General features: G+C 61.2%; 90 protein-coding genes. 50 read left to right on the forward strand and 40 right to left on the reverse strand.

The window, feature by feature from the left end; all coding sequences use genetic code 11:
* From V2L18_RS21265 to V2L18_RS21280, 4 genes are all read right to left on the reverse strand, one after another.
* A partial coding sequence (locus V2L18_RS21265) for an AbiEi antitoxin N-terminal domain-containing protein (protein WP_336180358.1) occupies nt 1-321 on the reverse strand: 321 nt, incomplete at its 3' end.
* 172 nt (nt 322-493) lie between these two features.
* Entirely contained in the window at nt 494-1,831 is a 1,338-nt protein-coding gene (locus V2L18_RS21270; RefSeq protein WP_336180359.1) for a hypothetical protein, read from the reverse strand.
* An 864-nt stretch (nt 1,832-2,695) separates the two neighbouring features.
* The gene (locus tag V2L18_RS21275; protein ID WP_336180444.1) at nt 2,696-5,125 is read right to left on the reverse strand and encodes a DUF2309 domain-containing protein; all 2,430 of its coding nucleotides are present in this window, start codon (nt 5,123-5,125) and stop codon (nt 2,696-2,698) included.
* Nucleotides 5,126-5,157: 32 nt separating this feature from the next.
* A complete protein-coding gene (locus V2L18_RS21280; RefSeq protein WP_336180360.1) occupies nt 5,158-6,765 on the reverse strand; it encodes a proton-conducting transporter membrane subunit in 1,608 nt (535 codons plus the stop codon).
* A 69-nt stretch (nt 6,766-6,834) separates the two neighbouring features.
* Between V2L18_RS21280 and V2L18_RS21285 the strand changes: the two genes are divergently transcribed.
* The 23 genes from V2L18_RS21285 (at nt 6,835) to hypE (ending at nt 32,132) form a co-directional block, all read left to right on the forward strand.
* On the forward strand, nt 6,835-7,716 hold the full coding sequence (locus tag V2L18_RS21285; RefSeq protein WP_336180361.1) for a LysR family transcriptional regulator: 882 nt from the start codon (nt 6,835-6,837) through the stop codon (nt 7,714-7,716).
* Nucleotides 7,717-7,953: 237 nt separating this feature from the next.
* The gene (locus V2L18_RS21290; RefSeq protein WP_336180362.1) at nt 7,954-8,928 is read left to right on the forward strand and encodes an isocyanide synthase family protein; all 975 of its coding nucleotides are present in this window, start codon (nt 7,954-7,956) and stop codon (nt 8,926-8,928) included.
* A gap of 13 nt (nt 8,929-8,941) precedes the next feature.
* Entirely contained in the window at nt 8,942-9,637 is a 696-nt protein-coding gene (locus V2L18_RS21295; protein WP_336180363.1) for an HAD family hydrolase, read from the forward strand.
* A 76-nt stretch (nt 9,638-9,713) separates the two neighbouring features.
* Nucleotides 9,714-10,178 (forward strand): protein tyrosine phosphatase family protein, encoded by a 465-nt coding sequence (locus tag V2L18_RS21300; protein ID WP_336180364.1) that lies wholly within the window; start codon nt 9,714-9,716, stop codon nt 10,176-10,178.
* Nucleotides 10,175-11,938, forward strand: a complete 1,764-nt coding sequence (locus tag V2L18_RS21305) for an L-tyrosine/L-tryptophan isonitrile synthase family protein (protein WP_336180365.1) — start codon at nt 10,175-10,177, stop codon at nt 11,936-11,938. Before V2L18_RS21300 ends, V2L18_RS21305 begins: the two co-directional genes overlap by 4 nt.
* Nucleotides 11,939-11,977: 39 nt before the next feature.
* Entirely contained in the window at nt 11,978-13,183 is a 1,206-nt protein-coding gene (locus V2L18_RS21310) for a hypothetical protein (protein ID WP_336180366.1), read from the forward strand.
* A 234-nt stretch (nt 13,184-13,417) separates the two neighbouring features.
* Complete coding sequence (locus V2L18_RS21315) at nt 13,418-15,718, forward strand: hypothetical protein (protein WP_336180367.1); 2,301 nt, start codon at nt 13,418-13,420, stop codon at nt 15,716-15,718.
* Between the two features lie 229 nt (nt 15,719-15,947).
* Nucleotides 15,948-16,889: a glucose-1-phosphate thymidylyltransferase RfbA gene (gene rfbA / locus V2L18_RS21320; protein ID WP_336180368.1), complete on the forward strand. Its 942-nt coding sequence runs from the start codon at nt 15,948-15,950 to the stop codon at nt 16,887-16,889.
* A 213-nt stretch (nt 16,890-17,102) separates the two neighbouring features.
* On the forward strand, nt 17,103-17,693 hold the full coding sequence (locus tag V2L18_RS21325) for a TetR/AcrR family transcriptional regulator (RefSeq protein ID WP_336180369.1): 591 nt from the start codon (nt 17,103-17,105) through the stop codon (nt 17,691-17,693).
* Between the two features lie 268 nt (nt 17,694-17,961).
* On the forward strand, nt 17,962-19,191 hold the full coding sequence (locus V2L18_RS21330; protein ID WP_336180370.1) for a Bcr/CflA family efflux MFS transporter: 1,230 nt from the start codon (nt 17,962-17,964) through the stop codon (nt 19,189-19,191).
* 48 nt (nt 19,192-19,239) lie between these two features.
* Nucleotides 19,240-20,670, forward strand: a complete 1,431-nt coding sequence (locus V2L18_RS21335; RefSeq protein ID WP_336180371.1) for a UbiA family prenyltransferase — start codon at nt 19,240-19,242, stop codon at nt 20,668-20,670.
* Nucleotides 20,667-21,989: an FAD-binding oxidoreductase gene (locus tag V2L18_RS21340; RefSeq protein ID WP_336180372.1), complete on the forward strand. Its 1,323-nt coding sequence runs from the start codon at nt 20,667-20,669 to the stop codon at nt 21,987-21,989. Before V2L18_RS21335 ends, V2L18_RS21340 begins: the two co-directional genes overlap by 4 nt.
* Nucleotides 21,990-22,000: 11 nt before the next feature.
* Entirely contained in the window at nt 22,001-22,741 is a 741-nt protein-coding gene (locus V2L18_RS21345) for an SDR family NAD(P)-dependent oxidoreductase (protein WP_336180373.1), read from the forward strand.
* 2 nt (nt 22,742-22,743) lie between these two features.
* Nucleotides 22,744-23,673, forward strand: a complete 930-nt coding sequence (locus V2L18_RS21350) for an NAD(P)-dependent oxidoreductase (RefSeq protein ID WP_336180374.1) — start codon at nt 22,744-22,746, stop codon at nt 23,671-23,673.
* Nucleotides 23,674-23,687: 14 nt separating this feature from the next.
* Nucleotides 23,688-24,968, forward strand: a complete 1,281-nt coding sequence (locus V2L18_RS21355) for an NAD(P)/FAD-dependent oxidoreductase (protein WP_336180375.1) — start codon at nt 23,688-23,690, stop codon at nt 24,966-24,968.
* Between the two features lie 17 nt (nt 24,969-24,985).
* Nucleotides 24,986-25,648, forward strand: coding sequence for a class I SAM-dependent methyltransferase (locus V2L18_RS21360; protein WP_336180376.1), 663 nt, complete (start codon nt 24,986-24,988; stop codon nt 25,646-25,648).
* Nucleotides 25,639-26,034 (forward strand): GtrA family protein, encoded by a 396-nt coding sequence (locus V2L18_RS21365; protein WP_336180377.1) that lies wholly within the window; start codon nt 25,639-25,641, stop codon nt 26,032-26,034. The genes V2L18_RS21360 and V2L18_RS21365 overlap by 10 nt, the downstream gene beginning before the upstream one ends.
* 514 nt (nt 26,035-26,548) lie before the next feature.
* Nucleotides 26,549-27,385 (forward strand): formate dehydrogenase accessory sulfurtransferase FdhD, encoded by an 837-nt coding sequence (gene fdhD, locus V2L18_RS21370; protein ID WP_336180378.1) that lies wholly within the window; start codon nt 26,549-26,551, stop codon nt 27,383-27,385.
* A gap of 211 nt (nt 27,386-27,596) precedes the next feature.
* The gene (hypB, locus tag V2L18_RS21375) at nt 27,597-28,508 is read left to right on the forward strand and encodes a hydrogenase nickel incorporation protein HypB (protein WP_336180379.1); all 912 of its coding nucleotides are present in this window, start codon (nt 27,597-27,599) and stop codon (nt 28,506-28,508) included.
* Between the two features lie 2 nt (nt 28,509-28,510).
* Nucleotides 28,511-29,668 (forward strand): carbamoyltransferase HypF, encoded by a 1,158-nt coding sequence (locus V2L18_RS21380; protein WP_336180380.1) that lies wholly within the window; start codon nt 28,511-28,513, stop codon nt 29,666-29,668.
* Nucleotides 29,669-29,685: 17 nt separating this feature from the next.
* Nucleotides 29,686-29,937 (forward strand): HypC/HybG/HupF family hydrogenase formation chaperone, encoded by a 252-nt coding sequence (locus V2L18_RS21385; protein ID WP_336180381.1) that lies wholly within the window; start codon nt 29,686-29,688, stop codon nt 29,935-29,937.
* On the forward strand, nt 29,934-31,046 hold the full coding sequence (hypD, locus tag V2L18_RS21390; protein ID WP_336180382.1) for a hydrogenase formation protein HypD: 1,113 nt from the start codon (nt 29,934-29,936) through the stop codon (nt 31,044-31,046). The genes V2L18_RS21385 and hypD overlap by 4 nt, the downstream gene beginning before the upstream one ends.
* A gap of 21 nt (nt 31,047-31,067) precedes the next feature.
* Entirely contained in the window at nt 31,068-32,132 is a 1,065-nt protein-coding gene (gene hypE, locus V2L18_RS21395) for a hydrogenase expression/formation protein HypE (RefSeq protein ID WP_336180383.1), read from the forward strand.
* 413 nt (nt 32,133-32,545) lie between these two features.
* On the opposite strand, the gene V2L18_RS21400 is transcribed toward hypE, so the two are convergent.
* The 12 genes from V2L18_RS21400 to V2L18_RS21455 form a co-directional block, all read right to left on the reverse strand.
* Nucleotides 32,546-33,397: a formate/nitrite transporter family protein gene (locus tag V2L18_RS21400; RefSeq protein ID WP_336180384.1), complete on the reverse strand. Its 852-nt coding sequence runs from the start codon at nt 33,395-33,397 to the stop codon at nt 32,546-32,548.
* Between the two features lie 130 nt (nt 33,398-33,527).
* Complete coding sequence (gene hycI / locus V2L18_RS21405; RefSeq protein WP_336180385.1) at nt 33,528-33,986, reverse strand: hydrogenase maturation peptidase HycI; 459 nt, start codon at nt 33,984-33,986, stop codon at nt 33,528-33,530.
* Nucleotides 33,986-34,402, reverse strand: coding sequence for a formate hydrogenlyase maturation HycH family protein (locus V2L18_RS21410; protein WP_336180386.1), 417 nt, complete (start codon nt 34,400-34,402; stop codon nt 33,986-33,988). Before V2L18_RS21410 ends, hycI begins: the two co-directional genes overlap by 1 nt.
* Nucleotides 34,403-34,405: 3 nt before the next feature.
* A complete protein-coding gene (locus V2L18_RS21415; protein ID WP_336180387.1) occupies nt 34,406-35,200 on the reverse strand; it encodes an NADH-quinone oxidoreductase subunit B family protein in 795 nt (264 codons plus the stop codon).
* The gene (locus V2L18_RS21420) at nt 35,197-35,745 is read right to left on the reverse strand and encodes a formate hydrogenlyase complex iron-sulfur subunit (RefSeq protein WP_336180388.1); all 549 of its coding nucleotides are present in this window, start codon (nt 35,743-35,745) and stop codon (nt 35,197-35,199) included. Before V2L18_RS21420 ends, V2L18_RS21415 begins: the two co-directional genes overlap by 4 nt.
* A 13-nt stretch (nt 35,746-35,758) precedes the next feature.
* Entirely contained in the window at nt 35,759-37,474 is a 1,716-nt protein-coding gene (locus V2L18_RS21425; protein ID WP_336180389.1) for a hydrogenase large subunit, read from the reverse strand.
* Entirely contained in the window at nt 37,474-39,096 is a 1,623-nt protein-coding gene (locus tag V2L18_RS21430; RefSeq protein WP_336180390.1) for a hydrogenase 4 subunit F, read from the reverse strand. Before V2L18_RS21430 ends, V2L18_RS21425 begins: the two co-directional genes overlap by 1 nt.
* 5 nt (nt 39,097-39,101) lie before the next feature.
* On the reverse strand, nt 39,102-39,755 hold the full coding sequence (gene hyfE, locus V2L18_RS21435) for a hydrogenase 4 membrane subunit (RefSeq protein ID WP_336180391.1): 654 nt from the start codon (nt 39,753-39,755) through the stop codon (nt 39,102-39,104).
* Between the two features lie 11 nt (nt 39,756-39,766).
* On the reverse strand, nt 39,767-41,218 hold the full coding sequence (locus V2L18_RS21440; RefSeq protein ID WP_336180392.1) for a hydrogenase 4 subunit D: 1,452 nt from the start codon (nt 41,216-41,218) through the stop codon (nt 39,767-39,769).
* Nucleotides 41,219-41,239: 21 nt separating this feature from the next.
* Nucleotides 41,240-42,178, reverse strand: coding sequence for an NADH-quinone oxidoreductase subunit H (locus V2L18_RS21445; RefSeq protein ID WP_336180393.1), 939 nt, complete (start codon nt 42,176-42,178; stop codon nt 41,240-41,242).
* 10 nt (nt 42,179-42,188) lie between these two features.
* Nucleotides 42,189-44,207 (reverse strand): hydrogenase 4 subunit B, encoded by a 2,019-nt coding sequence (gene hyfB, locus V2L18_RS21450; protein ID WP_336180394.1) that lies wholly within the window; start codon nt 44,205-44,207, stop codon nt 42,189-42,191.
* Nucleotides 44,204-44,794 carry a 4Fe-4S dicluster domain-containing protein gene (locus tag V2L18_RS21455; RefSeq protein WP_336180395.1) on the reverse strand — a complete coding sequence of 197 codons (591 nt, stop codon included), beginning with the start codon at nt 44,792-44,794 and terminating at the stop codon, nt 44,204-44,206. The genes hyfB and V2L18_RS21455 overlap by 4 nt, the downstream gene beginning before the upstream one ends.
* A 561-nt stretch (nt 44,795-45,355) precedes the next feature.
* Between V2L18_RS21455 and V2L18_RS21460 the strand changes: the two genes are divergently transcribed.
* From V2L18_RS21460 to V2L18_RS21475, 4 genes are all read left to right on the forward strand, one after another.
* Nucleotides 45,356-45,892, forward strand: coding sequence for a 4Fe-4S binding protein (locus V2L18_RS21460; RefSeq protein ID WP_336180396.1), 537 nt, complete (start codon nt 45,356-45,358; stop codon nt 45,890-45,892).
* Nucleotides 45,893-45,919: 27 nt separating this feature from the next.
* The gene (gene fdhF / locus V2L18_RS21465; protein WP_336180397.1) at nt 45,920-48,097 is read left to right on the forward strand and encodes a formate dehydrogenase subunit alpha; all 2,178 of its coding nucleotides are present in this window, start codon (nt 45,920-45,922) and stop codon (nt 48,095-48,097) included.
* 243 nt (nt 48,098-48,340) lie between these two features.
* Nucleotides 48,341-48,682, forward strand: coding sequence for a hydrogenase maturation nickel metallochaperone HypA (hypA, locus tag V2L18_RS21470; protein ID WP_336180398.1), 342 nt, complete (start codon nt 48,341-48,343; stop codon nt 48,680-48,682).
* 101 nt (nt 48,683-48,783) lie between these two features.
* A complete protein-coding gene (locus V2L18_RS21475) occupies nt 48,784-49,764 on the forward strand; it encodes a LysR family transcriptional regulator (protein WP_336180399.1) in 981 nt (326 codons plus the stop codon).
* 86 nt (nt 49,765-49,850) lie between these two features.
* Here the strand turns inward: V2L18_RS21475 and V2L18_RS21480 are convergent, their stop codons facing one another.
* Nucleotides 49,851-50,525, reverse strand: coding sequence for a TetR/AcrR family transcriptional regulator (locus V2L18_RS21480; protein ID WP_336180400.1), 675 nt, complete (start codon nt 50,523-50,525; stop codon nt 49,851-49,853).
* A gap of 161 nt (nt 50,526-50,686) precedes the next feature.
* Here V2L18_RS21480 and V2L18_RS21485 point away from each other — a divergent pair, with 161 nt between their 5' ends.
* From V2L18_RS21485 to V2L18_RS21495, 3 genes are all read left to right on the forward strand, one after another.
* Entirely contained in the window at nt 50,687-51,931 is a 1,245-nt protein-coding gene (locus V2L18_RS21485; RefSeq protein ID WP_336180401.1) for an efflux RND transporter periplasmic adaptor subunit, read from the forward strand.
* 10 nt (nt 51,932-51,941) lie between these two features.
* Nucleotides 51,942-55,106, forward strand: coding sequence for an efflux RND transporter permease subunit (locus V2L18_RS21490; protein ID WP_336180402.1), 3,165 nt, complete (start codon nt 51,942-51,944; stop codon nt 55,104-55,106).
* Nucleotides 55,107-55,252: 146 nt separating this feature from the next.
* Complete coding sequence (locus V2L18_RS21495; protein WP_336180403.1) at nt 55,253-55,759, forward strand: GNAT family N-acetyltransferase; 507 nt, start codon at nt 55,253-55,255, stop codon at nt 55,757-55,759.
* A 36-nt stretch (nt 55,760-55,795) separates the two neighbouring features.
* Here the strand turns inward: V2L18_RS21495 and V2L18_RS21500 are convergent, their stop codons facing one another.
* Nucleotides 55,796-56,248: a L,D-transpeptidase gene (locus tag V2L18_RS21500; RefSeq protein ID WP_336180404.1), complete on the reverse strand. Its 453-nt coding sequence runs from the start codon at nt 56,246-56,248 to the stop codon at nt 55,796-55,798.
* Nucleotides 56,249-56,421: 173 nt separating this feature from the next.
* Nucleotides 56,422-56,736 (reverse strand): PilZ domain-containing protein, encoded by a 315-nt coding sequence (locus V2L18_RS21505; RefSeq protein WP_336180405.1) that lies wholly within the window; start codon nt 56,734-56,736, stop codon nt 56,422-56,424.
* Between the two features lie 203 nt (nt 56,737-56,939).
* Here V2L18_RS21505 and V2L18_RS21510 point away from each other — a divergent pair, with 203 nt between their 5' ends.
* The 5 genes from V2L18_RS21510 (at nt 56,940) to der (ending at nt 62,289) form a co-directional block, all read left to right on the forward strand.
* The gene (locus tag V2L18_RS21510; protein WP_336180406.1) at nt 56,940-57,506 is read left to right on the forward strand and encodes an NnrU family protein; all 567 of its coding nucleotides are present in this window, start codon (nt 56,940-56,942) and stop codon (nt 57,504-57,506) included.
* A gap of 63 nt (nt 57,507-57,569) precedes the next feature.
* Nucleotides 57,570-58,406 (forward strand): 3-methyl-2-oxobutanoate hydroxymethyltransferase, encoded by an 837-nt coding sequence (gene panB / locus V2L18_RS21515; protein ID WP_336180407.1) that lies wholly within the window; start codon nt 57,570-57,572, stop codon nt 58,404-58,406.
* A gap of 253 nt (nt 58,407-58,659) precedes the next feature.
* Complete coding sequence (locus V2L18_RS21520) at nt 58,660-59,364, forward strand: tetratricopeptide repeat protein (protein ID WP_336180408.1); 705 nt, start codon at nt 58,660-58,662, stop codon at nt 59,362-59,364.
* Complete coding sequence (locus V2L18_RS21525) at nt 59,364-60,743, forward strand: PQQ-binding-like beta-propeller repeat protein (protein ID WP_336180409.1); 1,380 nt, start codon at nt 59,364-59,366, stop codon at nt 60,741-60,743. Before V2L18_RS21520 ends, V2L18_RS21525 begins: the two co-directional genes overlap by 1 nt.
* Before the next feature lie 124 nt (nt 60,744-60,867).
* Nucleotides 60,868-62,289 carry a ribosome biogenesis GTPase Der gene (der, locus tag V2L18_RS21530; protein ID WP_336180410.1) on the forward strand — a complete coding sequence of 474 codons (1,422 nt, stop codon included), beginning with the start codon at nt 60,868-60,870 and terminating at the stop codon, nt 62,287-62,289.
* A 78-nt stretch (nt 62,290-62,367) separates the two neighbouring features.
* Here der and V2L18_RS21535 read toward each other — a convergent pair whose 3' ends face one another.
* The 10 genes from V2L18_RS21535 to rpsF all read right to left on the reverse strand — a co-directional run bounded on the left by V2L18_RS21535 (nt 62,368) and on the right by rpsF (nt 72,974).
* On the reverse strand, nt 62,368-63,108 hold the full coding sequence (locus tag V2L18_RS21535; RefSeq protein ID WP_336180411.1) for an SDR family NAD(P)-dependent oxidoreductase: 741 nt from the start codon (nt 63,106-63,108) through the stop codon (nt 62,368-62,370).
* A gap of 51 nt (nt 63,109-63,159) precedes the next feature.
* Nucleotides 63,160-64,659 (reverse strand): amidophosphoribosyltransferase, encoded by a 1,500-nt coding sequence (purF, locus tag V2L18_RS21540; protein ID WP_336180412.1) that lies wholly within the window; start codon nt 64,657-64,659, stop codon nt 63,160-63,162.
* A gap of 94 nt (nt 64,660-64,753) precedes the next feature.
* Entirely contained in the window at nt 64,754-65,389 is a 636-nt protein-coding gene (locus tag V2L18_RS21545) for a CvpA family protein (RefSeq protein WP_336180413.1), read from the reverse strand.
* Between the two features lie 129 nt (nt 65,390-65,518).
* Nucleotides 65,519-66,904: a DNA repair protein RadA gene (radA, locus tag V2L18_RS21550; protein WP_336180414.1), complete on the reverse strand. Its 1,386-nt coding sequence runs from the start codon at nt 66,902-66,904 to the stop codon at nt 65,519-65,521.
* 113 nt (nt 66,905-67,017) lie between these two features.
* Entirely contained in the window at nt 67,018-68,145 is a 1,128-nt protein-coding gene (gene alr / locus V2L18_RS21555) for an alanine racemase (protein WP_336180415.1), read from the reverse strand.
* A gap of 4 nt (nt 68,146-68,149) precedes the next feature.
* Nucleotides 68,150-69,637 carry a replicative DNA helicase gene (locus V2L18_RS21560; protein WP_336180416.1) on the reverse strand — a complete coding sequence of 496 codons (1,488 nt, stop codon included), beginning with the start codon at nt 69,635-69,637 and terminating at the stop codon, nt 68,150-68,152.
* 403 nt (nt 69,638-70,040) lie between these two features.
* Complete coding sequence (locus tag V2L18_RS21565; protein WP_336180417.1) at nt 70,041-71,294, reverse strand: cyclopropane-fatty-acyl-phospholipid synthase family protein; 1,254 nt, start codon at nt 71,292-71,294, stop codon at nt 70,041-70,043.
* A 220-nt stretch (nt 71,295-71,514) separates the two neighbouring features.
* Nucleotides 71,515-72,126 carry a 50S ribosomal protein L9 gene (gene rplI, locus V2L18_RS21570; RefSeq protein WP_336180418.1) on the reverse strand — a complete coding sequence of 204 codons (612 nt, stop codon included), beginning with the start codon at nt 72,124-72,126 and terminating at the stop codon, nt 71,515-71,517.
* A gap of 159 nt (nt 72,127-72,285) precedes the next feature.
* Entirely contained in the window at nt 72,286-72,534 is a 249-nt protein-coding gene (rpsR, locus tag V2L18_RS21575; RefSeq protein ID WP_336180419.1) for a 30S ribosomal protein S18, read from the reverse strand.
* Complete coding sequence (gene rpsF, locus V2L18_RS21580) at nt 72,534-72,974, reverse strand: 30S ribosomal protein S6 (RefSeq protein ID WP_336180420.1); 441 nt, start codon at nt 72,972-72,974, stop codon at nt 72,534-72,536. The genes rpsR and rpsF overlap by 1 nt, the downstream gene beginning before the upstream one ends.
* Before the next feature lie 444 nt (nt 72,975-73,418).
* On the opposite strand from rpsF, the gene fabD reads away from it, so the two are divergent.
* From fabD to gmk, 7 genes are all read left to right on the forward strand, one after another.
* The gene (gene fabD, locus V2L18_RS21585; RefSeq protein ID WP_336180421.1) at nt 73,419-74,366 is read left to right on the forward strand and encodes an ACP S-malonyltransferase; all 948 of its coding nucleotides are present in this window, start codon (nt 73,419-73,421) and stop codon (nt 74,364-74,366) included.
* Between the two features lie 32 nt (nt 74,367-74,398).
* Nucleotides 74,399-75,136, forward strand: coding sequence for a 3-oxoacyl-[acyl-carrier-protein] reductase (fabG, locus tag V2L18_RS21590; RefSeq protein WP_336180422.1), 738 nt, complete (start codon nt 74,399-74,401; stop codon nt 75,134-75,136).
* Between the two features lie 276 nt (nt 75,137-75,412).
* Entirely contained in the window at nt 75,413-75,649 is a 237-nt protein-coding gene (locus V2L18_RS21595) for an acyl carrier protein (protein ID WP_107990059.1), read from the forward strand.
* Nucleotides 75,650-75,721: 72 nt separating this feature from the next.
* Nucleotides 75,722-76,987, forward strand: coding sequence for a beta-ketoacyl-ACP synthase II (gene fabF / locus V2L18_RS21600; RefSeq protein ID WP_336180445.1), 1,266 nt, complete (start codon nt 75,722-75,724; stop codon nt 76,985-76,987).
* Between the two features lie 513 nt (nt 76,988-77,500).
* Nucleotides 77,501-78,610, forward strand: coding sequence for an endolytic transglycosylase MltG (gene mltG / locus V2L18_RS21605; protein WP_336180423.1), 1,110 nt, complete (start codon nt 77,501-77,503; stop codon nt 78,608-78,610).
* Nucleotides 78,611-78,733: 123 nt separating this feature from the next.
* On the forward strand, nt 78,734-79,618 hold the full coding sequence (locus tag V2L18_RS21610; RefSeq protein ID WP_336180424.1) for a YicC/YloC family endoribonuclease: 885 nt from the start codon (nt 78,734-78,736) through the stop codon (nt 79,616-79,618).
* A gap of 5 nt (nt 79,619-79,623) precedes the next feature.
* Nucleotides 79,624-80,283, forward strand: coding sequence for a guanylate kinase (gene gmk, locus V2L18_RS21615; RefSeq protein WP_336180425.1), 660 nt, complete (start codon nt 79,624-79,626; stop codon nt 80,281-80,283).
* A gap of 69 nt (nt 80,284-80,352) precedes the next feature.
* Here gmk and rsmA read toward each other — a convergent pair whose 3' ends face one another.
* The 6 genes from rsmA to lptF all read right to left on the reverse strand — a co-directional run bounded on the left by rsmA (nt 80,353) and on the right by lptF (nt 88,142).
* Entirely contained in the window at nt 80,353-81,228 is an 876-nt protein-coding gene (gene rsmA, locus V2L18_RS21620; protein ID WP_336180426.1) for a 16S rRNA (adenine(1518)-N(6)/adenine(1519)-N(6))-dimethyltransferase RsmA, read from the reverse strand.
* Entirely contained in the window at nt 81,228-82,232 is a 1,005-nt protein-coding gene (gene pdxA / locus V2L18_RS21625) for a 4-hydroxythreonine-4-phosphate dehydrogenase PdxA (RefSeq protein WP_336180427.1), read from the reverse strand. The genes rsmA and pdxA overlap by 1 nt, the downstream gene beginning before the upstream one ends.
* An 8-nt stretch (nt 82,233-82,240) precedes the next feature.
* Complete coding sequence (locus tag V2L18_RS21630) at nt 82,241-83,230, reverse strand: SurA N-terminal domain-containing protein (protein WP_336180428.1); 990 nt, start codon at nt 83,228-83,230, stop codon at nt 82,241-82,243.
* Between the two features lie 208 nt (nt 83,231-83,438).
* Nucleotides 83,439-85,640 (reverse strand): LPS-assembly protein LptD, encoded by a 2,202-nt coding sequence (locus V2L18_RS21635; protein WP_336180429.1) that lies wholly within the window; start codon nt 85,638-85,640, stop codon nt 83,439-83,441.
* Between the two features lie 215 nt (nt 85,641-85,855).
* The gene (gene lptG, locus V2L18_RS21640; protein ID WP_336180430.1) at nt 85,856-86,950 is read right to left on the reverse strand and encodes an LPS export ABC transporter permease LptG; all 1,095 of its coding nucleotides are present in this window, start codon (nt 86,948-86,950) and stop codon (nt 85,856-85,858) included.
* Nucleotides 86,951-86,954: 4 nt separating this feature from the next.
* Nucleotides 86,955-88,142: an LPS export ABC transporter permease LptF gene (gene lptF / locus V2L18_RS21645; protein ID WP_336180431.1), complete on the reverse strand. Its 1,188-nt coding sequence runs from the start codon at nt 88,140-88,142 to the stop codon at nt 86,955-86,957.
* Between the two features lie 415 nt (nt 88,143-88,557).
* Here lptF and V2L18_RS21650 point away from each other — a divergent pair, with 415 nt between their 5' ends.
* The 7 genes from V2L18_RS21650 (at nt 88,558) to V2L18_RS21680 (ending at nt 97,803) form a co-directional block, all read left to right on the forward strand.
* Complete coding sequence (locus V2L18_RS21650; RefSeq protein ID WP_336180432.1) at nt 88,558-90,057, forward strand: leucyl aminopeptidase; 1,500 nt, start codon at nt 88,558-88,560, stop codon at nt 90,055-90,057.
* Nucleotides 90,058-90,607: 550 nt separating this feature from the next.
* Entirely contained in the window at nt 90,608-91,048 is a 441-nt protein-coding gene (locus V2L18_RS21655; protein WP_336180446.1) for a DNA polymerase III subunit chi, read from the forward strand.
* A gap of 156 nt (nt 91,049-91,204) precedes the next feature.
* Entirely contained in the window at nt 91,205-91,912 is a 708-nt protein-coding gene (locus V2L18_RS21660) for a class I SAM-dependent methyltransferase (protein ID WP_336180433.1), read from the forward strand.
* A 139-nt stretch (nt 91,913-92,051) separates the two neighbouring features.
* Nucleotides 92,052-94,295 (forward strand): RNA degradosome polyphosphate kinase, encoded by a 2,244-nt coding sequence (locus V2L18_RS21665; protein ID WP_336180434.1) that lies wholly within the window; start codon nt 92,052-92,054, stop codon nt 94,293-94,295.
* Nucleotides 94,296-94,334: 39 nt separating this feature from the next.
* Complete coding sequence (gene ppx, locus V2L18_RS21670; protein WP_336180435.1) at nt 94,335-95,822, forward strand: exopolyphosphatase; 1,488 nt, start codon at nt 94,335-94,337, stop codon at nt 95,820-95,822.
* A gap of 70 nt (nt 95,823-95,892) precedes the next feature.
* A complete protein-coding gene (locus V2L18_RS21675; RefSeq protein WP_336180436.1) occupies nt 95,893-96,813 on the forward strand; it encodes a class I SAM-dependent methyltransferase in 921 nt (306 codons plus the stop codon).
* 291 nt (nt 96,814-97,104) lie between these two features.
* Nucleotides 97,105-97,803, forward strand: coding sequence for an FkbM family methyltransferase (locus V2L18_RS21680; protein WP_336180437.1), 699 nt, complete (start codon nt 97,105-97,107; stop codon nt 97,801-97,803).
* A 146-nt stretch (nt 97,804-97,949) separates the two neighbouring features.
* Here the strand turns inward: V2L18_RS21680 and V2L18_RS21685 are convergent, their stop codons facing one another.
* The 5 genes from V2L18_RS21685 to V2L18_RS21705 form a co-directional block, all read right to left on the reverse strand.
* Complete coding sequence (locus tag V2L18_RS21685) at nt 97,950-98,966, reverse strand: glycosyltransferase (protein ID WP_336180438.1); 1,017 nt, start codon at nt 98,964-98,966, stop codon at nt 97,950-97,952.
* Between the two features lie 25 nt (nt 98,967-98,991).
* Complete coding sequence (locus tag V2L18_RS21690; protein WP_336180439.1) at nt 98,992-99,942, reverse strand: glycosyltransferase family A protein; 951 nt, start codon at nt 99,940-99,942, stop codon at nt 98,992-98,994.
* The gene (locus tag V2L18_RS21695) at nt 99,939-101,030 is read right to left on the reverse strand and encodes a glycosyltransferase family 4 protein (protein ID WP_336180440.1); all 1,092 of its coding nucleotides are present in this window, start codon (nt 101,028-101,030) and stop codon (nt 99,939-99,941) included. Before V2L18_RS21695 ends, V2L18_RS21690 begins: the two co-directional genes overlap by 4 nt.
* A 63-nt stretch (nt 101,031-101,093) precedes the next feature.
* Entirely contained in the window at nt 101,094-102,875 is a 1,782-nt protein-coding gene (aspS, locus tag V2L18_RS21700) for an aspartate--tRNA ligase (protein WP_336180441.1), read from the reverse strand.
* Between the two features lie 248 nt (nt 102,876-103,123).
* Nucleotides 103,124-103,750, reverse strand: coding sequence for an AAA family ATPase (locus tag V2L18_RS21705; protein WP_336180442.1), 627 nt, complete (start codon nt 103,748-103,750; stop codon nt 103,124-103,126).
* 135 nt (nt 103,751-103,885) lie between these two features.
* On the opposite strand from V2L18_RS21705, the gene rnd reads away from it, so the two are divergent.
* Nucleotides 103,886-105,082 (forward strand): ribonuclease D, encoded by a 1,197-nt coding sequence (gene rnd, locus V2L18_RS21710; protein WP_336180443.1) that lies wholly within the window; start codon nt 103,886-103,888, stop codon nt 105,080-105,082.
* Nucleotides 105,083-105,217: the final 135 nt, after the last annotated feature.

Consider the following 105,217-nt stretch of genomic DNA (forward strand, 5'->3'; position numbering starts at 1 on the left):
TGGGCCGTGAAGATGGACCTCAGAACCGCCTTGCGAGAGGTAATGGGCGTAGCCCTGCAGTTCGAGAGCTGTTCGGCCACCAACGGCGAGGCGATGGTCGAGGATCGTCTGGAGCGAGATAACGACCTGCTGCCAGCTCAACTGTCCGCGGGGGCGTCTATAGACCCGGCGTGCTGGCTGTTCGAGCCAGCCTGAGGCGACATATTTGGTGCGCAAGGAAGTGTAATAGTCGCGTGCGGAGAGCCACGAGGAATCGACGAGCAAGCCCTCTGGGAGGAGGCGCTCAAGCTGTTTTAGCTTTCCTTCGCTTTGCTCACTCATGGTGAACTTTCTAGCTCATTTTTAAACCGCCGACCAGTTTGAAAATGTCCCGTTTAGCGTCGTAACGGTTAGTAAATCTGGCATCTGGCAAACCCGCAGCCTTTACCTTGATACAAATCCTCGGACTCTGATGGCTAAAAACCACGGTTTCGTATCAGCCAGCCGGAGCGGCCTACTCCCCTTCGGCTCCCTCAAGCGGCAAGGCCAAGGCGTGTGTCCACTCCAGCGGCGAGTACGAGGTGGCTAGCCCCTTTGCGTCGTCGATAGACCAGAGTTGGAGGGTGATGGGGGGAGAATAGTAATAGCTGCCGCTTTCAGCTTCCTGTTCAGGACCTGGCTCGGCGAAGTCGACTTTCGACGATCTCGCCGAAATATCGAGGAAATGGGGACTGATCAGGGCATCAATCTGTTTCAGACGTTGCCGCACCCAAGTCGCCATTGTACTCACTCTTGCAGCATCCTCAGACCTTGCATTTTCGAGATGATGCAGCACTGCAGTAAGTTTGTCCCGTTGGGTCAGTTGCTCATGAACTGCATCCACAAACTCCATGCGGCGCTTCTCGCGGCTATTGAATGCCTCTTCACGCTGGCGTCGAGCCTCGGCCTCCCGGTGGCGGCGTTCCCGCTCGTCGGATTCTCTCCTGCGCTCACTAATGTAGGCGGCGTGCCCGACGAAACCTGCCAATACGTCCGGCAGCATGCGTTCCAGTGTTTGCGTCTTTCCGTCTGAATAAGTGCGGCGAAGACCTGAGTATGGGTTGGCGTGAATGACGATAGCGAGCCGACCGGATGGAAATTGGTCGTACTTTGACCACGGATCGGTGGTGTGGCCCCAGCGCGCCCGTTCATCCCGTCGCTTCAATTCCGCGGTTGTTGGTTGATGCAAGGTCTTCTCGGGCTGTTCCTCCAGGCCGAACGCAATTGACTCATTCTCGACAATGAGCACCACCCCGTCTTCAGTCGCCTTGGGCAAATGGCCTTGGGTTTCCGCAAGAGTGAACAACTGGCTTAGAATCCGAATTCCCCGTTCGATGGAAGCAGGAGCAATTTTGAGCGGGACAACGCCTTTCGAGCGAACAGACGCGAAACCTTGGTCGTCAGGACGCGCTTTCGAAATCGCGCGCCTTGTAGCAGCGAGAGACGGCGGTTCAACGATGCTTAGCGTCGGTTCGGATTCAGAGACCAGAAGCGGCTTAGCCGTAGCGTGCTTGTGGAGCCTGTCTCTGGCTTTTTCCTTGGCGTCGCGGACCGACGGAGACAGATGCTGCTCAGAACTTCCTGATATCCTCACGGTAGCCAAGTTTGGTTCCCTCAGTGGCGGTAGTGCTTCCTTGTTGACCCGCTTTCCGTGTTCCAGCTTCGCCCAGTATCCACGTTCTGGTGTTGGAATGTGGTGGCGATCACAGGTCTTCTTCAACGCGGTACCCGTAACGCCATAATCTGCGGCAACTTTGGTCATGGGTTTGGACCAAACCAGCTCGTATAGCTCTTCTCGAGAAACTGTCTTCAACTCTCAACCTCTGCCGTCCATGCAATGTGTTCGATCTCAGCCCGCCGATCCACGACCAAGTGGGAGCATTGATTTTGCCGGTTTTGACGGTACTTTATCGACGCATCAGATTCGACGTTTGTGGTTGCTGCCCCACTGCGAAGCAGCCGATAGATGCCGAAAGTTCACAGAATTTTTTCAGCAAGGTTGACGCCTGAAAACTCAGCAAAATCAAGAGGCTAGGTTTTTGACGGTACCCTACACGGCATAATCGGCCGCTGGAATTATTTTTCGCAGATATATCAGATGCTTAGGGCGAAAAAAATATTCGAGTGGGAGTGAGGTGGGGTAAAGCATCGGAGATCGGCAGTCTTGGCTTGATGCCAAGCTAGGCTTTTGATCGTCCGCGATAGCTTTTTCCCGCTACCTCGCGATGCCTAATCGATCAGGGCTTCTTCCAGAGTGTCGAATGTCCGCGTCCTGATATTGAATCGGGGAGTGTAGCCCGGATCCTGGCATTGCATTCCGAGCGCAATAGCAGGCTCAATATTTCCAGCTCGTTCAAGACGTCGACGGGATCGCGCTCCCGCGCGGCCTGCAGAGCCTCCTTCAGCCATGGGCTGACCCCCGGGTGCGCGAGGACCCAGGCGATCCGTTTCTGGTTTTTCTCCAACTCATCGTCATTGGGAAGCGACACTGTTCTTCCTCCGTTCGCGGACCCCGGGTGGCGGGGTTGGATCAACGGCATGCCGCACCAGATGGACAAGCACCGGCAAATGCTTGGGTCTGGGAACGGCACCACCGGGTTTCGCACATCGGCGATTTCATCAAGAAGGCGGTGGATCGCTTCCGGCTGAAGGTCAGCAATATGTGCCGGAAGGTCCTTCACTCGAGCCCCCGCACGGTTCCCCCCTTTTTCTTCGCCTCGGTGATGCAGCTTTCCCAGCGCTGGTCGCCGGTATAGCGCCACGCAACACGACCCTCGTCATTGAGTGCAAGAAGATGCAGCCAGCGATTGTCGAACAGCGCGCGCACTTCCCTGTGACGTTCAAGAACGTTCGCGATAGCCTCACGTGGCGCCTCTATCAGCACGGAAAGCCGCAGCGGCTCATGTATCAGCCGTTCGCCGTCATGAACCGATTGCCACGGCAATCCGGCCCGGAGGAGGCCGCCATTGCCCTCGACCACGCCGATGCCGCCGGTGACGTTGTGCAACAACTTGTTGCCTGCGCCGAAGACGTCGGGCGCAACCGTCGAGCCGTAGTACTGAAGGCTGATCCAACTGGCGACGACGACTGGCGCGGTCAGGATCAGTTCAAGCACGCCGAAGCCATCGTCGCGCCGCCAGTCATAGTCGTGGAGGAAGGCCCGCCCCGCCAGATCGCGCCCGGCCGAGCGCGACCGCGGCGCCGCGATGAACGCCTGACAGCCGGCGAGTGCCCATTCGGGCCGAAGCTCGGCCCAGTCGCGGGCGCGATGCGGAATGTCCTGACCGCGCGCCGCCCGTGGCAGGCGCAGCGCCCTTTCTCCCCGTGCCAGCGTGCCGGCTGATTTCAGCCATTGCTCTGCCTGCTTCACATCTTCGGCATGGGCGTTAGAGGGATGATCGGTGGCATAGAGCGTGACGGCATCGGTTGTCGTGTCATGTAGCGCAGCCAGAAAAAGGGTATCCTTCGGTATGGTTATGCCGTGCTCGGCCAGAGCGGCGCGCATGTCTTGGTCGTTGAGCAGCGAAGCAAGCAGCCGCGCATTCACTTCGCCCGAATATCCTCCGCAGGCGCCACAATGCAGCGCGCTGGCGTGTGGATTATTGACCACGTTTGCGCCGTGTCCCGCGATCAGTACAAGCCTCGCGAAACCCTCGGTCAGGGACATGGCCCTGAGCACGCTCGTTGCCATCGCCAGCTTCGTGTCGAGGTCAAGATTTGAAACGGGGCGGGGCGCGGGATCGTTCGGCGCTGCATTGCGCGTCATTCCCAGTCCGTCTCGAAACAGCTTGGCGACATAAAGCGGACCTGTGGCTTCGACGAAGGCGAAGGAGGAAATGGCAGCCAGCTTGAAGCGGTTCCAGGCGCGTTTCGCGCGAGCCGAGATCCGAGCGGCCAGATCTGCCCGTTCAGTCGTTGGCGTCGGCTCTCCTGAGCATGTGAATATGACCGGCTTCAGGAGCACCGGCAGGCGTGCCTCGACCACATCTGAGGCGAAGCGACGATGGCCGATGCCCATGCCGAAGAACCCCGCGAACCCGAGTGTCTGAATCCCGGGATCGAGGCTTTCCAGCGCTCGGCGAAACACTTCCGAGCGCACGTCGATGCAGAAAGCCATCTGAAGCCTGGGACGACCGGGGATAGCGGGAGCGGCAGGCGTTTTCTCAAGAAGGGTGCGGAGGCGCCTTTGCGCGGCGCGTTCGGCAGCCTCCTGAAGGATCGCATCGACGATATCGCCGGGGGTCGCGGAAACCGGCTCCGAGTAGGCTGCGATAGCGGCGTGCCACCGTTGCTCTACCGAGGGCGCATATTGGCTCAGCAAAGCCGCCTCCCAGATCAAGCGTATGACAAGGAGGTCTGTTACAGACGTATCGGTCTCGCCGCCGAGCTCGGCTTGCCAGAGCCGATAGCGGGCGATCTGGCTCCAGCCGCCCAGGGTCGTCAGCTGGCGATGGAAATAGGTTTCCAGCGCCGCCTCGCTGAGCCCAAGTCGGAAGACGCATTCGACAAGCGCGTCGTGGGCGTTTGTCGGAGCCTCCGCCACGCGCTGCGCGAAGCCTGAAAGGCCAAGGATCTCTGGCGTCAGGTCGTGGATGGCGATAGCCCGCCACGCGGTGTAGGCGCTGCGCGCGTGTGCGCCGGTCCACAGTGCCTGTCCCAGATCGAAATATCCCGATGCCCAGTGACTGATACGGTCGTTGACAATGCCGGTCCAGTCGACCGCCGTAGCCTCTCGTGCCAGTTCGGCGACGGTCGCGACGGCGTGCGGCTCTGCCCTATCGGCGAGTTCTGCTTCTTTCAGAGCTGCGAACGTCTTAGGCCGGAGCGCTGCGGGCGCGGCGTCGAAGGCGGCGAGAAGATCCTCTTCGGAGATCTCGCCAGAAAGCAACTTCTCACGATACCAGGACCGCGGCATGGTCAAAGCGATGCCGGCAGCTCGCCGCAGACGTGCCGCGGCGGCGGCGAGCGGCTCGTTCATCTGGCCAAGGAATGGATTCACCGCGACGCTTGAGGCGAGTGGCCAAAGGGGAGGAATGGCGCGTGCCGCGCGATTGGCGGCCGCTATGATCGCATCAGCAGAAAGCGGCGGCGCCTTGGTCACGTTCATCAGCATGTGGCGTTGTCCTTGTTCTTGAGGGTTCACGACGCCTTGCGGACGGACCAGCCGCCGAGCATGCGATCGATCGTGGCATTGACGTAGAGGCCATTGGAAAGATGGACGCGCAGGCCGGCTGCGGCGGGGTGAGATGCCCAGAGCGGGAACAGCGCCTGCGCCACTGCCACCACCCCGAAGCTCAGTACCGCAAGCGCCATCAGCGTCCATTCCAGCCGGCCTGGTGCGGGCGCGGCCGGAAGAACCCCAGCTGTCAGCCATTCGGCTGCGGTCTGGAGCGCGAAATATCCGACTGCTGCAGCGCTGGCGTAGATCGCCGTCTTGCGCGTCAGTGGTTGGGGGGCGGCATCCGCGAGCCCCTGGGCCAGCAGGTAGGCGACGCCGAAGATCAGGATCGCGCCGAGTGCGACTGCCTGGGGTGATTTGTGCTCGAAGCCGAACGTGAACCCGAACGCTGCGCCAATTGCGGCATAAATCGCGAGCGCGATAAGGAAGGCGCGGCCCACAGCAGCGCCGTTCGGGACGGCGACCGGCCCGGGACGGCGAATGGCGGCCACTTGTTCGACGGCTCCGCCGGAGGCCAGAAACGCATGTGCCTTGTAGAGCGAGTGCGCGACAATGTGGAGCAAGGCCAGCGGGAAGAGCGCCAGGCCGCATTGCAGGATCATGAAGCCCATCTGCGCGACGGTCGACCAGGCAAGCGACGTCTTGACCGCCGGCTGGGTCAGCATCACGAGCGCACCAAAGAGGGCAGTGAACCCGCCAAGCATAGCCAGAACGGCGAGCACACCGGGGGCGGAGAGCATCACGTCGGCGAAACGGATCAAAAGGAAGCCGCCGCCATTGATCACGCCGGCATGAAGCAGGGCAGAGACTGGCGTCGGCGCCTCCATGACCTCGGTGAGCCAGCCGTGTGTCGGGAACTGTGCCGATTTCAGGACCGCAGCGATTGCGAACAGGGCTGCGGCAGTGATCACGGGCCCGGAGGCGTCGCTGGAGCGGGCGAGCGCATTGATCGCGGCGATATCCGTCGTGCCGAAGCTTATCCAAACGAGGGCGGCTGCGCTGACCAGTGCGGCTGCGCCGACTATTGAGAACAGGCGTTTCTTGCGTGCTGCGCGCTGAGCTGCAACGCGCGTGGGATAAAACAGAAGCAGGCGATGCAGCGCCGCACTGGTCGCGATCCACGAGGCGACAAGCTGGGTGAGATTGCCCGCCTGGACGAGAAAGAGGACCGCCGCGAGCGCAGCGCAGAGCCAACCGATAAACAGGCCCTGTCGAGCTTCACCATCGAGATATGTGCGGGCATACCGCACGACGATCCAACCGATGAACGCGACCAGAACGAGCATCGCCACGCTCACCGCATCGAGCCGCGCTGACAGACCTGCGCCGCCCCATCCGATCAGTCCACTGTCGCCGGGGCCGTTCAGGATCAGCAGTGTGAGCGAAGCGATCGCGATCAGAAGGGCGCAGAACGCGGCGCCTTCCGCGAAGACTGGCGCCAACAATGGACGGTGGCCGTTCCTTGAAAATCCAGGGATGGCGGCGAGAAGCAGCAGGAGCGGTGCGGAAAGCGGGAGAAAGTTGAGCGACAAGGCAAAGCCCTCGATGGATAGCGGCGGGGATGCCATCGGTATCGAATGCTGGGTTCGAAGAAAAATTCATTGTTGGCGTTAAATCGTTCGCTATAATCGAACGGTATGACATCGCTGAATTACAACCATCTGCGCTACTTCTGGGCGGTTGCACACGACGGCAATCTCACCCGCACCGCGGGGCGGCTGAACCTTACTCAGTCGGCGCTGTCGGTGCAGATCCGCAAACTCGAGGAGCGTCTGGGGCATCCGCTGTTCGAGCGTCGAGGGAGGCAACTTCATCTGACCGAGGCCGGGCAGATCGTTCTCGATCATGCCGACGCAATCTTTGCCACGGGCGACGAAATGCTCGCCACGTTGCACCAGACAGGAGCGGCTCGGCAGGCGCTGCGTGTCGGTTCACTCGCCACGTTGTCGCGCAATTTCCAGATGGAGTTTCTCCGTCCGGTCCTCGGTCGCATGGACATAGACCTCGTTCTGCGATCCGGCAGCGCAGGTGAACTCTTGCGCGCGCTTCAGGCGCTCAATCTTGATGTTGTCTTGCTGAATCAAGCGCCGCCAATCGATGCTTTGACCCCTCTCGTCACCCATCGGCTTGCGGAGAGGGAGGTCAGCCTCGTGGGGACGCCGGACCGACTGAGGCACGCGGCTAGCCTTGAGGAACGGCTTCGAAAACACCCCATCATTCTTCCGACTGTCGACAGCAGCGTCCGCACCGGCTTCGATGCGCTGGCCGACCGCCTCGGCGTTCGTCCGCAGATCGTGGCGGAAGTCGAGGACATGGCGATGATGCGACTGCTTGCCCGGGAGGACATCGGGCTGGCCGTTCTTCCGCCCGTCGTCGTGAAAGACGAGATTGCGGCGGGCGTTCTGGTGGAGGGCGGTCAATTGCCTGGCATCGTGGAGACGTTCTACGCTGTCACCATGTCGCGCCGATTCCCAAATCCGTTGGTCAGGCTCCTCCTGGCCGCGCCCGGCGATTTGTAGCTTCCGCTACGAGAGGGAAGTCGCCGCACCTGGCCGACCACAGATCGTGTCCGGCCAGAGGTGCGCATTGCGGCCGTTGCCGACACGAGGTCGCAATATGTAGCGGCGTATTTGCCTAAAATTTGTGCATAAAAACCTATCTATCGATAGATTGATTTTTTCGCGGGCAGCGTTTATCATCGGCTTCATTAATTGAAATAAATATATATTTTATTAATTCGATTGTAGGAGCTGAATATGAAAGGTGCAATTTCCGCCCCTTTTTCGCCTCTTGACGATCATATCAAGAATTCATCAGAAAAAGACCATCGTATTTTCTTTGAGCTTATGAGACGGAACAATCCGCTCGATCCCGAAAAGGGAATTTCCGAGGCTGCAGCTACGCATCATCTGAACCAGATCCGAAAGATGATTGTCGCTGGAGAGCCGATTTCAATGATCCTCCCCGCTTTTCCGGGGAAGTCGCCTAACCGGCGCAAGACACTCAGCTACATGCCGGATCTCGCGGAGAGGTTGGCGCTCGACGAACTGGCCGGGCTCTGCCGTTCCATTGAGGACATCTACCCTCCCGGTGCGGTGGTCGAGATCTGTTCTGATGGATACGTCTTTTCCGATCTCGTGCAGATCCCCGACAATCGCGTGACGGAATATACGGACGAGTTGAAGAGATGGACGTCGGAACTTTATCCCGACTTCTTTGCGTACTTCGACCTGAAAGATGCCTACCCGCAACTGACAGATCTTGCGCGCATGCGGGAGGTCTTGACGCAGCAACATGGTGAAGCGATCGATAGCATTTCCGCACAGGCGCGCGAGGACGCCGGCGCGCGGAGCATGTATCTCGGTATCACCCGCTTCCTGTTTGAAGATTATCGGGGCATGCGCGAGTTTTCGGGCTTCAGCAACACCGCCATTCAGAAACGTGCGCGCGCCACTGCGTACCAGGTCATCCAGCGCAGCAACGCCTGGAGTGCATTGCTGGAGGCGCGGCGACCGGATGCGGTTCGTCTGTCGATCCATCCGCAAGGTGAAAATTCGAAGAAGTTCGGAATCAGGCTCGTGCCTTGCGTCGATATCTGGCGCACGCCCTGGCATTCGGTCGCCGTAAAGAGGGATGGCCAGATCTTTCTCGAGCGGCGCTCGGATGTGGAAGCAGAAGCGTGTCGTCTGATGTTCCGCAACGGTCGACCGTGCCACTATGTATATTCTTGATCGAGTTTTTTCCATGCTTTCCATCAAAGCGGTCATTTTTGATCTTGACGGTACGCTTGCCGACAGCGTCCGCGACATTGCCGATACGATGAACGCCTTGCTTCAGGAGCGGGGGCGGCCCGGGTTTGGCACGGACGAGTTCAGACAATGGATCGGGGGTGGTTCGGCGGCAATGGTGCGCCGGATTGCCGATCTCAGGCAGATCACGGACGGAGAGGCATTCCTAGCCACGTATTTGCTGAGATACGGCGAAAACGTGGCTCTCCGCACCCGTTTATACGACGGCGTCGGCGACATGCTGCAGTCCTGCATCGAGCGTCGTCTGCCGATGGCCTTGTTGAGCAACAAGGACGAGGCGATGGTCATGCGGCTGCACCGGGCGCTGTTTGCAAAAGATGTATTCGACGAAGTGCTTGGCGTTTCCACCGCCTTTCCCAAGAAGCCCGATCCCCAGTCTTCCCTGCACATCGCGAGGAGACTGAATGCTTCGCCGGAGGAGTGTCTGTTCGTCGGCGACACCCGTATCGACATGGCGACTGCGCGGGCTGCCGGTATGCGCTTTGCGGCCGCCTTGTGGGGATACGGCAGTTCGCAGGAGCTGATGGCCGCCAGGCCTGATTTCAGCTTCGCAAGCCCGACGGACTTTGCCTCCTTCATACGAGCCCAGGTTTCCGCGCGCAGGGATGCTCTCCCGGCAACCGTTTCCTGACGACGCAATTGCCGCGTCCTCCGTTCATCGAGACCTTTTAAGGGAGCCGATTGCGAATTTCAGAGAGGATATTGTTATGATTGATGAAATTCTGAATTTAAGAAAAGTGTCCGACACGTACTGGACGGCGGGCCAGCCAAGCGAGGAGCAACTCGCCGAGGTTCGGGAACAGGGGTTTGATCGGGTTATCAACCTCGCTCCGCAGGATCCGCGCTACAGCCTCGACGATGAAGCCGGCCTCGTTGCCTCGCTCGGCATGAAGTATGTGCTGATCCCGATCGATTTCAAGAACCCCACTCTGGAGGACTACGACCGCTTCGAGGCCGAAATGCGGGCCGCGGAGAACGAGCGCGTCTTCATCCATTGCGCCGCGAATTACCGGGTGACCGCCGTCTTCGGCCTCTATGCCGTGCGCAATCTCGGTTGGTCCATGGCGGAATGGGACGAATTCATCGCCGACGTCTGGGACATTTCGGAGTTCCCTGTCTGGGTCGAATACAAGAAGACCCTCGAAGAAAAGACAAAGGAATTGGTAAAATGAATTATCAGACCAGAGTAACGGAGCTGCTCAGCTCCATAATCGGTTCGTATCTGGTAATAGCGGATGGCGACAAGTTCGAAAATGAAGGCAAGCGGAGACTTGAAGAGACGCTTTCGACATTTGTCGATAACGATAGGCCGGTCGAGATCGTGCTGCCGGGCTTTCCCTTCAAGTCCCTGAATTTTCACGCCAAGACGAGCGGCCCGAAGCCGGATTACGGCGAGGTGCTTGCACTGCGGCGGCTCGACGAGATGTGCCAGGCAATCGTCAGCGCCTATCCGCGTGGGGTTTCGCTGACGGTGGTTTCGGACGGAACGACCTTCAACGACATCATCGGCGTCTCCGATGCGGATCGCCGGTTCTATGACGAGGAAGTGCGCACACTGTGGTCGAGCCCGCATATCCGCTGGGCTTCGCTGGAGGATCTCGTCGGGAGGGATGGCACTTCGGTTGAGCTGCGGGCAGGTCTCATCGAAAAGGCCGCGTTACCCTATGCCGATCTCTCCGCCTTCATTGAGGCTGTCGGTAAGGATGCGAAGCTCACCGCTGCTCACGACCAGATGTGCAATTTCCTTTACAACGACCTGCGGCCGCGGTGCGACGAGGGCATCGATGAAGAAGCGTATTTTGCGCAGATCCGCGACAAGTCGTACGAGATGATGTATCGCAGCCAGGCGCTGTCGGCAGTCTTGAACCAGACTTATCCGGAAGCTGTCCGTCTGTCTGTCCACCAATACGACAACAGCGGTCCGAAATACACGTTCGCCTTCATCGAAGGCGCAGCGCAGGCGTCGGCTCCCTGGCACAAGGTTACCCATCGCGATCTGGAAGGGCGGTTGAGCTATATCGATCACGCGCGCATCGATCCTGCGCGCGCGTTCGCCATTCACCGGGACGGACAGGTCTGGATCTATCAAGAGAGCGACGAAAACGTGGATCCCGCCGTTCGGCTGTCGATTGTCAGACCGCCGCAATTCGGTCTCCTCATCGAGGGGGATGCGCCGGGGAGCGCTCTCGGATTTTCGCCTCGGCTCATGAAGAGCCTCGTTTCGTTCTTTTCTTTCGTCTGCATGCGGGACTGCGGTTTCGAGGACCGGCAGGAACTGGTCGAATATTGCCAGCCTTTCGGCGATATCTATCAGTGGCACTTCGGGCCGGTGCACGTGGTGCAGCCCGAGGAAAAGCCCACCGGATTCGTGCAGTCGCTGGAGAAAACGCCGATCCATTGGGACCTCAGCATGCTTCCGCTCGATCATGAGCGGGTCAAGGATGACGAATGGTTCTGCGCTGATCTGTTCATGCTGTACTGCAGGACGCCGCCGCAGTCTGGCGAAGGGCAGACGGTGTTGGTCGATGGCCGGGAAATCCTGCATCAGGTCGGACCGGAGACTGTCGAACTCTGGCGATCGACCAACATCACCTACAATACCAAGATGACCTATTTTGGCGGTCATCCGAGAACCTATCCGCTCGTTCACACCCATCCGTTCACCAAGGAACCGATCCTGCGGTATCAGGAAGGCAGCCGGTCCCAGTATCAGACGTTCTCGCAGGAGGTCGAAGGGCTTGCACCTGACGAAAGCGCCAAGTTCATCGAAGACATGAACCAACGGATATATGCGGCAAAGGTCTGCTACGAGCACGACTGGAAAGCCGGGGATTTGATCCTCGTCGACAACTACCTTGCTCTGCATGGCCGAAATCCGATGACCGAGGCGTCGTCGCAACGTGAGCTCTGGCGCGTCCAGACCGTGTCCTGACGGGCATTGGCGGGTTCAAGCTGCGACGGTGGTGTTCAGATGAGCAAGAGCAGAGCCCTCCTTTTTGCGGAGGCCGTAACGCTTGCGCATGTCGTGCGCGTTTATCGGATTGCGAAAACCCTTTTCGAAGAGGGGTATGATGTTCATTTCGCGGTCGCCCAACGATTCCGGTTCGTCTACGACGAACCGGGAATAAAACTGCACTGGATTGCCTCGAAATCGGCACAGACCTTTCTCGACAACGTCGAGATGGGAAAGAGGCTGTATCGCTCGGAAGAGCTTATCCGGTACGCTTATGAAGAGCTGGCGGTGATCGACAAGGTCAAGCCGGATTGGGTATTGGGGGATTTTCGCCATTCCCTGAGCATCAGCGCGCGGCTGCGGGGCATCCCCTATCTCAATCTCATCAATGCGTACTGGAGCCGGGCCTACGCGGGGCATCTGTTGCCGGTGCCCGAGCTCCGACAGTTTCCGCTGAGCCGGGTGCCGCTGTCGCGCAGGCTGATGCCGGTGTTGACGCCGATTATATTCAAGGCGCAGGCGCAACCGCTGAACGACGCGCGGAGGCACTTCAACCTTGAGCCTTACGAACACTGCCTGCAGGGATGGGCCGGCGGCGACCGGACGTTGTTCTGTGATGTGGCGGAAAGCTTTGCCGCCTTCGCACCCGCGCCGCACGAGCGCTTCATCGGACATGTGACATGGGAGCCGACAGACGCCTCCCGAACAACCGAACGGTGGCTCGAAGCGCTCGACAAGGACGACTATGTCTACGCCGCCCTGGGCTCGTCGGGCGGACAGGGGATCCGGAACCGAGTGGTCGACGCGCTGATCGCCGCCGGCTATCCGGTGTGCGTCAGTGGCGTTGCGGACGGGGACCGACCTGCATCATGGCCGTCAGAAGTGCTTTCGGCCGAGTTCGTCTCCGGATCGGCTATTGCCCGGGCTGCCAGGCTCGTGATCACCAACGGCGGCAGCCCGACCACCTACCAAGCGCTCAATACCGGTACGCCCGTCATCGGCATTCCGGCGAACATGGATCAGGTTCTCTGCATCAATCATATCCAGAAGCTGAATGCCGGGCGCCTGGTCCGCCCGTGGCAGGTCGGACGCCCCCAGTTTGCCAAAGCAGTTGAGGAATTGATGTCGGGAATGTGCGCCAAGGAAGCGGCTACTTGGTCGCAATGGTCTCAAAAAACGGATTTTCGAACAGAGCTGAGAAGAACGATAGAATATCTCAACTGAAAGATATGCGTTTATCTGATTTAATATTCTTAAAAACAGAGAATATTTTGTTCCTGGAATTGGGAGGCGCGCGTGGTGCGAGAATTTTACAAGGGAGCGGGTTCCGGGGACACCGGCCACACTCGCCGGCACGTGCTGTGGCTCCTTGGACGGGTTCTGCTCGGCATCCTATGTGTGCTTGTGTGGGTTCCCCTTGGGCCGTCCATGCCGAATTGGGGACTGGATCCGTCCTGGATGCTTGGGCTCAACCAGGCCGTCGCTGACGGGCTTGTCTTCGGCCGCGACATCAAGTTCACGTTCGGGCCCTATTCGAGCGTCTATTCTCAACTCTACCACCCTTCCACGTATGGCATGATATTGATTGCCGGCGGGATCCTTGCTGCGGGCTATGGCTGGGCGCTGTTCCGGGCTTTTTCGCGGGGCGGTCGGGACATGTTTCTGGCGGGCGTTGTCCTGGCGCTTGGTGCCCTGTCGCGTGATGCGCTGCTTTTGTCCTATCCGGTACTCTATGTCCTTGCCGTTCAGAAGGTCATCGTGTCGGGGCAAAAGGGCAGGAAGGCGGAGGCTGACAAGCGCAGCGAGGCGGGGCAACTGCTTGCGCTGGCGATCTCGTCCGCCGGGCTTGCGGCGCTGTTGCTTGTCAAGGGGTCGATCTTTCCGCTGGCGACTATTGCCTTTCTGGCGGTTCTGGGTCTGAGCGTTGCCAAGCGCTCCCACGCGGCGATGGTCACGATAGCGGCGAGTGCAATCCTTGGGAGCTTGTTGCTGTGGATTCTGGCGGGGCAACCGATCGGGGCATTTCCCGGTTACTTCGCGGGTCTCGCTACTGTCATTTCCGGCTACTCGGAGGCCATGGCGGTGTCGGGGCGCAGCCTCGATCTGGTGATCTTTGCGGCCATCGGTCTTTCCGCATTGGCAATTGCGCTGTTTGAATCCGCAGACCGGGGCACGAGACTGTTGAGAGGGGGCATTCTGACGCTCTTCGGTTTCGTCGCTTTCAAGGCCGGGTTCGTACGCCACGATTGGCACGCGACGATTGCGGCGGGATGTGCGGTGGTGATGCTCGCCATTTGCCTCTCTTTCGTGCGCAATCGCGTCTGGGCGCTGATGCCGGTCCTCGTTGCTGCATTGTTTGGCTGGTACGATGTGGAGCGGCACAATCAGCAGATCCCCGCGCCTTATCTGATGCTCTTCAAGGCGAAGCAGGTTCTGGCGGATCCTTTCGTGACCGCTGCCCGCCTCATCGAGGACGGCTCCTATTTGTCTGCCACCTATGCAAGGACATTGGCCGAACTGAATCGGCAGTTCGGATTCCCGATCTTTGAGGGCCGCGCAGATGTCTATTCGTTCTGGCAGTCGGATCTGATCGCGAGTGGTTCGAGTTGGCATCCCCGCCCGACGTTGCAGAGCTACTCCGCCTACACGGGAGCGCTTGCGCGCGCGAATGCGGATTATCTTCGAGGTTCTCGCGCTCCGGACCGGATCGCGTTCCGGATCACACCGATTGACAGGAATTTTCCAACGCTCGCGGATGGGGCGTCGTGGCCGGCGCTGCTCACGCGCTACGCTCCATACGAGTTCAAGGAGAATTTCCTCTATCTTGCCAGAACGGAAGAGGGGCCGCGGGAGCCGTTGACGGAACTGGGCAGGAAACGTGCCGTGATTGGCGCGTACCAGCCGGTTCCGGAAAGCCGGTATCCGATCTTCGTCGAGATCGAGGTTCGGAAGAGCCTGTTCGGCAAGATCGCTGATCTCTTCTACAAACCCCGCAATCTAACCCTCGAAGTTCGGACCGCCACGGGCGCGACGAAATCGTATCGATACGTGAGTGGCATGGGCAGGGAAGGGTTCATGCTTTCGCCTATCGTGGCGAACAGCACGGAACTTGCCGAGCTTTACGCGGGAGACGAGGCGCGTGATGCGAAAAAGGTTGTCGCCGTTCGCCTTGTGGCCGAGAAGGACATGTTTCCAGAGTGGCTGCAGGATATCGAAATCAGGTTCTACGCGGTAAACTTGCCGCACCGCCCGAAGGTTTCGATACGCTTCGCTTACGATCCGGTCGTGAGGCAGGACGTCGCAACGGGCACCAGACACCAGAATACGGATGCGTGTCTGGGTGGTGTGGATGTCCTCAATGAGGTCTATCCGGCGCCGCGCAGGGTGGACATCGGCGCCATCCTCTCGGTGGATGGCTGGCTTGCCGTGCCCGGAGCGACCCGATCGGAGCCCGGAACGGTTTATCTGATCCTGACGGACAGCGCCGGTCAGACGACGTGGGTTCGGGCGAGGCGCAGCCCGAGAATCGATGTGAAGGCGTTGTTCGGCGATCCGTTCGGTCCTGATCTCGGCTTTGACGCTTACATCGACCCGTCCGCATTTCACGGACAGTACGAGATGGGAATTGCATGGACGAACGGTGACGAGTGGGCGGAATGTGAATGGCCAGCGCATCTGCTGACCTTCCCGGACGCCGACGCCGTTTCGAAAAGAGAAGTTTCCTCCGCCGCGCCTCAGCCGCACGCCGGACGCTTCTAGGCCATATTCTGATCCGATTTGCGGAGTCGGATCGATAGGAAACTCCTCAAGATTTTGATTTTAAGAGGTTTCTGATCGATCCGGCGAGCCTGCCTAGAAGGGCGGCCGGCTCAGGCGTGTTGGCCGTGCATTTTGCGAGAGGCATCGGAAGAGGGATATTCTTCCGGTATGTGCGAAAAACCTTATAACCCATTTATTCAAAATAGTTTTTTGATCCGAGAGGTTTGAAATGAAGGGTATTATCCTGGCCGGTGGCAGCGGCTCCAGGCTGCATCCGATGACAGTTTGTGTCAGCAAGCAGCTTCTTCCCGTCTACGACAAGCCGATGATCTATTATCCCCTCACAACCCTCATGTTGGCAGGGATAAGGGATATCCTGATCATCTCGACGCCACATGACGTACCTCTGTTCCAGCGTCTTCTCGGCGATGGTTCCCAGTGGGGACTGGCGCTCTCCTATGCCGAACAGCCGACCCCCGGAGGCCTGGCGCAGGCTTATGTGATCGGCGCCGACTTCGTCGGCCACTCTCGCTCCTGCCTTATCCTGGGAGACAACATCTATTACGGGCATGGGCTGCCGGATCTGTTGCGAAAGGCTCGGGCGACGGAGGAGGGAGCCACCGTCTTTGCCTATCATGTCAGCGATCCGGAGCGGTATGGCGTGGTCGAGTTCGATGCCAACCAGCGTGCGGTATCCCTGGAGGAGAAACCTGCCGCACCGAAATCGAACTGGGCCGTCACCGGGCTGTATTTCTATGATTGTGATGTGGTCGATATTGCGGCTGACCTGCGGCCGTCTCCAAGAGGCGAGCTGGAGATTACGGATGTCAATCGGGTCTATCTGGAGCGGGGCAAGTTGAATGTCGCCATCATGGGGCGCGGTTATGCCTGGCTCGATACTGGAACACCGGAAAGCCTGATTGAGGCAGGAGAGTATGTCCGTACGCTGGAGAAGCGACAGGGCTTCAAGATCGCGTGTCCGGAGGAGATTGCCGTCAATCTCGGCTATGTCACACCGGAAGCGTTCTGCGATCTCGCCAACCGGTACGGCACTGGAGCGTACGGCCAATATCTTCGCACGCTCGCCGTTCCCAAAGATACTCAAAGCGTCGACATCAACAGGCGGACATCGGCGGTTTCACGCTTTTCGGAACAAGCCGAGCCAGTCTGACGAACCGGCATCTCGCGGGCAACGAACAGGCAGGGATTGGGATCGTGTCGAGAAAGTCGGTTTGGCTCCCCGGCAATTGTAATGGCTTGCCGTTTCTTAGGGCGACGTCGTCTTCGTGTGGTGATCTCCCTGTTTGCCTCGATGGCTCCGGCTGATTATATCTTCTGGTGCTTTGACACCTTGAATTGCAATTACGTGGCGAGGAAACGCGGGATGCGCAGGGCCGCAGGCGCAGCGAGAAAGCCAACCCGGGACGCCATTGTGGACTCCGCAGAACGAGCGATCCTGCTGAACGGCTACAAGTCGCTCAATTTTCGCGACATTGCGAGCGAAGTCGGCATCAAGAGCTCCAGCGTCCATTATCACTTTCCCACGAAAGGGGACCTTTCAGCGGAAGTCATGCGCCGATACCGCAACGATTTCGCTTCGCGGCTTGAAGACCCCAAGCATGAGCCTAAAGCAGCGCAGGCCGCTTTGAATGCCTTTATCGACGGTTTCAAGGACCAGGTCGTCGGCTTCGACAACATGAGCCTGTGTGTCGTCCTTTCTGCTGAAAAGAACCTGCTGGACGAGGCGACACGAGTGGAGCTCCGTGCATTCTATGATCTGAAGCTGGACTGGCTGTCGAAGGTCGTTTCGGCCATTGCGGCAGGCACTTTTTCGCAAGGCGAATGCGACAGGTACGCCTGCAAGATCCTCGCAAGCCTGCACGGTGCATCCGTTCTGGTCAAAGCCACCGGCGATACTGGGCTTTTCGAATTGTCCGTGGAGCACTGGCGCGATCTTCTGACCCGGATCCGGTGAGGCAATGCGACGCTATCGTTGGCGAGCCCATTAGCCAGAAGAAGCGCCGGCGCAACCGAGCCCATAAGGTTCAATGAACACCTATCTTCCTTCTAACCATCTGAAAATATATTAAAATCTCTGCTTTTTCCGACGGGATGCGGCTTGGCACCTTCGTTCGTCCGGTTGACAGAGCGTCCCGGCTCATTTATCTATCTACTGATAGATAAGGTGTTTTGCCATTTTTGAATTTTGTTTTTCGCAATCCAATTTTCAGCAGGAATTCTTGATGAGCGTCGCCACCTCCAAGAGTGAGAACAAGAGCCCGACGAGCAACTGGTACATCCTCTTGTTCGCCACAGCACTCGCGATCATCAGCATGGTCGGGATCGACATTTACGTGCCGGCACTGGACCAGATCCAGGGAGATTTCGGAACGACCGCGGCGATGGTGGGACTTTCGATGCCCGCCTTCTTTGCCGGCACCTTCGCGACGCAACTGTTTTATGGTCCGGTCTCCGATGCCGTCGGGCGCAAGCCCGTGCTATTGGTCGGCTTATGCCTCTTTCTGCTTGGAACGGCAGCTTGCATCGGCGCGGACAGCATCGAGATGTTTCTTGTCGGCCGCTTCGTTCAGGCATTCGGGATCTGTTCGACCGCCGTGCTCTGGCAGCCGATCGTCACCGACACGTTTCCCGACGACGAGAGGCGGGTGAAGTCGATCTTCGGCGTGGTCATGTCCTTCATCGGCATATCCCCGGCGCTGGCTCCGTTGCTTGGAGGCTGGATCACTGAAACGTTCGGCTGGCGCGCCGTATTCATGCTGCTTTTTCTGATGGCTGCCGCCTTGCTGCTTTTCAGTGCGGTCGCTTTCAGCGAGACGCTGAACGCGACGCGCAAGCGGAAGATACATCCGCTCGGCATCGTGTCCTCATTGAAGGAGCTCGCCTCAACCCCGCTGTTCTATATCTATGCCGGCGCAGTCGGGCTGACGGTTGGCGCCTACATGTCCTATTTGACGATCGCGCCCTTTTCGCTGTCCGCCCTTGGCTATTCGCCGATGGAGATCGGGGTGCATTTCATCCCTCTGGCGATGCTTTTCGGGCTTGGCGGTGCAATGGGGAAGGTGTTTGACGGGAGAGTGTCCGAGGTCGCCCTTTTGCGGGTCGCCGGCGTGATCATGCTCGCAGCCGGCATTGTGTTCTATGTGAACCTGAATGCCACTCCGGACCAGGATATCTTCGACTACCTCCTGCCATTCGGTGTGCTGACATTCTCGTTCGGGATCGTCATTCCGACAGGTTCGGCCATGGCGATCCATCACTTCCGCAGAATTTCGGGCGCTTGCTCCAGCGGCATGAACTTCGTGACGTCTGTCGCCGCTTTCATCTGCACGCTCATTGCGTCATTGATCTATGGTGATTTTCTTTATAATTCCATGTCTATTATCATAATATTTAATTCTTTATTGGTTCTGACGCTTCTTTCATTGTTGAATTTAAATAATGATGCGAGATAATCTATCTATATTTTAAATATAAATTTTTATATATTAGCAGGGTCTATCATGTCAAGTATAGACGCGCGCATTCCGGTTGTCGTTGATCTCGACCTGACGCTCATTCTCACGAACAGCTTGCACGAGATGGCTGCCGCGGCGATCTTTCGCAAGCCTGCGGCACTTTTGCGATCTCTCTGGAAGCTGCGGACAGGGCGGCAGTACATGAAAGCGGCCCTTGCCAGCGAGATCGAGGTCGAAGAGCTCATATTTCCCTATCGCGAAGACCTCATCGAATGGCTCCGCGAAAAGGCGGCCGAAGGGCATACGATCCATCTTTGTTCGGCAGCTCACAAGAGCGTGGCCGAGGACGTCGCAAAGCGCCTTGGAATCTTTGCATCGGCCGTCGGTTCCGACGTGATCAATCTCAAGGGCCTCGAGAAGTCTCTATATCTTCAGGAGAAATTCCCGGACGGCTTCATCTATGTCGGCGACAGTTCGAGCGATATCCAGGTGTGGCAAAGCTCTGCGGGTATCGTGCTTGCCGGTGCGCCGGACGCGGTGGCCGACCGTGCGCGTGCGCTCGGCAAACCGATATTGAAGGAATTCCGAAATTCACGGTTCGACTTCGCCACGTTGATCACAGCGCTTCGCGTTCATCACTGGTCAAAGAATGTTCTGATCTTCGTTCCGCTCGTCTTGTCCCATCAGTGGAACACGCCGGGTCTCGTGGTCGAGTTTTTCCTGGCATTTCTTTGTCTGCTCGGGGTGACATCCGGAACCTACCTGCTGAACGATGTGGCGGACCTCAGCGCGGATCGCCAGCATTGGTCCAAGAAGAACAGGCCGCTGGCGAGTGGACGGCTGCGGATCGAGGTGGGAATAGCGCTTGCGTGCTTCCTCTTGACGGCAAGCCTCCTGGGAGCAATTGCACTCGATCCTGTCTTTGCCGCTGTTCTGGCGGGGTATCTCGTTCTCACCGGAGCTTACTCGGCCGGGCTCAAACGTATTCCGCTGCTGGATCTTTTGCTGATCGGCGTTCTTTTTACGACCCGCATCGTGATGGGAACGGTTCTTGTTGCCGACACGCATCCGGCCTGGCTGCTGGTGTTCTCGGTCTTCTTCTTCTTTTCCCTGGCAGTCGCCAAGCGACATACAGAAATCGTCAGGTCGTCGAAGGCGGGGGGCGGCAGTCTGAGCAGTCGTGGCTACGTGGTCGAGGATGCGCCTCTCACGCTGGCATTGGGGACCGGATCGGCGGTCGTCTCGCTTGTGGTGATGATGCTGTTCATCATTGAAAGCATGGCGAGCGGGACTTTTTACAGCCATCCGGAGCTGCTCGGGGGTATCCCCCTGCTTCTCTCAATCTGGGTGGGCCGCATTTGGCTCCTCTCTCATCGCGGCGCAATGGCGGACGATCCTGTCAATTTCGCGATCCACGACCGGACGAGTATCGGGCTCGGGGTCGGTATCGCGCTGCTCTTCGTTGCTGCCCTATGACGTATTACCGGCCATCGAAGGACATCCGCTCCTGGGGCGGCGTGATCCGGGGCGAGCATGAGGTCGCGGCCCCGGCTTGGCGTGACGAGGTCGCTCCCATCATCGCGGAGGCGATCGATCGCAAATTTCCGATTCTGGCGAGCGGCGCGCGCCGGTCCTACGGCGACAGTGGGCTCAATCCCGGTGGTGCGCTCATCGACACGGTTGGGCTTGATCGGATCGTGGCGTTCGATCCGCAGACAGGCATCGTCCGCGCCGAGGGCGGGGTGACGCTGGATACCTTGCTTCGAATGTTCGTGCCCCGCGGTTTCTTTCTGCCGGTAACGCCGGGCACCCGGTTCGTCACCTTGGCAGGAGCGATCGCCAATGACGTCCATGGCAAGAACCACCATCTTGCAGGAACCTTCGGGTGCTGGGTGAAGCGGATCGGACTGGTGACATCGGCCGGCCAGGAACTGGAGCTATCCGAACGTGACAACCCGTCCCTCTTCAGAGCCACGATCGGCGGTCTTGGTCTGACGGGCGTCATCGCCTGGGCCGAGCTTAAGCTGGAACAGATCGCGGGCACCCTCATGGATGTCGAGAAGACCGCCTTTTCCAATCTGGAGGAGTTCTTCGAACTATCCACGCAAAGCGAAGTCGGGTGGACCTATGCGGTCTCCTGGATCGACACGATCATGGCTGGGCGGGGCGTGTTTTTGCGCGCCAATCACGCGCCCGCCAGCGACCGGCCGCCTCGCTCGAGCGAGCGACGGTATCGGGTGCCAGTGAATTTTCCCGGCTTCCTCCTGAACCGGCACTCTATCCGTCTGTTCAATGCGGTCTGCTATCACAAGGGGCGTCTGCGTGCGGGGCGCGAGGTGGTTCCTCTTGCGCGGTTTTTCTATCCTCTCGATGCCGTCGACAATTGGAACCGGATGTATGGCCGGCGCGGAATGTACCAGTACCAGTCCGTCGTTCCCGCATCGGCGCAGGCGGATGCGACGCGGGAGATGCTGGCGGCGATAGCAGACGCCGGACAAAGTTCGTTTCTTGCGGTCCTGAAGACATTTGGGACCAAAACCTCGCCTGGAATGCTCTCCTTCCCGATGGAGGGCACCACACTCGCGCTCGATTTCCCGAACAGGGGCAGCGAGACGACGCGGTTCCTGGATCGTCTCGATGCAATCGTGCGGGAGGCCAAGGGAAGGCTCTACCCCGCCAAAGATGGGCGGATGAGCGCCGAGATGTTCCGCCTCGGCTATCCCGACTGGCAGGAATTCGCAAAGCATGTCGATCCGCAGTTCTCGTCCCGCTTCTGGCGGCGGGTGGCAGGGTGAGGGGTGTCGGCATGCGTCTGGTTATTCTCGGGGCGACATCGGCGATTGCGGAGGCAACGGCCAGGCTCTATGCGGCAGAGGGAGCCGCTATCTTGCTGGTCGGGCGTAACGACCAGCGTCTGTCGGCTATGGCGAACGATTTGAGGGAACGCGGGGCACGCCTTGCCGAGACCACGGTTTGCGACCTTGTTAGCGAGCCTGACGTCATGGCGCGTCTGGAAGAGTTCGCCGCTCTCGCGGGTGGTATCGACCATTTTCTCATCGCCTACGGCGTTATGGGGTTGCAGGGAGAAGCGGAGAAAGATCCGGCTGCGGCAGATGCGGTCTTGCGCGTGAATTTCAACTCCGTGGCCGCATGGAGCCTTGCGGCCGCCGCCTATTTCGAGCGCGAGCGTCGCGGAACGCTTCTCGTGATTGGATCGGTCGCCGGGGATCGTGGACGGCGCGCGAACTACGTGTACGGAGCCGCGAAGGCGGGAGTTGCGGCTTTCGTCGAAGGCATTGCGCACCGCTTTGCCGATACCGGGCCGCGCGCGCTCCTGATCAAGCCCGGACCGACAGACACGCCGATGACGCGCGGCATGGCCGGCCGCGGGATGCTTTGGTCCAGCCCCGAGCAGATCGCTGCGATCATCTACCGGCAGGCGCGAAAGGCGCGAGGACCGGTCGTCTACGCGCCGTGGTTCTGGCGATACGTCATGCTGATCATTCGAAACCTCCCGGTCCGGGTTTTCAATCGCATGGATATCTGAAGATGAAAGTCGTGATTACGGGTGCCGCAGGATTGGTAGGGCAGAACCTCGTAGCAAGACTGAAAGCGCGACCTGGCGTCGAGCTTGTCGGGATCGACAAGCATCCGACCAACACGGGGCTGCTTCGTCGGCTACATCCCGAGGTTCAAGTCATCGAGGCGGATCTCTCATGCGGCGGTGCCTGGGAGGGCGCCTTTGCCGAAGCCGATGCCGTTGTGATCAACCAGGCGCAGATCGGCGGGCTGGTTGAGCAGGAATTCATCGACAACAACGTTGTTGCCACACAGAACGTCCTGGCTGCGATGCGCAGGCACGGAACGCCGTACTTCGTTCTGATATCTTCCTCGGTCGTCAATTCAGTCGCGGATGACTTCTACACGCGATCGAAGCGGGCTCAGGAGCATCTTGTCGACCAAGTGCACGATATCCCGCACGCGGTGCTGCGGCCAACGCTGATGTTCGGTTGGTTCGATAGAAAGCACCTGGGCTGGCTCAGGCGCTTCATGGACAGGTCGCCGGTCTTTCCGGTTCCGGGAAATGGGCGCTACGTCCGGCAGCCGCTCTATGTGGGAGATTTCGTGGAGGTGATCGTTGCCGCGCTCAATGGGCGAACGACGGGCACTTTCGATATTTCGGGCCAGGAGAAGATATTCTACGGGGATCTTATCCGTCTGATCCGGGACACGGTCAACGCGCGGTCCGTGGTCCTCAACATCCCCTATCGGGTCTTCCTGTTCCTGCTCGCCCTCTACGCGCGGATCGATCGGAACCCGCCCTTCACGACCAGCCAACTGAAGGCTCTCGTTATCCCCGAGACATTTCCGACGACCGATTGGCCGGAGGTCTTCAAGGTACGGTCGACGCCCCTGAAGGAGGCGATCCGGGAGACGTACCTGAACGCTACCTATGGCGAGATCGTTCTGGATTTCTGAGGGAAGGGGCAAGCATGAGCCGAGTTGTCGTCATCGGAGCCGGCGCGATGGGACTTGCGGCGGCGCACAGGGCCATCCGGCTTGGACATGACGTGGATGTCGTAGAGGCGGATAACGTGCCGGGCGGCATGGCCGCTCATTTCGAGGTCGGCGGCGTGTCCATCGAACGCTTCTACCATTTCGTCTGCAAGTCCGATGAACCGACGTTCGCCCTGCTTCAGGAACTGGGTATCGCTGATGCCATGCGCTGGACGCCGACGTCGATGGGCTACTTCATGAAAGGCCGCGTTCATCCCTGGGGGGACCCTTTCTCGCTGCTGCGCTTTCCGCATCTGAGTCTCGTCGCGAAATTCAGGACCGGAGTGCAGATGTTCCTGACGACGCGCCGGAGAAGCTTCGCCTCGATCGAAGCGAAGACGGCTCGTCAATGGCTGGAGGGTGGGTCCGGTCGCGAGGTCTATGAAAAGCTCTGGAAGCGCCTCATGGATCTGAAGTTCCACGACCTCGCCGACGGCATATCGGCCTCATGGGTTGCGGTGCGTATCCGCAGGATCGGGACGTCGCGGAAGTCGATATTTCAGGAGGAGCTCGGATATATCGACGGCGGAAGCCAGACGCTCGTCGACCGGCTTGTCGAGAGCATCGAGGAGGGCGGGGGGCGGATTCATCTGTCGACGCCTGCGCAGCGGGTGGAGGTCGAGAACGGCAAGGTCGCCGGACTTTCGGCCAACGGCACTTTCTATCCCGCTGACGCTGTGATCTCGACCGTTCCGGCAGCGCTCGTCCCACGCCTCGTGCCGGCGCTGGGCGACGATCTCAAGCGGAAATACGAAGGGATAAGGAATATCGGTGTCGTCTGTCTCCTGTTCCGGCTGAAACGTTCTGTCAGTCGCAATTTCTGGGTGAATATCGTCGATGAAGAAATTGAAATACCGGGAATAATTGAGTTTTCGAATCTGAGGCCGCTGCCCGACAGTTTTGTCTATATCCCCTACTACATGCCGACGAACCAGCGCAGGTGGCGGTGGAGCGATCAGGAATTCGCCGACGAAGCTTTCGGATATTTGCGTCAGATAAACCCTGATCTGAGCCAAGCTGATCTGCTGGACGCGCATGTCAGTCGGTTGCGGTACGCACAACCCGTATGCGGGCCGAATTTCCGCGACCAGCTGCCACCCATACAGACCGATGTGCCAGGATTTCTGGCTGCAGACACCAGCTATTACTACCCCGAAGACCGTGGAATTGCCGAGAGCGTGCGTCTTGGACGCGAAATGGCCGAGCTCGTTCAATAGGATATTCAGGAGACGACATGGATACTCTCGCTCAACTGTATCAGGAACGTTTTGAAAGTGCTGGGATTCAGAAGCGGGATCGGGTCTGGAAAATCCTGTGCGAGGACTTCTTCAGCCGCCGGGTGCCAGCCGATGCGACGGTGCTTGACCTGGCGTGTGGTTACGGTGATTTCATCAACAACATCTCCTGCGGTCGCAAATGCGCGGTGGATCTGAACCCGGATGCGCGCCGGCACGTGGGATCGGATGTTGAGTTCACATTGTCGGCTGCGACCGACCTGTCGGCGATCGGACGCAATGCTGTCGATGTCGTCTTCACCTCCAATTTCCTGGAGCATCTGAAGGACAAGGCGGAATGCGACGCCGTTCTGGCAAACGTCTTCGATGTTCTAAAGCCGGGGGGGCGGTTCATTGTTCTTGGCCCCAATATTCGTTACGCGTACCGCGAGTACTGGGATTTCTACGACCACTATCTGCCGCTGTCGGATCTGTCGCTTTCGGAAGGACTGAGGCTCGCCGGTTTCAACATTGTGGAAGCCATCCCTCGGTTTCTGCCCTACACGATGAACGGACGAACGCCGACGGCCGACTTTCTCGTGAAATTGTATTTGCGGCTACCGGTTGCTTGGCGAGTGCTCGGTAAGCAGTTTCTGGTGACCGCGGAAAAGCCATGCAGGTAGGCGTTTTCGTCCGGTTCGTCCTGTCAGGCGGCATCGCGGCGGCGGCCAATGTCGGCGCGCGCATTCTGTTTTCCACGTTCGCCAGCTACTCGGTTTCGATTGTCCTGGCCTACGTGGTGGGCCTGGTGACCGGCTACACATTGATGAAATTTCTCGTTTTCGAAAGCTCTGGGCGCGTATCCCTCGCCGAGTACCTGCGCTATTTTTTGGTGAACATGGCCGCCCTCGGTCAGGTCTGGGGTCTCAGTATCCTGTTCAAGGACCATGTCCTTCCCGCGGTCGGCTATCATTTTCACGCCGACACCGTCGCGCACACGATCGGCGTTCTCAGTCCGATCCTGACGAGTTACGTGCTGCACAAGAAATACACATTCTCGTCACGGTAGCCGCGCGATCGGGACGAAACCCGCCGATTGTGCTCACGATACGATTTAGCCCTGAAGGCCCCCTGAAGTCTCAATGTGGGATCTCCCGAACGCGCCGGTCGGGTTGGGAGGCGTCTGCGTTAGGGGCGTGAATCGCGCCGCTGCTATGCCGTCCGATGCTGCGAAGTTCCAGCACTCGCCGCGTTCACCGACGATGCCATGTGCGACAAACGGACACTTCTTCTGTCATCTGAATATACTGCCGATAACCGATTTTTATTGGGTCATGCCCGCCACAGGTTCTCTTTTTATTTTCGGACTTGCGCCATGTCCATGCAATTTCGGTGATAGAGATACTATCTCTTGGCAGAGAAAAAGGCGGCAGGCCGCGCTATATCCCGGTTGAGCCATGATGAGAGGCCACCAGGTGAGGCCGGCCGGAGCCAGAGGTGGCCAGACCTTCGGCCCGCCTTTCGCGCTGTTTGGACGATACGTCCGGGGTGTCCCGTCAGTCGCCGGATCTGGAGCTGCAAGCATGACGAGTTGCGATCTCACCGAACTTGATCCCGCCTCTCTTTCAACACACAGCGCCGTGCGGCGGATTGCGTGGCGCGGCACGGCTGCTCCCGAGGATAGTCGCGAGGTGCCGGAGGAGGCGGCCATCGCCGTCACCTATAATGGTGCCACGCATGCCGTGATGATGGCGACGCCACTGCAGCTTGAGGATTTCGCGGTCGGTTTCAGCCTGACCGAACGGATCATCACAGATATCGAGCAGATCAAGTCGATCGAGATTGCCGCTTTCACGACGGGCGTTGAGGCGCGGCTTTGGGTGGATGAAGAGTGCGCCGGGCGGCTTTCGGCGCGCCGGCGCGCTCTCGCGGGGCCTACGGGATGCGGTCTGTGCGGTGTGGAGAGCCTGGAAGAGGCGCTTCCAGAGCCGGCCCCGGTCGGCGCGGACGGTGTCCGCTTCACGCCGGAACAGGTCATGGAGGCGATCAATGCGCTGTCTCAGGGCCAGCCGCTTTTCCGCGAAACGCATGCGGTCCATGCCGCAGGCTTCTGGACGCCTTCGCGGGGTCTCGTGGCGGCGCGCGAAGATCTTGGCCGTCACAATGCGATGGACAAGCTCGTCGGCGCCCTGAGGCGCGGCGGTGTCGATCAGACAATGGGGATCGCGACGATAACCAGCCGCGTCTCCGTCGAGATCGTTCAGAAGGCAGCTGTGATGGGAGTTCCCGTTCTGGTCGCCGTATCGGCACCGACGCGACTCGCCATTCGCACGGCGGAATCCGCCGGGCTGACACTTGTCGGAGTTGCGCGTCGCGACGGGTTTGAAGTGTTTACCCGGATGGACCGGATTGCGTTCTAGGCAATTATGCGGCGGAGGAGGCAAATGGACGGGATATGCGGACGCCGTCTGGGGAAAGACGTAATTTGATATGCCTCATGGAGGCGCCGGTGTGCGTGTGGCCTCCTCGGGTTGAAGGATCTGGAAAATGCACGCAAGCGTTGGGCCGATGCCTGCTACTAACGCGCAAGCCGTGTAAAGGGTGAAGAAGCGGGCATCGGAGAAGATCGCCATGTGCAGCGTTTGCGGTTGCGGCCAGGCTCACGTCGAAGGCCATGACCATGCCCACGACCACGGCCATCACCATCATCACGATCACCACCACGATCACGAGGGCATGAGCGAGGCCGAGCATGCGGCGCTCCACGCCGCCGGCGTTGCCCACGATCACGGCCATGACCACTCCCATGGTGAGCCGCATATCCACTACGGTCAGGGCGAGGCGGGCGTTTCGGTTCCCGGTCTGGATCAGGCCCGCGTGATCAAGATGGAAGAGGCCGTTCTTGGGGAGAACGACCGGCGCGCGGCAAAGAACCGCGCGCGGTTCGAGGAGAACGGCGTTTTTGCTCTCAATCTGCTTTCCAGTCCCGGTTCAGGCAAGACGACGCTGCTGTGCGAGACGGTAAAGGCGCTGTCGGCGGAGCTTCCTGTCGCGGTCATCGAGGGCGACCAGCAGACGTCCAACGACGCTGACCGTATCCGTGCAACCGGCGCGCCGGCCGTTCAGGTCAATACCGGCAAGGGATGTCATCTCGATGCGGCGATGATCGAGGACGCCGCGACCGCGCTTTCGCCCGCGGAAGGCTCTGTGCTGTTCATCGAGAACGTCGGCAATCTTGTCTGCCCCGCGGCATTCGATCTGGGCGAGGCGGCCAAGGTCGTGATCCTTTCGGTGACGGAGGGCGAAGACAAGCCGATCAAGTACCCCGACATGTTCGCCGTCGCGGACCTGATGATCCTGAACAAGATCGATCTCGCGCCCTATGTCCAGTTTAACATTGCGCGCTGCATGGGGCTTGCGCGCCGGGTGAATCCATCGCTCCAGATCCTGCAGCTTTCGGCAACAACCGGAGAGGGGCTTGAGGCCTGGCTCGACTGGGTGCGGGAACGTCGCGCGGGACTTATGGCCGCAAGGGGCGCGTGACGATGGCACCACCGGCCGAGCGCAAAAGGGTGAAGCGTGCCAATGTGGGGGATGATCTCATCCACCTCGTTCTGGACCTGCCGCGTTCGCTGCCGCCGGTTATCGGGCTTGGGGCATTCCTGAAAGACACGATCACCGTGATCGACGGAAACAAGGCCTACGTCACTCGCGATATCGGGCACACCGATACGCCCGGTGCCATTGAAGCGATGCAAGAGACGGCGTGGGCGTTGATTTCGCAGCTCGAAGTCGTTCCGGCAGCGGTTGCCCACGATCTCCATCCCGATTTCCCGACGACACGCTTTGCAGCTGTTCTCGCAGAAGATTTATGCGCGGAACGGATACCCGTTCAGCACCATCATGCTCACGTGGCGGCAGTTGCCGCGGAAAACGGGCATGAGGCCCCGGTGTTGGGGCTTTCCTTCGACGGCTTCGGCCTCGGGCCCTGCAACGAGGCCTGGGGCGGCGAACTGCTTTTTGTCGATGGGGGCCACTACTTCCGGGCGGGACATCTCTGCCCGTTGCTGCAGCCGGGCGGCGATGTCGCTGCGCGCGAGGTCTGGCGCATGGGGGCGGCTGCGCTCCACGCGATAGGCCGGGGAGATGAGATTGCCCGCCGCTGGCCGCATCTTGCAGGTGCGAGCAAACTCAGTCTTGTCATGGAAAAGGGCCTCAACTGCCCGCAAACCACTTCCATGGGCAGGCTCTTCGACGCAGCTGCTGGCTTGCTGGGAGTTTGCGATGTCGCGGAGCGCGAAGGTCAGGCGCCCATCGCGCTGGAAGCGCTGGTGAGCGAGCCGAAGGAGTTGCCGACCGGTTGGCGGATCTCCGGTGAAGGCGAACTCGATCTGCGGCCTCTGCTGACGGCGCTGGCAGATGTGACTGATCCGCAGGAAGGCGCCAATATCTTTCACGGAACCCTGGCGGCCGCGATAGCGGAATGGGTTGTTGTCACCATGCACCGCCTGCCGGCGCCGGTGACGGGCATTGTCTATTCAGGCGGCTGCTTCTTCAACAAGGTTCTGACACGGGATCTCTCCTACAGGTTGGGTGCCCAGGGCGTCCAGATCCTCAAATCCGACCGGCTCGGGCCGGGCGACCCGGCGATCAGTCTCGGGCAGGCTTACGCGGCGGCGCAACTGCTGGACGAGACGATCTAGTTCGAAGGGAAACGACAATGTGTCTGGCAATTCCGGCCGAAGTGATCGAACTCCTGCCCGACGGCATGGGGAAGGTTAGCATTGACGGTATCGAGAAGGCGGTAAGCCTTGCTCTACTCAGCGAGATCGCCGTCGGCGATTATGTCCTCATTCATGTGGGCTTCGCACTGAGCCGGATTTCACCGGAAGAGGCGAAAGATACGCTGGATGCGCTGAGAGAGATGGGCGAACTCGCCGGCGAACTCAATTTGGCGGGGTTGGCGGGATGAAGTACGCATCTGAATTCCGGGACGGCAAGCTCGCGCGCAAGATTGCGGCGGCAATCGCAGCCGAGTGTGTCGTCGACCGCTCCTACACCTTCATGGAATTCTGTGGCGGGCATACCCACACCATCGCTCGTTACGGGCTAGAGGCAATGCTCCCGGAGAACATTCGCCTCGTGCATGGCCCCGGATGCCCGGTGTGTGTGTTGCCGGTGGGGCGTATCGACAGCGCGATCGAACTCGCCAGAGACCACGGAGTCATTCTGTGCACTTACGGCGACATGATGCGGGTGCCCGGATCCCATCGCGCGAGCCTCATGAAGGCCAAGGCGGGAGGGGCGGATGTCCGCATGGTGTGGTCGACGCTCGATGCGCTGAAGATCGCGCGGGAAAATCCGGATCGGGAAGTCGCCTTCCTTGCTATCGGTTTCGAGACGACGACGCCTCCGACCGCCATGGCGCTCAAGATCGCGAAGGCGGAAGGGCTGACCAATTTTTCGGTGTTCTGCAACCACGTGCTGACGCCGGCCGCCATGCGGGCGATCCTCGACGGTGAAAGCCTGCCGCTTCAGGGTATCATCGGGCCGGGTCATGTTTCCGCAGTGATCGGCATCGAGCCCTATCAGGAATTTGCAGACCGCGGTCAGGCGATTGTCGTGGCGGGCTTCGAGCCGCTCGACCTCCTTCAGGCGATCCTTATGCTGACGCGTCAGGTCAACGAAGGCCGTCCGCGTGTGGAGAACGCCTATGTCCGCGCGCTTCCGGCGGTCGGCAACCCGAAGGCGCGGGAGGTGATCGCGGAAACGATGCAGTTGCGCGGTGCCTTCGAGTGGCGGGGGCTTGGTCGTTTGCCGGACAGTGCGCTGTGTGTTGCGGACGCATACGCGGCGTTCGATGCGGAACTGAAATTCGGACTGCCCTATCGGGCGGTGCCTGATCCGAAATCCTGTGCGTGCGCTGAGGTCGTGCGCGGCCTCAAGCGTCCTGAAGAATGCGCGCTCTTCGGGCGCGTTTGCACGCCGGATGATCCCATCGGCTCCTGCATGGTTTCAAGCGAGGGCGGTTGCGCGGCTCATTGGCTTTATGGCCGGCACCGGTCCAAGACGGCCGCCTAACAGGGAACGAAGGAGCGGAGAATGAACGATCAATCCGGAGTACGGAACACCCGCCTGTTCCCGCATGCGCTCGACATTGCCAAAGGACGGGTCGACATGACCCACGGCGGCGGCGGTCGTGCCATGGCGCAATTGGTATCGGAGGTCTTCGGCAGCGCCTTTGACAACGAGTATCTCGCCCAGGGAAACGACATGGCGGTCATGCCGCCGGCCAACGGGCGCCTCGTCATGTCGACGGACGGCTATGTCATTTCTCCGCTGTTCTTTCCCGGCGGCGATATTGGTTCGCTCGCTGTTCACGGCACCATCAATGATGTCGCCATGAGCGGCGCGACGCCTCTCTATCTGTCGGCGAGCTTCATCATCGAGGAAGGTCTCCCGCTTGCGGACCTCCGACAGATTGTCGTGAGCATGGCCGACGCATCGCGCGCCGCCGGGGTGCCAATCGTAACCGGCGACACGAAGGTCGTGGAACGGGGGAAGGCCGACGGTGTCTTTATTTCCACCGCCGGCGTCGGCGTGCTTGCCGATGGGGTAGAGATCGGCGGCGACAGAATCAGGGAAGGGGATGCGATCCTCGTATCCGGCTCGATCGGCGACCATGGCATCGCCATTCTGTCGAAGCGGGAAAACCTCGACTTCGAAACGACCATCGAGAGCGACAGCGCGCCGCTGCATCGGATGATCCGAGCGATGGTGGATGCCGAGCCCGAAATCCATTGCCTGCGCGACCCCACGCGCGGCGGCCTGGCCGCGACGCTGAACGAACTTGCCAATCAATCGGGTGTCGGGCTGGTGCTACGCGAGGAAGCACTGCCGATCAAGTCGGCGGTGCGAGGGGCATGCGAGCTTCTCGGCATCGACCCGCTGGGGGTTGCGAACGAGGGCAAGTTGCTCGCCTTCTGTCCGCGCGAGAAAGCGGACGCGGTGTTGCGTATCATGCGGTCGGCGGAATTCGGCGCGGATGCGGCAATTATCGGCCATGTCGTGGCTGATCCGCTGCGCCTGGTGCGGCTGGAGACGAGCTTTGGCTCCGAGCGTGTTGTGGAATGGCTGAACGGCGAGCAATTGCCGCGCATCTGCTGATGCATATTCGTCGGAACCGACGTGCGAGCTCTGGATGGTCCGCCACCCCGGACTTTGGATCCGGTTCCTGAATATGTGAAAGCCGCCGTGGCGCCGGACATTCGGCCGACAGTCTGTGTTCTGAAGCCCCTCCTTCGGGGAGATCGAAGGAGGGGCTTTCTTGTGTTCGGATGCCACTGGCACAATGTTACGGCGCGCCGCGCAGGTCGCGGCACCGTGCCTGAACAACAGACGCATGGAGCGCGGCAGGACAGCGAGACCTCTGTCCTTACCGCGCTCCACTTGTCCCCCGCTTCACGAGGACCAGGGCCGTGGCGAATGCGTTTCCATGGTCCGGATCGATCGTATCTGCGGGAGACGAGGCCCGAAGTTCCCTGGTCGGCAGGAGGGAACCCCGGACCGCGTTTCGTCAATTACTGCTGAGCCGCCACCTGGCCGCTGGCGGCACTCGTCTTTTCCTGCTTCGAGGCGGCCGCTGCCGTTCCGCCCATACCCTTGCGATAGATCGCCCAGTAGAGGGCGCCGACGAAGAGACCGCCGCCGACGATGTTGCCGGCCGTAGCGAACAGGATGTTGTGCGCGATGCTGGCAATGGACAGGGCCGAAACGTCCATACCTTCCGGGACATTGCCCGTCTCCTTCAGGAGATAGGCGAAGGGCAGGAAGTACATGTTGGCGACACAGTGCTCGAAGCCGGCGGCAACGAAGCCTGAGATCGGCAGGATGATTGCGATGATCTTGTCGGCGACGGTGCGGCAGGAATAGGCGAGCCACACGGCCAGGCACACCATCAGGTTGCACATGATCGCCTTGAAGAAGATCGTCGTGGAATCCAGTGATACCTTCGCGATACCGATTTTCAGCATCACCGTTTCGACGCCATTGCCGTTGAGCGTGTATTCATGCGCCATGAAGGCGATGAAGACGATCACGACGGAGCCGACAAGGTTGCCAACCCAAACGATGATCCAGTTTCGCAGGATTTGCGGGGTGGTGATCCGGCCGCTGAGGCGGGCCATGACCATCAGAGAATTGCCTGTAAACAGCTCGGCGCCAGCCACGAGAACAAGGGCCAGTCCGAGGCAGAAGGCGATGCCGCCGACCATTTTCTTGGCGGCAAAACCGAGGTTGGGGTCGGCAGCGATGATGCAGTAGTACATGCCGCCGAGACCGATGAACGCGCCGGCGGCTATCGCCAGGAGGAACATCGGCATGGCGGGCATCTTGGCTTTGCTGATGCCGGCCAGTTCGGCCTTCTCTTCCATTTCAATCGGAGTTAGTGCATCTAACTTGATCTGTGCGTCTTGCTTTTGTCCCGTTACCATCGAAATCTCCCTTCGGTATCGGGTTCGCGGAACGGTACGCCTGACGTTTTGCGGGAGAGGCCGCAGAACGTCAGGCGACCGGTTGATAATCTTCCGGGGCTCCTCCCGAAACGAGATGTCTGTGAAGCGCTGCGACGGCTTCGCGGACGACGGGGGTAACGGGGCCATAGAAGCTCGTATCCTCGGGCTGTATCCCGAGAAACTGGATGTCTGAGACCGTCTCCTTCAGACTTTGAATGAGGAAATTCAGTGGGATGGCGTGCGTCGTGATGAGAAAGTTCTCAGCGACGTCACCTTCATCGATCCTGCGGATTTCTCCGGGTTCCAGCCCCATCGCCGCGGCGTCCACGACGAGCACCTGATCCGGCTCCAGCCTGCGCACGGCGTGCGTGTGGTTTTCCGGAACATCGGCGCCGTCGATGACGTCCCAACCAGGCGCTGGTTCGTTTTCAAGCATTTCCGCCAGAAGCGGACCTGCCGCATCGTCGCCGCGCATCGGGTTTCCGACGGTAAAGACCACGCGTTTCATCACATGATCCTCCCCATCAGATAGATCGCGGGCTCTGCGCGGATCGCTTCGAGCGATGCGCGCAGGCCTTTGAGCCATTCCCCCATGTCGTCGTCGGCATCGGGCAGGAGGGTGTCGATCGCCGCCAGCAGCATCTTGGTGTGGGTGGCATCGACGATGATTTCGCCGAACTTGTGAAGTCCGGCGAGCTTGCGGCGGGCTTCGGATGCCTCAGGCAGAGCCGAGATGATCCGGTCGTAGAGGTCGCCGGAGCATTTCAGCTGTGGCTTGAAACAGTCGAAGACGCCGATGTGGTGCCCGATGGCGAGGGAGTAGTACATGACTTCCTTCGACTCGGGCGGGATATCCTCTTCCCGCTCCATGTATTTCGCACTGAGCTGGTAGAAGATGACGCGCTTGGTGCCGACCATGGTCATTTCTCAGCCTCCGATTGCCTGGGTGACGATCCCCTGAAGACAGCCGAATATTTCGGCGCGGCGGGGGTCTTCCTGGCTCGCGACGAAGCGCTGCATGCGCTGGGGCAAGGGAGTGGCGGTTGTGGCGTCGAGCTGATCGAGGAACTCCTCGACGAGATCGCGGCCCTGGCGATAACCCGCCATCCGACGTGCCTCACGCTCAAGCGCCACGCGCAGCTTGTAGGGAATATCGGGATGCGAGACCTGAACGCTTTCGCCTTCCTGCTCGATATGCGTGTGGGTCTTCAGCTTCTGGCCCAGGAGACCGAGCGCCACGGCAAAGCCGTAGATCGTGGCCGCCGGCGTCGGCGGGCAGCCGGGGATGAAGACGTCCACGGGGACGATCTTGTCGGTGCCGCCCCACACGCAATACATGTCATGGAAGATGCCGCCGGTGCAGCCGCAGGCGCCGTAGGAGACGACGATCTTCGGGTCAGGTGCCGCCTCCCAGCTTCTCAGCGCTGGCATCCGCATGGAACGCGTCACCGCGCCGGTATAGAGCAGAATGTCGGCGTGACGCGGCGAGGGCACGACCTTGATGCCGAAGCGCTCGCTGTCGAAGACCGGCGTGATTGTTCCGAAGATCTCGATTTCGCAACCATTGCAGCCGCCGCAGTCGACGCGATAGACATAGGCAGAACGCTGGATATCCTTGAGCAGGGCGGCTTTCATCTTGGCCACCTGATCGGGGATCGAGACGACGGGCGGCTTCGCCTGCAGCCCGTCGGTCGTGAAGGGGGCGTTGAACGGAGAATTCATTTTCTGCTCTCCATCTGGGCCGCGATCTTCATCCGGCTCACTTGCTCAAGGTCATTCTTGCGCTTGCACTCGGGGCAGGTGTGAAGGATCTGCTCCTCGCGCTCGCTGCGATCGGTTTCGGAGCCGGTCTGGGCCAGAAGCTTGCCGACGTATTCGACCTCCTTGAGGGGGGCGAAGGGCTTGCCGCAGGAGCGGCAATGGTCGAGCTGGAAGACCGCCTTGACGGTCAGATCTTCCTTGCACATCACGGCCAGCTCGAATTCCGGCGTTAGTGCGATGGCACCGGTCGGGCAGCTCTCTTCGCAACGGCCGCAGAAGATGCAGCGGCCGTAGTCGATCGACCAGGTCCGCGTTCCCGCATCCAGATCGGTATCCATGTGAATGGCGTTGGGCGGGCAGGCGATGGTGCAGGCCGCGCAGGCGATGCACTTCTCCGCGTCGTGTTCCGGCTTGCCGCGAAAGTCCTTGCTCGCCTCATAGGGAGCGAAGGGATACTGCACGGTCGCATTGCCGGTACGGAGGATTTCCTTCAGGAGTTTCAACATGATGCGATGTGCCTCACTTGAGCGGTGAATCCTTGCGCTCGCGGCCGTAGCGTTCCATCTCCTTGTAGGGGACGGTCGTCGCGGACTTCTTGCGAACGTCGACGACGGTCACGCGGTCGGTGCAGGAGTAGCAGGGGTCGAGAGAGCCAACGATGACGGCGGCATCCGAAACGGTGTTGCCGCGCAGCATGTAGCGAAGCACGGGCCAGTTGTTGTAGGTCGAGGCCCGGCAGCGCCAGCGATAGAGCTTCTGGTTATCGCCGGTCATCGACCAGTGGATGTCCTCGCCGCGCGGGGCCTCGGTGAAGCCGAGGGCGAACTTGTGCGGCTTGTATTCGAAGTCCTCTGTGAGGATCCGGCCGCCGGGTGCGACGTCGAGCAGGGCCTCGATCAGATTGAGGCTGTCATGGACTTCCTCGATGCGCACGAGCGTGCGAGACAGCACATCGCAGCCGTCGTGCGAGCGGGCTGTAAAGGGGACGGACTTGTATCCGGCGAAGGGATGGTCGGCGCGCACGTCCCGGGCGAAGCCCGATCCGCGCACCATCGGTCCGACGGGGCTGTAGTCGCGGGCGATCTGCTTGTCGAGCTTGCCCACGCCAACCACGCGGCCATTGATGTTGGCGGTGGCGAGAAGGATGTCGACCAGACGGTTGACGTCCTCGCGCAGCTCTGCAACGACCCGACGCGTTTCGATCGCCTGGTCACCCAGAATGTCGCGACGGACGCCGCCGATCAGGTTCATGCCGTAGGTCTTGCGTGACCCGGTCAGCACTTCCGCCAGCACCATCGCCTTTTCGCGGACGCGGAAGAACTGCTGGAAGCCTGAATCGAAGCCGGTGTAGTGGCACACGAGGCCAAGGTTCAGCAGGTGGCTGTGCAGCCGCTCCGTCTCCAGCAGGATTGCCCGGATCGCCTGGCCACGTTCCGGAACCACGACACCCAGCGCGTTCTCCACCGAGGTGGTGTAGGCGACGGAGTGGGCGTAGCCGCAGATGCCGCAGACGCGGTCGGCGAGGAAGGTGACCTCGTTGTAGCCCATGCGGGCCTCGGCCGCCTTTTCCATTCCGCGGTGGACGTAGAACATCCGGTAGTCGGCATCGATGATGTCCTCACCGTCGACGAAGAGGCGGAAGTGGCCCGGCTCGTCGGAGGTGATGTGCAGCGGCCCGATCGGAACGATCGTGGTTTCCTGCTTGGCATCGTTGATGAACTCGTAGGTCTCGTCGTCCTGCGTCGGAGCAGGGCGTGTGCGATAGTCCATCGCGTCCTTGCGAAGCGGGTGAAGATCGTCCGGCCAGTCATCGGGCAGGACGAGGCGGCGAGCGTCCGGCAACCCCACCGGGGTCAGGCCGAACATGTCGCGGATCTCGCGTTCGCCCCATACGCAGGCGGGGACGACCGGCGTGACCGACGGCCATTCCTGGGTGACGGCCGAAATCTCGACACGCACAACGATGTGGCACTTTTCGGTGCCTTCCATCGAGAGGACGTAGTAGGCGGCAAAGTGTCCGTTGAGAGGACGTTCGTCGTTGCCGACCACGACCGAAACCCACCCGTTGTGCTCGTAGTAGAGCGTCTTCACGACATCGAGCAGGGCGTCGGCGGTGACTGTGATCGTGACCTGCTGCGGGGTCTGCCACTCTTCCTTGAGGATGGCGTTGGGCAGAACGGCCCGCAGTGCAGTCAGATAGGTGCCGCCGACACGGTCTTGAACGAACATGTCCATCACTTGGTCTCCGTATTCTGGGCGGTCTCGGCCGCTGCCGCGGGGGTGACGAGGAGGTCGCCCGCCTTCTCCGCAACCGTGGCTTCCTCGTTTCCGAAGAGCGACCAGGGGGCCTTCACGACCACGGGGTCACCGCTGTCGAGGACGATGGCGCTTGCCTCCGACACGAGCCGTGCGATCGGGGTCGGGACCGCGAAGCCCATGATCAGGACCATGGCGGCCAGGATCCCGAGGGGGATGAGGGTCTGCTTGCCGACATCGCCGACCTTGGCGCCTTCCTCGGGCTTGCCGAGAACGGAGCCGGAGATGATCTGCACGAAGCCGGCGATGGTGACGGTGAAGAAGGCGAGCAGCACAAGCATCAGGATCCAGTAGCCGGCCTGAATGCCCGCAGTGAAGATCAGGAACTCGCTGACGAAGACGTTGAAGGGCGGGAAGCCCGACAGCGCCAGAGCGCCGACCATCAGCAGCACGCCGCTTGCAGGCGCGAGGCGGAGCATGCCCTTGACCTTGCCGAGATCGCGGGTGCCGTACTTCATCACCACGTTGCCCGAGCCGCAGAAGAGCAGCGCCTTGGCGAGCGAGTGGTTGATGGAGTGCAGCAGGGCCGCGGCAACGCCCAGCGGACCGCCGAGGCCGAGACCGACGGCGATGAAGCCGACATGCTCGACGGACGAGTAGGCGAGCTTCCGCTTCAGGTCCTTCTGCACGAAGAACAGCATGGCGGCGACGATGACCGACAGGGTGCCGAGCACGAGGATCAGCGTCTGCGGGAATTCCGGGCCGATGGCGCGGATCATCAGTGCCAGATAGCGGATGATGACGAAGAGCGCGCACTTCAGCAGGACACCGGAGAGCAGGCCGGAAACCGGGCTCGGGGCTTCCGAGTGGGCGTCGGGCAGCCAGGCATACATCGGGAAGAGGCCGGCCTTGGTGCCGAAGCCGACGAGGATGAAGACGAAAGCGATCTTCATCAGCGACGGGTCGAGCAGCTTGGCATTTTCGGCAAGCGACGTCCACAGAACAGCCTGGTGGGGATCGGACAGCACCTCGGCACCGTTTGAGAAGACAAGGACCGTGCCATAGAGGCCGAAGGCGACGCCGACGGTGCAGATGATGACGTATTTCCAGGCCGCTTCGAGAGACGACTTCTGACCATAGATGCCGACCAGGAAGGCGGAGCCGAGGGTGGTGGCTTCCACCGCGACCCACATCATCACGATGTTGTTGGCGGTGGCCGACAGCAGCATGGTGAAGAGGAAGAGCGAGAAGAAGCCGTAGTAGATCTTCACGCGGTGGGCATCGAGCAGGCCTTCTTCAAGGTCGTGTCGGATGTAACCGATCGAGTAGAGGCCAGTCATGAGGCCGACCACGCCGATGATCAGCAGGAAGATCACGCCGAGCGCGTCGACATAAAGCCACCCGCCAAGACTGGAGGGATGATTCCCGCCGAGCACCGAAGCTGCAAGGCTCAGCGAGAGTATCGCGATCAGGGCGATGGAGCCGAGATGGACCCCTTCGCATGTCCTGGTCGTCAGGTTCCGGGTCGGAGTGAGCAGCAGCCCCAGGGCTGCCACCAACGGAACGACCAGGATCAGGATTGGCAAGAGTGAGGGTGTCATTTTCGTCAGCCCTTCAGGGTCGTGAGCTTGCGCGCATCGAGCGAGTTGAGCTTCGCGAAGATGCGGGTCCCGAGCACAGCCATGATGGCGACCGCGAACACGGCGTCGGTGGCGATGCCGATCTCCACCAGTTCGGGGGCGTTGGGGGCCAGGATGGCGAGGGTGAGGTGAGAGCCGTTCTCCATCAGGCAGTATCCGAAGACCTGCTTGAGGATGTTGCGCTGGGCGACGATGCAGGAGAGCCCGAGAAAGAAGTGGGCAAGCGAGATCGCCAGTGCCGGCTTGAGATTTTCCGCCGACGGCAGGGTGACGCGGGACAGGACCGCGTAGCACAGGATCACGATCAGCGCCGCGCCGATGGCGGAGAATGCCGCCGGCATGACCTGACCGGACCCGAGCTCCCCGTCATCGAGCCGGCGGAACATCGTGTACATGATGAAGGGGACCAGCAGGACCTTGGTGATGAAGGCCGTGAAGGACCACAGGTAGAGTTCGCCCGAACCGGTCTGCGCACCCAGGAAGATGAACAGCACCACGATGACGAAGGACTGGGCGGAGTAGAAGATGGCGGAATTGATCGCCTTCTTGGACAGGATCACCAGCAATGCGGTGATGATCAGGAGGCCGGACAGGCCGTTTATGAACAGGAATTCGTGCATGACCTATCTCCTCAACCGAGCCACCAGGCCGCGATGAAGCTGGAGCACACCGACATCACGATCAGCACGGTGATGACCACCTGGATGGTGAAGGGGGTGGGCGCGGCGTTGGCGATGGCCTCCGACGGCTTGCCGGGAATGCACTGGCCCAGCCACTTCAGGAACCAGGCGAAGGTCGCAACCGATTCCAGCAGAGCTATTGCCACGAACACCATCAGCAGCCAGTGATCCTTGCCGACCTCGAAGCCGCCCGCGAAGATGGCGAACTTGGAGAAGAAGCCGGAGAAGGGCGGAACACCCGCGATCGCCATGGCGGCGCACGCAAACCCGATGCCGAGCAGCGGCTTGCGAGAAAGAATGCCGCGAAGCTGCGGCAGCATGCGCGTACCGGCGGTGTAGCTGAGGGCGCCTGCGACCAGGAAGAACAGGGTCTTGCCGAAGGCGTGGTTGAAGATGTGCGCGATGGCACCCTTGAAGGCGAGATCCGAACCGAAGACCGAGATCGACAGGCCGAACATGATGGTCGCGAGCTGGGTGATGGTGGAGTAGGCGAGCAGCCGCTTCATGTCGATCTGCGGCAGGTACATGGCGAAGCCGTAGATGAGCGTGATGATCGCCATGGTGCAGCCGACCCAGCCGACGATCTCCGGTGCGCCGCCCGAGGAAAGCAGGCCGCGGGCGAAGATGTAGACGCCGACCTTCACCATTGATGCCGCGTGCAGGTAGGCGGAGACCGGGGTCGGCGCCTCCATGGCGTCGGGCAGCCACATGTGGAAGGGCAGCTGTGCCGACTTGCCCCAGGCCGCGACGAGGATGGCCAGCAGGACAATGGCCTTCTGCGAAGCGGTGAGGGTCGCGATCGCGGTCACCGCGAAGGTGCCGGTGAAGATGAAGAGCAGCGCGGCCGCCACATAGAGCCCGATGGAGGCGATGTGGGTGACCAGCAGGGCCTTCGCTGCCGAGCGCAGCGCCTTGGGGGTCTCGTAGTAGCCGATGAGAGCCCAGGAGCAGGCACCGGTGATCTCGAAGAAGACGAGCTGGCCGATGACGGTGGAGGTGAAGACGAGGCCTGCCATCGCGCCGATGAAGATCAGCAGGAAGGCATAGAAGCGCCGCCGGCCGATGTCGGGATGCTCGCGGTTGCCCTCGTTGAGGTAGCCGATGGAGTAGAGCGCGACGAGATAGCCGATGGAGATGACGGCAAGCGCCACCAGGACGCTGACGCGGTCAAGCGTCAGGCCGAGGACTTCGGTCTGTCCGAAGCCGATGAGAACGACGTGACTGTCGCTGCCGAATGCGAAGGCGATCACCAGGGCGATCACCACTGTCGCGGCGGCGAAGCCGTGGCAGATCCATTTGGCGTGTTCCCGAGGCAGCGAGGCGATCACGGCTGCACCGATAAACGGCACGAGCGTGGCGGCCAGGGCCAGGAACGTCAGGAATGTGGTTGGAAGAGTAATCACGGGAATGCCCCTACACGTCTCTCAAAGCCCGACGAGGTAGAAGACGAAGGCAAGCGACGCTGCGCCGACCCCCAGCCAACTGTGTTGCGGTGCCAGGCGGAAGCGGGCGCGAGCCACGCTGTTTTCGATGACGGCGATGACGCCGAAGATCACGAAGAGCTTCACGACAAAGGCGATCAGGCCGCCGATGAGGCCGAAGAAGGACATCTCGGTGGCGCTGCCGAAGGGCAGGAATACGCCGATGAACCAGCCCACGACGAGGGTCTGCTTCAGCGCCAGGCCCCACTTCACGAGCGCCAGCGACGGGCCGGAATACTCGGTGAGCGGTCCTTCCTGCAGTTCCTGTTCGGCTTCCGCCATGTCGTAGGGCAGCTTGCCGAGCTCGATGTAGAGCGCGAAGGCGAAGGCGCCGGCGGCAAGCAGGGTGGCTGCGGCGGAGTGCACCGTGCCGGAGGAAATCGCGATGCCGATCTGGCCCAAGTTGGTGGAACCGGCGACCAGCGCCGCCACGAACAGGGCCAGAAGCATGATCGGCTCGACCAGAACGCCCATCGTCAGCTCGCGGCTGGCACCGATACCGGCAAAGGAGGAGCCGCTGTCGAGGCCGGAGAGCGAGAAGAAGAAGCGCACGAGGGCGAACAGGTAGACGATGGTGATCAGGTCGCCCACGGCCGGGATCGGCGTGAAGCGGGTCAGCATCGGCAGGCCAGTCGCGATGACCATCAGCGCGCCCAGCATGATGACGGGCATGAACTGGAAGACCCGTCCGGCCTCCGACGGCGCCAGGTCCTGGCGCCGCAAGAGTTTGTAGATGTCACGATAGTCCTGAAAGATGCTTGGGCCGCGGCGGGTGTGCATCTTTGCGCGTTCGAAGCGGGACAGTCCCGAAATGAGCGGGGCGACTGCGAACAGCGCAAGTGCCTGAACCACGGCGAGCAAGAAGTGGGAAAGTGTCGGCACGACGAGCCTCCTAACTTGCAGCCACGATGAGCAGCGCGACGAGCGCGCCGACGATGTAGAGGCAGTAGATCCGGAAATCTCCGCTCTGGATGACCTGGAGCCGGCGCCCGGCAACTCCGACGCTGTTGGCGATGGGATTGACGAAGCCGGTGTCCGCCCAGGGCTCGTTGCGCCGTGCGAAGCACACGAAGCGTTCGTAGCCGCGGGTGAGGCACGCCCAGACCGAGGCCACGGTCTTGCGGACGGCATAGAGGGGAGCGAAGAACATCCGGATCGGCTGAGCGAAGCTCTTGGCCGTCAGTGCCATGTGCACATCGGGCAGATAGCCGGTGGCCCAGGCCGCTTCCGTGCGCCGCCGGTCGGCCCGCATCCGGGCATAGATGCCGTGGATGACGAGCGGCAGCATGGCCAGCGCGATCAGCAGGACCGCGATGAGCGGGGTGGAGAGGACCGTCGTTGCACCTTCACCAGGCATCAAGGTGCCGCCATCGGCGAGCATGACCGCCGGAACGCCGAGAGTGGCGGAGGCGATGTTGCCCATGATGGGGGCGACGACCGGGGCGAGCAGGCCGAGGAGGACGCAGGCGATGGCGAGAACAGCCATGCCGGCGACCATCGAATGCGGTGCCTCGGTGGCGTGGCGGGCCTTTTCCGACCGCGCCGGGCCGGAGAAGATCACGCCGTAGGCCTTGACGAAGCACATGACGGCGAGCGCACCGGTCAGTGCCAGCATGACGGCCGCGATCGGGGTTGCGAAGCGGACCAGGAACGAGCCTTCAAGGGCACCGGCGAACAGGGCCTGGTAGGTGTACCACTCCGACACGAAGCCATTGAGCGGCGGGATCGCGGAGATGGCGAGGGCGCCGATCAGGAAGGACAGCGCCGTCCATGGCATGGTCTTCGCCAGACCGCCCATGGCTTCCATGTCCTTGGTGTGGGTGCGGTAGATGACCGAGCCCGCGCCGAGGAACAGCAACCCCTTGAAGACGGCATGGTTGAGCAGGTGGTAGAGGCCGGCCATCAGACCGAGGACCGCCAGCGTCGGGTTGTCCGTCGCAATGCCGATCATGCCGACGCCGACGCCGAGCAGGATGATGCCGATGTTCTCCACCGAGTGGTAGGCGAGCAGCTTCTTGATGTCGTGTTCGGCGAGCGCGTAGATCACGCCCAGCACTGAGGAGACGGCGCCGAAGGCGAGGACGACGACGCCCCACCACAGCAGCTCCTGGCCTCCCAACAGGTCGAGGCCGACCTTGATGATGCCGAAGATGCCGATCTTGATCATGACGCCGGACATCAGTGCCGAAGCGTGAGACGGCGCGGCCGGGTGGGCGCGCGGCAGCCAGATGTGCAGCGGGATCATGCCCGCCTTGGCGCCGAAGCCGAGGAAGCCGAGGACGAAGACGATTGAAGCGGTCGTCGGCGAAAGCGAGGTTTCGCGGAAGGCCGCGAAGTCGAAGCTGCCGGCGGCGTTGGCCATCAGGAAGAAGGCGGCCATGATCAGCACCGAGCCCGCGTGGGCGACGAAGAAATAGAGAAAGCCCGCGCTGACGGCCTCGTCATTCTGGTCGAAGATGACCAGGAAGTATGAGGCGAGGGACATCATCTCGAAGAAGATGAGGAACCAGAAGGCGTTATCGGCAGCGACCACCAGCATCATCGACGCGATGAAGATGTGCATGAAGAAGCCCATTCCCCCGACGCCGCGACCTTCGTATTCGCGCATGTAGGCAAGGCCATAGATCCATGCGACGAGCGAAAGCAGGGAGATGACGGAGATCATCAGACCCGCGAGCGGGTCGAGACGAAGCACGAAATGGGCGAAGGGGTAGGGGCCCACGAGGTGCGAGATCGCGGCGGGACCGGAAAGGGCGGTGAGGCCGGCAACGAGCCCCGCGGCCGAAGCCACGATGCCGACGCCGCTGGCGGCCCGGATGGCGGTGCTGTCGGAGTTTCTGACCAGGAGGCTGGCGAGAGCGCCGACCACCGACACGAGGATCGAAATCCAGAAGAAGCTGAGCGATGTCATGCCTCAGGCCCCTCCATGACGGGGTGAAGCCGCGGTTTGACCACTTGTGACGCGGTCATGTCGCGTTTGGTTGAAGTCGCGTCATCCATGCCGTCGCCCCCAACGAGGTAGAGGGCGGCTGTCGGGCAGGAGCTGACGCAGGCGGGGCCGTCGTCGGAGAACGAGCAGAGGTCGCATTTGACGGCGACGGTGTGGACGCCGAGATCCCACACGAGAAGGGGATCGAGCGCCTCTGAATACTGGGGAGCCTTGGTCATGATGCCGGCGACGCCGGCAAGACTGGTGCCGCTCGGGGTGATTGCGCCAAACGGGCAGGCCAGCGCGCACATCTTGCAACCGATGCAGATCTTCTCGTCGAGCTGGATGGCTCCGTCGACATGCTGGATCGCGTCGACCGGGCAGACCCGGGCGCAGGGAGCGTCCTCACAATGGTGACACAGAATGGGGCCGGTTTGTTCCCATGTCTTTGTCACCTGGAGGCGTGGATGGGATTGCAGGCCCTCGCGCTTGTGCGCCTCCGTGCAGGCGGCCATGCAGGTGTTGCAGCCGATGCACTTGCTGGGCTCCGCGACTACGAAGCGGTTCATTGGTCTCTTCGCACCTCCGGATGCGCCAGCGACGTCCTTTTCCTAGGCGCCGCCTCTCGAGCCATCAGGCTCGGGTTTATTCGATAGCCAAAACTGATCGCCCAATAAAAAACAAGTATAGGTTACGTTTTTATGGGCTATTGAGTTTTGATCCGCAGTCGCAAACTAGCAGTGTCGTGTTTTCTGAGTTTGATATCGATCAATTTTCAAAAATTAAATGGGGTTTATGGATTGGAAGCTGGAGATAGAGCGATTGATACTATTTATCGAGCGATCCAAACTGGAGTAATGCATGAATATTTATTTTGGATCGGGCGATAAGAATGATGGATCGCTCCAATGCCGGCGCGGGGTGCGCGGCCCTCTCCCTGGCTCGCTTGTGCGGAAAGCGCGCACGGCGACAGCGGAGAAGCCGGGTGAGCAAGCCCTTGAACTTGCGGCCTATGTCCGGGCGCGTGGCGCCTCCTCGGGCCCCCGAGATGATTGTGGAAGGACGTATCGTCCGGCGATGCCCGGAGTGCGTTCTTCGGGGACAGACGCATTCGGAAGGAATGAAATCTGATGAATAGGTTCGTCGCTGCAGATCCGAGCAAGTGCATCGGCTGCCGCACTTGCGAGATCGCGTGCGCAATGGCGCATAACGGAGACGGGACGCCCGCGCCCCTGTCTGACGAAAACTTCAAGCCTCGCATTCGCGTCATCCAGACGGCGACCATCACGACTGCCGTGATGTGTCACCACTGCGAAGATGCTCCTTGCCTGAATTCCTGCCCGGAAGGCGCGATCGTCTATCGCAACAATTCGGTGCAGATCGATCAGGAGCGCTGCGTCGGCTGCAAGAACTGCATGATGTCCTGCCCCTTCGGGGTGATGGACGTCATCACCGTGCCGGCCGTGAGGGAATTCGCCGGGGTGACCATGACGACCGGCGTCAAGGCCCAGGCGCACAAATGCGACCTTTGCATCGATCGCGAGGCCGGGCAGGCCTGCGTCGCGGCATGCCCAACGAACGCGTTGCATGTTGTGGATGCGGAAAGCGTCGAAAAGTCTCTCGCCGATCTGCGCGAAAAGACTGCGATTTCTGCAATCGCGGTCTGACGGGAATCCAGTTCAAAAGGTGGAATTATGGAAAAGCACATGTCCGTCTGCCCGTATTGCGGGACGGGATGTAAGTTCAATCTGCTGGTGGAAGGCGAGAAGATCGTCGGTGTCGAGCCGCTTGACGGTGTCACCAACGAGGGGCGCCTCTGCCTGAAAGGTCACTACGGGTTCGACTTCGTCAACGACACGAAGATCCTGACGCCGCGGCTGATGTACCCGATGTATCGTCGTTCGCGCGACAAGGACTTCGAACGGATCACGTGGGACGAGGCGATCAAGATCGCCGCGACGAAGTTCTCCGAGATCAAGGAGAAGTACGGCCCGGATGCGATCATGACGACCGGCTCGTCGCGCGGTTGCGGCAACGAGACGAACTTCGTCATGCAGAAGTTCACCCGCGCTGCCATCGGCACCAACAACGTCGACAACTGCGCTCGCGTCTGCCATGCGCCGTCGGTCGCCGGCCTCGCCGTCACGCTCGGCAACGGTGCCATGTCGAACTCGATCCAGGAGATCGGCGATACCGAATGCCTGCTGGTCTTCGGCTACAACGTTGCCGACAGCCATCCGGTCATCGCGCGTCGCGTTATCGAGGCCAAGGAAAAGGGCGCCAAGATCATCGTCTGCGATCCCCGCAAGATCGAGACGGCGCGTCTTGCCGATCTTTATCTGCCGCTGAAGAACGGCTCGAACATGGCGCTGGTCAACGCCTTCGCCAATGTTCTGATCACCGAAGGCCTCTACGACAAGGAATTCGTCGCCAAGCACACCGAAGGGTTCGACGAGTACAAGAAGATCGTCTCCAAATACACGCCGGAATACGTTGCCGACATCACCGGCCTCGATCCGGACGATATTCGCGAGGCGATGCGTATCTACGCAGCCGCGCCGACGGCCACCATTCTGTGGGGCATGGGTGTCACGCAGTGGACGATGGGCGTGGATGTCGTGAAGGGCCTGTCGGGTCTGGCGCTGCTGACCGGCAATCTCGGCCGTCCGAATGTGGGCGTCGGCCCGGTCCGTGGCCAGAACAACGTTCAGGGGTCTTGTGACCTGGGCGTGCTTCCCAACGTCTTCCCGGGCTATCAGCCTGTTACCGATGCGAAGATCCGCGCGAAGTTTGCCAAGCGCTGGGGCGTGAAGGAGCTGCCGGACAAGATCGGCGCCATGGTCACCGATGTTCCGCATCTGGTGAAGGAAGGCAAGCTCAAGGGCTACTACATCATGGGCGAAGACCCGGCCCAGACCGATCCGGATCTGACCGCGGTTCGCGAGTCGCTGGAAGGCATGGAGTTTGTCATCGTTCAGGACATCTTCATGACCAAGACGGCGATGTTCGCCGACCTGGTTCTGCCTGCGACGTCCTGGGGCGAGCATGAAGGCGTGTTCACCGCCGCCGACCGTACGTTCCAGCGCTTCGAAGCGGCGGTGCCGCCGAAGGGCGAGTGCAAGCACGACTGGCAGATCATCTCCGAAATCTCCACGGCGATGGGCTACCCGATGCACTACGAGAACACCAAGGAGATCTGGGACGAGCTGCGCGAGCTGACCCCGATCTATTACGGTGCCACGTACGAAAAAATGGAAGGCCTCGGCTACGTTCAGTGGCCGTGCACGGACCTGGATGACGCCCACGGAACCAAGTACCTCTATGAGGGCAACAAGTTCCAGCGCCCGAATGGCAAGGGTCTGCTCTACGCCTGCGAATGGCATCCGCCGATGGACCAGACGGACGACGATTTCCCGATGGTCCTTTGCACGGTCCGCGAGGTCGGGCACTACTCCTGCCGCTCGATGACGGGCAACTGCTCGGCATTGCAGACGCTGGCGGACGAGCCGGGCTTTGTGACGATCAATCCCGAGGATGCCAAGCGGCTCGGCATCAAGGACAAGGAACTCGTCTACGTCTCGTCCCGTCGGGGCAAGATCATCACCCGGGCGAAGATCACCGAGCGCACCAACAAGGGTGCTGTCTACATGACCTACCAGTGGTGGATCGGTGCCTGCAACGAACTGACGGGTGAGAGCTTCGACCCGACATCCAAGACGCCGGAATACAAGTATTCCGCCGTCAAGCTGGAATCGATCGACGATCAGGTCTGGGCCGAGAACCATGTTCAGGAACTCTATGCGACGCTGAAGGGCAACCTCAGCGGAGCCGTGGAGAACGCTTCGGAGCTTCGTGCGCCTGAGCACGCCTGAGGCCCGGTAGACAATCGGGTCAATGAGATGATCGGCCGCCCCGTCGGTTTACCGACGCGGGCGGCCGTTCGCCACCGGACTTGCAAAATCTATCAAGTATCGGTCAGGCTCGCGGTCTTCGAGACGCCCCGCCGCCTGAACCGATCAGGTCATTCGGCCTTCGGTGTTGCCGGGCCTCCTATCCCTAACGAGGCCCGGCCGAGAAGGAACGAGCACTTCGGGACATATGGACAGAGGTCGGCCATGCATGAACTCACGATTTGCGATTCCCTGTTTCGCATTCTGTCGCGTGAACGAAAGGCGAGGGGATTCGATCAAGTGCGCAGGCTCAAGCTCTCGATCGGCCGCTTCAGCTGCCTGGACCCCGAATCGTTGCGCTACGCCTTCGATGTCACCAGCAGACAGACCTTCGCTGAAGGCGCGCTGTTGGAGATCGAGCAGCCGCAGGGCATCGCGAAATGCCTGGAATGCGGAGCTGAGGTCTCTGTTGAATCGCGTCTTTCCTCCTGTCCGCAGTGTGGAGGATACAGTCTGGATCCGATCGGCGGCGACGAGATGCAACTGGTCGAACTGGAAGTCGCATAAGCGACGGACCCCGCGGCGCTTCTTCCCGAAAACGAGGAGCGCGCCAACGCCGATGAGCGATCGAGGTTACCCTCCCGACCAGGATGTCTTGACCTCCCTCAATGGGCTTCTTTCCCTCGGAGGCCATACTCGGTTTAAAATTTTTAGCCGATATGGCCCTCCACAATCTGAAATGGTTCCGCATGGAAGAGAAACTTGAATTCCTGCTGGCTCTTGCCCGGGAGAAGCATTTCGGCCGGGCCGCCCAGGCATGTGGGGTTTCCCAGCCCAACCTCTCCGCGGCGATAAAGCAGCTTGAGAACACCCTCGGTATCCCACTGGTCGACCGCGGTTCGCGGTTCTTCGGTTTCACCGCCGAAGGTCAGAGGGTTCTGGAATGGGCGCGACGGATCGTCGGCGACATGAATGCCATGCGTGCCGACGTGGAGACGATGAAACAGGGGGATATCGGTCATCTCAGGATCGGTGCGATTCCAACCGCGTTGCCGGTCATGGTCAGGCATACGTCTGCATTATGGGCCGTCCATCCGGGGATAGAACTGACGATATCCTCCCACACGTCTACAGATATCCTCGGCCGCATCGACAATCTGCAGCTGGATGCGGGGATCACGTATCTGGATAACGAACCGCTCGGCCGCGTCTATGAGGTCCCGCTTTACCGAGAGCGCTATCATCTGGTGACGTCGAGCGACGGGCCGTTCAGGGATCGCAAGTCCGTGACCTGGGAAGAGGCGGCGAGCCTGCCGCTGTGCCTGCTTTCTCGTGACATGCAGAACCGACGCATCATCGATCAGGTGTTCACGGAAGCGGGAATCGACATTCATCCTAAGCTCGAATCGAACTCGATCATCGTGATCAAGACCCACCTTGGCTCGGGTGTTTGGTCGACGATCATGCCCCACATCATGGTGGAAGCGTTGGATCTGCCGTCTTCGATACGGGCCATTCCGTTGGTGGCGCCCGAGGTCACGCGGCTGATCGGCCTCGTCGTCGCCCAGCGCGATCCCCAGCCGCCGCTAACCGCGGCTCTCATCGACGAGGCTCGCAAGATTGCGCCGAGATTGGCCGAAATGGCCTGAACCAGTGACGGGGCGAAGTTCGGATCTCGAGGGGGCGGGGAGTCTGCGCGCCTTCTCCGAGTTCTTTGTTCGGGCGGCAATTATTCCTAATGGGTGCGATCTGCGGCCACGCCATGGAGAAAGATCGAGATACAGCGCCGTATGTGCTCGATCCGGGCCTGACCTCTAGGGAGGGACGGGCGTTCGGGAAGGTGCTTGCCAAGGGTGCCAAACACCATATCCATAAGAATCTGTGCGCAAGCGTGTGGGTCGTCGATAGTGACTTCGCCGGCATTATGCCGGTCTGACAGCCAGTGAGCCAATTGGGCAATGGCCACTTCCGCTCCGTGTTGCCTCACGATCTCGCGCAGCTCTGGACATCGATCAGATTCTGTAGCCACGATGCCGAGAAGTTCTTCGGTCTCAGCCTCCTCCTGAGGGGTGAGATCGATGCGGAACATGTATTCCAGCGCTACGGTGGCTGAAATGTCCTGACGACCTTTGGGCAGCACGAACATCTGGGACCGATGGGATTCTATGATCCCCGCGAAAAGGTCGATCTTGCTTTGGTAAAGCCTGTAGAGCGTGCGCTTTGAAATTCCACATTGTGCCGCGATATCGTCTGTCGTTGTCTTGCCATAGCCGCGCGTTAGAAACAGATCCTTGGCTGCCTCCAAAATCTCCTGCCTTTGAACGCAGTCCGGCTTGAGCTTCGGCCGTCCCCTCGACCGGAGCCCCTCTTTCTGCGCATTTCCTGTCGCAACGGCAGTGTTTCTCGACATGACTCTTCGGCCCTGTTCGCGCGGCACTGTCAGAAAATCCCAATCGTTGACACGGATTAGGTGAGTGGCTAATGGGAAACTGGAGTTTTGTAAATAGGTGCGGCGTGCCCTGAGACAAATGCGTGCCTCCGTCTCGCTGTGCTTTCAACAAGGATCAGGTCGTGATCTCTTCTGCAATCGGTTCGAAAATTCGCCGTCGCCCTCTGGTCGGCGCCGTGATCGTGGGGTTTGCGTGCCTGGGGCTTGCAGCATGCGATGATCAGAAGCAGCAGACAGCGCAAAGTGCGCCGATGGAAAAGTATGAGGTCGGCGTTATCGCGATGGAGCCTCAGACGGTTGCCATAACGGCGGAACTGCCAGGCCGCACCTCGGCGTCGCTTGTTGCGGAAGTGCGCCCACAGGTGGGCGGAATCATCCTGAAGCGGCTGTTCAAGGAAGGCAGCGAAGTCCAAGAGGGCGACGTTCTCTATCAGATTGATCCTTCGAGCTATCAGGCGGCCTACGACTCGGCAAAGGCCAGCTTGCAGAAAGCTGAGGCTGCCGTGCCCAGTGCCCAGTCCAAGTTCGACCGCTACCAAAATCTGGTGAAGCAGGAGGCTGTCGCACAGCAGGACTATGAAGATTCGCGCTCGGACCTGCTTCAGGCGAAGGCGGAAGTGGCCTCAGCGAAAGCGGACGTTGAAAAGGCGCGGATCAGCCTCGATTACACGCAGGTGAAAGCGCCGATTTCCGGTCGCGTCGATGCTTCGACCGTCACGGTCGGTGCACTCGTGACGGCCGATCAGGACACCGCGCTTACCACGATCCGTACGCTTGATCCCATCAACGTCGATGTCACCCAGTCGAGCACCAATCTGCTTCGGCTGCAGCGTTCGGTAAAAGAAGGGCGCGTCAAGACTTCCGGTGACAACGTCGCCGTCAAGCTGCTTATGGAAGACGGCTCCATGTACGACATGAACGGCTCGCTGGAGTTTCGGGAGACGGCGATAAACACCACGACCGGCACGTTCACGGTCCGGCTACGGTTTCCGAACCCCGACCATCTTCTCCTTCCGGGCATGTATGTGCGTGGCATCATCGAGGAAGGCATCGCGGAGGGCAGCTTCCTCGTGCCTCAGAATGTCGTCTCGCACACGCCTGAAGGCGACGCTACGGCGAAGTTCGTCAACAAGGACGGCAAGGTCGAGGTCCGTACGCTGTCGGTTCAACGCTCGGTCGGCAATAACTGGCTGGTGGACGGCGGGATATCCGCGGATGACATGCTGATCGTGGAGGGTTTCTCGAAAGTTTCGGCTGGCCAGGAGGTGAGGACGAGGAGCGTGGATCCGGCCGAAGTCAATTCATCGGATGCGAGTGGTGGGGGCGCGAGCGACCACGGCAGCGCACCCGCTGCGAAGAAAAACTGAGGACCGCTCCATGTCGCGCTTCTTCATTGAGCGGCCAATCTTCGCCGCCGTGCTTGCGATCGCCGTTATGCTCGGCGGGCTTCTGGCGCTCTATTCGCTTCCGATCTCGCAATATCCTCAGATCTCTCCGACAACAGTCCGGATTTCCGCCACCTATACGGGGGCGGACGCGCAGACGGTCGAGAATACGGTCACCAAGGTGATCGAGCAGGGTATGACCGGCATCGACTATCTCGACTATATGACGTCGACCTCGTCGCAGACCGGCAGTTCCTCGATAACGCTGACGTTCACCAACGAAGCGGATCCGGACGTTGCCCAGATGCAGGTGCAGAACAAGCTGCAACTGGTCGAAAGCCAGCTACCGCAGGCTGTCACGAATACGGGTGTTACGGTCACCAAGTCCTCCGATAGCTTCATGATGGTGATCGGTTTCGTGTCGAAGGACGGCACACTGACCAACACCGACTTGTCAGACTGGGTCGACAGCAATCTCGATGATCGTATCAGTCGACTTGAGGGGGTTGGCTCGACACGCCTGTTCGGCGCGGAATATGCCATGCGGATCTGGCTCGATCCGTCGAAGCTCGAGAAATACTCGCTTATGCCGAGCGATGTGACGTCGGCTATCAAGGCGCAAAATACCCAGGTCTCGGCCGGACAGCTTGGCGCGCGTCCTCAGGTCAACGGGCAGTTGCTGAACGCAACCGTAACGGCAAAAAGCCGTCTTCAGACCGTCTCGCAGTTCGAGAATATCATCCTGAAATCGTCGACCGATGGTTCGCTGGTTCGTCTGAACGACGTGGCCCGTGTTGAAGTCGGTTCCGACAGCTACAACACGGTCTCCAAATATAACGGCATGCCCGCCGCTGGCCTTGCGGTCTATCTAGCAACCGGGGCCAATGCGATCAGTACCGCGGCTGCGGTGAAGGACGTCATCGCCGATGTCTCGCCGACCCTGCCGTCCGGGGTTGAGGTCGTCTACCCCTACGATACGACGCCGTTTGTTGAGCTTTCGATCGAGGAAGTGGTGCGCACGTTGTTCGAGGCCATTGTCCTCGTCTTCGTGGTGATGTTCGTCTTCCTGCAGAACTTCCGTGCGACGCTCATCCCAACGCTTGCCGTCCCCGTGGTTCTGCTCGGAACCTTCGGAATGCTGGCGGTCTTCGGGTATTCGATCAACACGCTCACCATGTTTGCCATGGTGCTCGCAATCGGTCTTCTCGTCGATGACGCCATCGTCGTGGTTGAAAACGTCGAGCGCGTTATGGAGGATGAAGACGTCTCGCCGAAGCAGGCCACGATCCTGTCCATGCAGGAGATCACGGGCGCGCTCGTCGGTATCGCGACGGTCCTGTCTGCCGTGTTCATTCCGATGGCGTTCTTTGGCGGTTCGGTGGGCGTCATCTATCGTCAATTCTCCGTGACGATCGTGACGGCCATGGTCCTTTCGGTTCTGGTGGCGTTGATCCTCACGCCGGCGCTCTGCGCGACGATCCTGAAGCGCCCGAAGGAAGGGGCCAAGGAAAAGGGTATCTTCGGGCTCTTCAACCGTGGTTTCGATCGCACAACGCGCGGTTATCGCAATGGCGTGCGCGGAATGCTTATGCGGCCTATTCCGTTCATTGTCATCTTCGTCGCCATGATTGGTGCGGCTGGATACATGTTCGGTAAAGTGCCGAGCGCGTTCATTCCACAGGAAGACCAGGGCATCCTGCTCACCAGCATTCAGCTTCCGCAGGGCGCTACCTCGCTCCAGACGAATGCCGTAATCGACCAGGCGACCAAGCACTTCCTGGAAGACGAGAGCAAGTACGTGCAGGGCGTGATGAGCGTGGCCGGTTTTGGCTTCGGCGGTCAGGGGCAGAACGTCGGCCTCATGTTTATCCGCCTGAAGGATTTCGATGAACGGAAAACCCCCGAGGCATCGGCCAACGCGATTGCCGGGCGGGCGATGCGGATCTTCTCGCAATTCAAGGATGCGCAGGTCTTTGCCCTTGCGCCTCCGGCGATTCCCGGTTTCGGCGTCACCAGCGGTTTCGACCTATATCTTCAGGATGCAGCCGGGCAGGGGCATGAGAAACTGATTGCCGCGCGCAACCAGTTGCTTGGCAAGGCGGCGCAGAGCCCGCTTCTCGCCAATACCCGTCCGAATGGCATGGAGGATTCCGCTCAGTACCACGTCGATATCGATGAAGAGAAGGCGAGCGCCTATTCACTCGATCTTTCCGACATCGATGACACGCTGTCGACGGCCTGGGGAGGGACATACGTCAACGACTTCATTTACGAAACTCGTATCAAGTCGGTCTATGTGCAGGGCGATGCGAAATACCGCATGCAGCCGGAAGACATAGACAAGTGGTATGTCCGGAATTCCGATAATGACATGGTGCCGTTCTCGGCGTTTGCGGTGGGAAACTGGACCTACGGTTCGCCGCGGCTCGAACGTTTCAACGGCCTCTCCGCCGTCGAGATCCAGGGCAGCGCCGCGGCTGGAGCCAGCTCCGGTCAGGCGATGGACGAGATTCAGCGGCTGATCAAGACCCTGCCTCAAGGCTACAGCTTCGAATGGGTCGGGTTGTCGGCGCAGGAGCAGATTGCTGGCAATCAAGCCATCTACCTTTATGCGGTTTCGACGTTGGTCGTGTTCCTGGCTCTCGCTGCGCTGTACGAGAGCTGGAGCATTCCGTTTGCCGTGATGCTGACTGTTCCGATCGGTATTCTCGGCGCCCTGATCGCGGCGCTTCTCTTTGACCAGTCGAACGACGTGTACTTCAAGGTCGGTATGCTCACGACCATCGGTCTGGCGGCGAAAAACGCCATTCTGATCGTGGAGTTCGCGCTGGAGTGGCAGAAGCAGGGCAAGGATCTGCTGGGCGCCACGCTGGAAGCAGCACGGCAGCGGTTACGGCCGATCCTGATGACCTCGCTTGCCTTCATCCTCGGCGTGCTGCCGCTGGCCATTGCTAACGGGGCGGGGTCTGGTAGCCAGAACGCGATCGGTATCGCCGTGATGGGCGGCATGATCGCCTCCACCGTGCTTGGCGTCTTCTTCGCGCCGCTGCTGTTCGTGCTCGTGCGGCGGGTCTTCCCCGGCAAGCAGAAAGACAACGGCGGGACGAAGGACGGCGCGGAGGAGGCCGCCGCGGACGGCGAGGGCTCCAAGGTCTGATCGAACCGATCGCTCTAACGATCTGGCGCGCGTCGCCTGATCATCGGCCGGCCGGGTGGCGTGCTGCCCGGCCGGAAACATGTTCGCGGATCAGGCGACTTTTCCGTCTGCACCGTAAACCTTGCGCCTGCGCAGAGTGAGTGACGATGACTTCTTCGACGGTCCCCGCTGACATAATCGCCATCGATGCTGCAGATATCGATGAGGAAGCGCCGCTGCTGCACCTCAACAATGCGCATGCGACGGAACTGAGCTACCTGACGGCGCCCGAGATGCGGAAACTTGTCACGGAATGCTGCGTTGCCGCGCGGATCGGTGCAGGGAGGGCCTTCGTTCTCGCCGTCGGCGAAAATGCGCAATACGAAAGTCCGAATTTTCGGTGGTTTCAGGACCGCTTCGATCGCTTCGTCTATATCGACCGGGTTTGTGTCGATCCGAGCGAGCGCGGAAAGGGGTTTGCGCGCCGGCTGTATGCGCATGTGTTCACCCATGCGCGGGAACTCGGCGCGCCGCGGGTCGTTTGCGAGGTCAATGCAGAGCCGCCGAACCCCGCTTCGGACGCCTTTCATGCTGCGCTTGGGTTCGAGGAGATCGGCACAGCCCTCCTCGAAGAGCGTGGCAAGCGCGTTCGCTATTTTGAAAAGCGCGTCTGACCAGCCGGGTTCGGTTGGAAGTCTTGATCCAGGCAACTACTGGCGGATCACGATCTCGACGTCGTTCATGCCGTACTGACGCACAAGCCGGTAGAGCGTTCTGGCATTCTTCGGATCGAGCCGCACGCAGCCGTGCGAGGCTGGGCTGCCAAGACGGCGGATCGCGTTCGTTCCATGGACGGCCCAGCCCTTGTGGAAGAAGACCGAATAGGGCATCGGCGCGTTGTCGTATTTTCGCGAGCGCCACATCTTGTGGATGCGGTACGGCTGATAGCGACCTACGGGCGTGATGTATCCCCGCCGGGCCGTGGATACCTTCCATTTATGCAGAAGGATCCCTTCATTGTACACGCTGAGCCGCTGATCGGAGAGATCGACGACAGCGACGATGCTTGGACCTTCGTAACCCAATCCGAAGTTGGCGCTCGCGTGGGCCGTTGCCATCAGGCCGATGGACAAGCAGGCAGAGAGGATAAGCTTGCGAAACATGGATGCCCCCCAGACATGTCTGACGTTCGGGCATGTTAAGCGCTATCGGTAAAGAAAAGTGTGACTGAGACCACTTCGCGGCGCGCAGGGGGAGTGCCGGTGTGGCTCGTCGCGCCCGCAAGGACGCTGCGGCATCGATTGCGGGAGGCGTGGCCCCAGGGCACGGAGAGGGATCAGTTGTGGAAGCGCAGGTTCCGGATCTTGGGATCGTCGCTTTCGGTGACGGAGCTGTACGTGCCGTTGAAGCGGATGCCCACTTCACGCGGCGAGCGCCAGACGACTTCCGCATCGATAAGCGTGTTGTCGCCACTGTTGAACAGACGGATGTTGTCTGGAACGTCGCGAGCGTTGGCGACCTTGAGGCGCGCGCCTTCCTCCGACAGATCGCGGATCAGGCAGTCGATCAGCAGGGCGCTGCGCCCGTAGACGATCTTGCCGCCTTGCAGCATCCGCTTGCGGTGCGACTTGCGCCGGTCCGAGTAGTCCATGTCACGACTCTTCCAAGTAAATTGCCATGGCGAGAATAGTCGTGGGAGGTGAATAGATGATTACAGATGCGCGGTTTGCTGGTTGCGGTGACAAGGGGCGGATGCGCTGATCCGCCCTCCCGAAGGTCCGCTAATTTTGCTATAGAGCGGCAAGGCGTGGCGGCAGGCGCGGTACCGCGAAGATGGCCGGGAGGGGTATGACAATGGAAATTCTCGTTCTTGGACTGGTCGTTTTCGTCGGCGCGCACGCGGTGCCGGCGCGACCGGCCTTGCGGGCGGCGCTCGTCGGGCGTCTGGGGGCTCGCGGCTACAGGGCAGCATTCGGGATCCTGTCGCTGCTCGGTTTCGTGCTCATCGTCTACGGTTTTGGCCTGGCAAGATCGGAAGGCGTGCCTGTACTCTATTATCCTCCTGCCTGGACGCGGCACATCGCGATGCTGCTGATGCTCTTCGCCTTCATCCTTTTGCCGGCCACCTATCTGCCGGGGCGGATCAAGGCGACGGTGAAGCACCCCATGATCACAGCGGTGAAGACGTGGGCTCTGGCGCACCTGCTGGTGAATGGCGATGTGGCCTCGCTCGTTCTATTCGGCACGTTCCTCGCCTGGGGCGTCTACGACCGGATTTCGCTGAAGCGGCGTCCCGCACCGGAACCTGTGCGGGGATCGCTTCGAAACGACATCCTTGCGGTGGTCATTGGCGGCGCACTCTACGCGGCCTTTGTCTGGAAGCTCCATCTCTGGCTGATCGGCGTTCCCATTCTCGCTTGAGGCGAGTTCGGGAGCGAGCGACCAAATTCGAATGATCGTATCTGTATCTGGAGGACAGTTGCCATGTCGGCACACGCACAGACCCGCCGCCTGACGGCGGTGGATATCGCCAACCGCAAGGGAGGCGAGCCGATCGTGTCGTTGACCGCCTATCATGCGCACACGGCGCGCCTCATCGATCGTCACGCCGATTTCATGCTCGTCGGCGACTCGCTCGGCATGGTGATGCACGGTCTGGAATCGACCATCCCCGTCACCGTTGAAATGATGATCCTGCACGGCCAGTCAGTGGTGCGCGGTTCGGAGCGTGCTCTGGTCGTCGTCGATCTGCCGTTCGGTTCGTATGAGGAAAGCCCCGAACAGGCATTTCGCACGTCCGCCCGTGTGATGAAGGAGACGGGTTGCGGCGCCATAAAGCTCGAAGGCGGACGCCACATCGCCCCGACCGTGCGCTATCTCACGGAGCGCGGCGTGCCGGTCCTCGCCCATGTCGGCCTCACACCCCAGTCCGTCAACACGATGGGCGGCTTCAAGGTTCAGGGGCGCGACGAGGCAAAGTGGCCGGAAATTGAGGCCGACGCGGCAGCGGTCGCGGAGGCGGGAGCTTTCGGAGTTGTCCTTGAAGGACTCGTGGAACCGCTCGCTGCGCGGATCACGCAACAGATCGCGATTCCGACGATCGGGATTGGTGCATCGAGCGCCTGCGACGGACAGATCCTGGTTCTGGAGGACATGCTGGGGCTTTCGCCACGCGTTCCGAAATTCGTCAAGACATTCGGCAGGCTTGCTGACGCCATCGATTCCGCTGTGGGCGATTATGCGCAGGAAGTGCGCGCGCGTACCTTCCCGGCGCCGGAATATGTCTATGGCATGCCGAAAAAGCTCGCGTCGGGCGAGTAAGTCCTGCAATTTCCGCCCGTGCCGGCCGTAAATTCGCCATGACCTCGACGCATGAGGGCGATGGCGCGTTTCGGGCGGCCGCGTGCCGGCCCGTCAGATTGCGTCGCCGGGGGGGAGCATGTATGGTCCGGCGGCGTTCGGGTCCGTCTTCCTTGTGAGAGCGGAGCCATGCAAAGTACGGATCCCTCAGTCGGAATTGCTCCGGCTCGCCTTGGGGAGCCGGGGATCTTGAGGAAGTTTCGAGCGAGGTTCGATGTCCGACATTTTTCGCGAGGTCGATGAAGACCTTCGGCGCGATCGTTATGGCAAGCTGTGGAAGCGGTTCGCGCCCTACATCATCGGCGTTGCGGTTCTGATCGTGGTTGGGACCGGTGGCTACCGGTTCTGGGAATATCAGCAGGCACAGAAATCGGCTGCGGCCGGTGACGTTCTCCTGACTGCGATCGAGGAGGGCGATGCCGGCGATCACGATGCGGCGCGTCAGGATCTTGCCAAACTCTCCGGTTCTCTTGGTGGTTATCCGATGCTCGCCCGTATGCGGACGGCTAGCGAGCTCGCCGCTTCGGGGGACAAGGAAGGAGCGCTCAAGGCGTTCGGCGAGATCGCCGACGATACGTCGCTCGATGGACGATACCGGGACATCGCGGCCATACGCGCCGGATATCTTGCCGTCGATCTGGAGAGCCGCGATCAGGTCAAGGCGCGCGTCGAACGCCTTGCGGACGCGGCCAATGCGTTGCGGGCGGCCGCCTGGGAAATCCTGGGCCTTGCCGCCTGGAAGGCCGGAGACATGGACGGCGCCGGCAAGTGGAATGCGATGATCCTGGAAGACAGGGAAGCGCCGGCCGACGTGAATACAAGGGCGCGGATGATGCAGGCGCTCATCCAGGCGGCGAAGGGGCCTGAAGTCGCCTCCGACGAAGGCAAGGCCGCCACGGACAAGGAAAAGACCCAGTGATGAGCAAGCGTACCCCTCGCGACGCCGCCGGCCACGGCAAGCCTATCCGTGTGGTGACGGCGGCCGTCCTGGCAGCCGCGCTGCTCGGAGGCTGTTCCTCGATATCCTCGCTTAATCCGTTTGCCGAGAAGGAGGAGATCCTCCCGGGCCAGCGCGAGCCGCTGTTCAAGGGCGCCGACGCGCTCCAGAGCGCCGGGATCGAGAAGAAAACTCCGTCCATTCCGGCTGCACACGCCATGGGCGAATGGAGCCAGGCAGGCGGAAACGCCGCCAACAATCCGGGGCACGTGGCGTTTGCCGGCAACGGCGCGCGCGCCTGGAAGGCCTCGCTGGGCGGAGGCGGGTCCTACAAGCTCTCGACCTTCGGCAGTTCCGCGCCGCGGGTTTCCGCGCGGCCGATCTTCTACCAGGGACGTATCTACGTCTATGAGCAGAATGGCGATGTCACGGCATTCTCCAGCAATGGCGGACGTCAGTGGAAAGTCGTGCTTCGGCCCGATGGCGAAAGCGATACGGCTCTTGGCGGCGGCGTCGCCGCCGACAATGGCAAGGTCTTTGCCGCCACGGGCTATGGCGCGCTCGTGGCGCTCAACCCCGGCAACGGCGCGAAGCTGTGGACGGTGCCGCTCGATGCTCCGGCTCGCGGGGCGCCGACGGCTGCGGGCGGCAAGGTCTATGTCGTGACGCAGACCAACGAGATTGTTGCCATCAACGAGGAAGACGGCTCGCAGGTCTGGTCCTATGCTGGAATTCCCGAGACCGCCGGTCTGCTTTCATCCGCCAATCCGGCGGTTTCCGGCGACACGGTGGTCGTGCCTTTCTCTTCCGGCGAAGTGACTGCGGTTGATGCCAAGGACGGAACGCCGAAATGGTCGGACGCCGTCAGCCGGTCCTACCGTACGCAGGCGATCTCCGGTCTGGCGGATGTGTCTGCGAGCCCCGTCATTGCGGGTGGCACCGTGGTCGCGACCGGCGTCGCCGGCCGCACGATCGGTGTCAGCCTGAAAACCGGCGAGCGGATCTGGGATCAGGATATCGGGGGCGTGCATACGCCCGCGGTGGCGGGCAATGCCGTTTTCCTGATCGATCTCAACGACCGGCTGGTTGCGTTGGACCTGAAGAACGGTGAGCCGATGTGGGTGACCCAGCTTCCCGTCGTGCGCACGAAGAAGAAGCAGTCGAACTGGGCTGGTCCGGTTCTTGCGGGCAACAAGCTCTGGATGTTCTCAAGTGACGGCCGCATGGCACAGGTCAATCCCGAGAACGGAGCGATTATTGCCAACCGTGAGACGTCCGAGCCGACCTACATGGCGCCGATCATCGCCGGAGGCCGCCTGATCGTTGTGGAAGGCAAGGGCGATATCGTCGCCTACAACTGACGACGCCAGACTCTCGAACAACAAAAGGCCGGCGTGCCCTTCGCGCGCCGGCCATTTTCGTGTATTCCGCACGCCAATCGGCCGCGTACCTGCGGTCCATCGTCATGATTGAGGAGCGAAGGGCGTGAACGCGACCGTCGCGATTATTGGCCGTCCCAATGTGGGCAAGTCGACCCTGTTCAACCGTCTTGTCGGCAAGCGCCTGGCGCTGGTCGATGATACGCCCGGCGTTACCCGTGATCGCCGGCCCGGCGAGGCGCGTCTCGGCGACCTGCGTTTCACCATCGTGGATACGGCCGGGCTGGAGGATGCGGACAAGGCGAGCCTTGCCGGCCGCATGCGTCAGCAGACCGAAGAGGCGATCCAGGACGCCGATGTCGTTCTGTTCGTGATCGACGCCCGCGCCGGCGTTACGCCGCTCGATGCGCATTTCGCGGAAGTCGCGCGGAAGATCGCCCGGCCCGTGATCCTGCTCGCCAACAAGGCCGAAGGGCGGGCAGGCGAGCCGGGCATCTATGAGTCCTATTCGCTCGGCCTCGGCGAGCCTGTGCCCATTTCCGCCGAGCACGGCGAAGGGCTTTCCGAGCTCTACAGTGCGCTTCGCGAGCAATTCGAGAAGCTGGAAGCGGCGGAGGAGCCGGCTGACGAGGCCGAAACGGACATCGCCATCGATCCGGATGGCGAGGATGAGGACGATGACGAACCCGCTGGAACCGTCGAGCGGCCGCTGCGCGTCGCGATCGCGGGGCGGCCGAATGCCGGCAAGTCGACGCTGATCAACAAGCTCCTTGGCGAGGATCGCTTGCTGACCGGACCGGAAGCGGGCATCACGCGCGATTCCATCTCGGTGGACTGGGTCTGGCGCGAGCGGCATGTGAAGCTGTTCGACACGGCCGGCATGCGCCGCAAGGCCCGCGTTCAGGAAAAGCTCGAAAAGCTCTCGGTTGCGGATGCGTTGCGGGCAATCAAGTTTGCCGAGGTCGTGGTCGTCACGCTCGACGCGAACATTCCGTTCGAAAAGCAGGATCTGCAGATCATCGATCTCGTTCAGCGGGAAGGCCGGGCTCTGGTCATCGCCTTCAACAAATGGGACACGATCGAGGACCGCACCGAGGTCTGGACGGAAATCAAGTACCAGGCCGAGCGATATCTGAACCAGGTGCGCGGCGTCGCCATGGTGCCGATTTCGGCGACGACGGGGCAGGGCCTCGACAAGCTCATGGAGGCGGTCTTCGACGCCTACAAGATGTGGAACGCGCGCGTCTCCACGGCCCGGCTCAACAAGTGGCTGGAAGGCGTGGTCGCGCATCACCCGCCCCCGGCGGTCGCCGGCCGGCGCATCAAGTTGCGGTATCTGACGCAGGCAAAGACACGTCCGCCGCATTTCGTGGTGTTCTGTTCGAGGCCTGAACAGCTGCCGGAAGCGTACCTTCGCTATCTGGTGAACGGCATCCGCGAAACCTTCAAGCTTCCGGGCACGCCGATCAGGCTTTCCTTCCGCAAAGGCGAAAATCCTTACGCGAACAAGGCGAAGAAGAAGCGGTAGCCACAAAAAGCGCCAAACGGGTCGGATCGACCCGTTTGGCCAAAAGGTGCTTCGGCTACTATGGCTGGAGCGCGCGATCTATTCAGCGACAAAGCTGTGGAGCTGTCGGCTCGGGAAATCGTAGAGCGCGCCCGTCTCGTCGAAGGCCGGAGACAGCAGGTCCATAATCGGACCGACGATTTCGCTCGGATGCGGCAGGGTTTCCGGATCTTCCCCCGGCATGGCCTTGGCGCGCATGGCTGTGCGCATCGGACCGGGATTGACGAGGTTGGCCCTCACCTTGCTCGTCGTCGCCGTTTCGCCTGCGTAGGTGCGTACCAGTGCTTCGAGCGCGGCTTTTGAGACCGAATAAATGCCCCAGTACGGCTTGCACTTGTGGGCTGCACCTGAGGAAATGAACACGGCGCGGCCGGCGTCGGAAGCGCGCAGGAGCGGATCGAGCGAGCGGATCAGCCGGTAGTTGGCGGTCACGTTGACCGCCATGACCTCTTCGAAGTCCTTCGGGTCTATGTGGCCGACCGGCGAAAGAATCCCTAAGAGCCCGGCATTGCCGACAAGCATGTCGAGCTTGCCCCATCGCTCGTAGATGGAGGCGCCGAGACGGTCTATTGCCTCGAAATCCATGAGGTCGAGCGGTACGAGCGTGGCGCTCCCGCCGGCCGCCTGAATTTCGTCGTCCAGATCCTCAAGCCCGCCGACCGTCCGGGCGATCGCAACGATATGTGCGCCTTCCGCCGCGAGCCCCTTGGCCAGCTGGTAACCGATACCGCGTGACGCACCGGTCACGACGGCGAGCTTTCCTTCGAACCGTTTGGCCATGGTCGAGCGACTCCGTGCAGGAGGAGGAAGGATATTCGCGAGGAAAGACGTTCAGCTGACCTCGACAAGACGGTTGAGCTGGCGAACCTCCGCACCTCCGGAGCGATCCGTGAGAGAGGTCGGATAGTCGCTCGTGAAGCAGGCGTCGCAATATTGCGGCGCGTCGCCGTTGCGCCCCGCTTCGCCAACCGCGCGGTAAAGGCCATCAATGGAGAGGAAGGCGAGGCTGTCGACCTTGATGTAGTCCGCCATCTCCTCGATCGACATGCGCGATGCGAGCAGCTTCGACTTTTCGGGGGTGTCGACGCCGTAGAAGCAGGAATCCCGCGTCGGCGGCGACGCAATGCGCATGTGCACTTCCTTGGCACCCGCCTCGCGCACCATCTGCACGATCTTGAGCGAGGTGGTGCCGCGCACGATTGAATCGTCCACCAGCACCACGCGCTTGCCGTCGAGCATCGCCCGGTTGGCATTGTGCTTCAGCTTCACACCCATGTGGCGGATGGAGTCGGTGGGCTGGATGAAGGTTCGGCCGACATAATGGTTGCGGATGATGCCGAGTTCGAACGGCAGGCCTGCTTCCTGCGCGTAGCCGATGGCCGCCGGCGTGCCGGAATCGGGAACCGGAACGACGATATCGGCATCCACGCCGGATTCGCGGGCCAGTTCCTCGCCGATACGCTTGCGCACCGAATAGACATTGGTGCCGTTCACCGAGGAATCGGGACGGGCGAAGTAGACGTACTCGAAGATGCAAAAGCGCGAATGGTTGGATGTCGTGTGGAACGGCTTCATGCTCTGAAGGCCGTTCTCCGTGATCACGACGACCTCACCCGGCTCGACGTCACGTACGTAATGAGCGCCGATGATGTCGAGTGCGCAAGTCTCCGACGCCAGCACGTAGGTGCCGCCGAGATCGCCGAGGACGAGCGGGCGCACGCCGAGCGGATCGCGCGCGCCAATCAGTTTCTTCTCAGACAGGGCGACGACCGCATAGGCGCCTTCAAGCTGGCTCAGCGCATCGATGAGCCGATCGACGAAGGCGCTTTTCGCGCTCATCGCGACGAGATGGATGATCGTCTCGGTATCGGACGTGGACTGGAAGATCGATCCGCGTTCCTGCAGGGCCCTCTGCAACGTCTGAGCGTTGGTCAGGTTGCCGTTGTGGGCGACCGCAAAGCCGCCGCCGGCGAGTTCGGCATAGAGCGGCTGGACATTGCGCAGGACCGGGGCGCCCGTCGTCGAATAGCGGGTATGGCCGATGGCGCGGCTGCCCTTGAGCCGTCCGATCACCGATTGCTTGGTGAAGTTGTCGCCAACGAGGCCGATATGGCGTTCGTTGTAGAATTGACGGCCATCGAAAGAAACAATGCCGGCTGCTTCCTGGCCGCGATGCTGAAGCGCATGCAGGCCCAGCGCAGTCAGGGCACCGGCGTCAGGATGCTCATAGACACCGAAGACGCCACATTCGTCATGAAAGTGGTCGTCCTCCCTTGCGTCGTCGGGCTGGGCGAGCACCGGGGACACGGAAGGAAGCGTATTGTCGCTCATGGCTACTCCTGGGCCTGGCATATTGCCCGGCTATCGCGCTGCGGTCACGGTTTCTCGACCATCGCGCCTGACTATTCGCACTTCTGGTACTCGATCAATTGGCAGATTTCGAGGCTTCGATCTGCTGCTCGATTCCGCTTCTTTCGCGATCGGAATAACCGGCATTGTCGTCGCTCTCTGAAGAGGGAGCGGCTGCGCCGTCGTCTCGCGTTGCGCCGGGCTTGCGGAACTGATTGATGAGGCTCGACTCCGAATCCTCGGGCAATGCCGCAATCAACCGCTGGCCGATCGAGTTCAGCAGCGGCTTGGACTTTGCATTGGCGATCCAGCCCGGCTGCTTCGGCTCCTGCACGAACCAGTTGAAGAACATCATCGCGACGACGACCAGCAGAAGACCCCGGGCTGCGCCGAAGACGAAGCCGAGCGAGCGGTCCAGCGCGCCGATGCGGCTGTCCAGCACGAAGTCTGAGATTCTCATCGTGATGTAGGAGACGATGATCAGGGTCACCAGGAAGATGGTCGCCACCGACGCACCGAGGGCGATCTGCTCGTGCGAGATGTACTGCTTCGCGAATGGCAGAAGGACGCCATAGAACTTGTAGGCAGCGACAGCGGCCGCAAGCCAGGAGACAATGGACAGAACCTCGCGCACAAAGCCCCTGATCATCGCCAGCACGGCTGAAATCAGCATGATGACGATCAGAATTCCGTCCAGAAGAGTAATCGGCATGGCGTGCCAGGCTCCCGCGCTTCCTCAGCGGTTTGTCGCAGAACTCGATATCACGTTCGACCTGTCGCGACGAGGTCGCTGAGGCGTTTTTCTCGATTGAGCACAAGGCAATGCAAACATCGGCAGGGCTCAGGCGTCATCGCCGGTCCCGGCCGCGACCTCGGCAACAAGATCCCCGAGTTCCGCCATTCCGTGCACGGCCATCTCGCGCGCCGATTCGTCCTTGACGTTTGCCCGCGGCACGTAGGCTCGGGTGAAACCCAGTTTGCCGGCTTCGCGAAGCCGGACCGATGCCTGGGCAACCGGTCGGATCGCCCCGGAGAGGCTCACTTCGCCGAAATAGACGCTCTCGGAGGGAAGGGCAACCCCGCTGAGAGAGGACACGAGCGCTGCGGCTACCGCAAGGTCTGCGCCGGGCTCGTTGACACGAAGGCCGCCGGCGACATTCAGATAGACGTCGGTCTGGCCGAAACGCACCCCGCAACGCGCTTCCAGAACGGCCAGGATCATGGACAGTCGGCTCGTTTCCCAGCCGACCACAGCGCGCCGCGGCGTGCCGAGCGGCGAGGGGGCCACAAGCGCCTGGATCTCGATCAGCAACGGGCGGGATCCCTCGAGGCCGGCAAAGACCGCCGCGCCCGGGCTGGCGCCATTCCGGTCGCCCAGGAAAAGCGCCGAGGGGTTCGCCACTTCGGCGAGCCCGGAACCGCCCATCTCGAAGACGCCGATTTCGTCCGTCGGTCCGAAACGGTTCTTGACCGCCCGCAGCACGCGATATTGGTGCATGCCATCGCCCTCGAAATAGAGCACGGCGTCCACCATGTGCTCCACGACGCGCGGACCGGCGATCTGGCCGTCCTTGGTGACGTGCCCGACGATGACGACGGTCGCCCCCGAGTTCTTTGCGAAGCGCACCATGGCCTGCGCGGCCGCGCGCACCTGGGTAACGGTGCCGGGGGCAGAATCGACCTGATCGCTCCACAGCGTCTGAACGGAATCGACGATGACGAGGGCAGGGGGCGGTCCGGCCTCCAGCGTGGCGATGATGTCTTCCACGCTGGTTTCCGCGGCAAGCGCCACGGGCGCATCCGCAAGGCCCAGCCGTTCTGCTCGCAGGCGCACCTGATCGACCGCCTCCTCGCCGGAAACGTATATCGAGCGGTGGCCGGCCCTTGCCAGAGCGGCCGAGGCCTGGATGAGCAGCGTTGACTTGCCGATGCCGGGATCGCCGCCCACCAGCAAGGCGGATCCGCGTACGAAGCCGCCGCCAGTGACGCGGTCGAGTTCCGTGAGACCCGTCATGATACGCGGCGCTTCGCGGCTCTCGCCGGAGAGACCAACGAGGGGCACGACCCGCCCACGCGATTTCGCGCGTAGTTTCGGGCTTGCCCCGATGCCGCCGACGCTTTCCTCTACGATCGTGTTCCACTCGCCGCATGCGTCGCACTTGCCCGCCCAGCGGGCTGTGACCGCGCCGCAGTTCTGACAGACAAATTGATGCGAGCGCTTGGCCATATCAGTCCGTTTTCGTTTGGAAAGGCGACTTGAGCCGATGTCGCGGGAAAAGGACACGGCGCAGTATGGATCGCCAGGGGCGCGGTGTCGCGAGGACCGGACGGCTCGAAGGTTCAGGAGCCGCCGATATAGGTGCGTGTGTAGCGGCTTCCAAGACCGGTCAAAAGCTCGTAACCAATCGTCCCGGCTTTGGCGGCGACGTCATCGACCGGAATATGCGGGCCAAACATCTCGACCCAGTCGCCCCGACTGCAATCGGCTTCCGGCACATCGGTGACATCGAGCGCGATGAGATCCATGGACACGCGCCCGACAAGCGGCACGACATGCCCGTTGACCCAGGCATTCGCCGGCTTGTGACCGCCACCGGCACCCGCGAGGCGGTGGTAGCCATCGGCGTATCCGATACCGACGATGGCGATGCGCGAGTCGCGGCGGAGGGTTTCGACCGCGCCGTAGCCGACGGTTTCCCCCTTTGCCGCCGAATGCGTGATAAGCACCCGCGCTTCGGCGGTCACGACAGGGCGCATGGGGTTTTCTCCATCGTCCATCGCGCGGCCGCCGTAGAGCGAAATTCCGGGGCGCGCGACGTCGAAATGGTAGTCGGCTCCGAGAAAGATGCCGGGCGAGTTCGCGAGCGAACGCGGGACGCCGGGAAAAAGCGCCGTCATTTCGTGGAACCGCTCAAGCTGACGGGCATTCAAGGGGTTTGCCGGATCCCCGCCGCAGACCAGATGGCTCATCACCAGCACAAGGTCGAACCGCGCCACAACGTCCTTTGCCGCGGCTATCAGGCGGGCCTCCTCAAGGCTGAGGCCCATCCTGTTCATTCCGGTATCGAGATGGATGGCGGCTGGAAGTCGTTGTCCGGCTGCCGCGCAATATTCCGCCCATTCAATGACTTCGTCCGGACAGTTGAGAACCGGAATCAACCCGCCTTTGCGGTAGGCCTCTGCTGCCCCGGGCAGGAGCCCGGCCAACACGAAGACACGGGATTCAGGAGCCGCAGACCGGGCTCGCAGCCCTTCGTCGGGCACAGCCGTGAAAAGGGTGCGGCAACCGGCCCGACTAAGTGTCGCGGCGGCCTTTTCCAGTCCCGTCCCGTATCCGTCGCCCTTGATTGCGGCGCCGCATTCCGTTTGTTGCGTCCGTTCCGCGAGACTGCGCCAATTGTCGGCCAGTGCCTCGAGATCGATGGTCAGCCTTCCACAAGCGAGGCCTTCCCTTTCCGCATGCGCCATCAGATTATTCCGCCGTACGTTCTGGCAGGTGATCGTCCTGTGCGAGATCGGAGAAGCGGGTGAATTCGCCGGCGAACTGCAGGTCGACGGTGCCGGTGGGCCCGTGGCGCTGCTTGCCGATGATCACTTCCGCGCGTCCGGCGACGCGGTCCATGTCCGCCTGCCACTTGAAGAAGTCTTCCGAGCCCTCGGGGGGCATGGTCTTGCCGAGGTAGTATTCCTCGCGGAACACGAACATGACCACGTCCGCATCCTGCTCGATCGAGCCTGATTCGCGAAGGTCGGAAAGCTGGGGCCGCTTGTCTTCGCGCGATTCCACCTGACGCGACAGCTGGGACAACGCAATGATGGGCACGTTCAGTTCCTTGGCGAGCGCCTTTAGGCCCGTCGTGATTTCCGTGATTTCCTGCACGCGATTGTCGGAGCGTTTGCCGGAGCCGGAAAGCAGCTGGATATAGTCGATCACCAGCAGATCCAGGCCGCGCTGGCGTTTGAGCCGGCGGGCGCGCGCGACGAGGTTCGAAATCGAGATGCCGCCGGTCTGGTCGATGTAGAGCGGGACCGTCTGCATATGCTGGGAGGCTGCCACGAGCATCTCGAAGTCGGCTTCGGAAATGTCGCCGCGGCGGATCTTGGACGACGATATCTCGGTCTGTTCGGAGATGATGCGGGTGGCGAGCTGTTCGGCCGACATTTCCAGCGAGAAGAATCCGACGATGCCGCCATCCACGGTCTTCATCGTTCCATCGGGCAACTCTTCCGCGCGATAGGCGGAGGCAACGTTGTAGGCGATGTTGGTGGCAAGTGAGGTCTTGCCCATGCCCGGTCGCCCGGCAAGTACGATAAGGTCGGAGTGCTGGAGCCCGCCCATGCGGGCGTCGAGATCGCGCAGGCCGGTCGAGATGCCCGACAACGCGCCTTCGCGTTGAAAGGCCGCGGCCGCCATGTCGATCGTGGAAGTGATCGCCTCGCCAAAGGTAACGAAGCCGGCGCTCGCTCCTCCTGTTTCGGCAAGAGCGAAGAGCCGGCGCTCCGCGTCGTCGATCTGCGCCGAAGGAGGCATGTCGATCGGGGCGTCGAACGCAATATTGACCATGTCCTCGCCGATGCGGATGAGGTCGCGCCGCATCGCAAGATCATAGATCGTGCGGCCGTAATCCTCCGCGTTGATAATGGACGTCGCATCGGCGGCGAGCCGCAGGAGATATTGCGTTGCGGTGAGATCGGCTATCTGGGTGTCGGCGGCAAAATACGTCTTCAGCGTGATCGGCGAGGCGACCTTGCCCGCGCGGATCAGCTTGCCCGTCATCTCGTAGATCTGCTGATGAGGCGCCAGATAGAAATGTGCCGGCTCGAGGAAATCGGAGACCCGGTAGAATGTCTCGTTGTTGACCAGGATGGCGCCGAGGAGCTGCCTTTCGGCTTCCGCGTTATGAGGCGCGGTGCGCGAGAGTGTCGGTGCAGGCTCCACTTTTGGCGCGATGCTGTTCATAAGCAATATCTCCTGGCGTAGCCCGAAAGGCGTGGGAATACCCCCGGGGCGCCGTTAATTCCCTATCCTCGAAAACGCCGGAACGCATTCCCCGATCCGCATTCTCCCGCAAGCGGCCCCCGGCCCCTTCTGGTTAGACTCAAGCGGCGGCGATCGGAAGTCATTCCCCGACGAAATTTTGTCGAGACCGGACGGGTGTGTGAATCCAGTGCGAATCGGCCACCCAACTGCGCATAAGATAGCGCAGGGCGTTGACTCCACCGATGCCGGCGAATCCTGAACATTCGGGATGGTCGAGGGGAAAACGGGCGGGAGGAGGCGCAAGGGCGCTTAACAGGCGGAGAGGCCGCAGCCCGCTCATTTTACCACCGCCGCAGATCCCCGCGGCGGTGGAGCACGATTTCTATTCGCCTGCCAGCCGGAGGCGCGGCACCTTGCGCTCAAGCTCGCGCAGGCGCTGTTCGGCTTCCATGATGTAGTCGCGCGTAAGAGGCACGGCTTCCTGATCCCGTGTGATCTGGATCTGGAAGACCATCATATCCTGATAGCGGAAGGCTGTCTCCGAGGCGGCGAGGTAAAATTCCCACATCCGGCAGAAACGTTCGTCGTAGAGCGCGCGGGCTTCGTCCCGCCGAGCCAGGAAGCGCTCCCTCCAGGCCTTCAGCGTTTCCGCGTAATGCAGACGCAGGATCTCGATGTCTGTGACCTTGAGCCCAGCCTTCTCGATTGTCGGGAGAACCTCCGAAAGAGCGGGGATGTAGCCACCGGGGAAGATGTATTTGTCGACCCAGGGGTTGGTCGCGCCCGGTCCGTCGAACCGGCCGATGGAGTGCAGGAGCATGACGCCATCCGGCTTCAGGAGCCGGTGCGCGGTCTTGAAGAATGTCGGGAAGTTGCCGACGCCGACATGCTCGAACATACCGACCGAAACGATCCGGTCGTATTGACCCTGGCAGTCGCGGTAATCCATCAGTTCGAACCGCGCCCGATCGGCAAGGCCGGTATCGGACGCGCGGCCGTTGGCGACGCCGTACTGCTCTTCCGACAGAGTCAGTCCGGTGACGTCTGCGCCGCAGAGGTCGGCCAGATAGAGCCCCATACCGCCCCAGCCGCAGCCGATATCGAGAACTTCCATGCCGTCTTCCAGGCACATCTTGGCCGCGATGTGACGCTTCTTGGCAAGCTGAGCATTTTCCAGATTGTCATCCGGGTGCTCGAAGTAGGCGCACGAATACTGCCTGTCGGAGTCGAGAAAGAGCCGATAGAGGGAGCCGTCGAGATCGTAGTGATGCGCGACATTGTTCTTCGAGCGTCGCTGGGTGTTGTGCTGGTGGAATCGACGCGTCAGCACGCGGAGCTTGTTGAGGATCCGCCAGGACCAGTTGATGGGAAGGCCTTCCGTGTTGCTGGTGATCACGGCGAGGAAGTCGTAGATGCTTCCTTGTGTGACATGCAGGCTTCCATCCATGAAAAGCTCGCCGGCCCGCAGCGCCGGGTCAAGGACAAGAAGCCTCTCGGCCGACTTGCTGGTCAATTCCACGGTGACGGGAGTTCCGGTCCCGTCGCCATAGGTGTCGCGGTTTCCGTTAGGGTATTGAACCGTCAGGGAGCCGTTTTTGATACAATTCTTCAAATAGGTGGCAAGCAACCGCCCCATTGCCTATCCCCTTGTCTATCAATGACGACAGCCAGATCCTCCTCGCCTGGCTCGTCGCGGGTTGTGACTTGATTGGTAACTAGACCAGCGTCGCTCCGTTTCAAGCTTAAATCAAGCGTTCGCAAACAATGTTAGAATTACGTAGGGGCAAAGAAAAACGGCGCCCGATGGAGGCGCCGTTTTCCAGAAAAGCAATATTGTGGCCGATCAAGGCCTTGGGTCATGCCTCTTCGGACATTTCCCCTTCGCCGGAGAGGTCGTCGGCATCGGCTTCCGCCGTTTCCTCGGCACCCTCTTCGCCCTCGACTTCCTCGTCCTCTTCGAACTCGAAGGTCTCGTTGTCGCGCTGCGTCAGGTCTTCGCCGCGGGCCTGACGTTCGGCCTCGTCCTCGGAGCGGGCGACGTTCACCTGAACGGTGACTTCGACTTCCGGATGCAGGACGATGATGACGTCGTGAAGACCGATCGTCTTGATCGGCGTGTCGAGACGCACCTGGTTGCGCAGGAGGGAGAAGCCGCCGGTGGTCAGTTCATTGGCGATGTCACGCGTGGACACCGAACCGTAGAGGTGACCGGTCGCACCGGCAGAGCGGATCACGACGAAGCTCTCGCCGTCCAGCTTGGATGCAACCTGCTCGGCTTCCTGGCGACGCTCGAGGTTGCGGGCCTCAAGCTGGGCGCGCTCGTTTTCGAAGCGCTTCTCGTTTGCCTTGGTGGCGCGCAGCGCCTTACCCTGCGGCAGCAGGTAATTGCGGGCGTAACCGTCGCGCACGCGAACCGTGTCGCCCATCTGGCCAAGGCGCGCAACGCGCTCGAGAAGAATAACTTGCATTCTGGATACTCCTATCCGTCTGTCCCGCCGGGCCGGACGACCGGGCGGTTAGGGGCAGGTCGCGGAGGATTCCGGCTCTGTCCCAGAGGGGCCGGCAAAACGAGCCGGACCGATACGGGAAAGCCGGGCGCAAGGCCCGGCTTTCCCGCAGCTTGTAGCTTAGCTGATCACGTAAGGCAGCAGAGCAAGGAAGCGCGCGCGCTTGATGGCACGGGCCAGCTCACGCTGCTTCTTGGCGGAGACCGCCGTGATGCGGCTCGGCACGATCTTGCCGCGCTCGGACACGTAGCGCTGCAGCAGCTTGATGTCCTTGTAGTCGATCTTCGGGGCATTGGCACCGGAGAACGGGCAGGTCTTGCGACGGCGGAAGAAGGGCCGGCGGGTCGGCAGCTGTGCGATATCGATCATCAGTTCTTCTCCTCGCTGTCGCGGTCGGAACGGCGCGGGCCGCGATCGCGGTCACCGCCGCGGCCGCCGCCGTCACGCTCGAAGCGGTCGCCCCGGCCGCGACGACGATCGTCACGGTCGCGCTTCTGCATCATCGCGGACTGCTCTTCCTCGTGTTCCTCGACCTTCAGGGTCAGGAAACGCAGCACGTCTTCATTGAGGCGCATCTGCCGCTCCATCTCCGCGACCGCGGGATGCGGGGCGTCGATGTTCATCAGCGTGTAGTGCGCCTTGCGGTTCTTGTTCACCCGGTAGGCGAGGGTGCGAAGACCCCAGTTCTCGACCTTGCCGACGGAACCGCCGCCATTGGTGATGATCGTCTTGAACTGCTCGACGAGCTGCTCAACCTGTTGGGCGGAGATGTCCTGGCGAGCCAGAAACACGTGTTCGTAAAGGGCCATGAATGCCTTTCCTCAAGTTGCAAACAAACCCGGCGCGAAGCCTCTTCAAAGCCCGGGAAAGGCCTTGCAGGACGTCTTGGAGAGCGGAGACACGGGAAGTCGGATCCCTTGTGGACCCCGTCCGACCTTGTTCCTGCGAAAAGGAACATCAGGCCATGACCTTCCGTTCAGCCCCCAGCCGGGGTTTCGTTCGAAGCGGTGTCTATACGCGGTTCTCTCGGAAATTCAATGCAAAAATGAGCGAAAATCCGTGGCAAACGGTGTTGCGGACTTGACAGGCGCCCCCTGTGCCCGCTCATAAGCCCAACCTTCCAGGCAGCCGAACCTAGGGCGAAGCTCGTCCGGCCGGCGCGCCCGGGGACGTATGCGCCTTTCTGTTCCACGGAGCAATCTGCCGGAGGGCGGGGGCGTAAACACCAGTCGAAAATGGGATTGCCGCTTCTCATGAGTATCGCTTTCACCTTTCCCGGACAGGGATCGCAGTCTGTTGGTATGGGCAAGGCATTGGCCGAAGCGTTTCCGGAGGCGCGTGCGGTCTTCGAAGAGGTGGATGACGCTCTTGGGCAGGCGTTGAGCCGCGTGATGTGGGAAGGGCCGGAAGACGAACTCACCCTGACGGCCAACGCGCAGCCGGCACTTATGGCCGTGAGCCTTGCCGCGATGCGGGTGCTGGAAGCACGCGGGCTCGACCTGAGGTCATCGGTGGCCTATGTGGCCGGTCATTCGCTTGGCGAATATTCCGCCCTGGCTGCGGCGGGCAGCATTGGTCTTGCCGATACGGCCCGTCTTCTGCGGACGCGCGGCAAGGCGATGCAGGAGGCCGTGCCTGTCGGCGAGGGGGCCATGGCGGCGCTGCTTGGGCTTGATTTCGATGCTGCCAGCGAAGTCGCCGCGGCGGCCGCGCAGGGAGATGTCTGCGAGGCCGCGAACGACAATGCGCCGGGGCAGGTTGTGGTGTCGGGGCATCGGGCGGCCGTCGAGCGTGCCCTGGAGCTTGCGAAGGAAAAGGGTGCGCGGCGTGCCCTGCTGCTGCCGGTGAGCGCTCCCTTCCATTGTTCTCTTATGAAGCCGGCTGCCGATGTCATGGCTGATGCGTTGAATGCGACAGAAATCGCTGCACCGGCCGTGCCTTTGGTGGCCAACGTTCTGGCGCGGCCGATTGTCGATCCGGACGAAATCCGCAACAGACTGATCGAACAGGTTACCGGTCGGGTGCGTTGGCGCGAGTCTGTCGCATGGCTTGCGGAGAATGGTGTGACGACGATCGTGGAGATCGGCTCCGGCAAGGCGCTGACGGGAATGGCCAAGCGGATCGACAAGTCGCTTGAGGCGATTGCCGTGGGGGGCGCCGAAGATATCGATGCGCTGCTTTCGCGTATCGCGACCGAATAGAAACCGCTGCACAGGAACCGAAAGAGGCTCGAATGTTCGATCTGACCGGAAAGACCGCGCTCGTTACAGGAGCGACTGGAGGTATCGGTGAGGCGATCGCCCGGGCGTTGCACGCCCAGGGTGCCACCGTTACGCTGTCTGGGACTCGCGAGGAAAAGCTCAACGCGCTCGCATCGGATCTGGGCGAACGGGTTCATGTCGCTGCGGCCAACCTTTCTTCGCGCGAGCAGGTGGACGGCCTCGTGCCGGCCGCCGAAGCCGCGATGGGAAGCCTCGACATCCTGGTCAACAATGCCGGTATCACCCGCGACAACATCTTCATGCGCATGAAAGATGAAGAGTGGGACCAGGTGCTTGAAGTGGACCTGACCGCCGCCTTCCGTCTGACGCGCTCGGCGATCAAGGGCATGATGAAGCGCCGCTACGGCCGCGTCATTGGCATCACGTCGGTTGTCGGTGTCGCCGGAAATCCGGGGCAGGGCAACTATGCCGCCGCAAAGGCCGGACTGATCGGCATGTCGAAATCGCTTGCCCGCGAGGTTGCGAGCCGCAACATTACCGTCAACACGATCGCTCCGGGCTTCATCGAGACGGCGATGACGGGGGCGCTGAACGAAAAGCAGCAGGCATCGATTCTGGAAACGATCCCCGCCGGCCGCTTGGGCACCAGCGCCGAGATCGCGGCCGCAGCGCTTTACCTGGCCAGTGCGGAAGGGGCATACGTGACCGGACAGACGATTCACGTGAATGGCGGTATGGCCATGATTTGAATGGAGAATCTTCTCCATTTCGGGGGGCTTGAAAAGGCTTTCCAACAGCTCCGAGGCTTGGCTGGTCAAGGCAAACAAAGTGTGTTACCTAGCCGCCGGCCGATCGATACGCCGCCGGCAAGGTCGGGTTGCCATTTGGCTCGACCGGGGCACGCGGGATGCTAAGTTGTCCTGTCGTCCGGATCATGCGAACGGGGCTTTAACAACAGGCTGGACTTCCTTTGCTCATAAGGCGGCCAGTTCCGAGTGTCTTGAGGACCATCAGGGAAATCGAAAATGAGTGACATTGCTGAGCGCGTAAAGAAGATCGTGATTGAGCACCTTGGCGTCGATGCCGAGAAGGTGACCGACAACGCGAGCTTCATCGATGATCTGGGCGCCGACAGCCTGGACAACGTGGAACTGGTCATGGCCTTCGAAGAGGAGTTCGGCGTCGAGATTCCGGACGATGCGGCCGAGACGATTCAGACCGTCGGTGACGCGGTCAGCTTCCTCGAGAAGAACTCCGCCTAAGTCGGAACCGGTTGCGGGCGGCGGCTTCGGGCGTCGCCTGGAACGGACAATCTTCGCTTAGGAAGGAAGATGATGAGGCGTGTAGTCGTCACGGGCCTGGGGATGGTGACGCCGCTTGGATGTGGTGTCGATGTCACTTGGTCGCGGATTCTGGAAGGACGCAGCGGGGCGAGGCGGCCGGATTCGTTCGAGGTCTCCGATCTTGCGTGTCAGGTTGCTTGCGAGATTCCTCGCGGCGACGGTTCCGACGGTACTTTCAATCCCGACGACTGGATGGAGCCGAAGGAGCAGCGGAAGGTGGACGATTTCATCGTCTACTCGATCGCGGCTGCGGACCAGGCTCTTGCGGATTCGGGCTGGAAGCCTGAGACGTATGAAGATCAGATCAGCACGGGCGTGCTGATCGGTTCCGGCATCGGCGGACTGCTCGGCATCGAGCAGAACGCGCTTCTTCTGAAAGAGAAGGGCCCGCGCCGTCTGAGCCCCTTCTTCATCCCCGGACGCTTGATCAACCTCTGTTCCGGCCATGTTTCGATTAAGCATGGCCTTAAGGGGCCGAACCACGCGGTCGTGACCGCGTGTTCGACCGGGGCGCACGCCGTCGGCGATGCCTCCAGGCTCATTGCACTCGGCGATGCCGACGTGATGGTCGCCGGCGGGGCTGAATCTCCGATCGGACGGCTGGCGCTTGCCGGCTTTGCCGCCTGTCGCGCGCTTTCCACCGGGTTCAACGACGATCCGCAACGGGCTTCGCGTCCCTACGACAAGGACCGTGACGGCTTCGTCATGGGTGAAGGCGCGGGATGTGTCGTGCTTGAGGAATACGAGCACGCCAAAGCCCGAGGCGCCAAGATCTATGCCGAGGTCATCGGCTACGGCATGTCGGGTGATGCCTACCATATCACCGCGCCGGCGGAAGATGGCGACGGCGCCTACCGTTGCATGCAGGCCGCGCTGAAGCGCGCGGGCGTCGCACCTTCCGAGATCGATTACGTCAACGCTCACGGTACGTCGACGCCGCTTGGCGACCAGATCGAGCTCGGCGCTGTGACCCGCCTCATGGGTGATGCCGCCAGCAAGCTGACGATGTCTTCGACGAAATCCTCGATCGGCCATCTGCTCGGTGCGGCAGGCGCGGTCGAGGCGATTTTCTCGGTTCTCGCCATTCGCGACAACATCGCGCCGCCGACGATCAATCTCGACAATCCCTCCGTGGAAACGGAGATCGATCTTGTCCCGCACAAGCCCAAGTCGATGCGGATTGACACCGCGCTGTCGAACTCGTTCGGTTTTGGCGGTACGAATGCATCGCTGGTGTTCCGGCGGGTGGCCGACTAGAGGCCATTCATGGTCACGAAATCGCGCCGGACGTGAGCCGGCGCGATTGCAGTCCGCGGGAGGCCGCCCAGATCGGTGCTTCGAGCGACGGGGCGGCGCTATCTGGTATCGTTCGCACACGCCTTGGTGGAATAGCCGTCGGATCTGATGGAGGATGCGGGCAGGACCACTACAGTACCCGCAAAAATCGATAGGTCGTCCCCGTTCCGATAACGGAATGGAAGACGGTGGACATGGGGCTCCCGGCCTTGGCGGTGCTGATGCTTCGTGGTGGTTTGCGGGGGCCGTCAGGCGGTGGCGCTCAGGTGTCGTCGTCGAACAGGTAGACCGCGCAATATGCAAGACACGCCAGAAACCTCTGACGAACACGCTTCCGACCGTCAGGAGACAGCTCACGAGACGATGTCGCCGGCGAATGCGTCACAGCCGTCGGGGGAGGGTGAAAGCCCGATGCGGCCCGCGCCCAAGAGCCCCCGCGAAGCGATACAGCCGGAGCGCGTACCGGAACCGCCGGTGCGTTCGCGCCATGCGCGAAACCCGTTCGTCGTCTTTCTCAATTTCATGCTGACATTTGCCGTCCTGGCAGTACTCGCGGCCGGCGGACTGCTCTATTGGGGCAAGACCGAGTTCGACGGCAAGGGCCCGCTCGTTCAGGAGACGACGATCATTGTCGCTCCGGGCTCGGGCCTTGAGACGATTGCGCATACCCTTGATCGCGCTGGCGTAATCAAACAGGCGTGGGTGTTCATGGGCGGTGTTCAGCTCTACAAGAATGCCGGCAAGCTCAAGGCGGGTGAATATCTGTTCCCCGCAGGGATCAGCATGCGTGGTGTCATGGACATGCTGGTCGAGGGCAAGGCGATCCTCCACTCGATCACGATACCAGAAGGCTGGACCAGCGCGCAGATCGTCGAGCGCGTGAAGAACGATCCTGTCCTGGTGGGCGACCTGTCTGAGGTTCCCGAAGAGGGATCGTTGCTGCCGGAAACCTACAAGTACACGCGCGGTACGACGCGGCAGGAAATCATCGAGCGTATGCGCAATGCGCAGGCCAAGGCGCTGGCGGAAATCTGGGAGAGGCGTTCGGAGGGATTGCCGCTCAAGACGCCCGAAGAACTCGTCATTCTCGCGTCGATCGTCGAGAAGGAGACGGGGCGTGCCGATGAGCGGCCCCGCGTCGCGGGCGTCTTCGTCAATCGGCTCAAGAAGGGCTGGCGGCTCGATTCCGATCCTACGATTCTTTATGGGCTTCACGGCGGCGAGGCGTGGCAGCGCTCGCGCACGATCCTGAAAAGCGAGAAGGATGCGCCGAACCGTTACAACACCTATCAGATCCGCGGACTGCCGCCCGGGCCGATCGCCAATCCGGGGCGCAAGGCGATGGAAGCCGTGGCAAATCCCTCGCGTACGAAGGAAATGTTCTTCGTGGCGGATGGCACCGGCGGGCATCTTTTTGCGGAGACGCTGAAGGAGCATCAGCAAAACGTCCAGCGCTGGCGGGAGACCGAGAAAGCGCGCCGTCAGGCCGCGCCTTCGCCGGAACAGGCTGATGATCCGCAGGACGACGCGGATGCTCCGGGCATGATCCGGCCCGAAGCCAAACCGGAGGCGGGCTCCAACTGACTTGCCGCTCAGGGCAGTTTTACGCAGTCGCCGAGACGCGGGATGTTCGCGTTCAAGTCAATTCCCGCGGGCCGGATCCGGATGTTCGGCTCCGCGCATGACAACAGAGAAGAAAAGACGCCGATGACCCTTGCGAGCATGACCGGATTCGCGCGCGCCGAAGGCACGCATGGAGCGATCCGTTGGACGTGGGAACTGCGCTCAGTCAACGGCAAGGGCCTCGACATGCGGTTCAGGCTCGGCAACGGGTTCGACAGTCTCGAGCCCGCCTTGCGTAAGTCTGCCGGCGCCGTCCTGACGCGCGGAAACGTGAATGTGACGCTTTCGGTGCAGCGCGACACCGGCGAGACGATGCCGCGCGTCAATGAACGCGCGCTGGAGGCCGTTATCGAGGCGTTGGACGCCGTCCGCAGACGAACGCAAACGGCCCCCTCCACGCCTGAAGGCATCTTGTCGTTTCGGGGCGTTTTTGAAGTTCAGGACGGCGAGATCGACAAGGATGAGCGCACGGCGCAGAATGCTGCCGTGCTCGCCTCCTTCGAGCGTGCTCTCGCCGATCTTGTATCCATGAGGAAGGCGGAGGGAGCCGCCGTCGGCCGGATTATCTCCGGCCACGTCGATCGAATCGAGAGCTTGACGGAGGATGCCGAAGCCTGTCCCTGCCGCAATGTGGAGGCGATCCGGCAAAGGCTCGCAGAGCTGGTGCGCCAGCTCATGGAGCACGGCGAATTCGATGAGGGCCGTCTTCACCAGGAAGCGGTTCTGTTGGCGACCAAGGCCGACATTCGCGAAGAGCTCGATCGGCTGAAGGCTCACGTTGCGGCGGCGCGAGACCTGATCGCCACTGGCGGACCGATCGGCCGCAGGTTCGATTTCCTCGCGCAGGAATTCAATCGGGAAGCCAACACCTTGTGCTCGAAGTCCAACGACACGTCGCTGACCGCGATTGGTCTCGATCTCAAGACGACGATCGATCAGCTGCGCGAGCAGATCCAGAACCTGGAATAGTCCTCATGTCCGCCATCCCCGAAATTCGCAAGACCGGCGAGCCTGTTCGCCGCGGCCTTATGTTTGTCCTTTCCTCGCCGTCGGGCGCGGGCAAGTCCACGATCGCGCGCAGTCTGCTTGAGTCGGACCGGGATCTGACCCTTTCGGTGTCGGTCACGACCAGGGAGCGGCGTCCGAGCGAGATCGATGGCGTCCATTATCGCTTCATCTCGAAGAAGCAGTTCCTTTCGATGCGAGACCAGGGGGATCTGCTGGAATCGGCGGAAGTGCACGGCAACTTCTATGGAACACCGCGCGAACCTGTCGAAGCTGCGCTGGCCGATGGCAAGGATGTGCTTTTCGATATCGATTGGCAGGGCACCCTTCAGCTTTATGACGCGGCAAGGCCCGACGTCGCGTCCGTCTTCATTCTGCCGCCGTCGATGAAGGAGTTGAGGTCGCGATTGGAGCGCCGGGCGGAAGACCCTGCGGACGTCATCGAGCGCCGTCTACAGAATGCCCGGGCTGAGATCGAACATTGGAAGGAGTACGATTACGTGCTCGTCAACGACGATCTCGATCAGACCTTTCAGGAAGTCCAGAAGATCCTGGGCGCAGAGCGCCGCCGTCGCGAGCGGAGCCTTGGAATGCAGGCGTTCGTGGAACGGCTCCAGAAGGAAGCGTAAGGCGCGCTCCACGTTCCCCGGTGAAAACGGAAAGGGCTTGATGGGACGCGAAGCTGCTTCCGGCTGTGGTCAGCCGGAAGTGCTGAGGGAGCTCGCCGGCGTCTGTCCGCCTTCGCCGTCAAGGGCGTTGGCGAGAGCGACAAAACCTTCGATTGGAATTTCTTCGGCGCGCGCGGTCGGCATCAGGCCGGCATTTTCGATCAGCGCGGCCGTATCTCCTCCCAGCGATTTTAGCGCGGCGCGAAGCATCTTGCGTCGCTGTCCGAAAGCCGCGGCCGTGACCCGAGCGAGTGTCTTGATGTCGCAGGCGAGCGGCTCTGCACGCGGTACGAGCTGCACCACGGCCGAGGACACCTTGGGCGGGGGCGTGAAGGCCTGCGGTGGAAGGTTCAGAACGATCTCGGAATGGGTTCGCCAGCCCGCCAGGATGGCCAGCCGTCCGTAAGCCTTGTCCCCCGTCCGCGCGACGATCCGCTCCGCCACCTCTTTCTGGAACATCAGGGTGAGAGAATCCCAGAACGGCGGCCACGGGCCTTCCAGCCAGCCGGTAAGGAGCGGCGTGGCCACATTGTAGGGGAGGTTCGCGACGATCCGCGTGGGGCCATCCGCCAGTGCTGCCATGTCCACCGACAGGGCATCATCTTCGATTATTTCCAGCCGGCCGGGGTAGGCCGCGGCTATTTCCTCCAGCGCCGGCATACACCGGCGGTCCTTCTCGATAGCGATGACCTTCTTCGCTCCTTCGGCAAGAAGCCCGCGCGTCAACCCGCCCGGACCCGGGCCGACCTCGATCACGGTTGCCCCCTCAAGCCGACCGGAGGCGCGTGCGATACGGGCCGTCAGGTTCAGGTCGAGCAGAAAGTTCTGTCCGAGCGACTTGCGGGCGTCGAGCCCGTGGCGCCGGATGACCTCGCGCAAAGGGGGAAGGTCGTCGATCTGTGCCATCAGTGCGCGCCACCGCGGGCAAGACGATCCGCCAGGCGGATAGCGGCCACCAGACTGTCGGGTTTCGCGACGCCTTTTCCCGCGATGTCGAAGGCGGTTCCGTGATCAGGCGAGGTTCGGACAAACGGAAGTCCGAGCGTCACGTTCACGGTCTCGTCGAATGCCAGCGTCTTGACCGGGATGAGCGCCTGATCGTGATAGGCGCAGAGTGCTGCATCGTACTTCGCGCGCGCCCGGGCGTGAAAAAGAGTGTCACCGGGAAGGGGGCCGACGATGTCGATCCCTTCCGCGCGCAGGCGTTCAACCGCGGGGCGCGAGACCGTCTCGTCCTCGGTGCCGATCGTGCCGCCTTCGCCCGCATGCGGATTGAGCCCGGCAAGGACCAGTCGCGGCTTAGCGATGCCGAACCGGGTTCTGAGGTCCCTCTCCGTTACTCTGGCGACTTCGATGATACGTTCGGACGTCCACGCCCGGGCAATCGCATTGACCGGAATATGGACCGTGACGGGGACCGTCCTGAGATCGGGGCCCGCCAGCATCATCACGGGAACGGCCGGTTCGCTTGGCCAGTGCCGAGAAGCCAGAGAGCCCAGAAACTCGGTGTGTCCCGGGAACTGAAATCCAGCTGCGTAGAGCGACTTCTTCGCGATTGGTGCAGTCACGATTCCCGTCGCCAATCCCTCCTTGACGTGGGCCACGGCCACGGCAATGGCCTCAATGACCGCATCCGGTGAAGCGGGGGCCGCGGCGCCGCAACGCGTATCGGCCCGGTTCTGGAGGGCGAACACGGGTAGGGCGTCGGCAAACCGCTGTTCAGCCTCTTCTGGCGCGCAGACGGAAATCGGAAGAGAAAGCCCAAGATCAGAGCTTCGGGCACTCAGGACGTCGGGATCTGCGAGGACGTAGAATGGAGGCAGGGCGAGCGGCGCGCGATCGCGCCATGCGGCCAGCAGCAGTTCCGGACCGATGCCGGCCGGATCGCCCATCGTGATGGCAAGTGGCATTTCCCGCCTCAGCGATATTCGATGACCGCGTCCCGGCGCAGGTCGCGCAGATAGCGGCGGGCCATCATCTGGCCTTCCTTGTTGCGCAGCTCATCCTTGATCTGCGTGCGCAGACCGGCGTCGCTGTTGATCTCGCGCTTCTTGCACACCGCGTAGGAGGAGATGCCACTGCCGGTCTCGACAGGCGTGCTCAGATGGCCCGAGGGAACGTCCTTGAGGAGCTGGATCACTTCATCGGGGAGTTCGGGAGCGAGACGCACGCCAACAGGCTTCACGACGACTTCCTTCAGCCCCTCGGCCAGTTTCAGGCCGCTTTCGCAGTCGGTGAAGCGGGTGCGGAGATTGTTCGCCTCCTTCTTGCGCTGCGCCTTGAAGCCGGCGGATGCGTCCTTCGGAATGACGAAGATGACCTGAGACAGCGTGTATTCTGTGGTCTTGCTGTCGTCCACCTTGTCCTTGTCCTGCTTCAGCATCGCGGCCACCACATCCTGATCGGTGACGTTCACCTGCGCCCGGAAGCGGCGGAGCACCACATTGTGCCACAGGATCTCGGCCCGGATGCGGTCTTTCAGGGTGGACGGGTTCACGCCGGAGCGGGAGAGTGCGGTACCGAGCTGGGACGGCGACATCTTGGTTCTGGAGGCGATACGCGCGAATGCCTGCTCGACTTCCGCGTCGGCTATCGAAACGCCGCGGCGCTTGGCTTCCTGCGTCTTGAGCCGCTCTTCGATCAGCTCTTCCTGAGCCATTTTCCTGGCGACGCTAGAGGACTTGCGCGCCGTGAGCTCGATAAGGCGGGTCCGCTGTGCGATGTCATAGCTCGTGATCGGTTGGTCGTTGACGATGACTTTGATGCTGGTAGCCGCGTGGACCGGACTTGGCGCCGCGCTCTGAAGGATACCGGCGAGCACGACCGCGAAGAGCACGGCAAGCCACTGCGAAACAGTCGGCACTTTCCGCTGGCGCCCCGCAAGGTCTGCTGTCGTCGGCGTCATCATCACGTCTCCCTTGTCGCGCCGGCATGTTTGTCTGTCGCATGCCCGGTACACGGCTCGAATTTATCCTCGGGTGCCCGGTCTCGGCAGTCCCTAACAGGTTCGTTGCCTGCATGGTGTGGCGAAAGCTTGGCATTCACGCACAAGAGCTACCGGAAGCCAAGAGCCGGGCGGTTATCTTTCGAAAACACGCTGCGGGATCCGGCAACGGCTACCTGTCTGCATCGGTAGATAGCTGCGTGTCGCCCAATGTGCGCAGGCCGACGCGCAGATAGATCGTCTTGTCCACCGGAGTGCCGTCGTTGCGGCTGCGGTCCTCGGCATAGGCGAGCGAAGCTGAGAAGCCCTCGTCGTCATAGCCAAACCCGACTGCATCGCGCACCGTCGTCGAATTGCGCAGATCATAGCGCACGGAACCGAACACGCGCCAGTTCGTCAGGAGACGGAGGGAGCCGGCACCGAGGATTTCCTCTCGATCATCGTCGATACCCTGCGCTGGCTTCTTGCCAAGGAAAGCATATCCCAGCGAGGCGCTGAGCGGCCCACGCGTACCGCTTGCCTGGATTTCCGCCCGACGGACAGCGAGATCATCGTTGTCAAAACGCGCCCGTGCACCAAACCTCAGGCCGAGATTGGTATTGAAATAGATGCGCGAGACATAATCGGAATCATCCGATTCCAGCCCCGAATTGGCGCCGGTGGCGAGAACGTCGGCCGTGGCGTAGGAGTTCCTTCCGGCAATGTGGAACGAGCGCCCGATCATGGCGTTGACCGAGCCGAGCCCTTGGAACTGGCCCTTGTATTGAAGCCCGACATTCGCCTGGGTCCCGCCTTCGGTACGGTCGTAGCCGGAGAACTTGTCCCACTGGAAGAGGTTGGTGTCGTCGAAGACGAGGCTTTGGGCATCGTCATTCGGCAACTCGCCGATCCGTTGTTCGGAGGGGCGCACGATGATCTGAGCGATCGGCTCGATGACGTGACTGGTTCGGCCAGCGGTGATCAGGAACGGGTAGCGGTATTCAAGCCCTATCGCCGGCATCGCACGCGCGACGAAAGCCTCATCGGTCAGGGTCGAGACGTTCTTGTCCGCCGACTGTAGGAAGTAGAGGTCGGCCTTCGCGTAGGCGAAAGGCGTGAACATCTGCCCCAACGGATCGATCAGGGTACGCCGCCATTGCGCCTGCACGGAGGTTCGCGTGAACGTGCCCTCGACGCCGCGGAAGCGGTTGACGCCGGCATAGGCGAAGGCGTCGGTCTCGTTCCGGGTCAGGCTCGTCAGGTTGCCTGCGAAAGAGAGCTCACCGCCGACGACGGGATTGTCCCAGACGTAGCCATAGTCAATGACCGGATGAACGATCGGCTGCTTGTCCTGCAGGTTTGCACCGACCTTGGAGAACTCTGAGCTGGCATTGGGATCAGTGTCGTCCGGATCGTCTTCCTGCGTGATCTGGAATGCGTAGGCGTGAATATCGAAATAATTGCGCTCGCTTCTCCCCGTCAGGTAGACGCTGGAGGTCAGAGAGTCACTGTCGCTGTCGATATTGTAGTCCTTGACGAACGCACGGTCGGACATCCGGGAGAGATCCCAGCCCCACTTCCAACGCTCGTTGATCGTGAACTCGCCCTTGGTGTTGACGAGACCGCGCCATTCCCGATCGCCCGACGAGCCGGAGAAATTCTCCGGCTTTGCCTGATGAATGCCGGCAAGCGAGATCGAGTAGTCGCCGTTGTCGAGCCGCTGACGCCACATCGCTTCCAAGAGCGGACCCTGCTTGGAGAGCGGCGTTGCGGTGAAGGTGAGGTCCTTGTCGGGGCCGAGCACCCAGAAATAGGGCACGGACACGCCAACGCCGACCTTGTCGTCATAGACGGTCGTCGGCATCAGAAAGCCGGACTTGCGCTTCACCGTCGGGTCGGGATGAGACATGAACGGCAGATAAGCGATCGGCACACCCCAGAATTCCAGACGACCACCCTGATAGTAGACCGTTCGTTCCTTCTGGTTGTGGATGATCTTCGTCGCCTTGATGCGCCAAAGCGGCGGCTTGTCCGGGGGATTGGTCGGCTTGGTGTAAACCGTATAGATGCCGTTGTTGAACGTCGTCGTCTCGCCGTCCTTGCGCTCGGCGCTCTCGGCGGTGAAACGCGTGCGCTGAACCGTCTCGACGCTCAACTGGCGGGCGAAGCCGTCTCGGAAATCGTCGCTCAGTTCAAGCGAATCCGTGGTGATGACGTTGCCTCCCGGCTCTGTCATACGGACATTGCCAACGGCGTAAAGGCGCGCCTTCTTGCGATCCAAAGTGACCCGGTCCGCTTCCAGCGTGTTGCCTTCATAGTAGATCTGGACGTCGCCCACCGCTGACACGATATCGTTGTCGAAATCGTACCGCAGTTCCGTAGCCTCCAGAAGCATCTGAGACCGCGGATCCGCATTTCGGGTAAGCATTTTTTCGATGGCGTTGTCGTCCGACGACTGCGCGAAGGCGACGCCGGGCGCCGAGGCCAGAACAGCCAGCACGGCGACGACTGATATCGACCCACGCAACGCCGTCTTGAACCGGTCCCGGCAGGCACGGTCGCGGCGTCGGTCGCCGACCCTGTTGGGTGGGAGAACGGACAAACCCGACACTAGCCGTCCTCCTGATGCAATAGGATCGTGAAACCCATCAATGTCGCTACTATCCCCGGAGACCACGCGGCGACGACCGGAGACACGATTCCGGCACCACCAAGATCCTTTGCAAGCTCGGTGAGCACATAAAGCACGAACCCCGCTGTTATTCCACCCAGAATCATCCGTCCTAAACCGCCAAAACGGGATACCCTAAGGGAAACTGCGGCCGCAATCAGCACCATTGCGGCCAACAGTAGCGGGCGCGCGAAAAGCGTTTCGTATTGCAGCGTGTAGCGGTAGGCGGGCAATCCCGCGCGGCGGGCGAGTTCGATCAGCCTCGGCAGATCCCAGAACGAAACCGATTCGGGAGATGCGATGCTCTGGCGCACCTCCAGAGGGCCGAGATAGGTGGAAATCAGATAGGATGCATAGGTCTTCGGATCATCGTCCGCCGTGTAGACGACGGCATTCTTCAGATGCCATGCGCCGTCGCCAAGCGTCGCCTGTTCGGCTTCGACCCGTTCGCGGAAAACGCCTTTTTTGTCGAAGGCGAAGACCGTGACCCCGTAAAGGTGCAATCCCTGATCGGTGGATTGGGTCGCATGCAGGATCGTCTCTCCGTCCAAACCATCCTGACGCAGCCACGCGTTGTTCGAGGCCTGAAGCAGCACCTTCTCCTGATTGCCGAAGAGCGAGACGCTGAGCTCGTCCGACTTGTCCTTGAGAGCTACCGCGAGAGGATTGTACGCGACGATCGCCAAGGCGCCGAGCAGAACGGCGACGATCAGGGCGGGGGCGGTGAACTGCCAGACCGACATGCCGGATGCGCGCGCGATGACGAGTTCCAGGCTTCGGCTCAAGGTCACGAAAGCCAGGATTGCGCCGAACAGCGTCGCAAAGGGCAAGACCTGTTCCAGAAGGACCGGGATGCGGAGCAGCGATATCAATGCCACCCGCAAGATGGTGAACCCCTCCCGGTCACCGCCGCGTCGGACGAGTTCCAGAAAGTCGAATATGAAGATCAGAACCGCCGCGAACAGAAACAGCCCGAGGATCGCAAGCACGAAGCGGATGGCAAAATAGCGCCAGAGAGTGAAGCCCACCGTCATCTTGTCAGGTCCGCCCGTTCGCAAGACGCGCGGTCAGCCGCTCGGCGGCGGTCTCTACGGCGGCGACGATGCCATGGACCCCACGGCCGACAACGCGCATCCAGACGGGGCGGGTATCGGCAAGCGCAAGGCGGGCGCTGATGAGGATGACGGCGAGTGGAACGAGATAGATCGCGAATACCAGATTGGGATCGGTGACCGCCATGTTGCTCGCACCGAAGCCTGCGACGCGCACAAGCACACATCCGAACAAGGCTCCAAGAACACCGGTGTGCCGGCTTTGCCGGGTCGTTCTCGCCTCGCCGAGAAAGACGAACACGATCATGCCAAAGGCGAGCGGATAGAGCGCTACGGCGAAGCGGTCATGGATTTCGGCTTTAAACCGGTCCGTGTAGCGCTTGTAATACTCGTCGTCTGCCGGCGGATTGAGCAGTTCCCCGATGGTGCGCTCCGACGGCTTGAAGGTTGGTGCGGACGCCTGCGGCATCAGGCTCGTCAGATCGAAAGCGTATGATTCGAACTTCACGATCGAAATCGCGCCGGTCGCATTGGTGCGTCGCTGAATGGTGCCGTCGTGCATGACGAGCAACATGCGCCCCGCAATCTCCGCGACCTGTCCCTTCTGAGCGAGATACGTGAATGTCGTTTCGGGATCGCGCCGGTCATCCATCATCAGACTTTCCAGCGTGCCGTCGCCGGAGCGGTTGCGGATGTGGAACGTCAGGCCGTCGTCGACCTCGATAAAGCGTCCGGGGCGGACAATGTTGGCAACCAGATCGACGCGGACCTGGGTGAGTTCTTCGCGAAGCTGGGCGAGGCCTGCGGGCGACACCCAGAGAGATGCTATGAGCGTGAGGATGCTGAGCAGCCCGGCGAAGGCCATGACCGGCTTGAGAACCTTCGTCTTGGCGGCGCCGGTCGCGTTGATCACGACAAGCTCGTTGTCGCTGTTCAGGGCATTCAGAACGATGATGAGTGCGATTGCGAGGGCGAAGGGAGCTACAATCACGCCGAGAAAGGGAAGCGCGAGCATCGTCATCTTCAGAAACTGGACGATGGTCTGGCCCTTGGCCGTGACCAGGTCGAGCTGGCGCAACGCCTGCGTTGCCCACACGACGCCGATCATTGCGCCGAATGCAAGCAGAAAGGCGCCCGAGATGCGTCTCAGGATATAGCGCTCGATCGTCTTCATCATATGTCCGAAGGCCGTCCCTGCCGCGGCCAGGGGAGTGCGCCATGCGCGGCTCGTGCGCGCCGAACGGTGCCGCATTCCCCGTTGCGGTACCGTGTTTTAGCCAAGTGCCATGCGCCGTCAACGCGTGGCTGCAGAATGGTGCTGCGCAGGATCGCTTTTCCCCGTCGCGCCGTCGCGAGCATTGCCCGGAAAACCTGCTTTGCTGCGGTCCCCCAATACCCGCCATAACTAGCATGATTTTGGGTGAAGACGCTCTCAAGAAACAAGGTTAACGATTTTCGACCGGCGCACTGTTGCGCGATGGACGCAGGGCGTCAAACGCTCTCAAGTCCGCGCGCACCTTTGCTAAAGGCGAAGCAGTGGCCTATGTGTGTCGACACATTCTTGAACGAGCAAGGTCTGGATCTCCGATATGGCAGAGCTTCCGAGTATTGGTTTTTCGAAGCCGGCGGCCCCGAAGAAGGGCACCGCCGTCGTGTTCACCGACGAAACGCTGTCGCTTGGTGCGGCAGCAAGCGAGATCGATGCCGCAACCGACGGCGCGATCACGCGGGCGATGAAGGTTGCCGGCTATAAGGGCGCTTCGATGGCGAGCCTCGATATCGTGGCTCCTGCCGGCGCAAAGCTCGACCGGATCGCGGTAATCGGGCTCGGCAAGGCCGGTGACCTTTCCGAGTTCGACTGGCTCCGTCTTGGCGGCGCGGCGATGGGTGCGGTCATTTCGGCCAAGGCAACGCATGCTTCGATCCATCTGGAGCTTCCGGACGGAAAGGCAATAGCGGCGGAACAGGCGGCGGATGTTGCCGCGGGCGCCAAGCTGCGCAGCTATACCTTCGACAAGTACAAGACGAAGAAGAAGGACGAGGACAAGTCCAAATCGGCGAAGGTGACGATCTGCGTGACCGGCTCCGACGAGGCAGAGAAGGCGTGGGAGACGGTCGAGGGCGTTGCCGACGGGGCGATTCTCGCGCGCGATCTCGTCAACGAGCCTGCCAACGTGCTCGGCACGGAAGAATTCGCCAGGAAGGCCAAGGCGCTCGAAAAGCTCGGCGTCGAAGTCGAAATCCTTGGCGAGAAGGAAATGGCGAAACTCGGCATGAACGCGCTGCTTGGCGTCGCACGAGGCTCCGCCCGTCCGCCCAAGCTTGCCATCATGCAATGGAAGGGAGGCAAGTCCAAGCAGCAGCCGATCGCCTTCATCGGCAAGGGCGTGGTGTTCGATTCCGGCGGCATTTCGATCAAGCCCGGAGCCGGCATGGAAGACATGAAGGGCGATATGGGCGGCGCAGCGGCCGTGACCGGCCTCATGCACGCGCTGGCCGCGCGCAAGGCGAAGGTCAATGCCGTTGGCGTGATTGGCCTTGTGGAGAATATGCCGGATGCGGACGCCCAGCGGCCCGGCGATATCGTCACCGCGATGTCTGGTACCACCATCGAGGTCATCAATACCGATGCCGAAGGTCGTCTCGTGCTGGCCGATGCGCTTTGGTACACACAGGACCGGTTCAAGCCCGCTTTCATGATCAATCTGGCGACGTTGACCGGCGCGATCATCATCGCGCTTGGAAATCATCACGCAGGCCTTTTCTCCAACAATGACGAACTGGCCGGACGTCTGAGCGCGGCAGGTCTTGCGACTGGCGAGAAGGTCTGGCGGATGCCGATCGGACCGGAATACGAGAAGCTGATCGAGGCGAAGTTCGCCGATATCAAGAATGCCGGCGGTCGCCCGGCCGGATCGATCACGGCCGCGCAGTTCCTTCAGCATTTCGTCAACGATGTGCCCTGGGCGCACCTTGATGTGGCCGGGACAGCCATGGGCTCGCCGGAAACGGAAATCAGCAAGACCTGGGCATCGGGCTTCGGCGTGCGTTTGCTCGACCGGCTGGTGCGCGACCACTACGAGGCATGACAGCCGGTTTTTTGCCCTAGAAGAACCCTGGGAACGAGAAAAGCCCGCTTCGCAGACGCGAGGCGGGCTTTTCGGTGAAGACGTCTTGTGCCGGCTGAGCCGGCGATCAGCAGGCCTTGTAAGCCTGGCAGGCGCTCGCCTCATCGGTCACCACGGCACCGACACCGGCGACAGCTCCGGCAAGTCCGGCAACGAGAGCGACGAACAGGCAAAAACGAACGAACATGATCGAACCCTGAAAGCGATTACTGACGGCATCATAGCCAGCCTCTTGGTGCGCCCCTGTGATGAGAATCACCCCTGGCACCATTGGGCAGATGCTGAAGCCGGCCGGTGTCTATTGCGTTAAAGATGAAGACGCGCAATCGCCAAAGCGGTTTTGCGCGGTCTGATCGGGAAGATCGTCGACGCCTGTTGCCCGTGCGCCGCACTCGTGCGATCACGGAACGGGGACAGGATGACCCGCGGAGGCCCAGCACCGTCGCTATAATCGGTTTCGGGCGAAGTGGTTCCAGTTTCTGAGGAAAATTGGGGGGCGACCTTGAGCGAAGTGCTGTTCTACCATCTGCAGCGACGGACGCTGGAAAGCGTCGTCACGGATCTGGCCGAGAAGTCGCTGGAACGGGGATGGAAGGTCGTCATTCAATGCGGCGGTCCGGAGCGTCGGGACGCGCTCGATGGTTACCTGTGGACATACCGCGAGGATTCGTTTCTGCCCCATGGAACGGCGGCCGATGGGCAGGAGGCGGATCAGCCGGTCTATCTGACCGACGGGCCGGAAAACCCCAATCAGGCCAATGTACGCTTTCTTGTCGACCGGGCCTTGCCGCCCGATCTCTCTCCTTATGAGCGCGGCGTCTACATTTTTGATGGCAATGACGAACAGTCACTGGCCGATGCCAGGCTGCGCTGGAAGGAATCGAAAGCTGCCGGGCACACCGTGACCTATTGGCAGGAAAACGACCGCGGCGGCTTCTCCAAAAAAGCCTGAGGCAGTCGTCCGGCGGGAGGAGGGCGGTTCGGCCCGCGGTGCGCGAGACAGGGGAAGATCCTAAAGCGAGAGCGCTGTCCAATTCCGGCTTTGCGAAATGGCGTCCGCTTTCCCAAATCAGGCTGAAACCCATACGGGAGGAGATCAGACGCAACCATGGTCAGCGACATTCACGAGGACGAAGCGTTCATGAAGCGCCGGTCAGCCGCCAGTGAGCGGCTCAATGGACAATCCGGCTCCAGGGGCGGCAATCGGGAAGCGCGGCATGCCTGGTTCGAGGAGGTCTATCGTTCCGCCGGCGAGGATCCGGCTGCCGTGCCCTGGGCCGACCTGGCGCCGAAGACCGCTTTGCTCGACTGGCTGAACGAGCATCCCGGTCATGGGCGAAGGGCGATCGATGTCGCCTGCGGGCTCGGTGATAATGCCGAGGCGCTTGCAGCTGCGGGGTGGCAGACGACGGCCTTTGATTTTGCGAAGGATGCGATCGTCTGGGCACGAAAGCGGTTTGCAGGTTCGCACGTGGACTACCGGGTTGCCGATTTGCTCGACCTGCCGACGGAGTGGGCCGGCGCCTTTGATCTCGTCCACGAGTGCTATACTTTGCAGGCGCTGAACGTTGCCATGCGGGAAGCGGCCTTCGCGTCTGTGGCCCGTCTTGTCAAACCGGGCGGAATGCTGCTCGTGATTACCCGAGTTCAACCAGATGGTGCCTGGGGCGACGGGCCGCCGTGGCCGTTGTTGCCGGCTGAACTCGCCGGTTTCGGCGATCTCGGTTTCCTGGAGGAAGACGTTTGCGAATATGATGTGGCGCGGCCGGGTGGGCGCATCATTCCGCATGTGCGTGTACAGTTCCGAAAGAAGTAGGCGGACCGCCGGCGGCGGGTTTTGCCTCTTCAGCGACGATCGCTCCGCCGCACGTCTGCGTGAAACCCACTTCTCCTGTCACAGTCGGACTGTCACATTACCGATATAAGAGGGGATATTTCGAATCCGGAGACGCATCATGGACGAGATGGCGAAAGTGGTATCACCCGACCACGAGACCAAGGCTGGACCCGATACGGAGGCCGCTGCCCGCCGGGCGGACCTGTCGGAGGAGGCCGCACGGCTGATGACCAGCTCGTCCCGCTTCATCAATCGCGAACTCTCCTGGTTGCAGTTCAATCATCGTGTGCTCGAAGAATCGATGAATCCGCAGCATCCGCTTCTCGAGCGGCTTCGGTTCCTGTCGATTTCGGCGAACAATCTCGATGAATTCTTCATGGTGCGGTTCGCGGGTCTCAAGGGGCAGGAGCGCGCCAATGTGCGGACGGTTTCCGATGACGGACTATCCCCTTGGGAGCAATTGACGCGTATCAGCGACCGGGTGAAGGAGCTGCAGTCCGAGCAACAGCGGAATTGGGCCGTTCTGCGCCGCGAACTTGCCGAAAACGACATCGTTCTGGTCGATTCGGGCGATCTCGACGACAGCGAGCGGACCTGGCTTGAGACGTTTTTCCTGACGCACATCTTTCCCGTTTTGACGCCGCTGGCGATCGACCCGGCGCATCCGTTCCCCTTCATCCCGAATCTCGGTTTCTCGCTGGTGCTTGATCTCATGAAGATCGGCGGCGGGGCGGGAATGACGGCGCTGTTGCGCATCCCCGGTCAGGTTCAGCGATTTGTCGCCTTGCCCGTCCGCGAGAACGACGGCGAGTCACACCCGACCAGGTTCATTGCCGTGGAAACGCTTCTGACGCTGTTCATCAAGCAGCTTTTCCCCGGCTACGAGGTTCGCGGCAAAGGCGTGTTCCGGGTGATCCGCGACAGCGACATCGAGCTTGAGGAAGAGGCCGAAGATCTCGTACGGCTGTTCGAAAGCGCCCTGAAGCGGCGACGGCGTGGTTCCGCGATCCGGTTGGAAATCGAATCGGCGACGCCCGCCGCACTGCGTGCCTTCGTGGCAGAGGCCATGCAGGTGGAGGAGAGCGATACGTTTCTGGTCGACGGTCTTATGGCGCTGACGAATCTGTCGGAACTCGTGAGCATCGACCGTTCCGATCTGAAATTCAGCCCGTACACGGCACGGTTTCCCGAGCGCGTCCGCGAACATGGCGGAGACTGCCTGGCTGCGATCCGCGAGAAGGATTTTCTCGTCCATCATCCCTACGAGTCCTTCGACGTCGTGGTGCAGTTCCTGCGCCAGGCCGCGCAGGATCCCGACGTGATGGCGATCAAGCAGACGCTCTATCGCACCTCGAACGACAGCCCAATCGTCAAGGCGCTCTCCGAAGCGGCAGAGGCGGGCAAATCGGTAACGGCGCTGGTGGAGCTGAAGGCGCGCTTCGACGAAGAGGCCAACATCCGCTGGGCGCGCGATCTGGAGCGGGCCGGGGTGCAGGTCGTTTACGGCTTCATCGAGTTCAAGACCCACGCCAAACTCTCGATGGTGGTGCGTCGCGAGCAGGGGCGGCTGACGTCCTACTGCCATATCGGTACGGGCAACTATCACCCGATCACCGCACGTATCTACACTGACCTCTCGTTCTTCACCGCCGATCCCGTGATCGCGCAGGATGTGGCGAAGGTTTTCAACTTCATCACCGGATACGCACAGCCGGCCGAGCTTGAGAAGCTGGCGATCTCGCCGGTCACCATGCGCAAGCGGATCCAGGAACTGATCGAAGCGGAAATCGAGCATTCGAGGGCTGGGCGACCCGCCCAGGTCTGGCTGAAGACAAATTCGCTGGTCGATCCCGGCATCATCGACCTCTTGTACAAGGCGAGCCAGGAAGGCGTTCAGATCGATCTTGTCGTTCGTGGCATTTGCTGTCTTCGTCCCGGCATCCCCGGTTTTTCAGAGAATATCCGGGTCAAGTCGATCGTCGGCCGTTTTCTGGAGCACAGCCGAATCTACTGTTTCGGCAATGGCAAGGGGCTGCCCTCGCCGGAGGCCATCGTCTATATCGGCTCTGCCGATCTTATGCCGCGCAATCTCGATCGTAGAGTGGAGGCCATCGTCCCCATCGAGAACCCGACGGTGCACGAGCAGGTTCTCGATCAGATCATGGTTGCCAACATGAAAGACAACCAACAAAGCTGGCGCGTATTGCCCGACGGCAGTCACGAGCGCATAGTGCCGGCGACCGGCGAGGAGCCGTTCAACGCGCACCAGTATTTCATGACGAACCCGTCGCTTTCCGGACGCGGCAAGGCGCTCCAGAAAAACTTCCCGAGGCTGTTCGTCACACACACGAAGCGGACCTGACCCCTGTCTTCAAACCTTCGAGAATATGCTCCCGGCCGATTGAAGGGCGCGCGCCCTGTCGCCGTCGTCGATATTGGTTCGAACTCCGTGCGGCTCGTCGTCTACGAGCAATTGTCCCGGGCTCCAACCGCACTTTTCAACGAAAAAGTGCTTGCCGGGCTCGGTCGCGGCGTGGGGATGACCCATCGACTTTCTGCCGAATCGGTTGCCACCGCACTCGCAGCGCTGAAACGTTTCCGGCGGCTGTGCGACCAGATCGAGGTCGAAAGCGTGTGGGTGCTGGCGACTGCGGCCGTGCGCGACGCCGAGAATGGACCGGAATTCCTCGCTCGAGCGGAAGAAATCCTCGGCACCACCATCGAGATGCTGTCGGGGCGCGACGAAGCGCGTCGCTCCGCTCATGGCGTGATCGCGGGTTTCTGGAAACCGGATGGCCTGGTGGGGGATCTTGGCGGTGGCAGCCTCGAACTCATCGACGTGAAGGATGGATCGCTCGGGGAGGGGGGGACCTTTCCCCTGGGCGGCATTCGGCTGGAGGAGTCCTCCGGCGGAGCGTCGAAAGTGGCCGCGACACTGGCCGCCGACTCGCTTGCCAGCGCCGGCTGGATGTCCCAGGGCCAGGGGCGCAACTTCTACGCCGTTGGCGGGACGTGGCGCTCACTCGCACGCCTTCACATGGCGCAGACCGGTTATCCGCTGCATGTGATCGACCACTACGCGATTTCCGCCGAAGAGGTGCTGGAGTTCTGTCGGGTGATCGCAAACAGCGAGATCGATTCCGTCGATTCTATCGAGGTCGTGTCCAAGCAGCGCCGGCCGCTTCTGCCGTATGGTGCGATCGTGTTGGAGCAGGTGATACGGCGGGTCCGTCCGTCGCAGATCGTCATGTCGGCGCTCGGCGTGCGCGAGGGGCTTCTCTACGAGATGCTGTCGCCGGAAGAGCAGGAAAAGGATCCGCTGAAAGTCGCCTGCCGCGAACTGGCACTGCTGCGCTCCCGCTCGCCGCAGCATTGCGAGGAACTGATCACCTGGACGGACCGCGCCTTCGAGGCGCTGGGCATCGAGGAGACAGAGGAGGAGCGGCGCCTGCGCGTGGCGGCATGCCTTCTGACCGATATCGGCTGGCGGGCGCATCCCGATTATCGCGGCACCCAGAGCCTGGCGATCATATCCAACGCGGCCTTCATCGGCATCGATCATCCGGGCCGCGCCTATCTGGCGCTTGCGGTCTACTACCGCTACGCGGGGCTTGTGGAGGAGGCCCTGAGCCCGCGCATACGCGAGCTTGCCTCGTCTCGGTTGAAGGAACGGGCGCGGATATTGGGTTGCGTATTGCGGGTCGGATATCTCGTATCTGCAGCCATGCCCGGGATCATATTGAAGTCGTCCCTTGAGATCCGCGGCAAGGAACTTGTGCTCTCACTCTCGCCCGACCTTGCCGGTCTTGATGGTGAGCGGGTCAGGAAGCGGCTTTCCCGGCTCGCGAAGATAATCTCTCTGGATAGCGCTGTGACGATCACCAGTTGAAGATCGCATCTTCTCTTGCGTAATCGGTATCCATATTGACAGAATGGATAGGATTGCCGGGGAGGGCGAGATGAGGAATCTTCAATACGGAAAGAAGAGCTCATTCCATTGGGTTAGCGGTGATATTCCGCTAGGAGGGGGGGGCAAGGCCCTTTACAAATTGGGTCTGCATCTCGAACGGTTTGGCAGCAAGTTGTCGGCTGTTTCCAGCGATTGCGAAAGCTATGTGCCGGAACTCGACGTCGCCCGCCTCGTCAGAGTGTTCGGACCAGAAATCCGCAACCGTAACCCGACCAGAATCCTTTGTGCTGACTTTATCCTCAATCGCGCGGCTTCGGTCTTTGGCGAAACGCCCGATATCGTCGATCTGGGGTGCGGGGAAGGCGGTTATTCGCAAAATCTGAAACTGGTAACCGATTATGGCACGTATCAGGGCTATGATATCGAGCCGCGTTTGGCCTGGAAGGAATATGAGACGCCGTCAGTTCGTTTCGCCAAGGCGCGGCTTGGATACGCGCCGCTCCAGATCGGTCAGGCAAACGCCATATTTTCGCAATCGGCTCTCGAGCACATCGAATACGACAAAAGCGCGATCGCGCTGTTGCGGCCGGATCGCGAGAGAACGCTGAGCCATCTTCATCTGATTCCCGGGATTCCGAGCTACTTTGAGCATCGCTATCACGGCTATCGGCGTTATGGCCCAAGAGAGATACGAAACCTGATAGACCTTCCCGGTATCTCGGACGTGAGGATTTCTCACTTCGGAAATTGGATCACGCGCGAATTCTTCTGGGAAATGCGCAATCGGCACAAACCTCAGGTTTCCTCCATATTTCGTCAGAAATCGGGGGTGTTTTACGACAAATCCCTCAGCACACTTGAAAATCTGGTTATACATCGCGAAAAGATCGTAACGCAGTCGATGCGCGAGGCATCGTTTATTGCCTTGACGTTCAAGCAGGCCGCGTGTCCTGAAGATGCGGGCCCATAACTGAGAAAGGAGGGCGGCGGAAAAGCGCAGTGGCGGATGGAAAGAGGGGGAGCGAGCTTGTTATCTGCGCATGGCCGCTCGTGACGCTTCTGGGCCAGACGTTTCGGTTCTCCCGGTCTTTGCCCGTTGAAGGTGTCGAAGCGTGTTGCAGATTTTTTGGCCTGACCTTGAAAGGTTGGTCAGTTTCCTGACATTGGCGCCACACATCCTAAACGGTTGGCCAAACCGTTCCTATCTCATTTTCCGGTCCATGCCCTGGTCCCGCGACACAGCAGAGAAAGAAACGCAAAAATGGCGGCGATGTTGCAAACCATCAAAGAAAAGCTCCGGAAAGGGCTGAAGGTAAAGACGGTCACCATCAACGGTATTCGCGTTGTCTCCGATACGGCGTTCGTTACGAAGGAAATTCGGAACGCGCTCTACAAGGAGCGCTACGAGGACGAGGAGATGGCGCTTGTCGCCGAAGCGATCGGGCCGGGGGACCATGTTCTCGAAATCGGCGCAGGGATAGGTCTCATCAGCATGGCCTGTGCCAAACGGTGTGGGGCGGAGAACCTGCTCTCCTACGAAGCCAATCCTTCGCTGGAAGTGGTCATCCGGAAGAACCATGCGCTAAATGGTCTCTATCCCGAATTGCGAACGCGGGCCGTATCGGTTGAAGCCGGCGAAACTAGATTCTATTTCAACGACAACATCTTTTCATCCAGTCTTTATGATCGCGACTTCGGTGGAGAAGCCGTGGTGCAATGCGATGCGTTCGGAGATGTCATTGCGGACTTCAGGCCGACGGCCATGGTTATCGACGTTGAGGGCGCGGAAGTCGATCTTATCCCCGCGGTCGATCTGACCGGGATCGACAAGATCATCATCGAATTGCATCCGCACATCGTCGGGCAGGAGAAGATTGACGTCCTGATCGGACACTTTCACGCGCAGGGTTTCAAGACGCGCGCTCAGATCCGGCGCAGCTATTACTTCGATCGGCGCTAAAGCTCCGTCCGCCAAGGTAGTGCTTCCTGCTCTATAAAAAATGCTCCAGATCGATAAGTTCCGCGCATTCTTGATGATCAGGCCGGTTCAGTCGGCGCGGGTGCTAATGATGTGTAGACCGCCAATTGCGATGCGGTGCAGGTGCGTTATCGGAACAGCGTCTCGATATAGCGCTCGGCAATCACGTCCTTGGAAAATTCCGCCATTAGCTTTTCGCTGCCTGCCTCGATCAGAGATCCTGCGAGCCCCTGTTCTCCGCGAACGCGGGCAAGGGCCCGCGCTATCCGTTCGTGGTCACCGATCGGTGCCAGAAGCCCCTGAATGCCGTCCTCTATCAGCCAGCTCGGCCCCTCGCTTGTCGTCGAGACGATCGGACGCTGTGCCGCCCATGCTTCCAGAACCACATTTCCAAGCGGCTCGTGCGAGGAAGGAATGCAGAAGACGTCGGCGGCGGCCAGATGGGCGGCTGGATCCGCTACCCAGCCCCCAAACCGCAGGCGCGGGGCAAGGCCCGTTTCAACGGCAAGCCGGCGCAGGTTTTCCTCTTCCTCGCCTTCGCCCAGAAGCCATAGGTAAGCGCCGTCGAGGCGGGAGACGGCACGGATCAGCGTATCAAAACCCTTGCGCTCGACGAAACGGCCCATGCCAAGCACAACAAAGGCATCGTCCGGCGTGTCGAGCACCTTGCGATCAATGGCCAGCACGGGATTCGTCTCGGTGAAGTTTGAAATGACCTTGAGGTCCCGCTTCCAGCCGATTTCGGCGCAGTGGCGCGCAATATCGGGCGTGTTGCAGATCAGCAGGTCGCAGTTCTCGAAATAGTCGAGCTTCTCAGGATAGTCGCCAAGCCGGGCGGCGCGCAGAAGATTGCCCTTTGCTGGAATCCAGCGGCTGGCCTGCGGCATCCAGGAGATGACCGCATCGGCCTTGAAATCCCGGGCAATGCCGGAAATCCAGCGATTTGTGAAGTGGCGGGAAATGTGGGAGCGGCTGAACTGGCGCTCGTGCACCGTGCAAACCGGGGCAATGTCGTTCTTCCAAATGCGGTCGGGGAAGACGAAGGCCTGCTGCTCGACACCGCGCGAGGCCAAGGCATTGACGAGCGCCACGAAGAAGCGTTCCGCGCCGCCCTTGATGCCGAGATGGATGTGTATCAGTCGCAAGATCGTATCCTCGTTCCGCGCGTCGTCAGTTGCCGTCGATGCGGCCGTAATAATCACCGAAGGAGCGTGCCAGGCCGCGCAGATTGCCCATTCCCCGCGCGAATTTGGTTCGAGCCCGATAATAGACGTTGCGTCCCCGACGGTTGTCGACAAGACCGATGAAACGGCCGATAACGATCATCAGCGCCCCGGAAATGATCCGACGCAGCGCCTTCGGCGCGAAGCGGCCGAACGCGCTCCAAAATCCTTTTCGCAGGATCGTCGTGTACGTAAGGCTCGTCGCCTGCATTTCCACGCGTGCCAGCAACCGTTCGGGCTCCACCCGTGTCGCCGGTATTTCCTCCTCCACAATCGCATCCGGCATCCAAACGATACGGTGGCCCTTCGCGTGGGCACGGCGGAAAAAGTCGATATCCTCGTAGCCGAAGGTCAGCCGTTCATCGAACCGAAGTGCCGATCCATCTGGATGGATGAGCGATGTTGAAAGGAAGGTGTTGTTGGTTGGAGCCTCCTGAAGGAGTGCCCCTTCGTGTGTTGCTGCAGGCTTGAGCGTTTTCCACCAGGTCGGTGGAAGTTGTTCGTAGTTTCGAAGGACCGGGCCGCTGACGACCTCCGCCTCGTAACGTTCCGCCGCTTCGATATGTCTTGCGAGCCAATCGGGGCGCGCGACTTCATCGTCGTCGATAAGAGCTAGCCAGTCGTAGCCGCGTTCGGTTCCGGCAGCGAGCGTGCGGTTTCGCGCAATGGGTATGCCGCGCCGGGGTTCCTGATAGTAGTGCACTGGGGCGATGCCGAGTTCGGCGCAGACCTCAACGACGGCGCGCGATTGCGGCTCGGCGTCGTTTTCCACGACACACACCTCAAAACGCCAGCCTTCAGGCATCTCCTGGGCAAGAATTGAGTCTATGCAGCGGCGAAGCATGTTTGGCCTGCGCGCGGTGCAGATCATGACGCCGATCGTTCTGAACGAAATCATCGGCTTTCCCGTTTTGTTGTGACGCAACGCTCGCACACGGAATCGAGATCGCGCGCCAAGGCGCGCACGTCAAAGTGCGTGTGGCCGCGAGTTTTGCCGCGCTCGGCAAGGGATGCCCGTCTGGTCGGGTCTTCAACAAGTGTTCGGAGAACCGTGGAAAAAGCTGTCTGATCCTGCGGATCGACAATCTCCGCCGCCCCGTTCGCGATCTCGGCCAATCCTCCGCGCCCGGAAGTGATGAGCGCTGCTCCGCCGGCGAAAGCCTCAATGGCAGTGCGCCCGAAGGGTTCGGCGAAGAGGGAGGGCACGAGCGCGATTGCTGCGCTCTCGAAAGCCAGCTTTACCGCTGCGTGCGGACGGTCGGTTTCAAGACTTGCGCGGTGTCCGAGTGGTCGCAGGATCTCCCGCAATCGTTCGATGTAGGCCTCGTCCGCGTCGAGCGTCGAGACGATGAACCGGGCCGACCAGCTGGGGTTGTCGGCGAGCATTCGGGACACGACCAGCGCGGCTTCGTGTGCGCCCTTTTCGCTCACGGCCCTGCCGACGAATAGGATGGTGTTCTCGCGCGTGTCGCTAGGCTGCCATCGGGAGAAGTCGAGACCGTTGTGAACGCGCCATGCCTTGCGCTCGAGCTTCGGATAGGCTCCGACGAATTGATCGCGGATGAAGTCCGAAACCAGCACGAAACCGTCGAAGGCGGCAAGCTGCCGGCCTTTCAGCCAGCGGGCCAGGGCAGAGCCGGGAACGCTCAGGGCGTTGTGTCGGTAAACCAGAACAGGAATGTCGCGAACCTTGGCGCGGATCGCGGAGGCGGATGGCATGTGCTGGTGGACGACGATGAGATCCGGCGAAGTGGCGGCCATGGCCTCGCCAAGCGCAGTCGCATAGGCACGTTGCGATGCGCCCGACGAACGTGGCATGGCGCGATAGTCGACCTCGGGAAACGGCTCATCGACCGGCTCGCCGAAGACGACGGTGTCATCGCGATAAGCGGAGTGGACGACGGTGTCGCGGACGCAAAGATCGATCGCCGTCGCCCGCGCAGGTCCGAAATGCATCTTGCGCGGAAGGCAGATGGCTATGCGCATTTCAGGCTCCGGTCGCAGGGAAGGGGCCGGCGTTCGCTACGCGGTGCGGTGCCGGCCCGGCATCTACTCCTGAACGTTCAGGCGAAGGCTCAGTTCGCGAAGCTGCTTCGGCGTCGCTTCGGACGGTGCGCCCATCAACAGGTCCTGGGCCTGCTGGTTCATCGGGAACAACGACACCTCGCGCAGGTTCTGCTTGCCGGCCAGAAGCATCACGATGCGGTCGACGCCGGCCGCCATGCCGCCGTGCGGGGGCGCGCCATACTGGAACGCGCGGTACATGCCGCCGAAACGCTCCTGCAGAACGGCCTCCTCGTAGCCGGCGATGCCGAATGCCTTGACCATCACCTCCGGCAGATGGTTACGGATGGCGCCGGAGCCGATCTCGTAGCCGTTGCAGACCACGTCGTACTGGTAGGCCTTAAGCTCGAGTGGATCGGTATCGTTCAACCCGTCCAGCCCGCCCTTGGGCATGGAGAAGGGGTTGTGCGAGAAGTCGATCTTCTTCTCCTCGTCGTCCCATTCGTACATCGGGAAATCGACGATCCAGCACAGCGCAAAGCGGTTCTCATCGACGAGGTTCAGCTCGGTGCCAACCCGCGTGCGGGCGACGCCCGCGAAATCGGCGAACTTCTTCGGATCGCCCGCCACGAAGAAGGCGGCGTCACCTTCTTCGAGCCCGAGCTGGATGCGGACGGCTTCGGTGCGCTCCGGACCGATGTTCTTGGCGAGCGGCCCGGCGCCTTCGAGCGTGTCGCCTTCCTTGCGCCAGAAAATGTAGCCGAGGCCCGGCTGACCGGCGGATTGCGCCCAGGAGTTCATGCGGTCGCAGAAGGCGCGGCTGCCGCCGGTCTTGGCCGGGATCGCCCAGACTTCCGTCTTGGGATCCGACTCGATCATGCGCGCGAACACCTTGAAGCCGGAATCGGCGAAATGTTCGGTGACGGCCTGCATCTCGATCGGGTTGCGCAGGTCCGGCTTGTCCGAACCGTACTTGCGGATCGCCTCGTCGTAGGCAATGCGCGGGAATTCCTGCGTCACCGGCTTGCCTTCGGCGAATTCCTCGAAGATCCCTCGGATGACGGGCTCCATGGTGGTGAGCACGTCTTCCTGTTCGACGAAGCTCATTTCCAGGTCGAGCTGGTAGAACTCGCCCGGCAGACGGTCGGCACGCGGGTCCTCGTCACGGAAGCAAGGGGCGATCTGGAAGTAGCGGTCGAAGCCGGCGACCATCAGCAGCTGCTTGAACTGCTGGGGGGCCTGCGGAAGGGCGTAGAACTTGCCCGGATGAATGCGCGAAGGCACCAGGAAGTCGCGCGCGCCTTCAGGGGAGGAGGCGGTCAGGATCGGTGTCTGGTACTCGGTGAAACCTGCCTCTCCCATGCGCCGACGCATGGCCGCGATAATGGCCGAACGCTTGACGATGGTGTTGTGCAGGCCCTCGCGGCGCAGGTCGATGAAGCGGTACTTCAGCCGCGTCTCCTCCGGGTATTCTAGCTCGCCGAACACCGGAAGCGGCAGCTCCTTGGCCGCGGAGAGCACATCGAGCTTGTCGATGTAGACCTCGATCCGGCCTGTCGGCAGTCCCTCGTTGATGGTCTCGTCGGTCCGCTTCTTGACCTTGCCTTCGACGCGGATGACCCACTCGGAACGAACCGTTTCGGCCGTCTTGAATGCCTCGGAATCCGGATCGACGACGCACTGCGTCAGGCCATAGTGATCGCGCAGATCAATGAACAAAAGCCCCCCATGATCGCGCACGCGATGGACCCAGCCGGACAGGCGCACAGTGTCCTCGACATGGCTCTCGCGCAGTTCCCCGCAAGTATGGCTCCGATAGAGATGCATGGATTCCTCGGTAATTGGGCTTTCGACGTCGGGCCGCGCGCGGGATGTGCTCTGCAGACAGAATCCGGCGGCCGTCACCGGTCGTGCGATTTCAACCGGGGCAGAAGACATGCCCGAGGCGGGATGTCAATGCAAGAGCATGTTCCTGCCAAAATGACGGTGCCGCCTCGGCAGGTCCCTTCGATTTTTCGGATTTCGTATCTCTTCAGGCGCGCCGCCCAGAGCGATCGCGTCGGGAAATGGTGTCTTCACCCTTCCAAGGCCAGCAGCAGCGGTTGCCACTGGTTGCGCAGCGGAGCTGTCTCGCGACAGGGGCTGTCGAAGATCGCAAGTCCTTCGCAGGCGAGATTGGAATAGGCGATGCGATCCGATATCCGGGCTATCAGGGGCCGTCCCGTATCCGCCAGATGCGACTCAAGCCGTGCCAGTGCCAGGCTCTTCAGCCGGATGCGATTGGCGACGATATGGATTTCCGCCTTGCCCTTGCGGATCTTTTTCAGCTTTTCGATTTTCGCGAGAAAGCGGTCGGTGGAGGCTGTATCGAAGATCGAGGGGAGGACCGGAACAACGATTTCGGTTGCTTCCGCGATCAGCATCTCCGCATGAGCGCCCGTCAGCGCGCCGGGGCCGTCGATCACGACGGTATCGATCTGCGACCGCACGTCGCCGAGATCTTTGGTCTTTGTCCAGTTCAGGCCGGTAATCTGGGCTGCGTCCTTCGGCCTCAGGTCGATCCATTTCAAAGCGGACTTCTGACGATCGGCATCGGCGAGCGCAACGCTCTGGCCTCTTGCGGCAAGCGCAGCGGCGATTGTGGTCGCTATCGTGGTTTTGCCACACCCGCCTTTGCGGTTCGCAACCAGAATCGTGCGCATGCGGTCGTTCCCCCAACCAATTGAATCTGTGTTGAATATAGGTGCACAATGTGCACTTTTCCAGTCAGTCTTCTAAACTCTGTTGGGTGGCGAAGGGGCGACAAGCCCTCAAAGCTGCGCTATAGCTGCAAGACCATGACGCCGATTACAAAAACATCCGATCTCGAAGCTGCCTGTTCCCGCTTTGCGGAATTCGAATTCGTTACCGTCGATACCGAATTCATGCGCGAAAGCACCTTCTGGCCAAAGCTGTGTCTGATTCAGCTCGCCGGGCCCGAAGATGCGGTTACCGTCGACCCCATGGCCGACGGCATCGATCTCTCTCCCTTCTTTAACCTGATGCGCAACGAACGGGTCGTGAAAGTATTTCACGCGGCCCGGCAGGATATTGAAATCGTCTTCCATCTTGGCGGGTTTGTCCCGCATCCCGTCTTCGATACGCAGGTGGCCGCGATGGTGTGCGGTTTCGGCGACTCGGTCTCATATGACCAACTCGTCGGCAAGATCACCGGTCATCGGATAGACAAGACTCACCGCTTTACCGACTGGGCCCGTCGGCCACTCACCGAAAAGCAGCTCTCCTATGCGCTGGCGGATGTCACGCACCTTCGCGATGTCTACCTGTTCCTGAAGGCCAATCTGGAGGAACAGAACAGGGCACATTGGGTTTCGGAGGAAATGGAAGTGCTGACTTCTCCCGAGACCTATCGAATGGCGCCCGAAAACGCGTGGAAGCGCTTGAAGATGCGCGTCCGCAAGCCGTTGGAGCTCGCTGTTTTGATGGAGGTGGCCGCTTGGCGGGAGGAAGAGGCGCAGCGCCGCGATGTTCCGCGCAGTCGCGTCTTGAAGGATGAGGCCATCTACGAGATCGCCGCCCAGCAGCCACGCGACGCCACCGCGCTCGGGGTGTTGCGGACCATACCACGCGGCTTCGAGCGATCGAGGGTAGCGGACGATATTCTGGCGGCTGTCGGGCGGGCGCTCGCCATCCCGAAGAAGGAACTGCCGCCGGTGCCGCGGGGGCGACCGCAGGCGGAAGGCTCTGCCGCGGCCGTCGAACTCCTCAAGGTTCTGCTGAAGCTCGTCTGCGAGGCGAACGGCGTGGCGGCAAAGGTTGTCGCGACGGTGGACGAGCTGGAGCAGATTGCCTCTGACGACAACGCCGATGTCGCGGCGATGAAGGGCTGGCGCGGCGAATTGTTTGGCCAGGCCGCCCTGAAGCTGAAGCACGGCAGGCTTGCGCTCGCATTCGCGGATGGCAGGACGGTTCTGATCGATCTGCCCGAATACGCGATGGACGAAAAGGCGGTCGCGATGGCGGCTGGCGAATAGAGACCAGGAATGCGGAGGGCTTCGCGCGGCCCACGGAATGATTTGCACTAGGCAAAGACGTGGGGTGCCGGTGCTCCCGCACATTGCGGATCGAATACGAAAAAGCCCGCTCCGAATGAGGAGCGGGCTTTCTTG

Source organism: Breoghania sp. JC706, from assembly GCF_037026715.1.
In the GTDB taxonomy this organism is placed as follows: domain Bacteria; phylum Pseudomonadota; class Alphaproteobacteria; order Rhizobiales; family Stappiaceae; genus Breoghania.

Excerpts from the sequence above, each read along its gene's own strand:
- V2L18_RS21275 (WP_336180444.1), bottom strand. The coding sequence starts at position 5,125 with ATGAACGTGACCAAGGCGCCGCCGCTTTCTGCTGATGCGATCATAGCG.
- V2L18_RS21280 (WP_336180360.1), bottom strand. The coding sequence starts at position 6,765 with ATGGCATCCCCGCCGCTATCCATCGAGGGCTTTGCCTTGTCGCTCAAC.
- V2L18_RS21285 (WP_336180361.1), top strand. The coding sequence starts at position 6,835 with ATGACATCGCTGAATTACAACCATCTGCGCTACTTCTGGGCGGTTGCA.
- V2L18_RS21290 (WP_336180362.1), top strand. The coding sequence starts at position 7,954 with ATGAAAGGTGCAATTTCCGCCCCTTTTTCGCCTCTTGACGATCATATC.
- V2L18_RS21295 (WP_336180363.1), top strand. The coding sequence starts at position 8,942 with ATGCTTTCCATCAAAGCGGTCATTTTTGATCTTGACGGTACGCTTGCC.
- V2L18_RS21300 (WP_336180364.1), top strand. The coding sequence starts at position 9,714 with ATGATTGATGAAATTCTGAATTTAAGAAAAGTGTCCGACACGTACTGG.
- V2L18_RS21305 (WP_336180365.1), top strand. The coding sequence starts at position 10,175 with ATGAATTATCAGACCAGAGTAACGGAGCTGCTCAGCTCCATAATCGGT.
- V2L18_RS21310 (WP_336180366.1), top strand. The coding sequence starts at position 11,978 with ATGAGCAAGAGCAGAGCCCTCCTTTTTGCGGAGGCCGTAACGCTTGCG.
- V2L18_RS21315 (WP_336180367.1), top strand. The coding sequence starts at position 13,418 with ATGCTTGGGCTCAACCAGGCCGTCGCTGACGGGCTTGTCTTCGGCCGC.
- rfbA (WP_336180368.1), top strand. The coding sequence starts at position 15,948 with ATGAAGGGTATTATCCTGGCCGGTGGCAGCGGCTCCAGGCTGCATCCG.
- V2L18_RS21325 (WP_336180369.1), top strand. The coding sequence starts at position 17,103 with ATGCGCAGGGCCGCAGGCGCAGCGAGAAAGCCAACCCGGGACGCCATT.
- V2L18_RS21330 (WP_336180370.1), top strand. The coding sequence starts at position 17,962 with ATGAGCGTCGCCACCTCCAAGAGTGAGAACAAGAGCCCGACGAGCAAC.
- V2L18_RS21335 (WP_336180371.1), top strand. The coding sequence starts at position 19,240 with ATGTCAAGTATAGACGCGCGCATTCCGGTTGTCGTTGATCTCGACCTG.
- V2L18_RS21340 (WP_336180372.1), top strand. The coding sequence starts at position 20,667 with ATGACGTATTACCGGCCATCGAAGGACATCCGCTCCTGGGGCGGCGTG.
- V2L18_RS21345 (WP_336180373.1), top strand. The coding sequence starts at position 22,001 with ATGCGTCTGGTTATTCTCGGGGCGACATCGGCGATTGCGGAGGCAACG.
- V2L18_RS21350 (WP_336180374.1), top strand. The coding sequence starts at position 22,744 with ATGAAAGTCGTGATTACGGGTGCCGCAGGATTGGTAGGGCAGAACCTC.
- V2L18_RS21355 (WP_336180375.1), top strand. The coding sequence starts at position 23,688 with ATGAGCCGAGTTGTCGTCATCGGAGCCGGCGCGATGGGACTTGCGGCG.
- V2L18_RS21360 (WP_336180376.1), top strand. The coding sequence starts at position 24,986 with ATGGATACTCTCGCTCAACTGTATCAGGAACGTTTTGAAAGTGCTGGG.
- V2L18_RS21365 (WP_336180377.1), top strand. The coding sequence starts at position 25,639 with ATGCAGGTAGGCGTTTTCGTCCGGTTCGTCCTGTCAGGCGGCATCGCG.
- fdhD (WP_336180378.1), top strand. The coding sequence starts at position 26,549 with ATGACGAGTTGCGATCTCACCGAACTTGATCCCGCCTCTCTTTCAACA.
- hypB (WP_336180379.1), top strand. The coding sequence starts at position 27,597 with ATGTGCAGCGTTTGCGGTTGCGGCCAGGCTCACGTCGAAGGCCATGAC.
- V2L18_RS21380 (WP_336180380.1), top strand. The coding sequence starts at position 28,511 with ATGGCACCACCGGCCGAGCGCAAAAGGGTGAAGCGTGCCAATGTGGGG.
- V2L18_RS21385 (WP_336180381.1), top strand. The coding sequence starts at position 29,686 with ATGTGTCTGGCAATTCCGGCCGAAGTGATCGAACTCCTGCCCGACGGC.
- hypD (WP_336180382.1), top strand. The coding sequence starts at position 29,934 with ATGAAGTACGCATCTGAATTCCGGGACGGCAAGCTCGCGCGCAAGATT.
- hypE (WP_336180383.1), top strand. The coding sequence starts at position 31,068 with ATGAACGATCAATCCGGAGTACGGAACACCCGCCTGTTCCCGCATGCG.
- V2L18_RS21400 (WP_336180384.1), bottom strand. The coding sequence starts at position 33,397 with ATGGAAGAGAAGGCCGAACTGGCCGGCATCAGCAAAGCCAAGATGCCC.
- hycI (WP_336180385.1), bottom strand. The coding sequence starts at position 33,986 with ATGAAACGCGTGGTCTTTACCGTCGGAAACCCGATGCGCGGCGACGAT.
- V2L18_RS21410 (WP_336180386.1), bottom strand. The coding sequence starts at position 34,402 with ATGACCATGGTCGGCACCAAGCGCGTCATCTTCTACCAGCTCAGTGCG.
- V2L18_RS21415 (WP_336180387.1), bottom strand. The coding sequence starts at position 35,200 with ATGAATTCTCCGTTCAACGCCCCCTTCACGACCGACGGGCTGCAGGCG.
- V2L18_RS21420 (WP_336180388.1), bottom strand. The coding sequence starts at position 35,745 with ATGTTGAAACTCCTGAAGGAAATCCTCCGTACCGGCAATGCGACCGTG.
- V2L18_RS21425 (WP_336180389.1), bottom strand. The coding sequence starts at position 37,474 with ATGGACATGTTCGTTCAAGACCGTGTCGGCGGCACCTATCTGACTGCA.
- V2L18_RS21430 (WP_336180390.1), bottom strand. The coding sequence starts at position 39,096 with ATGACACCCTCACTCTTGCCAATCCTGATCCTGGTCGTTCCGTTGGTG.
- hyfE (WP_336180391.1), bottom strand. The coding sequence starts at position 39,755 with ATGCACGAATTCCTGTTCATAAACGGCCTGTCCGGCCTCCTGATCATC.
- hyfB (WP_336180394.1), bottom strand. The coding sequence starts at position 44,207 with ATGACATCGCTCAGCTTCTTCTGGATTTCGATCCTCGTGTCGGTGGTC.
- V2L18_RS21455 (WP_336180395.1), bottom strand. The coding sequence starts at position 44,794 with ATGAACCGCTTCGTAGTCGCGGAGCCCAGCAAGTGCATCGGCTGCAAC.
- V2L18_RS21460 (WP_336180396.1), top strand. The coding sequence starts at position 45,356 with ATGAATAGGTTCGTCGCTGCAGATCCGAGCAAGTGCATCGGCTGCCGC.
- fdhF (WP_336180397.1), top strand. The coding sequence starts at position 45,920 with ATGGAAAAGCACATGTCCGTCTGCCCGTATTGCGGGACGGGATGTAAG.
- hypA (WP_336180398.1), top strand. The coding sequence starts at position 48,341 with ATGCATGAACTCACGATTTGCGATTCCCTGTTTCGCATTCTGTCGCGT.
- V2L18_RS21475 (WP_336180399.1), top strand. The coding sequence starts at position 48,784 with ATGGGCTTCTTTCCCTCGGAGGCCATACTCGGTTTAAAATTTTTAGCC.
- V2L18_RS21480 (WP_336180400.1), bottom strand. The coding sequence starts at position 50,525 with ATGTCGAGAAACACTGCCGTTGCGACAGGAAATGCGCAGAAAGAGGGG.
- V2L18_RS21490 (WP_336180402.1), top strand. The coding sequence starts at position 51,942 with ATGTCGCGCTTCTTCATTGAGCGGCCAATCTTCGCCGCCGTGCTTGCG.
- V2L18_RS21495 (WP_336180403.1), top strand. The coding sequence starts at position 55,253 with ATGACTTCTTCGACGGTCCCCGCTGACATAATCGCCATCGATGCTGCA.
- V2L18_RS21500 (WP_336180404.1), bottom strand. The coding sequence starts at position 56,248 with ATGTTTCGCAAGCTTATCCTCTCTGCCTGCTTGTCCATCGGCCTGATG.
- V2L18_RS21505 (WP_336180405.1), bottom strand. The coding sequence starts at position 56,736 with ATGGACTACTCGGACCGGCGCAAGTCGCACCGCAAGCGGATGCTGCAA.
- V2L18_RS21510 (WP_336180406.1), top strand. The coding sequence starts at position 56,940 with ATGGAAATTCTCGTTCTTGGACTGGTCGTTTTCGTCGGCGCGCACGCG.
- panB (WP_336180407.1), top strand. The coding sequence starts at position 57,570 with ATGTCGGCACACGCACAGACCCGCCGCCTGACGGCGGTGGATATCGCC.
- V2L18_RS21520 (WP_336180408.1), top strand. The coding sequence starts at position 58,660 with ATGTCCGACATTTTTCGCGAGGTCGATGAAGACCTTCGGCGCGATCGT.
- V2L18_RS21525 (WP_336180409.1), top strand. The coding sequence starts at position 59,364 with ATGAGCAAGCGTACCCCTCGCGACGCCGCCGGCCACGGCAAGCCTATC.
- V2L18_RS21535 (WP_336180411.1), bottom strand. The coding sequence starts at position 63,108 with ATGGCCAAACGGTTCGAAGGAAAGCTCGCCGTCGTGACCGGTGCGTCA.
- purF (WP_336180412.1), bottom strand. The coding sequence starts at position 64,659 with ATGAGCGACAATACGCTTCCTTCCGTGTCCCCGGTGCTCGCCCAGCCC.
- V2L18_RS21545 (WP_336180413.1), bottom strand. The coding sequence starts at position 65,389 with ATGCCGATTACTCTTCTGGACGGAATTCTGATCGTCATCATGCTGATT.
- radA (WP_336180414.1), bottom strand. The coding sequence starts at position 66,904 with ATGGCCAAGCGCTCGCATCAATTTGTCTGTCAGAACTGCGGCGCGGTC.
- alr (WP_336180415.1), bottom strand. The coding sequence starts at position 68,145 with ATGGCGCATGCGGAAAGGGAAGGCCTCGCTTGTGGAAGGCTGACCATC.
- V2L18_RS21560 (WP_336180416.1), bottom strand. The coding sequence starts at position 69,637 with ATGAACAGCATCGCGCCAAAAGTGGAGCCTGCACCGACACTCTCGCGC.
- V2L18_RS21565 (WP_336180417.1), bottom strand. The coding sequence starts at position 71,294 with ATGGGGCGGTTGCTTGCCACCTATTTGAAGAATTGTATCAAAAACGGC.
- rplI (WP_336180418.1), bottom strand. The coding sequence starts at position 72,126 with ATGCAAGTTATTCTTCTCGAGCGCGTTGCGCGCCTTGGCCAGATGGGC.
- rpsR (WP_336180419.1), bottom strand. The coding sequence starts at position 72,534 with ATGATCGATATCGCACAGCTGCCGACCCGCCGGCCCTTCTTCCGCCGT.
- rpsF (WP_336180420.1), bottom strand. The coding sequence starts at position 72,974 with ATGGCCCTTTACGAACACGTGTTTCTGGCTCGCCAGGACATCTCCGCC.
- fabD (WP_336180421.1), top strand. The coding sequence starts at position 73,419 with ATGAGTATCGCTTTCACCTTTCCCGGACAGGGATCGCAGTCTGTTGGT.
- fabG (WP_336180422.1), top strand. The coding sequence starts at position 74,399 with ATGTTCGATCTGACCGGAAAGACCGCGCTCGTTACAGGAGCGACTGGA.
- V2L18_RS21595 (WP_107990059.1), top strand. The coding sequence starts at position 75,413 with ATGAGTGACATTGCTGAGCGCGTAAAGAAGATCGTGATTGAGCACCTT.
- fabF (WP_336180445.1), top strand. The coding sequence starts at position 75,722 with ATGAGGCGTGTAGTCGTCACGGGCCTGGGGATGGTGACGCCGCTTGGA.
- V2L18_RS21610 (WP_336180424.1), top strand. The coding sequence starts at position 78,734 with ATGACCCTTGCGAGCATGACCGGATTCGCGCGCGCCGAAGGCACGCAT.
- gmk (WP_336180425.1), top strand. The coding sequence starts at position 79,624 with ATGTCCGCCATCCCCGAAATTCGCAAGACCGGCGAGCCTGTTCGCCGC.
- rsmA (WP_336180426.1), bottom strand. The coding sequence starts at position 81,228 with ATGGCACAGATCGACGACCTTCCCCCTTTGCGCGAGGTCATCCGGCGC.
- pdxA (WP_336180427.1), bottom strand. The coding sequence starts at position 82,232 with ATGCCACTTGCCATCACGATGGGCGATCCGGCCGGCATCGGTCCGGAA.
- V2L18_RS21630 (WP_336180428.1), bottom strand. The coding sequence starts at position 83,230 with ATGATGACGCCGACGACAGCAGACCTTGCGGGGCGCCAGCGGAAAGTG.
- V2L18_RS21635 (WP_336180429.1), bottom strand. The coding sequence starts at position 85,640 with ATGCTTCTGGAGGCTACGGAACTGCGGTACGATTTCGACAACGATATC.
- lptG (WP_336180430.1), bottom strand. The coding sequence starts at position 86,950 with ATGACGGTGGGCTTCACTCTCTGGCGCTATTTTGCCATCCGCTTCGTG.
- lptF (WP_336180431.1), bottom strand. The coding sequence starts at position 88,142 with ATGAAGACGATCGAGCGCTATATCCTGAGACGCATCTCGGGCGCCTTT.
- V2L18_RS21650 (WP_336180432.1), top strand. The coding sequence starts at position 88,558 with ATGGCAGAGCTTCCGAGTATTGGTTTTTCGAAGCCGGCGGCCCCGAAG.
- V2L18_RS21660 (WP_336180433.1), top strand. The coding sequence starts at position 91,205 with ATGGTCAGCGACATTCACGAGGACGAAGCGTTCATGAAGCGCCGGTCA.
- V2L18_RS21665 (WP_336180434.1), top strand. The coding sequence starts at position 92,052 with ATGGACGAGATGGCGAAAGTGGTATCACCCGACCACGAGACCAAGGCT.
- V2L18_RS21675 (WP_336180436.1), top strand. The coding sequence starts at position 95,893 with ATGAGGAATCTTCAATACGGAAAGAAGAGCTCATTCCATTGGGTTAGC.
- V2L18_RS21680 (WP_336180437.1), top strand. The coding sequence starts at position 97,105 with ATGGCGGCGATGTTGCAAACCATCAAAGAAAAGCTCCGGAAAGGGCTG.
- V2L18_RS21690 (WP_336180439.1), bottom strand. The coding sequence starts at position 99,942 with ATGATTTCGTTCAGAACGATCGGCGTCATGATCTGCACCGCGCGCAGG.
- V2L18_RS21695 (WP_336180440.1), bottom strand. The coding sequence starts at position 101,030 with ATGCGCATAGCCATCTGCCTTCCGCGCAAGATGCATTTCGGACCTGCG.
- aspS (WP_336180441.1), bottom strand. The coding sequence starts at position 102,875 with ATGCATCTCTATCGGAGCCATACTTGCGGGGAACTGCGCGAGAGCCAT.
- V2L18_RS21705 (WP_336180442.1), bottom strand. The coding sequence starts at position 103,750 with ATGCGCACGATTCTGGTTGCGAACCGCAAAGGCGGGTGTGGCAAAACC.
- rnd (WP_336180443.1), top strand. The coding sequence starts at position 103,886 with ATGACGCCGATTACAAAAACATCCGATCTCGAAGCTGCCTGTTCCCGC.